Origin of the sequence: Streptococcus sp. 27098_8_134 (assembly GCF_041431675.1) — a bacterium.
GTDB classification, from domain to species: domain Bacteria; phylum Bacillota; class Bacilli; order Lactobacillales; family Streptococcaceae; genus Streptococcus; species Streptococcus sanguinis_R.
In genome coordinates, this window is the sequence record NZ_JAPVYD010000003.1 from 57,672 (window position 1) to 173,014 (window position 115,343).

The following is a 115,343-nucleotide window of genomic DNA, read 5'->3' on the forward strand; positions in this document are numbered from 1 at the left end:
GAGGTTTCAAGAATCGTTGGGAGAATAAGACATGAAAAACCCTACTGTACTTAAAGAAATGTTAGACTATCGCGGAAGAGATGAAATGCCCGACGATTTTGATACCTTTTGGGATAAACAAGTGGCAGAGGTTTGCTAATTCGCATTCTGCTGATTTAAACTTCAAATTTGGGTTTTAAATAAGCTAGTTGAGCTTAGTGTTTGTTAGCTTTGATTCCTTTAAGACTGGAAGTCTACAAAACTGCTTCCCCCTGGGACTAGGCATTCGCCTAGTTCTTTTTAGTTGTAGAAAAATATTGGAACAGCCACGAAAAAATAAATATTTTAGCTATATTCGTCTGTATAAGTTTCAAACTGAGTTAAAAAGTAATACCCAAAAGGAAAGTACTTTCTAAAAGTAAAATTATATTGAAACTAATTGCAATAAATGTTAAGATAATAAATGTAAAGGCTTACAATAAATGAGTAAGGAGGATAGGAATCAAATGGAAGAGTTGAGACATAAGTTAATTGTGTCGTGTCAGGCTCTACCAAACGAACCATTACATAGCGACTTTATCATGGCTCGTATGGCAGTGGCGGCCAAAGAAGGAGGTGCTAGCGGAATTCGGGCTAACTCGGTTATAGACATCAAGGCTATTAAAGAAGCGGTGGATTTGCCAGTAATTGGGATTATCAAGAGAGATTATCCAGATGCCCAAGCTTTTATTACACCAACTATAGCGGAAGTGGATGAGCTGATGGAAGCCCATCCGGAGATTATCGCTTTAGATGCGACAAATTCCAGCAGACCTCAAGGAGAGAGTTTAAAAGCATTTTTCCAGAAAGTGAAAGAAAAATATCCTCAGCAGCTTTTGATGGCTGATTGTTCAACTCTTGACGAGATGCTGGAAGCTGATCGAATGGGATTTGATTTTATCGGAACAACCTTGGTGGGCTATACTAGTCAGAGCGAAGGAGATAAGATTGAAGCCAATGACTTTGAAATCATCCGAAAAGCTTTAGCTGAGATTCAGCACCCTCTGATTGCTGAGGGGAATATTGATAGTCCTGAAAAGGTGAAAAGAGTTCTAGAGCTGGGAGCCTTTAGTGTGGTAGTAGGATCTGCCATTACACGGCCGCAGCTGATTACAAGGAAGTTTGCAGACGCAACAAAAGAATAGAAAAGAGGAAGAATATGTCAAAATTAGAAAAATATGAAGGTGTCATTCCGGCTTTTTATGCTTGTTATGATGAAGCAGGAGAAGTAAGCTCAGAACGTGTTCGTGCTTTGACTCAGTACTTTATTGATAAGGGAGTTAAGGGTGTCTATGTTAATGGTTCTTCTGGTGAGTGTATTTACCTCAGTGTAGCAGACCGGAAATTAATTTTGGAAAATGTCATGGAAGTGGCTAAGGGCAAACTGACAGTTATCGCTCATGTGGCTTGCAACAACACTAAGGACAGTGTGGAACTGGCTAAGCATGCTGAAAGTTTGGGTGTTGATGCTATCGCTGCTATTCCTCCTATTTACTTCCGTTTGCCGGACTATTCTATCGCTAAGTACTGGAACGATATGAGTGCAGCGGCTCCGAATACTGACTTTGTCATCTACAATATTCCGCAGCTGTCTGGAACGACTCTGACACCAGCACTCTATGCAGAAATGCGTAAAAATCCACGAGTTATTGGGGTTAAAAACTCTTCTATGCCGACTCAAGATATTCAAATCTTTGTCGCAGAAGGTGGGGAAGATCATATTGTCTTTAATGGTCCAGATGAACAGTTTATCAGCGGTCGAGTTATTGGTGCTAAGGCCGGAATTGGTGGAACCTATGCTGTGATGCCGGATCTCTTCCTGAAGCTCAACCAACTCATCATTGACAAAGATCTGGATCGTGCTAAAGAACTGCAACATGCGATTAATAGTGTGATTTACAAGATGGTCAGCGGTCGCGCAAATCTCTATGCTGTTATGAAAGAAATTCTTCGTCTCAATGAGGACTTGGATATTGGTTCTGTTCGAGCACCGTTAGAGCCTCTATCTGAGGGAGACTATGCGATTGCCAAAGAAGCGGCTGCTATGATTAAGCAGGTAAGAGAAGACTTCTTGTAATATAAAGAGTGTGACACCAGAGTCTAGGGCAGTCTAAGCCTGCCCACCCCACGCTCTGGAGATGAATAATAATGGAGAAATTCTATGGGAAATGTTGGTTTTACCACAATCGATATGATTATCCTGATTGTGTATTTACTAGTTGTTCTGGTAGCAGGTTTGCTGTTCTCGAAAAAGGAGATGCAGGGTAAAGAGTTCTTTAAAGGTGATGGAACGGTGCCTTGGTATGTAACATCTGTTTCCATTTTTGCTACATTGCTAAGTCCGATTTCCTTTATGACACTGGCGGGGAACTCTTATGCAGGGACTTGGCTGCTCTGGTTTGCCCAGTTGGGTATGATTTTTGCCATTCCTGTGGCTATTCGTTTCTTCTTGCCGATTTATGCACGTCTAGATATTGATACAGCCTATGACTACCTGCAAAAACGTTTTGGTTCTAAGGCCTTGCGAGCTTTGTCAGCTGTCTTCTTCATCATCTATCAAATCGGCCGCATGTCCATCATTATGTATCTACCTTCAGTGGCTCTGGCTACTCTGACGAAGATTGATGTCAATATCTTGATTATCGCGATGGGTGCGATTGCCATTGTTTACTCCTATACCGGTGGTGTCAAGTCAGTTCTGTGGACAGACTTTATCCAAGGTTCAGTACTCTTGATTGGTACAGTTATAGGGCTTTTCTTCCTGATTGCTAATCTCAAGGGTGGCTTTGGCGATATTGCTAGTGAGCTGGCCAGCGGTAAATTTATCTCAGGAAATGAAACTATTTTCAATCCTAACTTGCTGAAAGATTCTATTTTCCTAATTATCTTGGGATCTGGTATCAATACCCTGTCCTCTTATGTATCTTCGCAAGATATCGTTCAGCGCTTTACGACAACTCAGAATGTGAAGAAACTCAATAAAATGATGTTTACGAATGGAGTTTTGTCAATCTTTATCGCTTCTGTCTTTTATCTGATTGGTACAGGTTTATACGTCTATTATCAAGTACAGCATCCAGGCAGTGAGGGCAGCTCTATTCCTCAAGACCAGATCTTCACTTACTTTATCGCCTATGGTCTTCCAGTTGGAGTGACCGGTGTTCTGATTGCAGCCATTTATGCGGCGGCTCAGTCTACTATTTCTACGGGTCTTAATTCTGTAGCGACTTCTTGGACTCTGGATATTCAAGATGTTGTATCCAGGAATCTGGATGACAAGAAGCGAACAAAAATTGCTCAATATGTTTCTCTAGGTGTAGGAGTCTTCTCTACCGTAGTTTCAATCGTGATGGCTCATACAGGCATTACATCGGCCTATGTTTGGTTTAATGGCTTTATGGGCTTGGTACTAGGTGTCTTGGGTGGAATCTTTATTCTGGGAATCTTCACCAAGCGTGCCAACCTCAAGGGAGCTTATGCGGCTATGATTGCTTCTAGTATTGTCTTGTTAGTCATCAAGTACGCTCTGCCAGCAGAAGCGGTGAGTATCTGGGCTTATTCATTGATTTCAATTGTTGTTTCCTTGATTGTAGGCTATGTGGTTTCCGTCTTAACTGGCGGCAAGGCTGCGCCAGAGAATACAACAGTTTACGATATTGCAAGTATTCATGCAGATAAATCATGGGAGGTAAGGCACTAATGGAACTAGTTCAATATAAAGGAGCAGCTGTTGAGAGAGACATTCAGCATCCTGCCTTAAAAAAAGTCTTAGAATTTTTACAGACACATGATGTCAGCCAAGATGAAAAGGGCAATCACCCTGTGTCTGATGATTTCTTTTACAATGTTATTGAAATGACGACTACGACCGACGATGAACGGGTCTGGGAAAGTCATAGGGAATTTTACGATGTGCATCTGATTTTTGAAGGACGGGAGCGCATCCACTATAACTTTTTGTCCAATATGGAAGAAGGGGATTATGATGCGGAGGGAGACTGGCAGCAGATGTCCGGCCAAGCCTTGTTTGACCTGATATTGACTCCTGGCAGCTTGCTCTTGCTGGATCCTAATGACGCCCATAAGACTGGACTGATCGCTGAAGAAGCCGACCCCATCCGTAAGGTTGTCTTTAAAGTAAAAATTGTATAAAAGGCTGCGGGCGGGATGAGAAAGACAGATTGTTCTTAACATGCTGCCCCAGCTTTTTTAGTCAGTTTTGAGCTTTGTTTTTTGCTGCAAGTCTCTAAGGGAGACTGAGCCAGCAAGCGTTGGAATTACTTTTTAGAAAGTGGTACAATAAAGAAAATAGTTGCAGGAGGAAAATGTCTGATGCTTTCTTTGGAAAAAAACATTCTGCCAGTGATTGAGTCTGTATACGGCAGTCTGACACACCTGGAAAAGAAGATTGCAGATTATTTTCTGTCTGATGAGGCACTGACAGCTGATCTATCGGCTCAGGCGGTGTCTCAGAAGCTCTATGTCTCTGTGCCTTCTCTGACTCGCTTCGCCAAAAAATGTGGCTTTTCAGGCTACCGGCAGTTTATCTTTGAATTTCAGGAATCCAGCTCAGAAAGTAAAAATGTCAGTAGGGATTTGACGAGAAATGTCTTGTCTGATTATGGCGAATTGCTCAATAAGACTTTTTCCTTGATTGACGAAGAACAGTTCCTGCGCGTGGGGGATATGCTCAACAATGCTGGTCGAGTCTATATCTACGGGCAGGGGAGTTCAGGCTTAGTGGCTCGGGAAATGGAGTTTCGCTTCATGCGGTTGGGAATGGTTTGTAAGGCCATTACGGACGACCATATGATTCGGGTGAATAGAGTCATGCTGGATCCGGACTGTCTGGTTATTGGCATTTCCATATCTGGCGAGACTAAAATTATCACGCAGGCTATTCAGAATGCCAAAAAAGTCGGAGCCAAGACTGTGCTGGTAACTTCCAATAACAGCGACGACTTGAGGCAGCAGTGTGATGAACTGGTCCTAGTAGCTGTCAAGAAGCACTTGGCACAGGGCAATAATATCTCTCCTCAGTTTCCGGTTTTAGTTGTGATGGACATTTTCTATGCCTATTATATGGATTTAGACCGAGATCATCGCAGCCAAATCTTTACAAATACACTTTCAGCTTTAGAAGAAAATCAAGAAGAGAAGGAGCATGAATCGTGAATATTGTTGGAATAGATATCGGTGGGACAACGATTAAAGCAGATCTCTATCAGTCTGATGGACGTAGTCTAAATCAATTTCGAGAAGTCGCCACTGAGATTGACTTTGAAAAGAAAACGAATCAGATTTTAGAGCAGGTTTGCCAGCTAATAGCATTTTATAAGGAGAAGTTTGAGCTAGATGGAGTAGCGATTTCATCTGCTGGTGTAGTTGACAGTCAAGCAGGGAAAATTAGTTACGCAGGCTATACCATTCCAGGCTATATTGGGACAGATTTCCGTAGTCGGATTTTAAAAGAATTTGGTTTACCGATTGCGATTGAAAATGATGTTAATTGTGCTGCTCTTGGTGAAGCTTGGCTAGGCGCTGCCAAAGGTCATGCTTCTGCAGTTATGATTACTGTCGGTACAGGCATTGGCGGCGGCATTATCTATGATGGAAAAATTGTCAATGGATCCACTTATACTGCTGGTGAGGTAGGCTATCTGCCCATGGAAGATGGACAGGACTGGCAATCCTTGGCCTCAACAAGTGCCTTGTTAGCATTATACAGCCAAAAGACAGGTGAGCAAGGCCATACTGGGCGTAGCTTTTTTGCGGCGGTAGACCAAGGAGATAAGCTGGCGCAGGAAACACTTGATATATTCTTGGGTCGCCTAGCTAAAGGTCTTTTAACCCTGTCCTATATTCTAAATCCAGAGGTGTTGATTGTCGGTGGCGGCATATTAGCTCGTTCTGAGCTTATTCTGCCACGTCTTGAAAGTCTGATGAAGCAGCAAGTAGTAGATTCGCGCTTTTTGCCTAAAAACTTGGTGGCGGCAGTCCTAGGGAATGAAGCCGGGCGATTAGGCGCTGTTCGACATTTTCTCAATCAGGAGAAAAACTCTGTTTGAAAAAGATGTTTTCAGAAAGAATATGTTATAATTTATGCAAGTACGAAGCTGTATTCCAGAAGATGAGTTTGCCAGATGGTTCGACAGTCAGCCAGGAATGCAGATTTTAAAATCCGTTTTCGAAGGTTTTTGAAAACGAGGGGGTGAATAGATGGCCAATGAAACACTTGAAAAAATGCAGGAAATTGAAACTGCTGCAGAAGAAGTTTTGATGGGCTACAGGACGCAGGCTCAGGAGCTGCGGCAGCAGGTAGATGAAAATCTCAGGCAGCTGGGGCTGACCTATGACGATGAAACGCAGAAGCTGGCAGAGGAATTAACCGCTAGTTCCCAGCAAAAGTTGGTGCTCCTGCAGCAAGAACTGGAGCAGACAACCCAGCAAAATGAGGACAAGGTTGAGGCTGCGCTGACGGATAAAAAAGCAGACTTGGCGCGAGCCATTGTAGAGAAGGTGGTAGAAGCCTATGGCCATTAGTCAAATGCGGCAGTTGTCTCTGCTCCTGCCCAAGGAACTGCTGGATCAGCTTCTCTTTTACCTACAGGGTTTAGAGTCGGTTCAGATTCATGACTTGCGGCAGGAAGAGGACTGGCAGGCAGCCTTTGAGCAGGCTTTAGTCGGCCAGCCGGATCAGCAGTTATCTCAGCAGGATTTGCTCAGTCGTCAGGAAAAGCTCGAGAGACTGATTGCAGAGCTGGAGCCTTTTATGTCCAAAAAGAAACTGCTGGAAGCCTTAAAAGAAGAACCTTTGGAATTATCCTTTGCTGCTTTAGAGCAGGCAGGGAAGGCTCGTGATGAGGTGGCGCTGTTAGAAGGAATCAGCAAACAGCTCAAGGTCTTGCAAGAAGCCAAAGCTCAGATAGAAGCTGACTGCTTGGAAGTGGCTGCGCTGGAGAAGTGGGAGCCGTTGGAGCTAACACCGCAAGCAGCTGCGACTTTCAGTCATCTGGGAGCGTTGATCGGGACAATTCCCAATACAGACGACGATGCTCTGCGCTTGGCTCTGGGAGCACATCCTGACCTGAAGTTTCAGGAAGTCTTTACCGATGATACGGAGCATGGGGTTCTTATTTTTTACAAGACAGGCTCTCTGGAAGATGTTCGCAAAATCTTGAAAGAGTATGGCTTTAAGCCTTTTGAGTATGACCACGCGGAACTGCCTGTTGAGCGGTTAGCCCAGCTTAAGGCAAATATTCGACAGCAGGAGGCGGTGGCAGATGCTATGACTAAGAGTCTGGCAGCTTCTAAGAACGAGTTGGATCAGCTCAAGGTTCAGCTGGACTATCTCTGCAATCTCTCCTCTCGTCAAGAAAGTAAGAATCAGTTAGCCAGCACGCAAAATCTAGCAGCCTTGGAAGGCTGGATCGAAAGTAATCAAGTTCAAGCTCTTGAGGCTTGCTTGACAGAGCAGTTTGGCCAGAGCATTCTCATCCAGACCAGAGAAATCCGAGAGGACGAGGAAGATAAGGTTCCGACCAAGCTTAAAAACAATGCCTTGGTGGAGCCCTTCGAGCTAGTGACGGAGATGTATTCCCTGCCTAAGTATGGTGATAAGGATCCAACCCCTGTCGTTTCTCTATTTTATTTTGTATTCTTTGGCATGATGGTTGCCGACATTGGCTACGGCCTTTTGCTCTTTGTGGGCACCAGCCTGGCGCTGCACTTCTTGCATGTCAAGCCGGGATTGGCTAAGAATCTGCGATTCTTCCGCCTGCTGGGTGTGGCAGTCATCATCTGGGGACTGGTTTATGGCTCTTTCTTTGGATTTGAACTGCCCTTTGCTCTGATTAGCACCAGCTCAGACGCCATGACGATTCTGGTTATTTCTGTTGTCTTTGGCTTTGTTACAGTGCTGGCGGGCCTTTTCCTCAGCGGTCTGAAAAATATCCGCCTCAAGGATTATGCAGAAGCTTATAATACAGGCTTTGCTTGGGTGCTGATTTTGCTGGGGCTGCTACTCTTGGCCTTGGGAAATTTCTTCCCATCCTTGGCCTTTGCAGCAACGATTGGTCAGTGGCTGGCCATCATCAATGCTCTGGGTATACTGGCAGTATCCATTGTCAGTACTAAGAGCTTGGCAGGATTGGGGTCAGGTCTCTTTAATCTCTACAATGTTAGCGGCTATGTAGGAGACCTTGTCAGCTTTACACGGCTGATGGCTCTGGGACTTTCTGGGGCCAGCATTGGCTCGGCTTTTAACTTGATTGTCAGCCTCTTTCCACCTGTCGCTCGCTTTAGCATTGGCATTCTGCTCTTTATTGCCCTGCATTTGGTCAATATGTTTCTATCTTTTCTGTCCGGTTATGTGCACGGAGCGCGTTTGATTTTCGTGGAATTCTTCGGGAAATTTTACGATGGTGGCGGCAAGCCTTTCACTCCGCTCAAGCCTAGTGAGAAATACGTCCAGCAAAGCAAGAAATAAAGATTAGGAACTAGGGTAAGAGATGAGAAACTCGTCTTTATAAAAACACTTTCTAAAACATCAAAACAAGCAACATTCATTCAACTAGCTGTTGGTTTTACGACAATTACAGCATTTTCATAGGAGTAAATCATGGAACATTTAGCATCATATTTTGGAACTTATGGCGGCGCCTTTTTTGCAGGTCTGGGAGTAGCTTTGGCGGTCTTTCTCAGCGGAATGGGCTCAGCTCTGGGTGTTGGAAGTACGGGTCAGGCAGCAGCAGCCCTCTTGAAAGAACAGCCGGAAAAATTCGCTCAAGCTTTGATTTTGCAGCTTTTGCCAGGTACCCAAGGTCTCTATGGCTTTGTTATCGGGATTACCGTCTTCTTTAATATCAAGCCAGAATTGGCTCTGCAATCAGGCGTGGCTTATTTTCTAGCCGCTTTGCCAGTTGCGATTGTTGGTTACTTTTCAGCCAAGCATCAAGGTCGAGTAGCAACCGCTGGTATTCAGATTTTGGCCAAGCGACCAGAAGAGGTCATGAAAGGGGTAATCCTAGCGGCCATGGTTGAAACCTATGCCATCTTGGCCTTCGTTGTTTCCTTCATCATGGTTCTGAATGTGAAGTAAGGAGGCTTTTATGTCTGACATATCAGATCTCAAAGCTTCTGTCTTGGATCAGGCTCACGAGAAGGGGCGTTTGCTTTTGGCCGAGGCTACTGAGAAAATAGAACAGGAAGCCAAGGAACGTGAGGCCCAGCTGGTTCGGCAAAAGCTTGGACAGCGAGAGCAGCAACTGAAAGAAATCAGCCGGCGCAGTCAGCGCGATATTCAGCAGTTGGAAAATCAAAAGCGCCAGTCTACTCTGGTCATCAAGCAGCGGGTTCTCAGAGAGCTTTTTGAGGAATCTTATGCTCAGATGGCGGCTTGGTCACCAGCTGAAGAAGAGCAGTTTCTAAAGAGTGTCCTGGCTAAATACCCAGAGGAAGAATTGACACTGGCTTTCGGTGCTCTGTCAGCTGAGAAATTCAGCTCCAGCCAGTTAGAAGACTTGAAAAAAGCCTTTCCGCAAGTACACTTTTCAGACCAGTCCATAGCCGGTCAGGCAGGCTTTGTGCTGAGCCAAGGACGGGTGGATGATAGTTATCTCTATCGTGACTTGCTGGACTCAGTCTGGCAGGAGGAAAGCTACCGTCTGGCTCAGGACATTTTCAAAGACCAGGCAGAATAGGAGGCGGACCATGAGTGAAACAAGCTTCTCTCAAGTCAATACAGCCATTAGTGTACAGGAGGCTTCCTTTTTGACGCCCCAGCAATATGATCAGTTGCTGCAGGCTGACGATCCTGCCAGCCGTTCGGCTCTTCTGCAGGGAACGGTCTACTCCATGGATGCTGAAGCTATCAAGGATCTCAATGCCATTGAGCAAGTATTGATGAAGCATTTGTATTCCGTTTATAATTGGGCGCTTGAGATCAGTCCTAGTAAGGAGCTGGTGGAGATTTTTACGCTCCGCTACACCTACCACAATCTCAAAGTTTTTCTTAAAGGTCGGGCGACAGGTCAGTCCTTGGAGCGGTTGTTGATGCCGGTGGGGACCTATTCGCTGGAGGTTTTGGAGCACTTGGTCATGGCCTTTTCGGCTGAGTATTGTCCAGATTTTATGCTGGACGAGGTGCTTGCGACCTGGCAGGAATACCAGGATTATCAGGATGTGCGCGTGCTGGAGATTGGCATGGACATGGCTTATTTCCAGCATCTCAAGCGCCTGACACAGGTGTTGGAAGATGACCGCTTGCTGCAGCTGGTGAATCTGACTATTGATTTTTACAATGCCATCACCGTTAAGCGGGCTGTTGACTTGGGAAAACCGCGCAGCTTTATGAGGCAGCTCCTGTCTGATGAAGGGAGCCTCTCTGCTGCCAACTGGATTGCCATGGCAGAGCAGGGAGATTTCTTGACTTGGTTTAGCCAGGTCAATCCCTGTGGTTACGATCTGGATCTGCGCTCCTATGAGGAAAAAATGCGGAACCAGACCTTGACGACAGTAGAGTTAGAATATCTAGCGGACCTCTTGCAGGCTAAGTTGCTTGCGGCTGGTCAGTTTGAGACAGATGGCCCGCTCCCTCTGGCCCGCTATCTGCTGGGCAAGGAGCTGGAAGTCAAGAATCTGCGGCTGATTTTGACAGGTATGGACAATCAGCTGCCGGTAGAGCTTATCAGAGAAAGGATGCGACCGATTTATGGACAAGACTAGCTACAAGATTGCTGTCGTGGGGAATCGCGATACTATTCTCCCGTTTAAGCTGATTGGTTTTCAGACCTTTCCGGTTAAGGAAGCTCAGGAGACGGTCAATACCCTGCGTCGGCTAGCCCGTGAAGATTTCGGCATTATCTATCTGACGGAGGATATGGCCGCGGATATTCCAGAAACCCTGGCTTACTACGACCAGCTGGAGATTCCTGCTCTTGTGCTCATTCCTACCCATAAGGGGAGCACGGGACTGGCTCTTTCGCGGATTCATGAAAATGTCGAAAAGGCTGTCGGACAAGATATATTGTGAGGTTTTTATGCGAATCAATCAACTAGGTCAGCCCATTGGGGATGCTCTGCCGGATTTTCAGCCGGGGGACTTGCCTAATCTGGAGCGAATCGAAGGTCAGTATGTTATTATCGAGCGTTTGTCCAAGGACAAGCATGGAGCCGATTTATACGAAGTGTATGGACCGGATTCTCCTGCGGACATGTGGACCTATCTCTTTCAAACTCCTGCTCAAAGTCAGGCAGAATGGTCCCAGAAGCTAGATCAGATGCTGGCAGCACAGGACCGTTTTCACTATGCGATTGTGGACAAGGAGAGCGGAAAGGCTCTGGGAACTTTTGCCTTGATGAGGATTGACCGAAATAACCGCGTTATCGAAGTGGGAGCTGTGACCTATTCGCCCAAGCTGAAGCGTACTAGACTGGCTACGGAAGCTCAGTACTTGCTGGCACGCTATGTCTTTGAAGAGCTGGAGTATCGCCGCTATGAATGGAAATGCGATGCCCTCAATCAGCCGTCAAGGCGGGCAGCAGAGCGGCTTGGTTTCACCTATGAAGGCAGGTTTCGTCAGGCGGTAGTCTATAAGGGGCGCAACCGAGATACTGACTGGCTGTCTATGATTGACAAGGATTGGCCGGCCGTCAAGAGCCGTCTAGAAAAATGGCTAAGCCCAGACAATTTCGACAAAAAGGGCCAGCAAATAAAAGCCTTATCTGATTTTTAAAATAAAAAGTAACAATAATACTCTTTGGAAATGAAATTCAAACTAGGTCTGTATCTAACTTAGTTTGAGCTTTGATTTTCATTGAGAAGGAACAAAAATCTCCCAAGAATGGAGGAAGATTGTGAGTCAAGGAAAGATTATCAAAGTTTCTGGTCCTCTGGTGCTGGCATCAGGGATGCAGGAAGCGAATATTCAGGATATCTGCCGGGTTGGCGATTTGGGGCTGATCGGTGAAATTATCGAAATGCGGCGGGACCAAGCTTCTATTCAGGTTTATGAGGAAACTTCTGGCTTGGGGCCGGGAGAGCCGGTCATTACGACGGGAAGTCCTCTGTCCGTTGAGCTGGGTCCAGGTCTGATTTCTCAGATGTTTGACGGGATTCAGCGGCCTTTGGAGCGCTTCCAGACCATCACGGAGAGCGACTTCCTCGTCCGCGGTGTCCAACTGCCAAATCTAGACCGGGAGGCTAAGTGGGATTTCGTTCCAAGTCTGTCTGTCGGAGATGCGGTTGAGGCAGGCGATATTCTGGGAACAGTGCAGGAGACCAATCTGGTGGAGCACCGCATCATGGTACCAGTCGGCGTCAGTGGACGCTTGGCTAATATCTCAGCTGGCAGTTTCACTGTTGAAGAAACTGTTTACGAGATTGAGCAGGCGGACGGGTCTGTTTTTAAAGGGACTCTGATGCAAATATGGCCAGTCCGTCGTGGGCGCCCTTTTGCTCAGAAGCTGATTCCAGTTGAGCCTTTGGTGACAGGTCAGCGGGTCATCGATACCTTCTTCCCAGTGACCAAGGGTGGGGCAGCTGCTGTACCAGGACCATTCGGAGCCGGTAAGACTGTCGTTCAGCACCAAGTAGCCAAGTTTGCCAATGTTGATATCGTTATCTATGTCGGCTGCGGTGAGCGTGGCAATGAGATGACCGACGTACTCAATGAATTTCCAGAACTAATTGACCCAGCAACTGGCCAGTCCATCATGCAGCGGACGGTGCTGATTGCCAACACCTCCAATATGCCGGTGGCGGCTCGGGAGGCATCAATTTACACTGGGATTACTATCGCAGAATACTTCCGTGACATGGGCTACTCCGTGGCCATCATGGCGGACTCTACCTCTCGCTGGGCAGAAGCCCTGCGGGAAATGTCCGGCCGTCTGGAAGAAATGCCGGGTGACGAAGGCTATCCAGCCTATCTCGGCAGCCGGATTGCTGAGTATTACGAGAGGGCAGGCCGGGTCAAGACGCTCGGTTCAACTGCGCGTGAAGGCTCTATAACCGCTATCGGGGCCGTATCACCTCCAGGTGGAGATATTTCTGAGCCGGTGACGCAAAATACCCTGCGGATTGTCAAGGTATTCTGGGGCTTGGATGCCCAGCTGGCTCAACGTCGGCATTTTCCAGCTATCAACTGGCTGAGCTCTTACTCGCTCTATCTAGACGAAGTGGGAGCCTATATCGACCAGCATGAGAAGATTGCTTGGGCAGAAAAGGTGACCAAGGCCATGAATATCCTGCAAAAGGAAAGCGAACTGCAAGAAATCGTGCGTTTGGTGGGCTTGGATTCCTTGTCTGAAAAGGATCGACTGACCATGAATGCAGCCAAGATGATTCGTGAGGACTACCTGCAGCAGAATGCCTTTGATGATGTGGACACCTATACTTCTTTCAAAAAACAGGTGGCTTTATTAAGCAATATCCTGACCTTCGATGCGGAGGCCAATCGTGCCTTGGAGCTGGGAGCTTATTTCCGGGAAATCATGGAAGGAACAGTGGAGCTACGTGACCGAATTGCCCGCAGCAAGTTTATCCATGAAGACCAGTTGGAAAAAATTCAAGCCCTCAGTCAGACTATCGAGGAAACCCTGCACCAGATTCTTGCCCAAGGAGGACTAGACAATGAGCGTCATTAAAGAATACCGCACCGTTAGTGAAGTTGTCGGCCCTCTGATGATTGTCGACCAAGTCGCTGGCGTGCATTTCAATGAATTGGTAGAAATCCAGCTGCATGATGGCAGCAAGCGTCAGGGCCAGGTTCTGGAAGTCCAAGAAGACAAGGCTATGGTCCAGCTTTTTGAGGGATCAAGCGGTATCAATCTGGAAAAAGCTAAGGTCCGCTTTACGGGCCGTCCGCTAGAGCTGCCAGTGTCAGAAGACATGGTAGGCCGGATTTTCAATGGCATGGGCAAGCCAATTGATGGCGGCCCAGCTATCTTGCCAGAAAAATATCTGGATATTGACGGTCAAGCCATCAATCCAGTAGCTCGCGACTATCCGGATGAGTTTATCCAGACCGGTATTTCAGCCATCGACCACCTCAATACCTTGGTTCGGGGACAAAAATTGCCAGTATTTTCTGGCTCTGGTCTGCCCCACAAGGAATTAGCTGCTCAAATCGCCCGTCAGGCTACCGTGCTTAACTCTGACGAAAACTTCGCCGTGGTCTTTGCGGCCATGGGGATTACCTTTGAAGAAGCCGAGTTTTTCATGAATGACCTCCGGGAGACGGGAGCCATTGACCGCTCGGTGCTCTTTATCAATCTAGCTAATGACCCAGCTATCGAGCGGATTGCAACGCCGCGGATTGCCCTGACAGCAGCCGAGTACCTGGCTTATGAAAAGGACATGCACGTTCTGGTCATCATGACTGACATGACCAACTACTGTGAGGCCCTGCGGGAAGTTTCCGCAGCTCGTCGTGAAGTGCCGGGCCGCCGTGGGTATCCGGGTTACCTCTATACTAACCTATCCACCCTTTATGAGCGGGCTGGACGTCTGGTCGGCAAGAAAGGCTCTGTGACGCAGATTCCGATCCTGTCCATGCCAGAGGATGACATTACCCATCCGATTCCAGACTTGACAGGTTATATTACGGAAGGTCAGATTATCCTTTCGCGCGACCTTTACAACAGTGGCTATCGTCCGCCTATCAATGTCCTGCCATCTCTGTCCCGTCTCAAGGACAAGGGTTCAGGTGAGGGCAAGACTAGGGGAGACCATGCCGCAACTATGAACCAATTATTCGCCGCCTATGCGCAAGGCAAGCAGGCCAAGGAGCTGGCTGTCGTTCTGGGGGAATCCGCCCTGTCCGAAACGGACAAGCTCTATGTACGCTTTACCGACCGCTTCGAGCAGGAATACATCAATCAAGGTTTCCAGACCAATCGAACCATTGAGGAAAGCTTGGATCTAGGCTGGGAACTCCTGTCCATCTTACCTAGAACGGAGCTTAAGCGGATCAAGGACGATATGATTGACCAATACCTGCCGCAGACCAAGGAGGAAGAAAGATGACACGACTCAATGTCAAGCCGACTCGGATGGAGCTGAATAACTTAAAAGCCCGTCTCAAAACGGCTGTCCGTGGGCATAAACTGCTCAAGGATAAGCGGGATGAGCTGATGCGGCGCTTCATTGAGTCTGTCCGTGAGAACAATCAGCTCCGCCAAAAGGTCGAATCCGCTCTGGTTGGCCACCTGCAGGACTTTGTCATGGCCAAGGCGCTGGAGAGCGACCTCATGGTCGAGGAGATTTTTGCTGTGCCCACGCGGGAGGTCAATCTGCATGTGGAGACTGAGAATATCATGAGTGTGCGCGTGCCCAAGATGTACGCCCATATTGACAATCCGCATACTGATGACGAGGGAGACGTGGTTTATAGCTATGTGGCGTCTAACAGCCAGATGGATGAAACCATTGAAAGTATGAGCGATCTGCTTCCTGACCTGCTGCGACTGGCTGAAATTGAGAAAAGCTGTCAGCTTATGGCGGATGAAATCGAGAAAACCCGCCGTCGGGTCAACGGACTAGAATATGCTACCATCCCTGACCTCAAAGAAACCATCTACTACATCGAGATGAAGCTGGAAGAAGCCGAACGGGCCAGCCTCGTCCGAATGATGAAGGTGAAGTAAGATGTGGAGGCGTTAAAAAACGACTGAAAAATAGGAACTGGACGATGGATTCGATGAATCCGAGCCAGTTCTCTTTTTTCCGAGTTTTTAGCCGAAGCTCGATTTAGCTGAGCTAACCCAGAGTGAATAGATATATTCACAGCAAAAATAGACGAAGAAGCGATAGCTTCTAGGGATTTTCTCTTTTTTGCCAAGAGCTTAGGTCGGGTTTAGTTTATCAGAGTAGAAAAAATTCAAATAAGCCCAAAAGAAAAACAGAACCTCTCTAAACGAGGTTCTTTTGCTTGTTGCCTGTTTTTATATGTTACAAAAAAATCTCCATATTACAAAGGGCGGACAGTTTTGTTAAATAGGTCGAAAAAGCCTTTTTTCTTAGAAGATTTATGGTAAGATGGTTTTCGTATCATGAATGATTAGGAAGGTGCATTTTGCATATGAAAATGAATAAGAAATTACTTTTGGCTTCAACTGTTGCTTTGTCAGCATTGCCTTTGTTGACAACGCGAGCTGAGGAGCAGCCACAAAACTGGACTGCCAGAACAGTTGAGCAAATTAAAGCGGATATTACGAGCAATGAAAATCAACAAACGTACACTGTTCAATATGGAGACACTTTAGGCAACATCGCTCAAGCGATGAACATTGACCTTGTTGACTTGGCTAAAATCAACCAAATTGCCAATGCTGACTTGATTTTCCCAGGTACTGTTTTGACTATTACAACAAATGGGCACAACGAAATTACCTCTGTAGAAATCCAAAGCTACCAAGCAGGCAATAATGCAGGTTTGGTAACGGAAGATTATACAGCAAGTGAGATTTTTGGTACTGAACAAGCCGCTCCAGCGGCACCGGCTCAAACAGCAGAAACTCCAGCTCCGGCTGTTGAGGAAGCTGTTGCAGCTCCAGCAGACCAAGCACCAGCGCCTGCTGAAGAAGCTCCTGCCCCAGTAGCAGAAGTTGCAAGTGAAGCAGCCCCAGCTGCGGAAGCAAATGCAGCCGATCCTGTAGAGGCAGCACCGCAGCCAGCAGTTGCTGCAAGTTCAGAAGCTCCAGCAGAGGCGGCTCCAGAAGCTACTGAATTAGGCCAAGACCAAGTCAGTCAAGCAACTGCCGCTGTTGAGCCAACAACTTACAATGCTCCAGCTGTAACAGATGCTGCTAGCGTGACGACTAACAATCCTGCTAATGAAGGTCTTCAGCCACAGACTGCTGCTCTGAAAGAAGAGATAGCAGCTAAATATGGCATTACAGAATTTAGTCTTTACCGTCCAGGTGATAGTGGTGACCATGGTAAAGGCTTGGCGGCTGACTTTATCGTTGGTGAGAATACTGAATTAGGAAACCAAGTCGCAGCCGATGTTACTTCTAACATGACTGAAAGAGGAATCTCTTACGTTATCTGGCAGCAACAGTTCTATGCACCATTTGAAAGCATTTATGGACCAGCTAATACTTGGAACCAAATGCCAGACCGTGGCAGTGTAACTGAAAACCATTACGACCACGTTCACGTATCTATGAATGAATAAGATGAACACAAGCCCAGAAATGGGCTTTTTCTTATATTCTCTGTGAAAAAGCGAGAATTTTCTGATAAATTTTGGTATAATAAAGCGAACTACAGATAAAGGATGAGAGAGAATGACCTTAGTTTATCAATCAACACGCGATGAAAAGAATAAAGTAACAGCCAGCCAGGCGATTCTGCAAGGCTTGGCAACAGACGGCGGGCTCTTTACGCCCATTACCTATCCGCAGGTCGATTTGGACTTTGCCAAGCTCAAAGACGCTTCTTATCAGGAAGTAGCCAAGCTGGTTTTGTCTGCTTTTTTGGATGATTTTTCTGAAGCAGAGCTGGACTACTGTATTAACCATGCCTACGACAGCAAGTTTGATGATGCGGCTATTGCTCCCTTGGTCAAGCTGGATGGTCAGTACAATCTAGAGCTTTTCCACGGAGCGACCATTGCCTTCAAGGACATGGCTTTGTCCATCTTGCCTCACCTGATGACAACCGCAGCTAAAAAGCACGGTTTGGAAAACAAAATTGTCATTTTGACAGCGACTTCTGGTGACACAGGCAAGGCGGCTATGGCAGGTTTTGCGGATGTTCCTGGGACTGAGATTATCGTCTTTTATCCGAAAGACGGTGTCAGCAAGGTCCAAGAGCTGCAAATGACGACGCAGACAGGTGCCAATACGCATGTGGTGGCCATTGACGGCAACTTTGATGATGCCCAGACCAATGTCAAGCACATGTTCAACGACACAGACCTACGAGCTCGTCTTCTGGAGCACAAACTTCAGTTTTCATCAGCCAACTCCATGAATATCGGCCGTTTGGTGCCGCAGATTGTTTACTATGTCTATGCCTATGCTCAGCTGGTGAAGACAGGAGAAATCACAGCAGGAGACAAGGTCAACTTTACCGTTCCGACAGGGAACTTTGGCAATATCTTGGCGGCCTACTATGCCAAGCAAATCGGTCTGCCAGTTGGCAAGCTAATCTGTGCATCGAATGAGAACAATGTCCTGACAGACTTCTTCAAGACTCAGGTTTATGACAAGAAGCGGAGCTTTAAGGTGACGTCTAGTCCGTCCATGGATATTCTGGTTTCCTCTAACTTGGAGCGTTTGATTTTCCATCTGTCTGGTAACAGCGCTGAGAAAACAGCTGCTTTGATGGCGGCTCTGAATGAGCATGGACAGTATGAACTGACGGACTTTGATGCTGAGATTTTAGAGCTCTTTGCGGCTGACTATGCGACAGAAGAAGAGACAGCTGCTGAAATCAAGCGGGTCTATCAAGCATCTGACTACATCGAAGACCCTCATACTGCCGTTGCGTCTGCTGTCTATCAAAAATATCTGGCAGAGACAGGGGATCAGCGCAAGACTGTTATCGCGTCTACCGCTAGTCCCTATAAATTCCCAGTTGTAGCCGTTGAAGCTGTGACTGATCAAACAGGACTCAGTGACTTTGAGGCTTTGAAGCAACTGCACGAACTTTCTGGCGTAGCCTTGCCACCAGCTGTGGATGGCTTAGAAACAGCACCGGTTCGCCACAAAACGACGGTCGCTGCAGACCAAATGCAGGCAGCAGTCGAGGATTATTTGGGATTGTAAAAAATAAAAACATCAGCTTATTCATTGGCTGATGTTTTATAATCTATTTCAACACAATCAACTGTTTGCCAGCTAGGCTGTAACTGTCAGCTAGCGGTGCGATTGGTTTTTGGGCATCAATGGCTGGGTATTGGAGGTGTAGCTTTTGCTTGTTTTTGTTTTCGTAGACAGCCTCTTGGTTGCCAAAGTTGATGACGATAGTCATGCTCTCCTTGCTGTCTTGAATCTTGTACTCCAATAAACTGTCTGTCAGCCAGTTGACCTGACAGGCTTGCTTGATGGCGGTGCTGGTCTTTAGATGCAGCAGCGGATGTGCCCTGCGAAAGGCAATCAGCTGTTTAACAAAAGCAATGTCCTCTGTATAATGCAGGGAGCGCAGCCAGTCTAGCTTATTGATTTCGTCGGGCATATTGTAGGTGTTGTCAATCAGATTTTTAGTCCGGAAAAATTCCTGACCGCTATGGATAAAGGGCACACCTTGGGCCAGCAGGACGAGGTGGAGGGCCAGCCGCGAATTGGCCAGCCGATCCCGCAGGGTGATAGCAGGATTGACGATATCAAAGTAATCAAAAACTGTTGCATTATCATGGCACTCGACATAATTAATGGCCTGCTGGGGCGCTGTGAAGTGGGGCTCGCCTTTTAGACCGATATTGGCTGTCAGGACGTTTTCAAGCTGACTGGCAGGAGTCTTGCTCTCGATTTGCCGGCCTTGGGCGATGGTCTGCTTGAGACTGTCGCGGAAATTGTCGCTGAAAAATCCATAATCTGGCAGTTGGGCAGCATTGTACTGATGGGCCAATCGCTCACTTGCCAGTCCAGTGTCCATCTGCCAGCCTTCACCGTAGAGATAGATGTTAGGATAGAGTGCCTTGAGCTCGTCGACTATCTGCTGCATGGTTTGGATATCTAAAATCCCCATTAGATCAAAGCGGAAACCGTCAAAGCCATAGAGACTGACCCATTGCTTGACCGATTGCTTGATATAACGGCGGGCCATGGCCTTCTCACTGGCTACATCATTGCCGCAGAAAGTCCCGTTGGTCCGGTAGCCCATGTCATTGAGTCGGAAAAAATAGCCGGGCACAATTTTTTCAAAAGCATAGCTGTTGGCATCATAGACATGATTGTAGACCACGTCCATGATGACGCTGAGATCAGCATTGTGGAAGGCAGTAATGGCCGCCTGTAGCTCTATGATACGGGCATAGGGGTCTCGTGGGTCGCTGGCAAAACTGCCGTCTGGGACATTGTACTGGACAGGATCGTAGCCCCAGTTGTAGACGAGCTCAGGATGCTTTTCATCAACGCTGCCAAAATCGTAGACAGGCAGAAGCTGCACGTGGCTGATACCTAGCTCTTTCAGATAGTCCAGACCAAACTTCTGACCGTGAACGACTGGAGATTCGCTCAGCGAGGCAAACTTCCCAGGATAGGAGAAACCAGCTTCTTTCTGCATAGAAAAATCGCGGACGCTCATTTCATAAATGACGGCTTCTGTCGGATTCAGCTGTGTTTTTGCTCGTTTGATAGGCTTTTTAATCTTTTCTAAATCAATGACATAGCTGTTGCCCGAATTGACATCTGAGGATAGGGCGTAGGGATCATGGACTTCAATCCACTTGCCATTGATCTTATGGAGATAAGAATAGGAGGCTCCCTCTAAATCTCCTTCAATCCGAGTATGCCAGACTCCCCTATCCAGACGTTTGAGATGGTGAACCTGGTCTTTCAGATGCAGGAGGACTTTTTCGGAAATAGGTGCCCAGAGTCTGAAATCGGTGGCTTGGGGACTGTATTGAGCTCCTAAATCGTCGCCTGCATAATCAAAAATCTCATCGAAAATAGGCTTTTTCACGATATGGCGGTACTGCAGGTCAGTATGGTTGCGGTCTTGGTCATAGACCTTGTAGGATTGCGTCAGGTCAATGGGCTCATTAGCCGACACGGTATAGATAATCCGCTCTTCCTGATTGTTGATGTTTTTGATGGTTAAAGGGCTGGAGCTGTGCTTGTCTTCCAGTGTAAAGTGGATGGAATAGGCATCAAAGCTCTTTTCCAGTTCGATGGTGATGATGTTTTCGTCATCTAAATAGGCTTGAAAAATACGAAAGGCCATGTTTTTCCTCTTTCTTTGTCAGTTTCTCTTCGGGTAATTGTTTTGAGTTTAGGGCTCTGCTCTGGTTGGGACAAGGCCGATATGTGAATCGTTGATGAATGAGCAAAAGCATTCGGATTAGCGAGTGCTGATGCTATGCGGAATCAGCTGGCGATAGCAGATTTGCTTGTCTTCTTTATTGTCCTTGATGATTTGGAAGAGGGTCCGGAAAGACTCTTTCCCAAGCTCGAGGGCATTGATATCAATATAGGCATCCACATCGATGCGCGGTTTGATAGAGTCAAAGGTGATAATGGGAATCTGGTAGTCCTGATCTTTGAGATAGTGCAGGGCTCCTTCTGCTACCAAGGTATCAGAGGTTACGATAGCTTCAATCTCATTCAGCGGCAGCTCCTCCATAATCTTGTAACTGTTGTCTTCCAGAAGGAAACCGAAGGCAAATTTGATAATACGTTCATCCAAAGGCCGGTCTGCTTCATTCAGAGCTTGCTTGTAGCCTGTGTAACGATCTTGAGAAACGACCAACTCCTTATTCCCGGCCAGAAAGGCGATTTTTCGATAGCCCTTGTCTAGGAAATATCTGGTCGCGTCGTAGCCAGCCTTGATATTGTCGTTGTCCACTAGAGAGATGAAAGGTGAGACAGCTTTCCCTAGGATCAGGAAGGGGAAGTTGTTCCTGACTGCAAAGTCGACCAAAGGATCGTCTTGCTTAGAATAAAGGAAGATCAGCCCGTCTACTCGCTTGCCTAAAATCATCTGCTTCAGATTTTCCAAGCGGTGCTCTTCATCTTGCCCGGTGCTGATTTGGATGGCATAGTCATAGTCAGAAGCAATCTGAGAAATCCCCCGCAATACAGTTGGGAAGAAAGGGTTTTGATAGAAGACATCTGAGTCGTCCGGCAGGACCAAGCCGATGACCTGGCTGGACTGGCTGACCAGACTTCTGGCATTGAGGTTGGGATGATAGTCCAGCTCCTTCATAGCAGCACGGACCCGTTTTTTGGTTTCTTCACTGATGGTTGATTTGTTTTGCACGACGCGGGTCACAGTAGAGGGCGACACGCCTGCTAGTTTTGCGACTTCTTTGATAGTAACTCGCATAAAAACCTCCTAAAGGCCTGCATTTGCTGGAAATCCTTTCTATAACATCAACTATTTTAAACCCACTAGTAGAAGCACTTGCTTTCTAAGAGTCATGCAAACCTGTGCCAAAAATAGCTAGCAGCGACAGTGATTTTGTCTAACTATTATGGTCAAAAAAGCAAGTATAAAGCAGTTTCTCAGTAAACGCAAACGTTTTCTGTTTGTAAGAACATTTTAACACAAAAAGAGAACGCTTGCAAGAAGAGAAAAACGGCAAATAATTGGGGCTGTAAGAGAGTCCTAAAAGAGCATTATATCCATTAATCAATAAATTGAAAAAAATCTCAAAAACCCCTTGCACTAAAAAAAAAAATAGGTTATAATCAAGTCGACGCAAACGTTTGCATTAAGTAAAAATGAAAAGGCGTAGAGGAAAAAAATAACGAGGTGACAAAATGAAAAAACGTCAAAGCGGCGTGCTCATGCACATTTCATCCCTTCCGGGCAAGTACGGTATCGGATCTTTTGGCCAAAGTGCTTATGATTTTGTAGACTTCTTGGTTCGCACCAAGCAGCGCTATTGGCAGATTTTGCCACTGGGAACGACCAGTTATGGTGATTCTCCTTATCAGTCTTTCTCTGCTTTCGCGGGGAATACCTACTTTATCGATTTTGACATTCTGATAGAAGAAGGTTTGCTGAACGAGGCAGATGTCAAGGGAGCTGATTTCGGAGATGATCCTAGAAAAGTGGATTATGCAAAGATTTTCGATGCTCGCCGTCCAATTATGGAAAAAGCAGTAGCTCGCTTCTTGAAAGCAGACGATTTGTCTGACTATGAGAGCTTTGTAGAGCAAAATGCAGCTTGGTTGGAAGTTTTCGCTGAGTACATGGCTATCAAGGAACATTTTGATAATCTAGCTTGGACAGAGTGGCCGGATGAAGCTATTCGTCGCCGTGAGGCTGCTAGTCTCGCTTCATACCGTGAGAATCTGGCTGACAAGCTGGCCTACCATCGTGTAACCCAGTATCTCTTCTTTAAGCAGTGGTTAAGATTAAAAGCCTATGCTAATGAACATCACATCGAGATTGTCGGAGATATGCCAATCTATGTGGCAGCTGATAGTGCTGATGTGTGGGCACAGCCGCACTTCTTTAAGACAGATGCTGTTGGTAAGCCGACTTGTGTGGCAGGCTGTCCGCCAGATGAATTTTCAGAAACTGGTCAGCTTTGGGGCAATCCTATCTATGACTGGGAAGCGATGGATAAGGATGGTTATGCTTGGTGGATTGAACGCCTGCGTGAAAGCTTCAAGATTTACGACATTGTTCGTATCGACCACTTCCGCGGCTTTGAGTCTTACTGGGAAGTACCTGCTGGCTCAGAAACATCTGCTTCTGGTAAGTGGGTCAAAGGTCCAGACTACAAGCTCTTTGCAGCGGTTAAGGAAGCCTTGGGTGATTTGAATATCATCGCAGAAGATCTGGGCTTTATGACGGACGAAGTGATCGAGCTGCGCGAGCGCACTGGTTTCCCAGGAATGAAGATCTTGCAATTCGCCTTCAATCCTGATGATGAAAGCATCGACAGCCCGCATCTGGCGCCAAACAACTCAGTCATGTATACAGGAACCCATGATAACAATACTGTTTTGGGCTGGTACAAGGATGAGATTGACGACGCTACTCGCCAGTACATGGCACAGTACACCAACCGTAAGGAGTACGAAACAGTACCTCATGCAATGCTGCGTACAATCTTTGCTTCAGTCAGCTTTATGGCCATTGCGACCATGCAAGACTTGCTGGAATTAGACAGTGCAGCACGGATGAACTATCCATCCACAATTGGTGGCAACTGGACTTGGCGGATGACAGCTGAAGAGCTGAATCCAATCGTCGAAGGTGAGCTTTACAGCTTGACCAAGACTTACCGTCGTATGAATACCGATTTAATTAACAAATAAAGAACAGCTAACTAGACTTGAAAGGAGTAATCATGTCAAACTTACAAACTTATATCAAAAATACTTATTCAAAAAATCTTGCTGATTGCAGCAACGAAGAACTCTATCTGGCTCTTTTAAACTACACTAAATTAGCCAGCGCTCAAAAGCCGGTCAACACTGGTAAGAAAAAACTCTACTACATCTCAGCTGAATTCCTGATTGGTAAACTCTTGTCTAACAACTTGATCAACCTTGGACTTTACGATGATGTGAAGCAAGAATTGGCAGATGCTGGTAAAGACTTGATCGAGGTAGAAGAAGTTGAGTTGGAGCCGTCTCTGGGTAACGGAGGTTTGGGACGTTTGGCTGCCTGCTTCTTAGACTCTATTGCGACCTTGGGTCTTAATGGTGATGGTGTAGGACTGAACTACCACTTTGGTCTCTTCCAACAGGTTTTGAAAAACAACGAACAGACAACAATTCCTAACTTCTGGCTGACTGAGCAAAACTGGTTGGTTCGCTCTAGCCGCAGCTACCAAGTGCCATTTGCTCACTTCACTTTGACATCTACTCTTTATGATATTGATGTGCCAGGCTACAAGACAGAAACTAAGAACCGTCTTCGTCTCTTTGATTTGGACTCAGTGGATGCGGATATCATCACAGACGGTATTGACTTTGATAAGACAGATATTGCCCGCAACTTGACCCTCTTCCTCTATCCAGATGATAGTGACAAGCAAGGGGAATTGCTCCGTATCTTCCAACAGTATTTCATGGTTTCAAATGGTGCTCAGCTGATTATTGACGAAGCGATTGAAAAAGGCAGCAACCTGCATGATTTGGCAGACTACGCTGTCATCCAAATCAATGATACCCACCCATCTCTGGTTATCCCAGAAATGATTCGTCTCTTGACAGAGCGTGGTTTGGATCTGGATGAAGCAATTGCCATCGTACAGAAGATGACTGCTTATACAAATCACACGATTCTGGCAGAAGCTCTTGAAAAATGGCCTCTGGAATTCTTGAAAGAAGTAGTGCCGCATCTGGTACCAATCATCAAAGAGCTTGACAAGCGCGTGAAAGCTAAATACGCAGATCCAGCAGTGCAAATCATTGATGAGCACGATCGTGTGCACATGGCTCACATGGATATCCACTACGGATACAGTGTCAATGGGGTTGCTGCTCTGCATACAGAAATCCTGAAAAACTCTGAGCTTAAAGCCTTCTACGATATCTACCCTGAAAAATTCAATAACAAGACCAACGGTATTACTTTCCGCCGCTGGCTCATGCATGCCAACCCGCGTCTGTCTCATTATCTGGATGAGTTGCTGGGCCGCGACTGGCACCATGACGCAACTAAGCTCGAAGGCTTGTTGGAATTCACTGGCGCTGCAAATGTTAAAGAAAAATTGGAAGGTATCAAGGCTCACAACAAGCGTAAATTGGCTCGTCACTTGAAGGAAGCACAAGGTGTGGAAATCAATCCAGACTCTATCTTTGATATCCAAATCAAGCGTCTGCATGAGTATAAGCGCCAACAAATGAACGCTTTGTACGTTATCCACAAGTATCTGGACATCAAGGCTGGTAACATCCCTGCTCGTCCAATCACTGTCTTCTTCGGTGGTAAGGCTGCTCCTGCTTATACAATTGCACAGGACATCATTCACCTTATCCTTTGCTTGTCAGAAGTGATTGCTAATGACCCTCAAGTGGCTCCACACCTGCAAGTAGTTATGGTAGAAAACTACAATGTTACAGCATCTAGCTTCTTGATTGCGGCGGGTGATATTTCTGAGCAGATTTCCCTGGCCTCTAAGGAAGCATCTGGTACTGGTAACATGAAGTTCATGCTTAACGGTGCCTTGACTCTTGGTACTATGGACGGAGCGAACGTTGAGATTGCAGAGTTGGTCGGCGAAGACAACATCTACATCTTCGGTGAAGATTCTGAGACTGTTATTGACCTCTACGCAAAATCTGCTTACAAGTCTAGTGAGTACTATGCGCGCGAAGCTATCAAGCCATTGGTTGACTTTATCGTCAGCGATGAAGTATTGGCAGTTGGTAAAGCTGAACGCTTGAAACGTCTTTACAATGAACTGATCACCAAGGACTGGTTCATGACCTTGCTGGATCTGGAAGACTATATCCAAGTGAAAGAGCGTATGCTGGCTGACTATGAAGACCGCGATGCTTGGATGGACAAAGTCATCGTCAATATCGCCAAAGCTGGCTTCTTCTCATCCGACCGTACTATCGCTCAATACGAAGAAGAAGTATGGCACTTGAATAGCTAATATTCTTTGAATCAAAAAAGCCGAGACAGCAGTGTTTCGGCTTTGATTTTTTAGTCGAAGAAATGAATGAGGATTTAGCTGTTGTGCGGGCTTCTGAAAAGGTGAAAGCTTCTTGGTCTTGTCAGCTTTTTCTTTTCGGTGTATAATAAGTGAAAATATTTCTTTACAGGAGGCGTTCATGAAAAAGAAACCAATTTATCTTTATGTTTTGCTGGTCTTGTCAGCAATCGGAACTTTACTGGGAGTATGGAGCCGTTTTTTCTCAAAGTTTTCTGAGGTAGATTATACACAAATCGGTTTCTCAAAAGAATTGAGTGATCAGACAAATCAGTTTAATAAACTTTATTTTGAATTTCTTCGTAATGGAATGAATATGATGATTTTTTTCGTTATGACGGCTCTGTTAATAGCATCTATCGTCTTTTTGGTTAGAAAAAATCTGCAGATGGCTAATATTAGCTATATCGTTTATATACTAGTCAGTTTGTTATCTCAAGTTTACGTCTATATTTCATCGAAAGGGATTGTTGGCAAGGTATTTACAAGCCCTGAGAACATTGCAACGCATTCAAACAGTCTTCTTTTAGGAACAGTGCTGGGCTTTATTATCAGTTTAATTTATCTTTCCATCGTCGTCTTTAAGCTAATCCAGCAGCAAAAAGAGGCTGAAAAAGCGGAACTAGCTGCAAAGGAATAAGATTTGACAAATAACAGATAAGTGCTTACAATTTTAAGAAGCAATATCTGTTATTTTTTAGAATGGAGAATAAAATGACAAAGGTTTCCTTGGTTTACATCAGCTTGAGCGGCAATACAGAGAGTTTTGTCCGACGGCTGACAGACTATTTACTGGAGCAGCATCCAAGCCTAGAAGTAGAGAAGATTCATATCAAAGACATGGTAAAGGAAGGGCAGCCCTTTTTTGAAATGGACAATCCTTTTATCGCTTTTCTGCCGACTTATTTGGAGGGTGGCAATGGTGTGGACAATGGCGATGTAGAAATTCTGACAACTGATGTGGGGGATTTTATCGCCTATGGTCAAAATGCTAGCAAGTGTCTGGGTGTCATTGGCAGTGGCAATCGTAACTTTAACAACCAATACTGTCTGACAGCCAAGCAATATTCAGAGCGCTTCGGATTTCCGGTTTTGGCTGATTTTGAAATGCGTGGCATGTTGGGAGACATTAAGAAAGTTGCGGGGATTATTGAGGAGCTCTATCATATTGAAAAAAACGAAAACCAGTGAGGTTTTCGTTTTTTGATGTTCTAAATCAAGCTTACATCTTTTCTGGGGCTTCTACTCCCAGCAAACGCAGAGCTTCTTTGAGGACAACAGCTGTTGAGTAGCTGAGAGCCAGACGGCTGTCGCGCTCAGGGCTTTCATCCAGAATCCGCGTGTGTGCATAGTATTTGTTAAAGGCTTGAGCCAAGCTAATAGCGTATTTGGCAATCAGAGATGGCTCATAGTTATCAGCAGCACGCTTGACAACACGGCCGAAGTCTTGGAGCAGCTTGATAATTTCCCAGCTTTCTGGATCGTTCAGGCTATACGTAGCCTCTGCATCTGGCTGGAAGTTCGCCTTGCGCAGGATAGACTGGATACGAGCATAAGCATACTGGATGTAAGGACCTGTTTCTCCCTCGAAAGAAACCATAGCTTCCAGATCAAAGTCGTAACCATTGCGGCGGTCAGTTTTGAGGTCGTAGAACTTAACTGCTCCAACTCCAACTGCGCGAGCAACAGCTTCCTTGTTTTCCAAATCTGGGTTTTTAGCTTCAATCTGGCTCTTAGCCCGGCTGATAGCTTCCAGCAGAGTTGGTTCGAGGAGGATGATATTTCCTTTACGTGTAGACAGTTTTTGACGGTTCTTAGTCACCAGTCCGAAGTCAACGTGAATCATGTCGTCGTTCCAGTCAAAGCCCATCTTTTTCAGAACGGCCTTGAGCTGTCTGAAGTGGTTGGCCTGCTCTTGACCTACAACATAGACATTTTTGACAAAGTTGTAAGTGCGAGCTCGGTAGATGGCTGTTGCAATATCACGTGTGATGTAGAGGGTAGCACCGTCTGATTTTTTAATCATAGCAGGCGGAAGGTTAAAGTCTTCCAAGTCTACAATGCTAGCTCCTTTTGATTCCTGTAAAAGCCCTTTTTCTTCGAGGATTTGAATCCCTTCGTCCATCTTGTCATTGTAGAAGGCTTCACCATTTAGACTGTCAAATTCGACACCTAGGAGTTCGTAGATACGGTTGAATTCTGTCAGACTTTCGTCTCGGAACCATTGCCAGAGCTCAGTTGCTTCTGGGTCGCCATCTTCCAGCTTCTTGAACCAAAGGCGGCCTTCTTCATCCAGAGATGGGTCGTTTTCAATCTCGGCATTGATACGCACGTAGAGTTTGAGGAGCTCGTCGATTGGGTTGGCTTCAACAGCTTCCTGGCTTCCCCACTTCTTATAAGCTACCATCAGGAGACCAAACTGTTTGCCCCAGTCTCCCAAGTGGTTGATTTTGATGGTGTTGTAGCCAATCTTGCGGAAGATGTTGGAAAGAGCGTCACCGATAACAGTAGAGCGCAAGTGGCCGACTGAGAAAGGCTTGGCAATGTTTGGACTGGATAGGTCAATGGTGATATTTTCCCCATTTCCTTCGTTTTGCTGGCCATAATCAGCTCCGTCTTTGATGACTTCTTTGATGACTTGGCCAGAAATTTCAGCCTTACTGAGGAAAAAGTTGACATAAGGACCAGTCGCAACGACTTTGTCAAAATGCGCTGTGTCAATCTTTTCAGCGATATCAGTAGCGATGATTTGAGGAGCTTTGCGCTCAGTCTTTGCCAGAGAAAAGGCTGGGAAGGCGATATCACCAAGTTCAGAGCTCTTTGGCTGCTCCAATAAATTTAAAATAGCGTCTTGATCAAGGCTGTCAATAACCTTGGCCAATTCGCCGGCAATCAACTGTTTGTTATCCATATTTGCTCCTTTGTGTCTTTTGTTATTATTTTATCACATTTTTCAAGGAATCTTCAATTTTTTTGGGAATAATTTTTGGGCTAATAGGAATTTTTCTGATATAATAAGAGGGATAAGAACCTGTATTTATAGATGAGTTTTCCATCTAAATGCTTCCTTCTCTGACACTCTTGGTTAAAGTTTTTTGTTTATTCTCAGTATTCCTGCAAATCTTTGCCTAGATTGATGGAGAAGCAGTTTTTCATCGGATGGAGTATTCTTCATGAATGCAGCTTCTAAATATTCAATAATGAGGTAAAAATGAGAAAGAATGACCGTCATCAGTTAGTCAAAACGATGATTAAGGAGGAAAAGCTAGGAACGCAAAAGGAGATTCAGGATCGTCTGGAAGCGCAAGGGATTTATGTAACACAGACTACCCTGTCGCGTGACCTTCGTGAAATTGGTCTGACCAAGGTTAAGAAGAAGGGGCTGACTTATTATGTTTTGGCGCATGAGACTGAAGAGATTGATTTTATAGAGTTTTTAGCCAAGCATGTGGAGAGTGTGGCCAGGGCAGAGTTTAGTCTGGTTCTTCGCACGGGCCTGGGAGAGGCAACAGTGCTAGCCAATGTCGTGGACAATTCGTTCGATAGCCGTATTCTGGGGACCGTTGCGGGTGCCAATACTCTTTTAGTGGTTTGCCGGGATCAGGCAGCGGCTCAGGAGATTGAGGAGCAAATACAGGAAGTGATGTAAGAATCACAGTTTTTTCAGGAAAAATGGAGAGGTTTGAGACAGAAGTCCTGACCTCGTTTGTTTTTAGAAAGGATAGAGATGGCAGTAGAAAAGTTATCGCCAGGCATGCAGCAGTATTTGGATATCAAAAAGGACTATCCAGATGCTTTCTTGCTCTTTCGGATGGGGGATTTCTATGAGTTGTTTTATGATGATGCGGTCAATGCCGCCCAGATTTTAGAGATTTCCCTCACCAGCCGCAATAAAAATGCAGAAAATCCTATTCCCATGGCCGGAGTTCCCTATCATTCGGCTCAGCAGTATATTGATGTTTTGGTTGAGTCAGGCTATAAGGTGGCGATTGCAGAGCAGATGGAAGATCCCAAGGAAGCCAAGGGAGTTGTCAAGCGGGAGGTCGTTCAGGTTATCACACCGGGGACGGTGGTGGACTCCAGTAAGCCGGACTCTGCGAATAACTTTCTGGTGGCTTTGGATTACTCGGATAGCCTCTATGGTCTGGCTTATATGGACTTGGTGACCGGTGAGTTTCAGGTGACTAGTTTAGAGGACTTTAGCCTGGTCTGCGGGGAAATCCGCAATTTGAAAGCTAGGGAAGTGGTGCTGGGCTATACCTTGCCAGAAGCTGAGGAGCAGGTCTTGGCTGGGCAGATGAACCTCTTATTGTCCTATGTACAGACGGCCTTGGACGATGTCCAGCTGCTGGGCGAGGAGCTGTCTCCGATGGAACGTCAGGCAGCAGGGAAATTGCTGGAGTATGTGCACCGGACTCAGATGAGGGAGCTCAGTCATTTGAAGAAGGCCCAGCATTATGAAATCAAGGACTTTCTGCAAATGGATTATGCCACTAAGGCGAGTCTGGATTTGACAGAAAATGCTCGCTCGGGCAAGAAGCACGGCAGTCTTTATTGGCTGATGGACGAGACCAAGACAGCCATGGGAGGCCGCATGCTGCGCTCTTGGATCCAGCGTCCGCTGATTGATGAAGCGCGAATTAGCCAGCGACAGAATGTCGTTGAGGTTTTTCTGAATCATTTCTTTGAGCGGAGTGATTTGACAGAGAGCCTCAAGGGAGTCTATGATATCGAGCGGTTGGCTAGTCGGGTGTCTTTTGGCAAGACCAATCCCAAGGATCTGCTGCAGCTGGCAGCTACATTGGGCAATGTGCCTCAGATTAAGGCTATCCTGCAAGGAATCGGCAGCCCGCATCTAGCTCGTTTGATTGAGGGCTTGGATCCTATTCCAGAGTTGGCGGGCTTGATTAGCTCAGCTATTTCGCCGGATGCACCTCATATCATCACCGAGGGCAATATTATTCGGACTGGTTTTGATGAGACCTTGGATCAGTATCGGCTTGTGCTGAGGGAGGGAACCGGATGGATTGCGGAGCTGGAAGTCAAAGAACGTGCTAATAGCGGCATCAGCAATCTGAAGATTGATTACAATAAAAAAGATGGTTACTATTTCCACGTGACCAATTCTCAGCTGGCTCATGTGCCTAGTCATTTCTTCCGCAAGGCGACCCTGAAAAATTCGGAGCGTTTCGGAACGGAGGAGCTGGCCCGGATTGAGGGAGAGATGTTGGAGGCGCGTGAAAAATCTGCTAATTTGGAATACGAGATTTTCATGCGGATTCGCGAGGAAGCTGGCAAATACATCCAGCGCTTGCAGACCTTGGCACAAACGCTGGCAGCTGTAGATGTCCTGCAGAGCTTTGCTGCGGTAGCAGAGCAACTACATTTGGTGCGCCCCGTCTTTACTGCAGAGCGCTGTCTGCAGATTGAAAAAGGTCGGCATGCTGTTGTGGAAAAGGTCATGGGTGCCCAAAGCTACATTCCAAATAGTATTCTGCTGGACCAGAAAACGGACATCCAGCTGATTACCGGGCCTAATATGAGCGGGAAATCAACTTATATGCGCCAGCTGGCTATCATCGTTATTATGGCACAGATGGGCTCTTATGTGCCCGCTCAGTCTGCCAGTCTGCCAATATTTGATGCGATTTTCACTCGCATCGGTGCGGCGGATGATCTGGTGTCCGGCCAGTCCACCTTTATGGTGGAGATGATGGAGGCCAATCGGGCCATTCGGCAGGCCAGCGAGCGTTCGCTCATCCTCTTTGATGAGTTGGGCCGTGGGACGGCGACTTACGATGGGATGGCGCTGGCTCAGGCTATTATCGAGCATATTCATCACTATACTGGGGCCAAGACCCTCTTTGCTACCCACTATCATGAGCTGACAGCCTTAGAGAATAGCTTGGAGCATTTGGAAAATGTCCATGTGGCAACCTTGGAAAAGGACGGACAGGTGACTTTCCTGCATAAAATTGAGCCAGGTCCGGCTGACAAGTCCTACGGAATTCATGTGGCGAAGATTGCCGGACTTCCTAAGAAATTGCTGGAGCGGGCGGATAGCATTTTGAGTCATTTGGAGAGTCAGGATACAGGACTAGGCTCAGAGCTTCCTACCGAATCCAGACAAAAACGGTTACAAGTGGCGGAGCAGATGTCTCTTTTCGCAGAAGGAACGGAAAATCCAATCCTGACTGAACTACGAGACTTGGACATCTACAATATGACTCCCCTGGAAGTCATGGCAGCAGTGGCCGAGCTCAAGAAGAAGTTGTAAAAACAAAGAGCAGACTTGCTAATTTCACAAGTCTGCTCTTTTTATTTCTCACGATTTGCTAGACAAACCGCTATTAATTTTTTGAATGTTGCGGTAGGTGTGGTAATAGATGATTCCTGAAATAATCAGATAAATGAGAGTGAATTCCCCAACGGCAGTCAGTGTCAGGCTGAGTATTTTTTCTCTTGGGAAAAATCCAGCTAGGTTAGCTAAAAGTGCAAAGGTCAGAATCATCACACCATAGTGGCTGACAATGGAGCGCAGGATGCTCCAGTCTCTTTGGAAGAAGCTTCCACTCCATCTGAAAATAGCTCCCATGATAAACCAGATAAGCATGCAGTAGAGCATGATGAGGGAAACATGGACATGCTGGCTCAAAAAGAAGTGGCCGATAGGAGAGCGAGGATGAAGCGGTAGATAAGCTGGATTGTAAAAATAAGAAACAATCATGGAGAAGAAGAGACCGATGAAAATCCCTCCAATCCCTCCGAAAAAGAGTTCTTTAAGACGAGTTTTCATAATTGCAACCTTTCTTTGATGGATTTAAGATAGCGGCGAGACGAGTATGTCTGGTCGCCGTTTTTCAGAAATATTTGAATCAGACCATTTGGAGTTAGCTTGAGGTGGCTGATTTGTCGGCTGTTGATAATCTCCGACTGAGAAATCTGCAGGAAATACTCCGGCAGGACCTGCAGCAACTGATAAAGAGCTTGTTGAGCTCGATAGCCGTCTTTTGCTGTTCGAACCTGAACCTGGCGATTTTCTGTATAGATTCGGTGGATTTCCTTAGCATCCAGCAGATAGATTTCATCTTCTTTTTTGACATGAATCTTGTCTTCTTTGCCTAGATGTTGAGCAAAGTGGACCAATTCCTGAATACTTTCTGTCATGAGGCGAGCCTCAATGCTGACGGAGTCCTCGGTGACTTGAGAATCGATTCTTAGCTTAACTTTCATAACTTCCTCCTTTCACCTTTATTAAACCGCAACTCGGCAGCGAAAACAAGCCCTTTTGTCTATGTGGCAGCTATTTGTGTCTATATGGTTTGGCTGGCGGACAGAATGGTCAAGAAAAGGCTGCCCTCTGATAGAAAGAGCCCAATGTGTTATAATAGATAGCAGAACAAATACGGAGAAAAAGATGTCAAAAATTATCGAACTTCCAGAAATTCTAGCCAATCAGATTGCGGCCGGTGAAGTCATTGAGCGGCCCAGCAGCGTGGTCAAGGAGCTAGTGGAAAATTCAATTGATGCGGGTGCAAGCCAGATTACCATCGAAATCGAGGAGGCGGGACTCAAGAGCATTCAGGTGACAGATAATGGTGAGGGCATAGACCACGAAGATGTTCCTCTGGCCCTTCGACGCCATGCTACCAGTAAAATTAAGAAGCAGGCGGATCTCTTTCGGATTCGGACATTGGGTTTCCGTGGTGAGGCCATTCCTTCCATTGCTTCTGTCTCGCGTTTTACCATTGAGACAGCGACTGAAGCCGGCCAGCACGGGACTCTGCTGGTTGCCCAAGGCGGTGAGATTGAAGAGCATGAGCCTACCAGCAGTCCGGTGGGAACGAAAATCAAGATAGAAGATCTCTTCTTCAATACTCCGGCTCGGCTCAAGTATATGAAGAGCCAGCAGGCTGAGCTGTCCCATATCGTTGATGTGATTAATCGGCTCAGTCTGGCTCATCCAGAAGTGGCTTTCACCCTTATCAGTGACGGCCGCGAAACGACACGGACTGCCGGCAGTGGCAATCTGCGTCAGGCTATTGCAGGCATCTATGGTCTGGCAACAGCCAAGAAAATGGTGGAAATCTCTGCTTCAGATCTGGACTTTGAAGTGAGTGGTTATGTCAGTCTGCCTGAGTTGACTCGTGCGAATCGGAATTATATTACGATTCTCATCAATGGCCGCTATATCAAGAATTTCCTGCTCAATCGTGCTATTTTGGATGGCTACGGCAGCAAGCTGATGGTAGGCCGCTTTCCACTAGCGGTCATCAATATTCAGATTGACCCCTATCTGGCCGATGTCAATGTCCATCCGACCAAGCAAGAGGTGCGAATTTCTAAAGAGCGGGAACTCATGGCCTTGATTTCGCAAGCTATTGCAACCAGTCTCAAGGAGCAGGATCTTATCCCGGATGCTTTGGAAAATCTAGCCAAATCAACTGTTAAGCGTGCGACTAAGCCCGAACAGACCAGCCTCCCGCTGAAAGAAAATCGCCTCTACTACGATAAGGAGCAGAATGACTTCTTCCTCAAGCCACAGGTGGCCGAGCAGCAGTTATCCTTCGAAGAGTCAGCAAAGCCTGTTCATGAAGCGACAGATGAAAAGGTAGAACCGCAATCAACTTCGGTCAAATTTGCAGAGAGAAAGCCAGTTAGCTATGACCAACTAGACCATCCAGAGCTAGACCAGGCCAGTCTGGAGCGGGCTGTGGATAAGTTGAAGCAGGAAGAGAAGTCAAGCTTCCCAGAGTTAGAATATTTCGGCCAGATGCATGGCACTTATCTCTTTGCTCAGGGCAAGGGTGGTCTTTACATTATTGACCAGCATGCTGCCCAAGAGCGGGTCAAGTATGAGTATTATCGGGAGAAGATTGGAGATGTGGACAATAGCCAGCAGCAGCTCTTAGTGCCCTATATTTTTGAATTTCCAGCGGACGATATGCTGCGGATCAAGCAGCGGATAGAGCTGTTAGAAGACGCTGGCATCTTTTTAGAAGAGTATGGAGCCAATCAGTTTATCCTCCGTGAGCATCCCATTTGGTTCAAGGAAGAGGAGATTGAGGCAGGCATCTATGAGATGTGTGATATGCTTCTCCTGACCAAGGAAGTTTCCATCAAGAAATATCGAGCAGAGCTAGCTATTATGATGAGCTGCAAACGCTCCATCAAGGCCAATCACAGTCTGGATGACTACTCTGCGCGTGACTTGCTCTTTCAGCTGTCCCAGTGTGACAATCCCTACAACTGCCCACACGGCCGACCGGTCTTAGTCAACTTTACCAAGTCGGATATGGAAAAAATGTTCCGCCGCATTCAGGAAAATCATACTAGCCTGCGGGAGTTGGGGAAATACTAAACTCTATAGAAGATCAAACAGCCCTAGTCATAGAACTAGAGCTGTTTTGAATTTTTGAGCTGAACTTGCGTTCCAGCAAGCAAATCAGCTGGATGGCGTTTGTCCTTGCGAAGTAGTCCCATCAGCAGAAAGATCAAGAAGAGAATCCCTGCTGAAGTTGACAAGAAAATTGACAAAGCATCTGCTTGATAAGCACTACGGATAGCTCCCATATGCCCCAGCTGCCAAGGGAAAAGCTTGATAGTAGAGCGCAAAAGGCTGTGGGAAAGGCTCCTATGTTTGTAAACCAATTGTAAACCTGCCCAACGCTTGCCAAAACTGCCTTTTCTATAGTCTAGCCAAGCAAAGATGATAGTTAGAGGCAGGACTGAGCTAGAAAAAGCCAGAAGCTGGCTCTGAGCTTCAGTGAATACAGGAATGCCTCCTAGAACCAGATTGTAAAAGCCCATAGCTAGTAAAAAAAGAGAAATGAGGTAGCCTGAGATGAAGAGCCAGTCTCCAATCAGCTCTTTCAGACGAGTTTTGACAGGTATGGGATTGTCAATTTTTAGTTTCATCTTTAGCACCTTCTTTTTTAGAATCCTCATCAAGGCCTATAACCTTGTCTAGGTATTTTTCCTTAATCTTTAGCGCCTTGTTAATAGCTATTGCGGATGCGATTAAGAGGAAAAAGGTCAACCAGACCAGGGCAGTGAATTTTGCTGGAAAGCTAGAACCTGCGAAAAAGAGAAAGATAGCCAAGGCTGATACAAAAATATACAAAACCTGCCAGAAGCCATAAGATTTCACTTCCTTGTAGTAGCGATCTTTTTCGTCTTCTGAGAGGACGGGTTTTATTTCTGGCTTGTCGCTGTCTTCTAAAAGCAGATAATCTGTCGTCACTTGGAAAATCTTGCTCAGCTCTACAATTTTTTCCAGTTCTGGCAGCGCTTGGCCAGACTCCCACTTAGAAATGCTCTGGCGAGAGACATTGATCTGTTCAGCCAGTTTTTCTTGTGACCAGCCTTTTTCTTTTCTTAGTTCAAATAATTTATCAGCGAGTTTCATTATCGCAGCCTCCTTTTCTTTGCTAACTCTATCCTAACAGCTTTTAGTTATCTTGAGAATACAGCTTCCTGTACATTTTGTCAACCGCTGGTTGCACTTCTGTTTGCAGTTTCCAGACAGAAAATATGATATACTAGATAAGCAAAATGATACAAAAAGAAGGAAGATTATGTACGAATATTTTAAAGGAATCATCAGTAAAATAACAGCCAAATACATCGTATTGGAAGTCAACTCTATCGGCTATATTCTTCATGTGGCCAACCCTTATGCTTACTCAGGGCAGCTTCATCAGGAAGCTAAGGTCTATGTGCACCAGGTGGTGAGAGAAGATGCGGAGCTCCTTTACGGCTTTGCGACTGAGGAGGAGAAGCAACTCTTTCTCAGCTTGATTTCAGTCTCAGGTATTGGCCCAGTGTCTGCTCTGGCTATTATTGCGGCGGATGATAATGCTGGCTTGGTGCAGGCTATTGAGCAGAAAAATATCACCTACCTGACCAAGTTTCCTAAGATTGGCAAGAAGACAGCCCAGCAGATGGTGCTGGACTTGGAAGGCAAGGTGGTGGTGGCAGATGGTCCGGCAGAAAGTAAGGCGCCCGTCCAGACTGTGGATAATCAGGAGCTGGAAGAAGCCATGGAAGCCATGCTGGCTCTGGGCTACAAAGCTGCTGAACTCAAGAAAATCAAGAAATTCTTTGAAGGAACGACGGATACAGCTGAAAACTATATCAAGTCAGCTCTCAAGATGTTAGTGAAATAGGAGAAAGCGATGACTAAACGCTGTGGCTGGGTAAAAATGAACAACCCCTTGTATGTAGCCTATCATGATGAGGAGTGGGGCAAGCCTCTCCATGATGATCAGAAATTATTTGAATTGCTCTGCATGGAGACCTATCAGGCTGGACTTTCTTGGGAGACCATTCTGAATAAACGTCAGGCTTTTCGGGCAGCTTTTCATTTCTATGATGCCCAGAAAATTGCTCAGATGACAGATGCAGACTTGGAAGCTCTTTTGGATAATCCTGACATTATCCGTAATAAGATGAAGATTTATGCTACCAGGGCTAATGCCCAAGCTTTTTTGGCTGTTCAAAAGCAGTTTAGCTCTTTTAATGATTATATCTGGTCCTTTGTAGATTTCAAAACGATTGACAATCAAATTACAAACTACAAGGAAGCACCGACTAAAACAGAGCTGTCAGAGAGCATGTCCAAGGCGCTGAAAAAGCAAGGCTTCAAATTTGTCGGTCCCGTTTGTGTCTATTCATTCCTAGAAGCAGCTGGACTTATCAATGATCATGAAAATGATTGTGACTGGAAGTAGAACGATGAAAACAAGAAAATCTCAGCTTATTTTTATCTTTCTATATACAATTCTATTTATAGCTAGAGGCTTACAGTTTATTGGACAACAATGGCTGAATTATCCAGTTCATTACTTTATTGACCATAATTAAGTGAAAACCTAGAAGTTCTAGACCTCTAGGTTTTTTGTTATTATCTTTATATCCTTACTCTCCTTTCTGCATCCAAATCTTTTCCTTGATAAAGATGCGCAGTTCATAGAAGAGCATAAAGAGGGTGGAGATGAGGAAGCCAGCCATAAAGATATGGTGCAAGTAAGCAAAGACACCAATATAAACCAAGATGGAAAAAAGGTAGAGAATGACTAGATAATGCCATTTCTTAGCCTTGCTGTCTTCGATGACCTTTTTCTCCAAGCGCTCATCCTCCTTGATGAGTGTGTCCAGACTGATATCAAACTCCCGACTGATAGCGATGAGATTTCCAATATCAGGGATCCCTTTTTCGCTTTCCCAGCGGGCAATGGCGGAGCGGGAAACCTTGAGTCTTTCCGCCAAAGCCTCCTGAGTGAGTTGATTTTGTTGACGAATGTCTTTCAGTATTTGTGAAATTTTCATGATGATCTCCTTTCTTCAAATAAAATTATTTAGATGATTTTCTTTTTTCATCTTTATTATAAAAATAATGAAACCATTTGCCAATAGCATTTCCCTAACAATCTAGTTATTCTGCATAACACCAGTCATTCTTAAAAGTTTTCCACAGCATGTTGACAAGTTTGTCAAGGAACTTGACAGCTCTTTTTATTTCCTGAAATGAAAATCAACTTTTTTAAGATTTTTTGTGATAAAATAAAGCCAATTCCGAATAGTAAGGTAGGAGGTTCTATGAAAGCAGAAATTATTGCTGTGGGCACTGAGATTCTGACGGGTCAGATTGTCAATACCAATGCCCAATTTTTATCTGAAAAACTTGCGAGTCTGGGGATTGATGTTTATTTTCAGACAGCAGTAGGGGACAATGAAAATCGTCTCCTATCTGTTTTGGAAATTGCTCAAGGGCGCAATAATCTGATTATCCTAACAGGAGGCTTGGGGCCAACAGAGGATGATTTGACCAAGCAGACCTTGGCTAAGTTCTTAGGACGTGAGCTCATTTTTGACTCACAGGCTGTGGAAAAGCTGGATCGCTTTTTTGCTAGCCGGCCAGATTATGCTCGAACGCCCAATAATGAGCGTCAGGCCCAGCTGGTCGAAGGTTCGACTCCGTTACCAAATGCGACCGGCTTAGCTGTTGGAGGATTGTTAGAAGCAGACGGAGTGACCTATGTAGTCCTGCCTGGCCCGCCTAGTGAGCTTAAGCCTATGGTTAATAATGAGTTGGTTCCCCTCTTATCCACAGGCCAGAAATTATATTCACGGGTGCTGCGTTTCTTTGGTATCGGCGAGAGTCAGCTAGTGACTATTTTGTCAGAGATGATTGAGCAGCAGAGTGACCCCACCATTGCTCCTTATGCAAAGACAGGGGAAGTTACCCTACGACTGTCCACCAAGGCTCTGAGTCAGGTAGAAGCTGACACCAAGTTTGAGGCTGTGGAAAAGGAAATTTTGGAACATAAGACTTTTGAGGGACAGCCCTTGTCAGAGATTTTCTATGGTTACGGGGATGACAATTCCTTGGCACAGGTGGCTTTTGACTTGCTGAAGAGTCAAGGGAAGACGATTTCGGCGGCGGAGAGTCTGACAGCAGGCCTCTTTCAAGCGACCTTGGCTGATTTTGCTGGAGCCTCTTCCATTTTTTCAGGTGGCTTTGTCACCTACAGCATGGAGGAAAAGAGCCGGATGCTGGATATTCCGTTGGGAGACTTGGAGGAGCATGGAGTTGTTTCAGCTTTTACGGCAGGGAAAATGGCAGAGCAGGCTAGAAAGCTGACCGAAAGTGACCTAGCTGTCAGTCTGACAGGTGTGGCAGGCCCAGATTCACTGGAAGATCATCCAGCAGGGACTGTTTTTATCGGCTTAGCTAGCGCTGCTGGTACAGAAATTATTAAGGTCAATATTGCTGGACGCAGTCGGCGTGATGTGCGGAAAATTGCTGTTCTGCACGCCTTCAACCTAGTACGAAAAACTTTATTAAATAGCTGAATTTTGGTATAATTAACAGATGGCCAAAAGACATTTTAGAAAAAACAGGAGAAATAAATGGCAAAGAAACAAAAAAAATTAGACGAAATCTCAAAGAAATTCGGCGATGAGCGCCAAAAAGCTTTGGATAATGCCCTGAAAAACATTGAAAAGGACTTCGGTAAGGGAGCCATTATGCGTCTTGGCGAGCGGGCAGAGCAAAAGGTTCAAGTCATGAGTTCAGGCTCTCTGGCTTTAGATATTGCTCTTGGCGCTGGGGGTTATCCTAAGGGACGGATTATTGAAATCTATGGTCCGGAGTCTTCTGGTAAGACAACCGTTGCTCTTCACGCAGTTGCTCAAGCGCAAAAAGAAGGTGGTATCGCAGCCTTTATCGATGCTGAGCATGCTTTGGATCCGTCATACGCGGCTGCTCTGGGTGTTAATATTGATGAGTTGCTGCTGTCTCAACCAGATTCTGGGGAGCAGGGACTGGAAATTGCTGGTAAGCTGATTGACTCAGGTGCGGTGGACTTGGTGGTTGTGGACTCCGTTGCAGCCCTGGTACCACGTGCAGAAATTGATGGCGATATTGGTGACAGCCATGTCGGCTTGCAGGCTCGGATGATGAGCCAGGCTATGCGCAAGTTGTCTGCTTCTATCAACAAAACGAAGACGATTGCGATTTTCATTAACCAGCTGCGCGAAAAAGTTGGCGTTATGTTTGGTAATCCTGAAACAACACCAGGTGGACGTGCACTGAAGTTCTATGCTTCTGTCCGTCTGGATGTCCGTGGTAATACTCAAATCAAGGGAACTGGTGATGAGAAGGATACTAATGTTGGTAAAGAAACCAAGATCAAGGTTGTTAAAAATAAGGTAGCTCCGCCATTTAAAGAAGCCTTCGTGGAAATCATGTACGGAGAAGGTATTTCTAAGACAGGTGAGCTGATTAAGATTGCGACTGATTTGGATATCATCAAAAAAGCTGGTGCTTGGTACTCCTACAATGATGAAAAGATTGGTCAAGGTTCTGAAAATGCTAAGAAGTACTTGGCTGATCATCCAGAAGTCTTTGATGAAATTGACCGCCAGGTTCGTGTACGCTATGGTTTGATTGAAGGCGATGACTTGGCAGAAGCGGTTGGCAACAAGGCTGACAGTCCTGTGGGAACGATGGAAGAAGTGACTCTGGATTTGGACGATGCCATCGAAATTGAAGAGTAATTTTGCAAAATAGGTCGCAAGACCGATGGTTTTTGTGATATAATAGACTACGATATTAGTATCGTGTAGCGAAAGGAGTACTTACATGATCACAATCTATACTGTCTCAAGTTGTACTAGTTGTAAAAAAGCAAAAACCTGGCTAAACGCTCATCAATTAACTTATAAAGAACAAAATTTAGGCAAAGAAGGCATCACCAAAGAGGAACTTCTGGATATTTTAACCAAAACAGAAAATGGTATCGCGAGCATTGTTTCATCAAAAAACCGCTATGCTAAAGGTTTGGGTGTTGACATTGAAGAGTTGAGTGTCAACGAAGTTCTTGACATCATCATGGAGACCCCGCGTATTTTGAAAAGTCCTATCTTAGTGGATGATAAACGTCTCCAAGTTGGTTACAAAGAAGATGATATCCGTGCTTTTCTGCCACGCTCTGTTCGCAATGTTGAAAATGCAGAAGCTCGTCTGCGGGCAGCTCTCTAATCTTTGAATATAACTGAAAGAGTCGGGAAGAGAATCTCGGCTCTTCTTTTGGTTCGGATTGACAGAGGGCTTTGGCGACTGGATGGATTGACAAGGGGCAGAACTGTGATACAATATCTCTGAGGAGGATGGAAGATGAAGAAAATTTTAGTAGGACTGGGATTGAGTGTGGCACTGCTAGCAGGCTGTGGACATAAAAAGACAGAGACGAATTCGAATGCGGCTGACAAGAAAGAAATCAGCAATAATCTGCCTATCATTGATAATGCCAAGCAGCAGGAAGTGATTACTCGAACGCTTGTTTTTCCAAAGGATGAACGAGGAAACCAGCAGAGTCAGACGGTGACTTATCAGGGAGAGCATTTTAAACGCTTGGTCATTGAAAGGCTGACTACGACTGATGATGAGATGAAAGAAGCCATCAAGCAAATGGGGCTGGAGGAAGCTCAGAAGTCGCTCAATGAGTCACTGGAGCAGGATGCAGACTATGTGCAGGCTCGTGGACTTCAAGGCTTCAGCGGTTCAGTGACAATTTTGAATGAGAACGAGCTGAAAATGACGTCTACCTATGATTTTGAGAGTTTGGATATCGAAAAAGCGGCGGCTATGCCTTATTTTCAAAATCTCAAGCTCAAAGAAATGATTAAGCTAACGCCAGAAGAATACATCAACAATCTCCTGATGAATGGAGCAGAAGAGCAGAAATAAGCTGCTCTTTTTTATTACATTTTAATGACAGAGTGACAATCAGTTTGACAGCGCCATTTTTATAATGATATGATAAAATCAGTTCAATATTGAAGGAGATAAGACATGAGAAAATTAATTGTCTTTTTGCTGGCAGCTTTGGTAATCTTAACAGCCTGCAGTCAGCAGTCAAACAACAGTTCATCCTCACAGGGAGGAGCTGGAAAAGGAGATATTGTCACTAAGTCCTATAAAACTGAGAAGCAATTGGAACATGGAAAAGAAACCAGAATCTTAACCGTCAGCTACAGCGATCAGAAGTATGATAAGGTTATCCTGCATGTCAGCAAGGCTATTCCTGACAACATCAAGGAAGCTCTGTCAAAACAGGATGTTTCCACCGTGAAGAAAGAAATGCTGTCTTTGATCGAGGAAGCACTGGTTCTGAAAGAGGCGGTGAATATCACCGGTCTTGACTTGAAAACAGATATGACAGCGGAAGAGATTTCTCTGGAGATGACTATCGATCCTGAGAATCTAGACTACGAAGCAGCCAAAAAGCTTCCAAACTACGCGCAGCTGTTTGAGCAAATCGAGACCCTGAGTCCGGAAGAATTGCTTAACAAGTTTAAGGGAAGCGACGGTGTGGAAGTGCCGTCTTCAGATTAGGAAGTTTCCATCCAGTTCTCTGAAGAGAGCTGGATTTTTGCTGGATTTCAGAGCTAGGCTTCGGATAAATATTAGCTAAAGCTTATTGAAAAATTAGGGAAATTCAGGTGAATTAAATTTGTGATAAGCCTATAATTATGCTATAATAGGGATATTCTAAAGAAAGAGGGTGTAATTGTGGGATTTACAGATGAAACAGTACGTTTTAATCTCGATGATTCAAATAAAAAGGAAATTAGCGAGACTTTGACCGATGTCTACAAGTCGCTCAATGAAAAAGGATACAATCCAATCAATCAAATCGTGGGATACGTACTCAGTGGCGATCCTGCGTACGTACCTCGCTATAACAACGCCCGCAATCAAATCCGCAAATACGAGCGCGATGAGATTGTTGAGGAGTTGGTTCGTTATTATTTGAAAGGACAAGGCGTCGATCTCTAATGAGAATTATGGGATTAGATGTGGGCTCGAAAACGGTTGGGGTTGCCATTAGTGATCCTCTTGGTTTTACGGCCCAAGGACTGGAGATTATTCCGATTCATGAAGAAAAGGGTGAATTCGGCTTAGAGCGCTTGGGCGAGCTGGTGAAAGAGTACAAGGTTGATAAGTTTGTTATTGGCCTGCCTAAGAATATGAACAATACCAGCGGGCCTCGAGTGGAGGCCAGCCAAGCTTATGGTCAGCGGATTGCTGAGCTATTTGGCCTGCCGGTTGACTATCAGGATGAGCGCTTGACGACTGTGGCTGCTGAGCGCATGCTGGTGGAGCAGGCGGACATTAGCCGCAGTAAGCGCAAGAAAGTTATTGATAAGCTGGCGGCGCAGCTGATTTTGCAGAATTATCTGGATCGAAATTTTTAGAAAAGAAATGAAGGAGACACTAGTATGACACATGATCATAACCATGACCACGAGCATGAAGAGCGTGAATTAATCACCTTGGTTGACGAGCAAGGAAACGAGACTTTATTTGAAATTCTTTTGACCATTGATGGTAAGGAAGAGTTTGGCAAGAATTATGTTCTTTTGATTCCGGCCAATGCGGAAGAAGATGAGAACGGTGAAGTAGAGATTCAAGCTTATTCCTTTACCGAAAATGAAGACGGTACAGAAGGCGACCTGCAGCCAATCCCAGAAGACTCAGATGCTGAATGGGATATGATTGAAGAAGTCTTCAACAGCTTTATGGAGGAGTAAGACTGGCCTAGCCTCGCTTCTGGAAATGGGCAAGCGCAGGCAAGATGCTAGCTGAACTTGACAGATAAAGGAAGTAGCCAAGGCTGGGCTATTTTCCATCTCATATCATAAACATTAGAAAGAGGAGCGAGTTGCAATTCAGATTTGAGTTCTGCTTCGCTGCTCTTTTTTAGGTAAGAAAATGAATGAAATTGAAGAATGGCTGAACAGCCGAATTGGTCTAAACTTTCGTTCGGGTCTGGGGCGGATGCAGCAGGCTGTAGCTCTTTTGGGGAATCCTGAGCGGAGCTATCCAACGATCCATGTAACGGGTACAAATGGCAAGGGTTCTACTATTGCTTTTATGCGTCAGTTGTTTGCGGGGCATGGTCGCAAGACAGGGAGTTTTACCTCGCCTCATATGATTAGTATTCACGATCGGATTTGTATCAACGGTCAACCGATTGCTTCAGCTGACTTTATCCGTCTGGGTCAGCAGGTGCAAAAGATGGAGCAAGAACTGCTCAAAAGCCATGACCAACTGTCCTATTTTGAAATTCTGACCTTGATTGCTTTTCTTTATTTCAAGGAGCAGGCAGTGGATCTGGCCTTGATTGAGGTGGGGATTGGCGGACTCTTGGACACGACTAATGTCATTACGGGAGATATTGCAGTCATCAGCTCTGTGGGCTTGGACCATCAGGAGACTCTGGGAAGGAGCTTGACGATGATTGCGGAGCAAAAGGCTGGGATTTTCAAGCCGGGGCGGCCAGCTGTCGTCGGACCGCTGCCAGAGGAGGCACGATTGGTTTGTGAGCAGAGAGCTCAGGAGCTGGGAATAGAACTCTATCAGTATGGTCGCGATTTTTCTCTGGCACATCAGACTTTTTCCAATTCGACTACGACCCTATCCAATCTTGAACTTGGTCTCAAGGGAGGCTATCAGGAGGAAAATGCTGCGCTGGCCCTGCAGGCATTCCTACTCTTCATGCAGCAGCAGGGCTGGGAAATAGATTCTGCTAGGATTCGGACGGCCTTGCAGGAGACTCGGTGGGTAGGGCGCTTGGAAGAAGCTAGTCCAGGTATCTATCTTGATGGGGCTCACAATCTGCCCGCGCTGGAGAGGTTAGTGGAGTTTATCCAGAGCCAGAATGACAAAGAGTGCTTGCTTCTTTTCGGTGCTCTCAAGCGTAAGGACTATAGCGCCATGCTGGATTATCTGCGAGAGGCTCTGCCAAATGTTCAGTTGACGGTTACTTCCTTTTCTGATGGAGATTCCCTTGGTCAAGCTGAAGCGGAAGGCTTCTTATACATAGAGGATTATCGGCAGCTTATTCAGAATTTTCAGGAGAGACAAAACGATGATCAACTGCTTTTCATTACGGGCTCCCTCTATTTTATTGCAGAAGTCAGAGCTTATTTGACAAGTTTATAAATTGACCGCCAGAGTCCTGCTTTGGTACAATAAAGACAGAAGAAAAAGGAGAATACTATGGCAATTTCTAAAAAGTTAATTTTTTCGGGTCTAACTGCTGCGGCTGTTTTGGCCTTGGCAGCCTGCGGTTCTAATCAGAACCAGACGGCGCCTTCCTCTCAGTCTCAGTCAGCCGCTTCCAGCAAGCCAGCAGAGTCTTCGTCAGTAGCTAGCACGTCTAGTGCGGCCAATAACAGTTCATCTGCTTCAGCATCCTCTTCCGAGCAAGCAGCCAATGGCGAGCTGGATGGCAGCTACCAGACAAGTCATGAAGGCGATCAGCTGACCTTGCAGATTTCAGGCACCACTGGCCAGCTGACCAAGGTTGAGGCGGATGGTGAGCAGGAGATTGAACAGGTTCAGATTGATGCTACCAACCAGACCATGATCATCGGAGATGATGTCAAGCGCTATCGCATTGAGGGCAATCAGCTGACTATTGAGGACCTTTCCCAAGAGCCTTATGATGATGACACACTGGTCTTTACAAAACAATGATGAAAGAGCCCTGTCTTGAATAGGGCTTTTCCTTTTATCGGCCATAATTTAGCAGTGAAATTCTAACGATAGCGGTCTTCAAATACTGTGCTTAGATTTTCATCCACCAAAAATACAGTTTGCATTGATATAAACGTTGTTTTAAGGCAGTTTTAATGCTATACTAGAATATATGCAATGAGATAGGAGAGTGTATGACTTTCAGGAAATTCCGCTTATTAATGTCAAAATACGGTTTCAGCATCATTATTATGCTGCTGGAGCTAGCCTTTGTCTTTGTTGCGTTCTTCTATTTTAATGAGATTGCACCCAACTGGCTGTCAGTGGCGATGATTGTTTTCCTGTATATTGGGACTATTTTAGCGATTGTCAACCGCAATATGCCGCCTGAGAGCAAGGTGACCTGGCTTTTGATTGCCGTGGTACCGGTCTTTGGTTTCCTGCTTTATCTGATGTTTGGCGAGCGACGGCTGTCTAAAAAGGAAATGATTCAGCTGGAAAATATGGACTCCATGAAATTTCGAGAGGACAATAGCTATGAACTCCGTGTCCAGCTGAAAAAAGAAAACAAGTCGGCCTACGGCATTATCAAATCACTGCTGAGTATGGACAATAATGCGGATGTCTATGACGGTACAGCTTCTCGCTATTTTCCCATCGGTGAGGAGATGTTTGAGTCCATGCTGGCTGATCTGCGGGCTGCTGAGAAATTCATTTTTCTGGAATTTTATATCATTGATGAAGGTCTGATGTGGGACAGTGTTCTGGAAATCTTGGTCGAAAAAGCTGCGCAGGGAGTTGAAGTCAAACTGCTCTATGATGATATTGGCTGCATGGCTACTTTGCCGGGTGATTATACGCGTAAGCTGCGTAAGATGGGTATCGAGGCTTATAAGTTTAACAAGGTGATTCCGCGAATGACGGTATCCTACAACAATCGTGACCACCGCAAGATTTTGGTCATTGATGGTCAGGTCGGTTATACTGGCGGCATCAATCTGGCTGACGAGTATATCAATCATATCGTCCGTTTTGGCCATTGGAAAGATGGTGGTGTCCGCTTGGAAGGTCGGGCAGTCAAGGCTCTGACGCGGCTCTTTCTCATGAACTGGTATATCAACCGTGGGGAAATCACAGACTTTGACAAGTATCATCTGGAAAATAAAGCTGTCGAAGGCAAAGGGCTTTACGTTCCCTATGGCAGCGGGCCTAAGCCTATTTATAAGGGTCAGGTTGGCAAAACAGTCTATCAAAATATCATCAGTCAGGCTACGGACTATGTCTACATTACCACGCCTTATCTGATCATTGACTACGACCTGACGGAGGATATCAAGAATGCTGCTATGCGGGGAGTGGATGTCCGTATCGTGACTCCTTTCATTCCGGATAAGAAGCTGATTCAGATTGTTACCCGCGGAGCCTATCCGGATCTGATGGAAGCGGGGGTTAAGATCTTTGAGTACACGCCAGGGTTTATCCACAGCAAGAATGTGGTGGCCGATGATGAATTTGCCGTGGTAGGGACGATTAACTTTGATTACCGCAGTCTGGTGCACCATTATGAAAATGCAGTCCTGATGTACCATGCGGAGAGTATTCCAGCTATCAAGGAAGATTTTGAAGCCATTTTTGAGGCTTCTGAGGAAATTCTTCCTGAAAATCTTGATAGCAGCTGGTATCGTCGCCTTATCAAAGAAATCATGCAGCTCTTTGCACCTATGCTCTAAGGCTAGAGGTGGGCAAGTTCTGCAGAAATATACAGAAAGTCTGAGGCGGAAGTTTCAGATTTTTTGCTTGTGTTTTTGAGGTTCGTGCTGAGATATCTTTTTGTCATTTTTGCTTTTATATGGGGATGGATTTTTGCTCTGTTTTTACGAATGTAAAAAATAAAGGAATTTTTTAAGATGACAATGGAGAAAATTTCCAGTCAGCCACTTGCTTATGAAACGAGAGAATATCGCTGTTTTCGGGAATTGGAGGAGCTGGCTAGAAGCTATAATGCTCAGAAGAAGGGTCAAGAGAAAGCTGACAGGAGGACAGGAATTTGATATACTAGATGGGACTGATATCAAGGAGAATATTTTATATGCATGATACAACGGAAGAAAAAGTTTTAGAGGTTTCAGAGGAGCAGCTGACTAGGGCTGAAAGGTCTGAGCAAAAATTCACCAAGCCAGAGCCGACGCCCTATTTTTTGACCCTCTTATGCAGTTTGGCTATCAGCCTGCTGAGTGTGGTCAATCCTTTTTTGACCAATCTAGCAACGAATTTACAAAGTCAGAATCTCTATGCCGGCTGGGCCATGACTCAGGGCCAGGTGCCTTATTCGCAAATATATGGGACCAGTGGCCTGCTTTACTATCTGATGGCTTGGACCAGCAGCCTGGCTTTTGGCCAGCTTTTGTGGATGGTCTTTCAGACGCTGGCTCTGTGGTTGGCTGGACTTTTCCTGCACAAGACCTTGGTGCTCTTACAGCCTAAACAGGACCTATCGCGCAGCCTCTTGCTGCTCTTTTACCTGCTAGTCTTTGCCCTTGGATTTGGCGGTCTTTACTCTAGTATTTTTGTTCTGCCCTTTATTTTTTGGAATCTATCTTTCTTGGTGCGCTATCTGCAGGATTCAATCAAGGATGAAAAGTTCATTGTCTATGGAGCTTTCGGAGCTCTTGCTTTTATGATTGATCCGGTTTCCAGCCTAGTCTTCTATTCTTTGACTGCTCTGGTGCTTTTGGTCTACAATATCGCAGCCAAGCGTGCGGCTCGAGGCTTTTATCAGCTTTTAGCTGGTCTCTTTGGCTTCTCAGTGATTTTTTATCCTATCGGCTACTTTACTGTTGCCAATCAAACCTTTGGCCAGGCTATCAGTCAGGTGACCTATGCTTGGGATTCCATCAGCTTGATTGGCAGTCATAGTCTTTCTAATTTGATTTATTATGGCTTGCTGACAGTCGGTCTAGGTTTTATTTCTGCTTTGGGTGCCAATCTCTTTTCAAGAGAAAAGGGGCAAGCAACCAGCCTGCGCGTCTTGCGCTTTATCGGTCTGCTAGGGCTCTTCATTACTGTCTTTGCGGCTTTTATCCTGCCAGATCAGGGCAGCTATCAACTGCTTCCTGCCCTGCCTTTTGCCATGATTCTTTTTGCTTTGTGGTTTAATAAAGGCAAGCAGCAGGCACCGGGGCGTCACCGCCGGGATCGCCGTCGTCCTACGATGTGGACTTCCTATCTCTCAGGCCAGTTCTTTCTGCCACTCTTAGCCATCTTTTATCTGATTGGCTATCCTTTGGTAAATGAGTATATCCTTTCCAGCGGTGTCTCTGCTGAAAGAAGTGAGGCGGCTCAGTATATTAAGGAAAAGACCAAGGACGGGGATACTATCTATGCCTGGGACACCTCGGCTAGTCTGTATCAAAAGAGCGGCCGCCTATCAGCTGTTTCTCTCTTGTCTCCAACTTTGTATGTGGGAACGGCTGAAAATCGTCTAGGTCTTCAGAATGGACTTGAAAACAGCCAGCCCAAGTATATTTTGGTTAACAATGATGTCAAACTGCTGTCAGATGTGAAGCAGCTAATTTCCCAAAATTACAAGGAATCTGACCTCAAACTCGACCATTTCAAGCTTTATCAACTTAAGTAGTAAAAAAACAATATGTTGTGTATAAAAAGAAAAAATAACTTTTTTGCCACAACATATTGATTTTTAATTTTAACGTGCTATAATGAGTCTTGTATCGACTTATTTATAAAATACTGTTCTTTGGATGAACTACTGTCGGAGATTTCTTGGAAATTTCTTCGCAAGCGATAGGTTTAAAGAGACTTGATTTGTCCTAAGGGCAGAGAAAAGGATGTGTTCGTGATGATTTTAAGGGAAGAGAAGTTTGAAACTGCTCCAGCGATTTATGTGGAGAAGCGGGATGGCCGCAGAGTGGCTTTTGATGTGTCAAAGATTTATAAGGCTATGGTGCGGGCAGCTCAGGAAGTCGGTCCGCTGAATCCAATGCTGGAAGCCAAGCTAGAAGCTATCACAGACCGCATTGTGGCAGAAATCAGCAGTCGCTTCGCTAAGTATGTCAAAATCTATGAGATTCAGAACATTGTTGAGCATGAGCTTTTGAATGCCAAGGAATATGCCATTGCAGAGAACTACATCACTTACCGCACCCAACGGGATTTTGAGCGCTCAAAAGCGACTGATATCAACTTTACCATCGACAAGCTCCTCAATAAAGACCGCACGGTAGTCAATGAGAATGCCAATAAGGACAGTGATGTTTTCAATACCCAGCGGGATTTGACAGCTGGGATTGTTGGCAAGTCCATTGGGCTTAAGATGTTGCCGCCTCATGTGGCCAATGCCCACCAAAAGGGTGATATTCACTACCATGATTTGGACTACAGCCCTTATACACCGATGACGAACTGCTGTCTGATTGACTTTGACGGCATGCTGAAAAATGGCTTCAAGATTGGCAATGCAGAAGTAGAGAGTCCCAAGTCTATTCAGACTGCGACAGCGCAGATCTCGCAAATCATTGCCAATGTAGCTTCCAGCCAGTATGGCGGTTGTTCGGCCGACCGGATTGATGAAGTCTTGGCGCCCTATGCTGAGCTTAATTATCAAAAGCATCTCAAGGATGCAGAGCAGTGGGTTTTGCCGGATAAGCGGGAAGAGTACGCCTGGGCGAAGACCAAGAAGGATATCTACGATGCCATGCAGTCGCTGGAGTATGAGATTAATACTCTCTTTACTTCTAACGGTCAGACTCCTTTTACTTCGCTGGGCTTTGGTCTGGGGACCAATCGTTTTGAGCGGGAAATTCAGAAGGCTATTCTCAATATCCGTATCAAGGGACTGGGAAGCGAGCACCGCACAGCAATTTTCCCTAAGCTGATTTTCACCCTTAAGCGTGGGCTCAATCTCGAGCCGGGAACGCCGAACTATGACATCAAAGAACTGGCTCTGGAGTGTGCCACTAAACGCATGTATCCAGATGTCCTCTCCTATGACAAGATTATCGACTTGACTGGATCGTTCAAGGTGCCGATGGGCTGCCGTTCTTTCTTACAAGGTTGGAAGGATGAAAATGGTCAGGAAGTCAATTCCGGCCGTATGAATCTTGGTGTCGTTACTGTCAATCTACCGCGGATTGCGCTTGAATCCGAGGGGGATTTGGATAAATTCTGGGAACTCTTTAACGAGCGGATGAATATCGCTGAAGATGCTTTGGTCTACCGAGTGGAGCGGACCAAAGAAGCTAGTCCAGCCAATGCACCGATTCTTTATCAGTATGGGGCTTTTGGCCAACGTCTGGGCAAGTATGATCAGGTTGACCAGCTCTTTACTCACCGTCGTGCAACGGTGTCTCTAGGCTATATCGGTCTGTATGAAGTGGCAGCAGTCTTTTACGGTGGTAATTGGGAGACCAATCCAGAAGCCAAGGACTTTACGATTGCTATTGTCAAAGATATGAAGCGCCGGGTGGAAGAGTGGTCCGAGCAGTATGACTATCATTTTTCTGTCTACTCGACGCCATCTGAAAGCCTGACCGACCGTTTCTGTCGCTTGGATACAGAGAAGTTTGGGGTCGTTCCGGATATTACTGACAAGGAATACTATACTAACTCTTTCCACTACGATGTGCGCAAGAATCCAACGCCTTTTGAGAAACTGGACTTTGAGAAGATTTATCCTGAAGTGGGAGCTTCTGGTGGCTTTATCCATTATTGTGAGTACCCTGTGCTGCAGCAAAATCCAAAAGCACTGGAGGCTGTCTGGGACTATGCCTATGACCGAGTCGGCTATCTGGGAACCAATACACCGATTGACCGTTGTTATAAGTGTAACTTTGAGGGAGATTTCACGCCGACCGAGCGGGGCTTCACCTGTCCAAACTGCGGCAACAGCGATCCCAAGACGGTCGATGTGGTCAAACGGACCTGCGGTTACTTAGGAAATCCGCAAGCCCGTCCAATGGTCAACGGCCGTCACAAGGAAATATCAGCCCGGGTCAAGCACATGAATGGCTCGACTATTAAGTACGAAGGAAATTAAGATGGGAAAGTATCAATTGGACGACAAAGGAAAGGCTCAGGTACAGCGTTTCCACGAAAAGCATTCGCAGGGCGGCAGCAGCAAAAAAGAGCGATTGGCCAAACTGCGTCAGCAATTTTTAGAAAAGAACAAGAAACAATAGAAGTCAGAGTGGGGCGCAAGGCGGTCTCACTCTCTTCGTATCAGGAGGCACTATGGAGCTTAGACGACCGAAACTAGAAGACAAGGAAAAGATTTTAGAGATGCTGGCTGACTTTGAAGTAGCTGGTAGCCGACAGGATGGCTTCTTTGGTGGAGTGGATTTTGTCTACGAGGATTGGCTGGAGACGATTCAGCTAGCTGAGGCAGGTCTAGGCTTGCCGCAAGGTTTTGTGCCTTACGTTCAACTGGTTTCTTTTGCTGCGGATGGTCAGGCTGTGGGCTTTCTCAATCTGCGCTTGCGGCTCAATGATTATTTGCTCCAAGAAGGCGGGCATATCGGCTATAGTATCCGTCCCTCTGCGCGTGGGAAAGGAATGGCAAAGGAGCAGCTGCGACAAGGCTTGCAAGTGGCTAAAAGTAAAAATATTAAACGAGTCCTAGTGACTTGCGATAGTGACAATGCTGCCAGCCGAGCAGTGATTCTGGCTAATGGTGGAGCTTTAGAGGATGTTCGAGGCGGAAAAGAGCGTTACTGGATTGATGTCGATTAAGGAGGGAGCATGGAGCTAAGACGACCAACTTTGGAAGATAAAGACGCAATTTTAGAGATGATTGCGGAGTTCGATGCTGCAAAATCTTATATGCATGGTGGCATGGGCTCCACTTGGAAACGAGCAAAGGATTATGAGGATTGGTTACAAATGGTGAGATGGCAGGAAGATGTGGCAAACTTGCCAGCAGGTTGGGTTCCTGCCATCCAATTTTTATCCTTTGATGAGACCGGCTTGCCTCTGGGATTTTTAGCTCTGCGCTTGTCCTTAAATGACAAATTATTTGTGGAGGGTGGGCATATTGGTTATTCTATTCGGCCCAGTCAACGCAGAAAGGGATTGGCTAAGTTGCAGTTAGAGCTAGGACTGGCAGAGGCTCGAAAGCAAGGACTAGGACGAGTGCTGATTACCTGCGATGAAGACAACGAAGCCAGCCGCCGCACCATTCTCTCAGCTGGTGGTGTTTACGAAAATACAATCGACAGAAGTCAGCGTTACTGGATTGATTTGGAGGATGAAGATGAACAATCCCAAACCTCAAGAATGGAAAAGTGAGGAGCTGAGCAAGGGGCGAATCATTGACTATAAGGCCTTTAACTTTGTGGATGGCGAAGGTGTCCGTAACTCCCTCTATGTCAGTGGCTGTATGTTCCACTGTGAGGGCTGCTATAATGCAGCAACCTGGTCTTTCAACGCTGGTATTCCTTATACGCAAGAGTTGGAGGAGCAGATTATGAAAGACTTGGCGGAGCCTTATGTGCAGGGACTGACTCTCCTAGGTGGCGAGCCTTTTCTCAATACGGGCATTCTCCTGCCCTTGGTCAAGCGGATTCGGAGAGAGCTTCCGGATAAGGATATCTGGTCCTGGACGGGCTACACCTGGGAGGAGATGATGCTGGAAACGGAGGATAAGCTGGAGCTGCTAAGTCTGATTGATATTCTGGTGGACGGCCGTTTTGACCTTACCAAGAAGAATCTCATGCTGCAGTTTCGCGGCTCTTCTAATCAACGCATCATTGATGTGCAGAAATCCCTTCAGTCAGGCCAGGTAGTCATCTGGGATAAGCTGAATGATGGCCTCCAGGCCTATGAGCAAGTTGACAGGGATAAGATGCTTTAAAAACTAAGTAAGATACTTATATAAAAGAGGTTTTACCTCTTTTTTTCTGTTGTCAAAAACAGTATAAAATATCGGTTTTTCGAGAGAAAAGAAAGAATTTACCGAAAATTAATACAGACTGTCCTTTTTTGTCAACAAATTTTGGGAAAAACTAAAATATTTTTAAATATTTTAGTGTATCATAATGCATTTATGATATAATAAAATGTATTTATATCTCAGGGGAGAAAAAGGGAGAATTATGAATCAACATAGGAGAAATGTGCCTGCTTCTAAAAAGGGGAAGAAGCTGAGGCTCTTTAATGCAGCTTTACTGACATTGGTAAGCTTGGTTTCAGGTTTGCTTGTTTTTTCTATATTTAAAAATAATGTTCTGGCGTTTCATCACCTGAACCTTATTTTGTCTGCTCTTTTGGCGGCTGTTATTTTACTGGCAGCCTTCTTTGTATGGAAAAATAAGTTCAAAGTCCTGACCACGGTGCTTTTGCTTGTGACTTTGCTGGTATCTTCAGGAGCCATGTACGGGGTCAAGGAGCTGATGGACTTATCTAGAGGTGTGAACTCCACCTCGAATTACTCTGAAATTGAAATGGCTGTTTATGTCCGGACAGACAGCGACAAATCAGATGTAACTCAGCTGCAGAAGCTGACGGCTCCGACTGAAAATGGGGATAAGGACAATGTGACGGCTCTTCTGGACCACATCAAGAAGACTAAAAAGACAGAACTCACTGTAGAAAACAGCTCATCTTATATCGCAGCCTACAAGGCCCTCATCAATCAAGAGACTGAGGCCATTGCCCTCAATAGTTCGTTTGGAGATATGCTGGCTTCTCACGATGCTGACTATGCTTCAAAGATAAAGAAAATCTATACTTATAAAATTACTCGTCAAGTAGAGACCGGCAAACGCAGGGATGATGCCAATGCGGATGTCTTCAATATCTATGTCAGCGGTATCGATACTTATGGCTCTATCTCATCTGTCTCACGCTCAGATGTCAATATCATCATGACGGTCAATCGCAAGACCAAGAAAGTCCTCTTGACAACAACTCCTCGTGATTCTTATGTGGCGATTGCAGACGGAGGGGCTGGGCAGATGGACAAGCTGACCCATGCAGGGATTTACGGAGTGGATGCTTCTGTCCACACTCTGGAAAATCTATACGGCATTCGCATTGACTACTATGTTCGTCTGAACTTTACTTCCTTCCTCAAGCTGGTAGACCTGCTGGGAGGGATTGATGTTGAAAATGACCAAGAATTTACCAGCCGACATGGTAATCATCATTTCCCAGTAGGGAAAGTCCATATGAACTCAGATCAGGCATTAGGCTTTGTTCGCGAGCGTTACTCCCTTCAGGGGGGCGACAATGACCGCGGGAAAAATCAAGAAAAGGTTATCGAAGCAGTCATTAAAAAGCTGACTTCAACCAGTGCTTTGAAGAACTACAACGAGATTATTTCCGGCTTGCAGGACTCTATCCAGACCAATATGGAGCTGCCTGTTCTTATGAATCTGGTCAATACTCAGCTGGAGTCAGGGGGGAGCTATCAAGTTCAGTCACAAGCCATCAGCGGAAACGGCCGCATGGATCTACCATCCTACGCTATGCCAGATTCCAATCTCTACATGATGGAAATCCAACCAGAAAGCCTTGACAATGCTAAGGCAGCGATTCAGCAGGTAATGGAAGGAAAAACACCATGATTGACATCCATTCTCATATTATCTTTGATGTGGACGACGGTCCTAAGACCTTTGAGGATTCCAAAAAACTGTTGGAAGAAAGCTATCGACAGGGAGTTCGAACTATCATCTCTACTTCTCATCGCAGAAAGGGCATGTTTGAAACGCCTGAAGAGACCATTAGCGCTAACTTTAAAATGGTGAAAGAACTGGCAGAGCTTGTAGCGCCTGACTTGACGGTTCTCTATGGGGCAGAGGTATACTACACCAGTGATGTGGCGGATAAGTTGGAAAAGGGGATTTTCCCCAGTCTAGCTGGTACACGCTATGTGCTGATTGAGTTTAGCATGGCGACTCCTTATAAGGACATCCATAAAGGCTTGGCTCAGATTCTGCGCTTAGGTCTAACCCCTGTCCTTGCTCATATTGAGCGCTATCACTGTCTGGAAAATGATGAAAAGAAGGTGCAGGAACTCATTAATATGGGCTGCTATACTCAGATTAACAGCTCCAGTGTTCTAAAACCTAAGCTGCTTGGAGACTCGCATAAATTTATGAAAAAACGGGCTCAGTTCTTTTTGGAGAAGGACTTGGTCCACTTTGTTGCCAGCGACATGCACAATCTAAGCCAGAGACCGCCCTTTATGAAGGAGGCCTTTGACATCGTCGCTAAGAAATACGGTTCTCGCCGGGCAGAAGCCCTCTTTGGCGGCAACCAAGCATTATTATTGAAAAATGAATTGATTTAGGGGAAAAATGGAAAAACAAGAAAAGCAAATCGTAGAAATCGATATTTTGTCCTTGCTGAGAGCCTTATGGCTGAAAAAGTTCACCATCGTATTGGGAGCGGTGCTCTTTTCTTTGCTGGCTTTTGGCTACAGCGTCTTTATTGCTAAGAAAATGTATCAGAGCACCACACGCATCTATGTGGTCAGCCGTCAGAACGAAACACAGGCAGCTTTGACTAATCAGGACCTGCAGGCGGGTTCATACCTCGTTAAGGACTTTAAGGAAATCATTCTGTCACAGGCGGTTCTGTCACAGGCAATTAGTGAGTTGAAACTGCAAACGTCACCAAGAGAGCTGACGCGTCACATCACCGTTTCCGTTCCGGCGGATACTCGTATCGTTTCGATTACGGTTAAAGATGACAATCCAGAGGAAGCGGCTCGCATTGCCAATGCCTTTCGGAATATCGCTGCTGAGAAAATTATTGAAGTGACAAAAGTTTCTGATGTGACAACTTTGGAAGAAGCGACAGTCCCAGCAGAGCCTTCTTCACCAAATATTCGGCGTAATGTTATCTTAGGATTTTTAGGGGGCAGCGTCCTGATGTCGATCTTTATCATCGCTGTAGAAATCTTGGATGATCGGGTGAAGAAGCCAGAGGACATTGAAGAAGTCATGGGCTTGACGCTATTGGGCGTTATCCCAGATATGAACAGAATGTAAGGGAGAGAAAATGGCAACCTTAGAATTAGTTAGGAAAAAAAGGAATCTTGTCAAACTAACCGAGGAATACTACAATGCTCTAAGTACTAATGTACAGCTGAGTGGCGCCAATATCAAGATGGTCGAAATAAGCTCGGTGACGGCAAATGAAGGAAAGTCTACAACCTCAGTGAATCTCGCGGCCGCCTTTGCCAGAGCTGGTCATAAGACCTTGATGATCGATGCGGATATCCGCAACTCAGTCATGTCCGGTGTGTTTAGCAGTCAGAGAAAAGTATCAGGACTGACGGACTATTTGTCAGGGCAGGCTGCCCTGCACGAAGTTATCAATGACACAGATCTGGACAACCTAGATGTGATCTTATCTGGTCCAGTATCACCTAATCCGACGGGGCTTTTGCAAAGCAAGCAGTTTGATGCACTTTTGACGGACTTGCGTGTTCGTTATGACTACATCATTGTGGATACTTCACCGATTGGTCTGGTCATTGATGCGGCTATCATCGCTCAGAAATGCGATGCCAGCTTCTTGGTGACACAAGCAGGCCATATCAAACGAAAAGCAGTCATGAAAGCTAAAGAGCAGTTGGAACAAACGGGAACTCCTTTTTTGGGTGTTGTCCTCAATAAATATAACATTGATTTGGAACGCTATGGCGCCTACGGAACTTATGGGGGATACGGCAGCTATGGCAATTATGGGAAATAATAGGGATTAAAGAGTTTTAGGATAATTGGGAGATTATTATGTTTAGAGACAGGAAGGAATTTCAAAAGGCAGAACTTGCCTTTGTTCAGCTTTTTGCTGTACTCTTTACGGGATTTTTAGTGAGTCCTTTAAGGGAAACGGAAATCAATCAGCACAGTATTTTAGTGCTTGCATTCTTGCATGTCATTGCTTTTTATGCCAGCGATTTTTGCTATGACATCCTGAAGCGAGGCTATTTAGAAGAGTTTATTTTCACTGTGAGATATAGTATTTTTTATAGTTTGGCAATTAGTTTTGCTTCTTTCATGATGCAAGATAGTTTTTCTATTTCTCGAAGAGGGCTTATTTACTTTGTCATTGTAAATGCAGCGCTAGTCTATTTTGTCAATTTGGCTTTTAAACGTTATCAGAAGACTGTTTATCCAAACTTGAAAAATAGTAAAAGAGTTTTTCTGATTACAACAGGCGATTCTCTGGATAAGGTCTTTGAACGCCTGCAAGAATCATTCGATATAGGGGGCAGGATTGTTGCGGTGTCTTTGCTAGATGATGCTCCGTTTAGCAATCCCAATGTAAAAATCGTTCCTAAAGAAAAAATCGTTTCATTTGCAACGCGTGAAGTAGTGGACGAAGTGTTCATCAACCTGCCAAATGAGGAATATAACATTGAAGGATTTATTTCACAGTTTGAAGCAATGGGAATCGATGTTTCTGTCAATATCAATGTTTTCGATTTTATCTCTATGGGAGAGAAACGGGTTCGAGAAGTTGCAGGCTTGAGTGTGGTCACTTTTTCAACAAACTTTTACAAGTATGGCCATGTGTTAGCAAAACGCACGCTGGATATTATTGGTGCTCTGGTTGGTCTCTTCTTCTGTGGTTTGGCTGCTCTTGTTTTAGTTCCGCTTATCAAGAAGGATGGTGGACCTGCTATCTTTGTCCAGGAGAGAATTGGGAAGAATGGGCGTCGTTTCAAGTTCTATAAGTTCCGGTCTATGTACACTGATGCTGAAGAGAGGAAAAAAGATTTGTTGGCGCAGAATACGATGGTTGGAGGTATGTTTAAGGTCAATAATGACCCACGGATTACGCCTATCGGCCGCTTTATCCGTAAAACCAGCTTAGACGAACTGCCACAGTTTTATAATGTTTTAATTGGGGATATGAGCTTGGTTGGGACACGACCGCCAACTGTGGATGAGTACGAGCAATATACACCAGAGCAAAAACGGCGTCTTAGTTTTAAGCCAGGAATCACAGGTCTTTGGCAGGTTAGCGGCCGTAGTCAAATTACAGACTTTAATGAAGTGGTACGCTTGGATGTTGCTTATATAGATGAATGGACGATTTGGTCAGATATCAAAATTTTGCTAAAGACATTTAGAGTCGTATTGGCTAGAGATGGAGCAAAGTAGGGGGAATTGTTTTTCGGAGTTAGGAGGAGTATGAAAAAGTCAGTCTATATCGTGGGATCTAAAGGTATCCCAGCTAAATATGGTGGATTTGAGACCTTTGTTGAGAAGCTGACCGCCTGCCAGAAAAATTCTAATATCCAGTACTATGTGGCTTGTATGAGGGAGAATTCAGCCAAGTCTGGGATTTTAGAGGATACTTTCGAGTATAATGGAGCTATATGTTACAACATAGATGTGCCTAAGATTGGCTCAGCTCGAGCGATTGCCTACGATATTGCTGCGCTAAATAAGGCTATTGAGCTAGCTGAGCAGAATCAAGATTCTGAGCCAATTTTCTACGTTCTAGCTTGTAGAATTGGCCCTTTTATCGGAAACATCAAAAAGAAAATCAAAGCACTGGGCGGCAAGCTCCTTGTCAATCCCGATGGTCATGAATGGCTGCGAGCTAAATGGAGCATGCCAGTACGCAAGTATTGGAAAATTTCTGAAGCACTGATGGTTAAGCATGCAGATCTCTTAGTTTGTGATAGTGAGAATATCGAATCTTACATAAAAGCAGACTATGTGAGATATGCTCCAAAGACAACTTACGTTGCCTATGGGACAGATACAAGCAGATCTGAGTTGTCTGCTAACGAAGACAAAGTTCGATCATGGTATCAGGAAAAAGATATTGCTGAGAATGAGTATTACTTAGTTGTTGGGCGCTTTGTGCCAGAAAATAACTATCAAGCCATGATTAAGGGGGCTATGGCATCTCATTCTAAAAAAGACTTTGTCCTGATTACCAATGTTGAAGAAAACAAGTTTTACAATCAGCTGCTCAAAGACACAGGATTTGATAAAGATCCTAGAGTTAAGTTTGTTGGGACAGTTTATGACCAAGAATTGCTCAAGTACATTCGGGAGAATGCATTTGCCTATCTTCATGGCCACGAAGTTGGTGGGACAAATCCGTCTCTATTGGAGGCCTTGGCATCTACTAAATTAAATCTCTTATTGGATGTTGGTTTTAATCGTGAAGTAGGTCAGGATAGTGCTATCTACTGGAAAAAAGATGAACTAGCAGATGTGATTGAAAAAGTAGAGGAACTGTCACCGGAAGTAATCGCAGATTTGGATAGAAAATCAAATCAGCGCATTGCGGATGCATTTACCTGGGAGAAGATAGTAACAGATTACGAAAGCTTATTTGAAGGATAGGAAATGAAACGGATTTTATACTTACATGCTGGGGCAGAAATGTATGGGGCAGACAAGGTATTGTTGGAGCTCATTAAGGAACTGGATAAAGATGAATTTGATCCTCATGTAATCCTGCCAAATGATGGTCCGCTAGTAGAGTCTTTGCGACAGGTTGGAGCTCAGGTTAGCGTGCTGGATTACCCGATTTTACGAAGGAAGTATTTTAATCCCAAAGGCATTGCCGACTATATTCGCTCTTATAATTTCTATGCTAAGCAAATCGCCCTCTATGCTCGAGAACACAGTATAGATATGGTTCACAATAATACAGCGGCTGTTTTGGAGGGCATCTATTTGAAACGCAAGCTCAAGCTGCCTTTGATTTGGCATGTTCATGAGATCATCGTCAAACCCAAAGCTATTTCTGACTTTATCAATATGCTCATGGGACGATATGCAGACAAGATTGTGACGGTGTCCCAAGCGGTCGCTAATCATATCAAGCAGTCTCCCTTTATCAAAGATAGCCAAGTGGAAGTGATTTATAACGGTGTCGATAATGCTGTCTATTATCCAAAGGATGCGTCTTCTATTCGTGAAAAATTTGACATTGCGCAAGATGCACTTGTGATTGGCATGATTGGTCGGGTCAATGCTATCAAAGGACAAAATGATTTCATAGAAGCAGTCGAGCCACTTTTGGAAAAGAATGAGCAAGCGGTGGCTTTCCTAGCTGGAGGTGTTTTTCCTGGTGAAGAATGGCGCTTAGAAGAACTAGATAAGAGAATAGCTTCTTCATCTGTTGTGTCACAAATTCATCGTATTGATTACTACGATAAGACTTCTGAACTTTATAATATGTTTGATATCTTTGTCTTACCAAGTATAAAACCTGATTCCCTACCTACAGTAGTCCTAGAAGCCATGGCTTGTTCAAAACCAGTTGTTGGTTATAACAATGGGGGAATAGCTGAAATGGTAGTAGATGACAAAAGTGGTTGCTTAGTCAAACCAAATCGTCCTCAAGAACTTTCTAATGCCATTTCTCTCTTACTAGATAGTTCTGAAAAAAGAGAAAAATTTGGGCGAGTAGGATATCAGAGACAAAAAGAGCTGTTTTCTTTGGAGAGTTACATCAAGAACTTTTCGGAGTTGTATAAAACAGATAGAAAAGATTAGTTATGAATAAAATAGATTTTGTTGTTACTTGGGTTGATGGGAATAATCCTGTGTGGCAAGAAAAAAAATCAATCTATGATGGCTCGGTTAATACTTCTAAACAGAGTATGAATTCAGTCAAGGCTTACCGAGAATGGGGGACCTTTAAATATTGGTTTAGAGGAGTTGAAAAATTTGCTCCTTGGGTCAATAAGGTCTACCTCGTGACCGACCAGCAAAAGCCAAGCTGGTTAGATATAAATAGTGAAAAATTGGTGTTGGTAGATCATACAGAGATTATCTGTAATGACTACCTGCCAGTTTTTTCTGCCAATCCTATCGAAAGTAACATCCATCGAATCCCTGGTCTCTCAGAGCATTTTGTTTTTTTTAATGACGATATGTATTTGACAGCTCCAGTCGAGCCGACAGATTTTTTCTCAGAGGATGGTTTACCCAAATATAATACGGCTCTTTCACCGATTATTCCTGAGCGATATGGAACGGGGAATTTTCAGATAAATGACATGGAGATTGTCACTAGCTATTTCAGTCGAAATGAAATTTTGAAGAATGGCCAATTCTTTGATCCAAAGCAGGGATTAAAAAGTATCGTTAAGTCGCTACTATATAGAAACAGTCGGTTTATCTGTGGTTTCTGGGAGAGTCATCTGCCCTATCCTCTACTAAGATCAACGATGAACTTGGTATGGGAAAAGGAAAAAGCTGTCTTGGAAAGAACCTCGGCTAGTCGCTTTAGAAATCCTTCTGATACCAATGTTTGGCTCTTTAAGTATTGGCAGATTGCCAGTGGTCAATACGCTGTCGGAAATCCTAAGTTGGGGGGACTCTTTTCTTTGGATAATGCCGGACCAGATTTTTGGAAGATACTAAATTCTGGCAAATACCAAATTATGTGTATCAATGATGGATTTAACATTCAAGACGAGGAGCAGGTGATGACAGACTTTATCAAGGCTATGGATCAACTGCTTCCAGATAGAAGCTCATTTGAGATTTAAACTGTAAAACTAAGTAAGAGAAAGAAAAGAAAATATGATCTCGGTAATTGTGCCTGTTTATAATGTGGAGGACTACCTTCATTATGCCATGGAGAGTTTGGAACATCAGACTTACAAGGATATGGAAGTCCTCTTGATTGATGATGGCTCGAGTGATGGATCAGGACAGTTATGTGACCAGTATGCCCAGCAGTATGATTGGGTGACTAGCTACCACAAGGTGAATGGTGGATTGTCTGATGCTCGTAACTATGGGGTCTTGAAAGCCAAGGGTAACTGGATTACCTTCCTTGATCCGGACGACTATTTGGAACCTTGCACCTTAGAACTGCTAGCAGAGCTACAAAATCGTACCCAAGCAGATATGGTTAGTTGTAAAGTAGAGCCGACAGCTCACTATCATCGTTCTCAAAATTTTCACTTTGAAAAGCTTGATCTAGACCAAGTTAAGGTCTACAACAAGGCAAAGGCTCTAACTGAGATGCTTTACGGGGACCTTGTAACGATCTCTGCTTGTGGTAAACTCTATCGGAAAGAACTACTTGAAAAAACTCCCTTCCCCAAGGGGCGCATCTACGAAGACCTCTATGTTATCAGCGAGCATCTCAATCAAGCCCAATCCGTGGCCTTGTACCATCTTCCGATTTACCATTATTACCATAGACCTGGTAGCATTACTGCCTCGGCTTTCACACCCAAACAATATGAGTTTTACGAAGCAATTAATCATTTAAAAGAGGTTGTGAATACAGCCTATCCTGAGAGTTCTGAACTCCAAGAAGCCATCATTTCACGCTTCTTTACGGGAAGTCTTCTTATCTTTACGATGATTCAGGATGGAAATCCATCAGAGTTCAAGCGTCTTCAGGAACAGACAAGACCTTATTTGTCTCTTGTCTTGAAGAATGCTAGAGTTAGTAAGAAACGTAAGATTTTGTATGTTTTAATTACTAAGTATCCACGACTCTATTTTCACTTTAAAAGGTGGAAAAAAAGAATGCAATGAAAAATTGAAAGAAGTATTAGAGATTAGAAAAGGAAAAAGAAAATGTTAAGGATTGAACGTGATAAATTGCTTGTAACAGCAGTTTTAATAGTGTTAATTTCTATAGATATGATAAACACTTCTATGTTAGCACCGATTTTGCCTAATATTCCTAATGTGCTTCCTTTTTTGGCGATTTTGTTACTAGCTGTACGTTTTTCTTATATTCGCCACTATTCTTTAAGTTATTTAATTTTTGCGCCACTTCTTATTTTTGTAGGATTTATGGTTTATTATAAAGCTGGAAATCTTAATGCTTTAATGTATACGATGCTGATTGTCTTTCTTTATGATGCTGATATGGAAAGTGTGCTCAAAACGTATACTATAACAGCCTTGTTTTTTGTCGTATTAATTACTGTACTATCCTCAATAGGAGTCATTCCAAACTTGCAGTTCGTTCAGTCTAGATCTGCCGGAGTTGTTGTTCGCAATTCCTTTGGATTTATTTATCCAACGGACTTTGCTTCCCATTGTTTCTATCTTTATACTGCTTTTTCTTACATCTTTAGAAAAAGATTTATTATTTTACGAACTTTTTTAGGATTGGGACTATCCTATTTTATCATTCGTTATTGCGACGCTCGTCTGAACGCGGCATCTATAGCTATAATGTCTCTCATTTTCCTTTATTTTTATATCCGAAAGAATAAGCCATTACGACTTTTTGCAGTACTCCCTTTGTCAGCGGGTATAGCATCGTCAGTCATGATCTATCTGTCCAATAAGTTTACTTGGTCCCAGCCTATATATGTTGCATTAAATAACTTTTTTAGCATGAGATTGCATTTAGGCCATGAAGCATTTAAAAAATATGACATTCAATGGTTTGGTACTCGTGGAATATCATTTGTTGGTTATGGAGGACGTACAGAATCCGTATTGAGCTATGACTATGTAGACTCTTCCTATGTTCAGATGTTGTTTACCTATGGGATGATTCCAGTAATTCTATTGGTTTGTCTATATATGATGCGGTCGTGGACCCTTTATCGTGAAAAAGATCATCTATTACTTGCTGTTTTGTCTTTGATTGCGGTCAACTGTATGTTTGAAGCCTTCTGGGTTCGTCCGTCTTATAATATTTTTATGTTTATTACATTTGCAGCATTGCCAGTGGGAGAACTGTTATCAAAGAAATCTAAAACGAGGAACTCTGTGTGAGAGTATTAAAAAATTATTTATACAATCTATCTTATCAGTTGCTAATAATTGTTTTACCAGTCATTACTACGCCTTATATCACTCGAGTTTTTTCATCTAGCGCCTTAGGTTCCTACGGATACTACAACTCAATAGTGACCTATTTTATACTTTTAGCAACACTTGGCGTGGCTAATTATGGAACCAAGGAGATCTCAGGACATCGCAAAGAGGTTCAGAAGACCTTCTGGGGAATCTATAGTTTGCAGGTTTTGGCGACTTGTTTGGCGCTTGTTCTTTATATTGCTGTGTGCCTAATCATTCCATCCATGAATAATCTGATAGCCTATATTTTGGGATTCAGTTTACTTTCTAGAGGTCTAGATATTTCCTGGCTTTTTCAAGGGATGGAAGACTTTAAAAAAATCACGGTTCGGAATACAGCTGTTAAACTCCTAGGAGTTGCTTCTATTTTTATCTTTGTAAAAAAACCTTCTGATTTATATCTGTATATTGTACTGCTGGTTGGCTATGACTTGCTGGGACAATTGAGCATGTGGCTTCCAGCTAGAGAACATATAGGCAGACCTCATCTAGACATAGTTTATGCTAAGCAGCATATTAAACCGGTTATTTTATTGTTTTTACCCCAGATTGCTATTTCACTTTATATCACTTTAGATAGGACCATGTTAGGTGCCTTGTCTTCGACAACAGATGTAGGGATTTATGATCAGGCTCTCAAGTTTTTAAATATTTTGTTGACGATTGTGACTTCCCTAGGGAGTGTCATGTTACCGAGAGTATCCAATCTTCTGTCATCAGGTAATCAAAAAGCAGTTAATAAGTTGCATGAAATGTCCTTCTTGGTCTATAATTTAGTAATATTTCCGATGGTTGCTGGTATTTTGATTGTTAACAAAGATTTTGTCAATTTTTTCTTGGGCAAAGACTTCCAAGATGCACGCTATGCAATTGCTATTATGGTCTTTAGAATGTTCTTTATTGGCTGGACTAATATCATGGGGATTCAGATTCTGATTCCTCATAATAAGAATCGTGAGTTCATGTTATCTACGACCATTCCGGCTTTCTTTAGTGTAGGATTGAATATCTTATTGATTCCATCTCTAGGTTATATCGGTGCATCTATCGTTTCGGTATCCACTGAAGGTTTGGTCTGGTTGATTCAGCTTTATTTCACTCGATCTTATTTGAAAGAGATAAAGATTCTTCCATCTATGTTGAAAATACTGGCTGCTTCGCTAGTCATGTACGGAATTTTGTATGTCATCCAGCCTTTGATTCACTTTCCTTCCGTTGTCAATGTATTGATTAGTGCGTTATTGGGATTATTAATCTATGCTGGATTAGTGTTAGCGTTGCGTGTCTTGAATGTTCAAGAATTGAAAAGTGTATTTAAGAAATAAGGATATGTTATGTATGATTATTTAATTGTTGGTGCGGGACTTTCAGGAGCTATTTTTGCTCATGAAGCTACGAATCGCGGCAAAACTGTTAAGGTGATTGATAAAAGAGACCATATTGGCGGGAATATCTACTGTGAAAATGTTGAGGGAATTAATGTCCATAAATATGGAGCCCATATTTTTCATACATCTAACAAGGAAGTTTGGGATTATGTGAATCAATTTGCTGAATTTAACAACTATATCAATTCACCTCTAGCCAATTATCAAGGTCAGCTTTATAATCTTCCTTTCAATATGAATACCTTTTATGGCTTGTGGGGGACTAAAACGCCACAAGAAGTCAAGGATAAGATTGCAGAGCAGACAACCCATATGCAAGATGTTGAACCCAAAAATTTGGAAGAACAAGCTATTAAGCTGATTGGAACGGATGTATATGAGAAGCTAATCAAAGGCTACACAGAAAAGCAGTGGGGGCGTTCAGCGACAGATTTACCACCTTTTATCATCAAGCGTCTACCTGTACGTCTGACTTATGACAACAATTATTTTAATGACCGTTATCAAGGGATTCCAATTGGCGGGTATAATGTAATAGTTGAAAAATTATTAGAGGGTATTGAACTGGAGCTTGGTACGGATTTCTTTGAAGATCGTGAGAGATGGGAAGCGTCAGCTCAAAAGATTGTCTTTACTGGAATGATTGATCAGTATTTTGATTACAAATTTGGTGAGTTAGAGTATCGTAGTTTGCGTTTTGAACATGAAGTTTTAGACGAAGCGAACTATCAAGGGAACGCTGTCATCAACTACACTGAGCGTACAATTCCTTATACACGTATCATTGAGCACAAGCATTTTGAGTTTGGGACTCAGGAGAAGACGGTCATCACTCGGGAATATCCAGCGGATTGGAAAAGGGGAGACGAGCCTTATTACCCAATAAATGATCAGAAAAATAACGAAGTCTATGCGCAATATTTGGCAGAATCTAAGAAGAACGATAGAGTTATCTTTTGTGGGCGCTTGGCAGATTATAAATACTACGATATGCACGTAACCATAGAGCGTGCACTGGATGTTGTTAAAGAGGAATTGGGAAATTTTTAGGAATAATGGGAGATAAAGAGGACAAATGGTCAAGTATTATCTAAAAGATTCATTTCTGCATAATGAGCATAAAAAAAATGCGGGAAATAAGGCGCGAGACGATGCGGAAGCAATCCTAATATCAGCAGGGTATAGGGGGCTAGCTCTTCGAGTAGAAAATTGGTACGAAATGAATTTTTTAAAGGCTCAGGAGCACAAATATCGTGCGATGAAAGCTGCTTTCGATCAGTTAGGTGATGGGGATGAATTACTAATTCAGTTTCCCATTATCCATCATACGTTTTTCATTTCTTCATTGATAAAGCGAGCACAAAAAAGGGGTGTAAAACTATATCTATTAATCCATGATGTGGAGACTTTGAGAAATTCGGCAGCATCTACAGTTAAGTTCCGTCATAAGTTAAGGAATTATTTTCAAGAAAAAAAGACCTTTCGACTTGTAAATGGTATAATAGTTCATAATGATACTATGAAGAAAGTTTTGTTCGAGCAAGGTGTACCGATGGAACAAATGGTTAGCTTAGAAATTTTTGATTATTTGACTCCAGATTTTGATAAGAAGACAAGGCCTCAAAAAGATTTTCCTATTATGGTTGCTGGTAATTTGACGCCTAGTAAAGCGGGATATTTATACGCTTTGCCGGATAAACCTTCGTTTAATCTTTATGGAGTTGGATTTGATGAAAGTCGTTCTTCGAAGAATACGAGTTACTTTGGATCTTTTATGCCAGATGAGCTCCTTTCAGCACTAGTTGGAAGTTTTGGGTTAGTTTGGGATGGCGATAGCGCAGAAACTTGCCAAGGCACATATGGGAATTACCTACGTTTTAATAATTCCCACAAAGCTTCTTTGTATTTGGCAGCAGGATTTCCTGTAGTGGTATGGAAAGAGTCGGCTCTAGCTCATTTTATGTTAAAACAGAAATGTGGTATTGCAGTTTCTTCTCTCTATGATCTAGAAACAGAACTAAGCAACTTAACAGAGGAAGAATACAACGAATTGGTAAGAAATGCTCGAAGGATTGGCAGCCAACTTCAGGAAGGGAAATATCTGCTAACTGCACTAGCAAAATTAAAATGAATTTTAGGGTTTACGAGGAGGGATGACTCATGAAAAGAATTTTAGTTACAGGAGGAGCGGGCTATATAGGAAGCCACACAGTGGTTGAGTTAATAGCAGCAGGCTATGAAGCCATTATTGTCGATAACTTTTCAAATAGCTCTGTAGAAGTATTGGATAGGTTGAAAACTATCACAGGAGTAGAGGTTCCGTTTTACAAGGGTTCTATTTCGGATAAAGATTTTATGAATCGGGTTTTTGAAGAGAATCAAATTGATGCAGTAATCCATTTTGCAGCATACAAAGCTGTAGGGGAATCAGTGCAAGAACCACTAAAATATTATAAGAATAATGTATGTGGGACCATCTCTTTGCTTGATGTTATGAAGTTGCACAAAGTGGAACATATTATCTTTAGTTCAAGTGCTACTGTCTATGGTATGAATAATATTTCACCATTGACAGAAGATTTATCTACTTCAGCGACCAATCCATATGGTTATACCAAGCTGATGATGGAGCAGATTTTGACGGATGTTGCTCTTGCAAATTCAGATTGGTCTGTAACCAATCTTCGTTACTTCAATCCAATTGGTGCTCACGAGTCTGGTATGATTGGTGAGGCCCCAAATGGAATTCCTAATAATCTCATGCCTTATATTACTCAGGTTGCGGTCGGTAAATTACAAGAGCTTAGCGTTTTCGGAAATGATTATGATACGCACGACGGTACAGGAGTGCGGGATTATATCCATGTAGTCGACTTAGCCAAGGGTCATGTTTTGGCTTTGAAACATAATTTAGAAAACAAAGGAGTTGCTGTCTTCAATCTTGGTACAGGGATTGGTTATAGTGTACTGGATATGGTTAAAGCCTTTGAAAATGTCAATGGAGTGAAAGTTCCTTATGCTATCAAGGAGAGACGGCCTGGAGATGTGGCGACTTGCTATGCCGATGCAAGTAAAGCGAATGACATTTTGGGCTGGAAAGCTGAGAAAACTCTCCAAGATATGATGCGAGATTCTTGGAGATGGCAAAGCTCAAATCCTAATGGCTATGAAAGCTAACATAGAATATCAGTCAGGTGAATAAAACTCTTTTGTAATAGTGCAGAAGAGTTTTTCTATATAAGAGCTGTCTTCTCCTACAGATGCAAAACTTTTTAAAGAATGTCATCAATTGATATGTTTTTTAATGGGCGTGTAATCTGGTCTTGATGAGCTGTAATAATAAACATGCTATAATGTCTGCATGAAGACTGAAAACACAACTTTGCACGCTTTCAAGGCCCTAGCTTGCTTTAGTATTGTTTCCTTACACTTTCTGCTGCCGGGGCAATTTGGCGTTTTTTATCAAATTGTGGCCCGCTTTGCAGTTCCCTTTTTCATGATGCTGTCGGGCTATTTTTCCTTTAATATTTCCAGGGATAAGGTCAAGTATCGTCTCAAGCAGATGCTTCTTTTGACAGCTGCCAGTCTCCTATTTTACACGATTGTGCATTTTGTCAACCTAGTGCTGACCAGAGAACTAACAGAAAAGATGGCATCTATAGACCTGTCTGATTTTGCAGACTTTTTCCTCTTTAACAGTCCCAGAGACTTGATTGGCTCAGCTGCTACACCGACTTGGTATTTGCTGGCTATCTCCTATATCTATACGCTTTATCTGGTTTTTTATAAGCATTTCCACCGTTTAACTAGCTTTGGTGTGTCCCTGTTCTTGTTGGTTCTGGCTTTTTGTATTGAGTTCAATATTAGTGGCACTCTGTACTATCGCAACTTCTTGTTTATGGGTCTTCCCTTTTTCATTTTAGGCATGCAGTTTGCCAAGCATCGGGATCAGATTTTAGCCTACGATTTGTCTTCTGTTAGGAAATGGGCGATTGGCTTGGGAATAGCGGGTTTGATTTTGCTTGAGTACTGTTTCATGGGTACGGAGTACGACCTATATCCTAGTACTCTTTTCTCATCCAGTGCAATTTTCCTCTATGCGGTCAGAAATGGGGCCAACATTGATATTCCGATTTTGAATAATATTGCCAAAAAGTACGCCACCATGATTTATATCATTCATCCCTTCATTATCTTCATTTTCAGGTCGATAATGCCTCGGAATACCATTTATAGTTTTGGCTTTTTTATCATTTTCTTATTGTCTTACTTGCTGAGCATAGCTTTTCAGAAAACCATCAGACCCAGACTTATCAGTGCACTTCCGGCTCAGTGATGTAAGCTGTCATAGCTTATCCTCGCTTTGACTCCAAACTAAAAGCAACAGAGAATACTGTTGCTTTTCTTGGTCTATCTTGGGTTCAGACTGCTCAATACTTTTTCAAAACTGTCAGAGCGAGCTTCGACGGTTATTTTTTCTAGCGTAAAAGGGTGGGTGAAGGTCAGCCGATGGGCATGGAGCATAAGCCGCCCTTTGGGCTGCGGATGATAAAGGGGGTCACCGATAAGTGGGTGTCCGTGGTGAGCTAGATGAACACGGATCTGATGGGTGCGTCCAGTCTTGAGTTGGCATTTGACCAAGGCAGCCTGCCCAAATTGCTTGACCCTAGTCACATGGGTCTCTGCATAGAGTCCTTTTCGGGGGTCAACCAGCCGTTTCCTGCGGTCATGGCGGTCGCGGCCAATCTTGTCTTTATAGATAAGCTTTTTGCTTGGGAACTTGCCTTGGACCAGAGCCCAATATTCGCGGCTGATTTCTCGCTTTTCCAGCAGCCGATTGAGGATGGGCAGGACAAAGGGATTCTTGGCAAAGAGGACAGCACCACTGGTTTCTTTATCTAGCCGGTGAACGACATAGCAGGTCTCGCCAACATAGGCAGAAACATGATTAAGAAGGGCTAGCTCTGTTGGTTCATTAGCGTGGGTTTTCATACCCTCGGGTTTATTGACGATAATGAGGTGCTGGTCCTGATAGAGCTCCTCTACGAGTTCGCCATTTCCAAACAAGATTGTCTTTTGAGGATAATCCTCTTCATCAAATATCAGGCAGACATCATCTCCGGGGTTGACTACAGTCTGCCAGTTGATAGCTAGACCGTTGACGGACACGTGCTTTTTGGTCCGCAGAAAGTGCCGAATTTTTCGTGGAATGAGAAATTGTTCTTCCAGCAGCTCTTTGACTGTCATAGCGGGCAGTCCATCTGGGATAGTCAGTGTAAATTTCATACATTTATTGTAGCAGAAAGCCATAATTTTGGAAATAGGCAGTGTCGGATAAGGCTTGCTGCAGAGGGCTTTAAAAGGCTATTTAATATACTCTTTTTCTTAAAAATAACTAAAAATCAGACGGGAAATAGGGTACTTTCTTGTCTGCACCTAAATAAGGTGATAAAATAAGGTTTATGAAGAATTTAAAAGATTTGTTTGAAAAATTAGTAGATTATTTTACCATACAGAAACCTCAAAAAGAAGCAGCAGAGGAGGTAGAGTTGACAGAAGAGCAGGCTAAGTCTGGACTCAGCCGTTCGGGCAAGGCCAAAAAGAAACCTCTCTCTCAGCACCCTATCCGCCGTTTTTGGCGCAGGTTTCATCTGACCAAGATATTTCTGATTCTCGGCTTGACCTTTGGTCTGGTGGTCGGTGGCTATCTCTTTTATGTGGCTAAGACGACCAATGTCAAGGATTTGCAGAATGCCCTCAAAGCTACCACGCTCATCTTTGACAAGGATGGCAATGAAGCGGGAAGCCTGTCTGGTCAGAAAGGAACTTATGTCGAGCTGACTGAGATTAGTCAAGACCTGCAAAATGCTGTCATCGCGACAGAGGACCGGACTTTCTATGAGAATGGCGGGATTAACTACAGTCGTTTTATTCTGGCTATCCTGACAGCCGGTCGCTCGGGTGGGGGGTCTACCATTACCCAGCAGCTGGCCAAGAATGCCTATCTGTCTCAAGACCAGACCATCGAACGGAAGGCCAAGGAATTTTTCCTGGCTCTGGAAATTAATAAGAAATACAGCAAGCAGGAAATCCTGACCATGTACCTCAATAATTCCTATTTTGGAAATGGGGTCTGGGGTGTGGAGGATGCCTCTAAGAAATATTTCGGAGTTTCGGCTAGTCAGCTTAGTCTGGACCAGTCGGCTGTTCTGGCTGGTATGCTCAAGGGGCCAGAGATTTACAATCCGCTATATTCAGTCGAAAATGCGACCAATCGCCGTAATACGGTGCTGCAAAATATGGTTGCTGCAGGCTTTATTGATCAGGGGACAGCCGATCAGGCAGCCGCTGTAGGAATCGGTGGCCAGCTGGTTGATGCGTATGCCGGTAAGTCAGAAGACTATCGCTATCCGTCCTATTTCGATGCGGTCATCAATGAAGCGGTCAATGACTACGGCTTGACAGAAGAAGAGATTGTTAATAATGGCTATCGCATTTACACTGAATTGGATCAGAACTACCAAGCCAGCATGCAGGTTATTTACAGCAATGTCTCTCTCTTTCCTGTAGCAGAAGATGGCACTATGGCTGAGTCGGGCAGTGTTGCCTTGGATCCAAAAACCGGCGGTGTGCGAGCACTAGTCGGGCGAGTCAATAGTGCAGAAGGCTCGACTTTCAGAAGCTTTAACTATGCAACCCAGTCCTCCCGCAGCCCTGGCTCTACTATCAAGCCCTTGGTTGCATACAGCCCGGCCGTCGCTGCTGGTTGGCCGACAGATAAGGAGCTGGATAATACTAGAACCACCTTTGGCGACTATACCATTAACAACTACGGCAATATCCAAAGCTCCCCCAAAGTTCCAATGTATCAAGCCTTGGCAGAATCTCTGAACATTCCAGCTGTTTCAACTGTAGACGAGCTAGGCATCAACAAGGCCTTTGAGTACGGGAAAAAGTTTGGTCTGAATATGGACAAGGTTGATAAGACTTTGGGAGTAGCACTAGGAAGCGGAGTTACAACCAATCCAATGCAGATGGCGCAGGCCTATTCAGTCTTTGCCAACGGCGGTGTGATGAATGATGCCCATCTCATTACAAAAATTGAAAATGCCAGCGGTCAGGTCGTCAAGACCCATCGCCAAACCTCTACTCGGGTCCTCAATAGCTCAACGACTGACAAGATGAACAGCATGATGCTGGGGACTTTCTCGAACGGTACAGGTATCTATGCGGCTCCGTATGGCTATACTATGGCTGGTAAGACCGGTACGACTGAAACGGACTTTAACCCAGATCTATCTGGTGATCAATGGGTTATTGGTTATACGCCGGATGTGGTTATCAGCCAGTGGCTAGGCTTTCCAAAAACTGATGAAACCCACTATCTAACTGGGACCAGTGCGAATGAAGCCTCGGCGGTTTTCCGAAATGTTGCCAATAGTATCCTGCCATATACAGAAGGAACTTCCTTTGAAGGGCAGAAGAATGCCTATGCTGCCAACGGCATTGCCCCTGTGGACACCTATGGTACGGAGGAAACGGGTACTACAACTGAAAACAAAGACTTCCTGCAGGACGTTCAGGACCGAGCTCAAAATCTGGTGGATGAAGCCAAGAAAGCCATTGATGACACTGGTATTCCTGAGAAAGCTAAGAATCTCTGGGATACTGTTACCAGCTGGTTTCAATAGGATTTAAAAGAGCTGAACGACTTGTCAAAAGCATAGAATCCTGCTATAATAAGAAAGATGGAGGCGTTATGGCATTAAAAAAAGCGAGTCTAGCGTGTACAGTCTGTGGTTCTAGGAACTACTCGGTTAAGCTCAGTAGCACTCCAAAACCAACGCGTTTAGAAGTTAATAAATTTTGTAAGCATTGCAGTAAATACACCCTGCATAAAGAAACTAGATAGGAGATTGTTGTGAAATTCTTTAAAGATGTTTTTAAACTATTGAAAGATACAACTTGGCCTACCCGAAAAGAAAGATGGACAGATTTTATTTCTGTCATGGAATACACTGCATTCTTTGTAGTAATCATCTATATCTTTGACAAAGTAGTGGCAAGCGGTCTTTTCCAGATTCTGAATATTTTCTCTTAATGATTTAAGTAGAAATAAAAAAGTCTACAACAGGCATATTATTCAAAGTCCCACCTATTGTGAGTAGGTGGGACTTTTGACGTATGCACTTATTTATGCGCTGACAATTTCAGTCAGCTTCAAAAAATCAAATCTATCTATAATTCATAGTTTGAAATAAAAATTTCTCATACTAGACAATACAGATTCAAGAATTTTTGGGCAGCAAGACTTTGATTTGTATGGGAAATAGTTAATAAATTCCTTTGCATTTGAGGAAATTATGGTATAATAGGGCTAGAAAGAAGCAGAAGCCCGCAGGCTTTTTTATTTAGGAAAGGATGAACTCATGGACAGTTTTGACAAAGGCTGGTTTGTACTGCAGACCTATTCAGGTTATGAAAACAAGGTAAAAGAAAATCTTTTGCAGCGCGCTCAGACTTATAATATGCTGGAAAATATCTTGCGCGTGGAAATCCCCACTCAGACCGTGCAAGTAGAGAAAAATGGTAAGACCAAGGAAATCGAAGAAAATCGCTTCCCTGGTTATGTCTTGGTGGAAATGGTAATGACAGACGAAGCTTGGTTTGTCGTGCGGAATACTCCGAATGTAACAGGATTTGTCGGGTCACACGGAAACCGCTCTAAACCAACGCCGCTCTTGGAAGAAGAGATTCGTAACATTCTCATCTCCATGGGCCAAACAGTGCAGGAGTTTGACTTGGACGTTAAGGTTGGGGATACTGTTCGTATCATCGATGGTGCCTTCACTGACTATACAGGTAAGATTACGGAGATTGATAATAACAAGGTCAAGATGATTATTTCCATGTTTGGTAATGACACCGTGGCCGAAGTTAATCTTAGCCAAATTGCAGAGCTTTAATTGACGAAGTCGCTATCCTCGTCAAAAATAAAATCCAAGACTTAAAAAGGTCTTGGATTTTTGTGTTTTTGGAGCCAATTGTAAGATTACTTATCCTTAATGACGGAGTCAATAATATCTTTGGTTTGTTTCATTTGATAGGTAGACATTACCCCAACGATTTGATTATTCTGAGTAGAGAAATTAATAGAGTTCTATAAAATCTAAAGTTTAAAATAGCAAATTTACATTTTACGGTTCAACAATCTGATAGACTTTATCTTGATCGAACATGACGCTGTAATCTTTGCCATCTTGACCTTTCCATCCAAAAACAGTTGAGTGGCCAAAGACTGCGATTGTTTCTGGGCGTCCATGTTTAGCAACGACCTCCTGCGCGGACATCCCAGGTTGCACATCCTTGAGATTGTTGATTTTCTTAGGATTAGGTAGGCTGGCTGTCTTGGTAGTTACTGCTCCCTGGTCACTAAAACTTATCAAGATGCTGTAATCAGTTCCTCGCCAAAAGCCGCCACTTCCCATATCTGAGTCAGCGGGTCCCATTTTGCTGACAACCTCATCTTTGGTGCTGGGAGTAGGACCAGCAGATCCTATAAGGGACTCAACTTTTATGGTTTTAAATTCAGCCCATTTTGGAATTTCAGGGATATCCCCAAGAGCTTCCAGAGCCTCTCCCTGATCAATTAGGCTGATTTGAGCATTAGGGTCCTTGCGAGTATTAGAGCTAGAAGAAGTAGAGTAGTCTTCATCATCTTCACTAGAAGAGGAACTTTTTTTGCTAGATTCCTTTGTTGAGGTTGAACTTTTCGAAGCTTTGAGGGAGCTAGGCGTCTTTTTTCTTTGCTGTGTCTGCTTGGCAGGCATGCAGGCTGAGAGAGCTAGCAGAGAGAGAAGGCTGAGGGCATAGAAGCTGACTTTTTTCATAATCAATCTTTTTTCCTTTCGCTGATGATGAATGATGTTTTTATAATATTATATCAGCAAAATTTGCTAGAAACAATAGGAAATGCAATAAAAAAGCCCTTTGAGGGACTTCTAGAAATATATTTACGAAGGCGGTAGACGGATTTGAACCGACGATCAAGCTTTTGCAGAGCCGTGCCTTACCACTTGGCTATACCGCCGCGACTCTTATTATTCTATCGTAAATACTTGCTTTCGTCAAGAGTCTTTCATAGTCAAAGCAGAAAATATTAGATGTTCCTATTCTGAACAATTTGGAGAATAAATGTTCTGCTGAGAAGTGGGAATAGTGGCTAGCGGAAGAAAATCTGGTAAATGCCTTGTCAAAGAGCTGCGCTTTTGTTATAATAGAGGTTGCCGTGTAAATGGCAAAATACTCATTTTAGATGAATTGTGGGACTGTTGCCCTCGGGTGGTTCTGCGAGCTGAAATCTAAAAGAGGAAAAAAACAAAAAGGAGAATTTACTCATGGCAGTAATTTCAATGAAACAACTTCTTGAGGCTGGTGTTCACTTTGGTCACCAAACTCGTCGCTGGAACCCTAAGATGGCTAAGTACATCTTCACTGAGCGTAATGGCATCCACGTAATCGACTTGCAGCAAACTGTAAAGTATGCTGACCAAGCTTACGATTTTATGCGTGATGCTGCTGCTAACGATGCAGTTATCCTCTTCGTTGGTACTAAAAAGCAAGCTGCTGACGCTGTCAAAGAAGAAGCAGAACGTTCAGGTCAATACTTCATCAACCACCGTTGGTTGGGTGGAACTCTTACAAACTGGTCTACTATCCAAAAACGTGTAGCTCGTTTGAAAGAAATCAAACGCATGGAAGAAGACGGAACTTTCGAAGTTCTTCCTAAGAAAGAAGTCGCTCTTCTCAACAAACAACGTGCTCGTCTTGAAAAATTCTTGGGCGGTATCGAAGATATGCCTCGCATCCCAGATGTGATGTACGTAGTTGACCCTCATAAAGAGCAAATCGCTGTTAAGGAAGCTAAGAAATTAGGTATCCCAGTGGTTGCCATGGTTGATACTAACACTGATCCTGATGATATCGATGTTATCATCCCAGCTAACGACGATGCAATCCGTGCGGTTAAATTGATCACTGCGAAAATGGCTGATGCTGTTATCGAAGGCCGTCAAGGTGAAGATAGCGTTGAATCAGTAGAAGCAGAATTGGCTGCAACTGAAACTCAAGCAGATTCTATCGAAGAAATCGTTGAAGTTGTTGAAGGTTCAAACGAATAATCAGTAAACTAACCTAAAGGGGCAGGGCTCAGCCCAGCTCCTTTATTTACATTAAAAAATAGGAGAAGAAAAATGGCAGAAATTACAGCTAAGCTTGTCAAAGAATTGCGTGAAAAATCTGGTGCTGGTGTCATGGACGCTAAAAAAGCACTTGTTGAAACTGATGGTGACATCGAAAAAGCGATTGAATTGCTTCGCGAAAAAGGGATGGCAAAAGCAGCTAAGAAAGCTGACCGTGTTGCTGCTGAAGGTCTGACAGGTGTTTACGTAAACGGTAATGTTGCCGCTGTTGTTGAAGTGAATGCTGAAACTGACTTCGTTGCGAAAAATGCTCAATTCGTTGATTTGGTAAATGCAACTGCGAAAGTAATCGCTGAAGGCAAACCAGCTAACAACGAAGAAGCGCTTGCTTTGACAATGCCTTCAGGTGAAACTCTTGAAGCTGCATACGTATCTGCAACTGCAACTATCGGAGAAAAAATCTCTTTCCGTCGCTTTGCATTGATTGAAAAGACAGATGCTCAACACTTCGGTGCTTACCAACACAATGGTGGCCGTATCGGTGTTATCTCCGTTATCGAAGGTGGAGACGATGCTCTTGCTAAGCAAATCTCTATGCACATCGCTGCGATGAAACCAACTGTTCTTTCATACAAAGAATTGGATGAGCAATTTGTCAAAGATGAATTGGCACAATTGAACCATGTCATCGATCAAGACAACGAAAGCCGTGCAATGGTTGGTAAACCAGCTCTTCCACACTTGAAATACGGTTCTAAAGCTCAATTGACTGATGCAGTTGTTGCTCAAGCTGAAGAAGACATCAAGGCTGAGTTGGCTGCAGAAGGCAAACCAGAAAAGATCTGGGACAAGATCATCCCAGGTAAAATGGACCGCTTCATGCTTGACAACACTAAAGTTGACCAAGCATACACACTTCTTGCACAAGTATACATCATGGATGACAGCAAGACAGTTGAAGCTTACCTTGAATCAGTAAATGCTTCAGTAGTTGAGTTCGCTCGCTTTGAAGTTGGTGAAGGTATCGAGAAAGCTGCTAACGACTTTGAAAACGAAGTAGCTGCAACAATGGCTGCTGCTCTTGGTCAAAACTAATCGTTTTTAGCTTAGAAATAGAACGATAAAAAGGTCTGAGATTTTTTCTCAGACCTTTTTTATAGGTTTTTTAAACATCCAGTTCAGAATGGTGAGTAGCATCATTTAGCTGCTTTTTCTCTTTCTTCCTTATGAGCAATCAAGCCGTTGGTAAAAATCAACACTGCCAAGAGGAAGAGAAGCACTGTCGTTTGGGGGTAAGTCAAGCTAAACTGGTAGACTTTGGTAATAAACAAAAGGGGCAGAGTAACCACCATCATAATCAGAAAGCTATACCATTTGACTCGGTTGCTGACCAGCTCCTGTTCGAAGAGTAAGGGAGCATAAAGACAAGCGATGAGAGCTCCGATAGGAATATCAACGTAATCAGCAGAAAAGATGGTGAAAATACTCAGAGCTGCAAAGAGCCATTTGAGTACATGACGAGAATAGTTGAGCCAATCCATTTTCATTGGATTATCCTCCTTGTTTAGATGATAGTTGGCAGGCAGGAGTTTCTGTCTGTCTTTTCCTTGTGGATTTCCACCTATATTATAACGCTTTAAAAGCAAAAAGCAAGCGGTTACACAAGTCTATCGAAGCTTTTTCACTAGTTTGAATTGTCAGACCTTTCAGTCATCCCTTTTTCTTTCAAAATAAAGACTTTTCCGGTATAATATTAGTCAAAGATAGTCAATGTTAGAGAAGCAAGGAAAAAAGAAATTTATTCTGAAATTCTCAACTGGAAAGGAAAGTCATGGGTGCAAAAAACACATCGGACAGTATTGAAGCATATATCAAGTCGATTCTGGCTCAGGCAGGGATGGTTGAACTGAAACGCAGTGAACTGGCTGATGTTTTTCAGGTGGTTCCCAGTCAGATTAACTATGTGATTAAGACGCGTTTTACGGAAAGTCGGGGCTATATCGTTGAGAGCAAGCGTGGTGGCGGAGGCTATATTCGGATTGGAAAGATAGAATTTTCCGACCGGCATCAGATGCTTTGCGGCCTGTACGACAGTGTGGGAGAGCGTGTCAGCCAGCAGGTTTTCACAGATGTTATTCAGCTTCTTTTTGACGAGAAGATTATGACTGAACGTGAGGGCAATCTAATCTTGTCAACAGCATCGGACTTGATTTTAGGTGATGGAGCTGCGGTGATTCGTGCCCGGATATTAAAAAAGATTTTACAACAACTAGACAGAAAAGGAATGGAATCATAAATGAAATACTCAAAAGCCTTAATAGAAAGCTTGGAAGCAGCCCAGCTCTTGGCCGGCCATTTTACGACAGATTATCTGGAATCATGGCATCTGCTGATTGCTCTGGCTAATAATCCCTACAGCGTTGCTGGCTCAGTCCTCAATGAGTTTCCTGTGGAAGTTGATGGATTTGAAGAAGCGGCTTTTCAGATTACTGGTCAGGCTTATCAGAAAGACGGTCACTTCGAGCTGCTGCCTTTTTCTTATCGCTTAGAGGAGCTGTTTGAGGAAGCGGGGCAGATTGCAGAAGCTGTTCGGGCTAAGCATGTAGGTACTGAGCATGTGCTGCTGGCCATGCTATTTGACCGGGGGACCTTGGCCTCTCGTATTCTGGAATTTACCGGCTTTAGCTACGAGGACAAAGAGCAGGGGCCGAAAATCAGTGATTTGCGAAAGGTCTTGGAGCAGCGAGCTGGCTGGGGCAAGGAAGATATCAAGGCTATTCGCAGTCTGAATAAGGGAGTAATGGCCGCTAAGCAGACCATGGCCAATATGATGGGTATGCCAGCTTCTACTAGCGGTGGTCTGGAAGACTACACCCGTGATCTGACGGAGCTGGCTAGAGATGGCCGATTGGAGCCCGTCATTGGCCGCGATCAAGAAATTTCACGGATAGTTCAGATTCTCAGTCGTAAGACTAAAAACAATCCAGTGCTGGTTGGAGATGCTGGGGTTGGTAAGACAGCTCTGGCTTTAGGACTGGCTCAGCGTGTAGCGGCTGGTCAGGTTCCGGCTGAACTTGCTAAGATGCGGGTTTTGGAGCTGGACTTGATGAATGTAGTCGCTGGCACTCGCTTTCGCGGAGACTTCGAGGAGCGGATGAACAACATCATCAATGACATTGAAGAAGATGGTCAAGTCATTCTCTTCATCGATGAGCTGCATACTATCATGGGATCTGGCAGCGGTATTGACTCGACTTTGGATGCAGCCAATATCCTGAAACCGGCTCTGGCTCGTGGAACCTTGCGAACTGTTGGTGCCACGACGCAGGAAGAGTATCAGAAACATATTGAAAAAGATGCGGCCCTTTCCCGGCGTTTTGCTAAGGTCAGCATAGAAGAGCCTAATGTGGCTGACAGCATTGCTATTTTACAAGGCTTGAGAAAGAGCTATGAGGACCATCACAAGGTACAGATTAGTGATCAAGCGATTGAGACGGCGGTGAAATATGCCCATCGCTATCTGACTAGCAAGCATCTGCCGGACTCTGCCATTGATCTTTTGGACGAGGCCAGTGCAACAGTGCAGAATAGAGGACCACAGAATTACGAGCAGTCGGATTTGACGCCAGTGGATCAAGCCTTGATGGCAGCGGACTTTAAAAAGGTGTCGAAGTTGCTTGAGCAAGAGCAGCAACCGAAGCTTTATAAACTAAAAGTGGAAGAAGACGATGTCTTGGCTACTCTGAGTGGCTTGTCTGGTATTCCAGTGCAGAAGCTGACTCAGACAGATGCAAAGAAATACCTCAACTTGGAAACAGAACTGCATAAACGCGTGATTGGGCAGGACGAGGCGATTTCAGCTATCAGCCGAGCTATCCGACGGAACCAGTCTGGTATCCGCAGCAGCAAGCGGCCGATTGGCTCCTTTATGTTCCTAGGTCCGACAGGAGTCGGGAAGACAGAGCTAGCCAAGGCCTTGGCCGAAAGTCTCTTTGATGACGAGTCTGCTCTCATCCGCTTTGATATGAGTGAGTACATGGAGAAATTCGCGGCTAGCCGTCTCAACGGAGCGCCCCCAGGCTATGTAGGCTATGAAGAAGGAGGGGAGCTGACGGAAAAGGTGCGCAACAGACCTTATTCTGTCCTGCTCTTTGACGAGGTGGAAAAGGCGCACCCAGATATTTTCAATGTTCTCCTGCAGGTCTTGGATGATGGCCAGTTGACTGACAGCAAGGGCCGCAAGGTGGACTTCTCCAACACGATTATTATCATGACCAGCAATCTGGGGGCGACCAGTTTGCGGGATGATAAGACGGTGGGCTTTGGTGCGCGGGACATTCGCTTGGACCATGCCAATATGGAAAAACGGATGCTGGAAGAACTCAATAAAGCATATAGACCAGAGTTTATCAACCGTATTGACGAGAAGGTAGTCTTCCACAGCTTATCTGCTGAAGATATGCAGGAAGTGGTCAAGGTTATGGTCAAACCGCTCATTGCAAGTCTCGCTGAGAAGGGAATTGAGCTGAAATTTCAGGCTAGTGCCCTTAAGCTGCTGGCTCAGGAAGGATACGATGTGGAAATGGGAGCACGGCCATTGCGTCGCACTCTACAGACTCAGGTAGAGGACAAGCTGTCTGAGCTCCTCTTGACAGGAGATTTGACTGCTGGTCAGACTCTTAAGGTCGGGGTCAAGGCTGGCCAACTCAAGTTCGAAGTGGCCTAGAAATCGCAGTCTTTCAACGGAAAGTTGTTTGATCGTGGTTAAACCTTGATAGCAATCATACCTATAGATACCGAACAGTTATTTCATCATTCAATGAAACTGGGAATTGAAGGATTGGAGGCTGATATGTCGCTTTTTAAAGACTTGTTTGCTGGCAAGAAAGCCAGAGTGAAAACACCAGAAGAGCGCAAGGCGGCTAGTATCCAGCGCTTGAAAAAGGAGGGGATTCCTTACATTGAGCATTTGCCAGTCATCGAAAGTGCTGAGCAAGTAAGGCCGCGCTCGCTAGAAGAAATTGCGCGTCGAGCTATTAGCAGCCTCTTGATTATTCAGGCGGCCTTGGATATCGAAAATAATAATTATAATGAGGAGAGCCGCCATTGGCTGCAGGATAAACTGCAGCAATACGGGGTGCAGGAAGAGTTGACGCCCAAAGAAAGGGCAGTCTTGGAAGATCGTGCCGACTCGGCAGCTATTATTAATATGGTTTGGAAATACGAGGCCTATTGGTCCTTGATTTGGTACTTGGGTCTAGTAGATACTTTACCGTTTCCAGATAAGATTTGTGATTGTGATATTGCTATTGACGCAGTCGCTAGTGCGGTTGACTTTCAGGAATTTCTGGGGAAATGCCAACCGCGCAGCTTAGAAGAATTACTGGATGAGGATGATTTGATTTATCGTTATCACTGGGCTTGTGTGGATGCTCGGATTCATAACCAGCCAGCACCGGCAGGCCTTGATGAAAGTGTTGTTCTGGAGAGGCGGTCTGGTCTTGACTGGCTGCTGGGGCTGAATACGGCCCAGGACTGGGATGCTGTTGAGGTGCATACCTAATCCAACTTGTCTTGATTCACTCAATTAGAAAGGAGGTACCTTTGTCTGCTCGCAAAATGGCTAAAATTGCCATCCTATCGGCTCTATGTGTGGCCTTTCGCTATGCATTTTCCTTTCTGCCCAATGTGCAGCCTATCTCAGCTATCTTTTTCCTGATAGTCATTTTTGAGGATTTGCCGACTTCACTCCTAGTGATGGCTGTGACGATGTTTACATCAGCCTTTCTTTTGGGAATGAGTCCAATCGTCTTCTTTCAGTTGCTGTCCTTTGGACTGATTCTTTGCCTTTGGCGGCTGCTCTATCCTCGGTTAAATCTAGTGGGACAGGGAATAGTAGCAGCTCTCCTATCCTTTGGCTATGGCATTGCCATTGATACGCTGACAGCCTTGCTGTACAACTATCACTGGTGGTCTTATGCGATTATCAATGCTTTGACCTTCAATATAGCGCACGGACTGTCGACTTTGTTTTTTTACCCACTCTTGTACCCTATTTTAAGGAGGCTCTATAATGAAAAAAATCTTTAGTTTGCTCACACTTGCTTTTGCCCTTCTCCTTGTAGGTTGCGGCAGCAGCCAGACAAATACTGACAAGAGCTCTAGCTCCGCTGATTCTTCTGTTAAAAAGGAACTGAAAATCAGCATCAGTATTGCACCAGATGGTCAGGAGAAGAGCGAGAAAACGGTGGCTGTTGAAGAAGGAAAGACAGCTATGGATGCTTTGAAGAAGGCCTATAAGGTCGAAGAAAAAGATGGTTTTATTACTTCTATTGACGGCCATGCTCAGGATGAAGCAAAGGGCCTCTACTGGATGTTTAAGGTCAACGGAGAAATGGCTCCTAAGGCAGCCAATCAAATCACTGTCAAGGATGGAGACAAGCTGGAATTCTACCAAGAAGTCTATCAGCAATAAATCTTTTATAAAAAGAATCTGATGCTTAAGACATTAGGTTCTTTTTTTGCGCTTAATACAGTTTTAAAGTGTCTGAAAAATATTTTTATAAAATTTTATAAAAAACTATTGACAAAAGAAAAATATAGTTTATAATAAAATCATAGAAAGAATAAAATATAAAAAATAATAAAAAGGCTAAACGTATGAAAGAAAAAATTGCAATCGTCTTTGGAACATTTGCTCCCTTGCATCAGGGGCATATAGATTTGATTCAGAAGGCTAAGCGTTCTTACGACAAGGTGCGCGTGGTGGTTTCAGGTTATGAGGGAGACCGTGGGCAGGAAGTGGGTCTATCTCTGCAGAAACGATTCCGCTATACGCGGGAGACTTTCGCAGATGATGAATTGACCCAGGTTTACAAACTGGATGAAACTTCTTTTCCACGCTATCCTCTGGGTTGGGACAAGTGGCTGTCAGCTCTATTAGAGTTGGTGAGCTATGATGCAGAACGAGAGGAACTGATTTTCTTTGTTGGTGAGGCTGACTATCAGGAAGAGTTAGAAAAGCGCGACTTCAAAACTTCCTTGCAGGAGCGACAGTTTGGGATTTCAGCTACGATGATTCGGGAAAATCCTAGTCGTTATTGGAAATATATCGCCCAACCTTTCCGCCGTCACTTTACTAAGAAAGTGCTGATTATGGGTAGCGCCAGCAATGGTAAAACGACCTTGGCCAAGGATTTGACTCGCTTTTATGATGCTCCGGTTAGTCTGGAATATGCTCGAGAATACCAGATTCAAAATAATGTGCGAGACGATGAGCTGACCCCTAAAGACTACTATTATCTGCTCTTAGGACAATATGCTCAGACTTCTCGCTTGATTGACAGCAGCTCCAACCGTGGTCTGGTCGTGGCTGATACAAATTCACTGGTAACCAAGGCTTACTATGATTACTATCTGAAAGAAAGTCCGGTTCAGGACGAAGAAACAGATACTTTTGATAATCTCTTTGCCAGTATTTTGTCCAAGGAAAAATGGGATTTGATTCTCTTTGCTGAGCCGGTCGGCACCTATGTTAACGATGGTTTTCGTGATATGAGCATGGCGGACGAGGCTATCCGCAGTGATTTTTCAAGCCATCTAAAAAGGCTGAAAGAGCAGTGTTTGGCTCATATTCCGACGGTCTATCTAGCTGGTAGTTATTTGGATAATTATCAGGCGGCCAAAGAAGCGATCGATATGATTTATCAAGCGGATTAAAAAAGAAAGTGGTAAAATAGAATGGTAGTAAAAAATCAAAAACTCTCTCCTGCACCTATCTACGCAGGACTGAAACAAAAATTTCAAACCTTTGCTCGGAATTTCCGCAATGTCTGTGCAGCAGCTAAAAAGCAGGGGATAAAAGGAATCGCGAAATTGCTCTGGCAGGATTTATTTGGCGGGCGTAGCTTGACTCAATGGCTCTACTTGATTGCTTTGTCTAGTCTGCCTTTCATTTTGGAGTTCACCAGTGGTCAGGAGCAGCATGACTGGCTGGGACTCTTTGCTTCTTGGACAGGCATCGTTTGCGTTATTCTAGTAGCCGAGGGGCGGGCCAGCAATTATCTCTTCGGAGCGGTTAATTCGGCAATTTACCTTATATTGTCCTTCAATGCTAGTTTTTATGGAGAAGTGTTGACTACAGTCTACTTCTTTATCATGCAGCCGATTGGCCTTTATACTTGGCTGTCCAACCGGGTCAATGAACAAGATAAGGAAGAGCCATCTCATTTTGAAGCTAAGAAGTTAGACTGGCGTGGCTGGCTTAAATATTTAGCCTTGACTGCCTTGATTTGGATTGGTATGGGCTTTGCCTATAAGAGCATTCACAGTCACCGGCCTTTCCGTGATAGTGTGACAGATGCGACCAATGGTATCGGTCAGCTTCTCATGACTGGTCTCTACCGCGAGCAGTGGATTTTCTGGATTGCGACCAATCTCTTCAGTATCTATCTCTGGTGGGGTAGCAATCTCCATATCCAGGCCATGTACTGGGTCTATACCCTCAATAGTATCGTCGGATGGTATCAGTGGACCAAGGCGGTGAAGAAAGCTTAGACCAAGGCTTGAGACTTTTGATAGAAAAAGATAGCTTAGGAAAGGACGAAAAATTCATGACCAAACAGGATATCCCAGCTGGAATGTCGGAAAAAGAGTACTATGAGACCATGGCGGATGAGTCCGCCTTTTTGGCATGGTACAAGACACAGGATTTACCCAAGTATGAGACACCTAGCGTAACAGCGGATATGGTGGCCTACTGCTTCGTGGAAGAGCAGATAAAACTCTTGGTCATCAAGCGTAAGGCTCATCCTTATCAGAATAAATATGCCTTAGTCGGAGGTTTTGTGGACAAACATGAGGATGCCTATCAAGCCTGCATTCGGGAAGTAAAGGAAGAGGTGGGGCTGGAGATACCGCTGGAAAAGGTGGAGCAACTGATGACAGTTTCCACTCCAGGACGTGATCCACGCGGATGGGTCATCACTATTGCTCATCTGGTCTATCTGCCGGCCATAGCAGTAGAGCAAGTACAAGCTGGGGACGATGCCAAGGAAGTCACCTTTCTTGATGTTGACTTTAAGACTAGTAGTTTTAAAGATGGTGAACGGCTCCTGACAGCAGAGGACTTTGCCTTTGACCACTACCAAATCCTGCTGGAATCTATCAAGCGAATCCAGGGACGACTGGACTGGAATCCAACTTTTCTTCATCTGCTGGAATCGCCGTTTACTGTCTATGAAGGGACTGAACTGGTCAATCTCATCTCGCCTAGACGACCTATCGTCAGCAATAATTTTCTAGTTAAATTTGGAGAATACTTAGAGGAGGCTGGTGTCAAGCGAGTACCGAAGAAGAAACCGAGAAAAGTTTATCGGCTGAAGGTAGAAAAATAAAATAAAAAGAAGGTTGATCATATATTTCTCTTGCAGGACAAATTTGTCCTGTTTTTTCATTTTTAATTACGAATAGATAAGTAGGAGCGAGTTTCTCATGACAAAAGAAGCAGATTGAGAAACGAAACTTTACTTGAGTAAAAAATTTTTCGAAAAATCTTGCATAAATGATTGACATAGTAAATTCACAGTGTTACAATAATATTACAAAAAGATTTCTAAATATTACAAGGAGACAAAAGATGAAAACACGTACTTATACAAAAATGATGGCAGCTGCAGTTCTGGCTTCTAGTTTGCTTTTAGGGGCATGTGGTAAGAAAGAAGAAAGTGCAACAAGTACTGGTTCTAGCAAGACTGTTCAGACTTCCTCAAGCTCAAAAGCTGCGTCATCCAGCAAGGCCAGCGCTTCTCCTAAGGCTAGCAATAGGGCTTCTTCAGAAGGAGCAGTTAGCCAGGCTGGACAAGCCGAAATTCCTGCTGGTCAGCAACAGTCTACTGTCGAAGCGCCTCAAGCCCAACAAACGCAGTCGCAGCAAGCTTCAGGTAGACAAAATACTCAGACTCAAGCAACTCAACCAGCCCAAGCGCCAGAAAGCAATCGCCAGCTTCAAAATAAGCAGGCAGCTAGCAATGCTCGCTATAAAGGTGTCTTGACAATGGTGGATGGGGATTTCTCAGCGGCTGCTGGTACTTGGAAGGATGCCAATGGAAATACTGTGACTGTATCAGGTAACGGCCAATTCACAGTCCAGTCTGCAAATGGAAAGACAGATAATTATTCCATTGCTTCCTACTCTTATACACTGGATGATGGCAAATACAATGCGCAGTTAAGCGGGCAAGGCAATGCCAATCTGCAGATTACAACAGGAGCAGATGGTTCAGTAACAAGCGTTGTGGTGACTCAGCCCTAAACAGAACAAAAAAGGAAGTCCAATTGGCTTCCTTTTGGTTTTATTTTTGAATTTGTAAGAGTTCTTCGATTTCAGCTAGACTTTCAGCTTGCGAAATAGCACCGCGGAGCTTGGCTGCTCCGGCAGTACCGCGCAGATAGTGCGGAGCTAGGCCCCGGAATTCGCGGATAGCCACATATTCTCCTTTGAGATTTACTAAGCGGGAGAGGTGATCGTGGGCGACTTTCATCTTGTTCTCAAAGCTGAGATCTGGTAGGACTTCGCCGGTTTCAAAGTAGTGGTTGATTTGGTTAAAGAGATAAGGATTTCCCATAGCAGCTCGGCCTATCATGATGGCATCGGCGCCGACTTCCTCGATACGCTGTTTTGCGTCTTGTACATTCCGGATATCTCCGTTAGCGATGAAAGGAATCTTGGTCAGAGCTTGGGCTACATCGTGCAAGGTCTCAAGGTCAGCATGACCAGTATACATTTGCTCACGGGTGCGGCCGTGCATAGCCAGGGCGGAGACTCCGGCGGCTTCGGCTGCTAGAGCGTTTTCTACAGCCAGTGAGCTGTCGGACCAACCCGTCCGCATCTTGACTGTCAGGGGAATATCCAGAACGGACTGGACCTTGTTGATGATTTTATAGATTTTCTCAGGGTCCTTGAGCCATTTAGCTCCAGCTTCGTTTTTAACGATTTTATTGACTGGGCAGCCCATATTGATATCGACGATATCCGTCTTGGTGTTTTCTTGGATAAATTCTGCTGCGCGGGCTAAACTGTCCTCGTCGCTACCGAAAAGCTGGATAGAAACGGGATTTTCTCCCTCATCAATATGGAGCATGTGGAGGGTTTTTTCGTTGTTATACTGGATGCCCTTGTCAGAGACCATTTCCATCACGACCAGGCCTGCTCCCAGCTCTTTGGCAATGGTTCGGAAAGCAGAGTTGGTTACGCCAGCCATAGGCGCCAGAACTGTGCGGTTGGGAATTTCAACATTCCCAATCATAAAAGGGGTATTAAGATTTGTCACGAATCAGTTCCTCCAGGTCATTTTGGTCAAAGTGATAGGCTGTCTGGCAGAATTGGCAGACGATTTCAGCTCCTTGGTCTTGGTCACGCATCTCTTCTAAGTCAGTCTTTGGCAGGGTAGCCAAAGCATTCATGAAGCGCTCTTTGTTACAGTCGCATTGGAAGCGGATTTCCTCTTCAGACAGGCGTTTGTATGGCTCATCACCATAGATGGCAGCCAGCAGAGCTTCAATATGGTCATCTGATTCCAGCAGTTTTGAGATAGCGGGCATTTCTTGGATTCGCTTCTCAAAGCGGGCGATTTCAGCTTCTTTGGCACCAGGCAGAACTTGTACCAAGAAACCGCCAGCAACCTTGACTCTATCATTCTCATCCAAGAGAACATTGAGACCAACTGCGGAAGGTGTTTGCTGGCTTTCGGTCAGGTAGAAGGCTAGGTCTTCGCCGATTTCTCCAGAAATGAGAGGAGTCATGGAGTTGTAAGGATTGCCAGTACCATAGTCCGTGATGACGAGGAATTCGCCTTGGCCAACAAAAGGACCAACTAGAACCTCACCGGTGGCAGTCTTTTTGATATCTACTCCGGGATTTTGCACATAGCCTTTGACATTACCCTCGGTATCTGCCACTGTGATAATCGCGCCTAATGAGCTGGTCCCGAGGACCTTGACGGTAATCTTGGTCTGGCCTTTTTCATTTGCAGCCAAAATCTGACTGGCAATCAGTGTGCGGCCAAGTGCAACGGTAGAACTTGCTTGAGTTTGATGTTTTTCTTGAGCGGTCCGAACCGTCTCTGTGCTATCCAGCACATAAGCACGGAAAAAACCATTTTCTGAGATAGTTTTGATAATTTTGTCCATACCTTTTATTTTAACACAAAATAGAAAAACAAGCGCACGACTGCGCTTGTTTTTTGGGGTCAGGAAGAATTTTAAGAGCAAAAATAGTATAATAAAATAAAAAGCATAGGAGACTAGTATGAACCAATCTTTGAAAGCGGCAGTCTATGGTCTGGCAGTAGCTGATGCATTAGGAGTTCCCTACGAATTTCTAGCCCGAAGCAGTTTTAAAGCGGTTGAGATGGTGGGTTATGGCAGCCATCAGCAGCCAGCTGGAACTTGGTCAGATGATACTAGCCTTGTTTTGGCGACCTGTGATTCTATTAGGGAAAAAGGTGAGATTGACCCTGTCGATATGCAGCAACGGTTTAAACATTGGCTCTTTGAGGGAGCTTATACACCAGGTGGTTTGACATTTGATGTAGGAAATGCGACTCGCGAAGCCCTGACAAGAGGACACGGTCTATCTGATGAATATTCCAACGGAAATGGGTCTTTGATGCGGATTCTGCCCCTAGCCTTTACGGAAGCCAGTCCATCTGATATTGAAGCTATTTCCAGTATTACACATGCCCATTCGACTTCCATAGAGGCCTGCCAGCTTTATGTGGATATTGCTCGTAGACTCTTAAAAGGTCAGCAACTATCGGAAATACTATCAGACTTAGAGACTAGCAAGACCTATGCTCGTTTGCAAACTTTAGCAGAGCTGACCGAAGATGACATTCGCTCTACTGGCTATGTGGTGGATACCTTGGAAGCAGCACTGTGGTGTCTGCTGACTAGCACTTCTTATCCGGAAACTGTCTTGAAAGCTGTTAATTTGGGCGATGACACTGATACAGTAGCAGCAGTTGCTGGCGGCCTGGCTGGTATTATCTACGGTTTGGAAGGGATTCCTGACAACTGGTTATCCCAGCTGCGCAATAAAGAACTACTGGAAAGCTGCTTGTTTTAAAGGGATAATCGGAAGACAGGACTGTATTGATCATTTAAAAAGTAAAACAGTAAAAGAGCCATCTAGGCTCTTTTACTTATTCTGTAGTTAATTCTTTCTGGGCTTCCTTACCTTGGTCCAACAGGGCTTGGATAATCTTTTGATCACGCAGTTTGACAGAGTTGTTGATGGTCTCTGCAGACTGGATAACAGTAGCTTCTAGCAGAGCGCGTTTTTCCCGTCCTTTATCAATGGCTTCGATAATGCCTTGGTTTTGTGCGACGAGGCTTTCTGCCAGCTTAGTGACAGACTCAACAGCGATAGTAGGGCTTTGGGAAATCCGTTCCAGCTGAGGAATGACTTCCTTGCTCGTTTCGGCGAGCATTTGCAGGGCAGCGTTATTGGCATTCGAGATGGCGTCAGCCACCTGACCAGACTTCATGGATTGCTGGAGAATGCCTAACTGAGCGATAGACAGTTTCATCGTTGGAATGGTATTGCGACGGAGCATTCCAAGTTTTTGGCGCATATCAGAGGAAACCTTGACCAGATTGCGCATCTGAGGCGTTGTCGCCCAAGCCACATAGAGACGGCTGACATATTCAGTGTGTTGCTGCTCTAGGGTATTGACCACCTCTGTCATACGAGCTAATTCTTGCGATTTGACTTGGTAGTCAACGGTTGTCATATCTAACTGAGCAACCTCAGCCTGCAGTTTGAGCGCTCGATTGCCAGCTTCTTGCTGAGCAGCTTCGATAAAGGAAATAACTCCGACGAGATTTTCAATCGACTTGGTATTGTCCTCAATCAGCATTTCAGCAGAAACAATATTGCGAGCCAGAACATCTTCTTGTTTGACGACTGTTGCAGCCATGCCGTCCATTTTCTGCTCAATATTTTGTGAGTCGAAATAGAATTCTTGAAGAGTGTTTTTGCTCTGTTTGAAGAGTTTTTCCAGAAAATTAGGCTTTTTGTCCAGTTCTGCTACTTGAGCATCCTTGTATTTTGCAACAAAGCCATTGAGTTCTTTGTTAGTGTTTTTTAAAAGCTCATCTACCTGGGGAATTTGTAATTTTTTCTGCTCGGCTAAGATACGATTGACAGTACCGTTGACCTCTTCTACAGCAGATTGGCCAAAGTCGAGCAGGGCATTTTGGTCCGACACGAAATTATCCACCAGCTGCGGAGCTTTAGCCGTAATCGCACTCTGTTGCTCAGGAGTCAGTTTTTCCAGAAAAGTTAGCTGGCCATTTCCTTGAGTCGTAGTGGCTTCGATGATTTCCGTTGTTTTGTCACTTTTACTGATAGCATTGTTGGCGATTTTATCAATGTCAAAATTAAATTCTTGGCTCATAGTTTCTCCTTTGGTTTATCTAGCTTAAAGACAAGTGTCTGTTTGCTTTTCTTTGTCTAAGATGCGCAGGCTAATGTCAAAGTCCCTCAAATCAGCTTCATTTAACTGGCGCAGCGCTTCGTCTAGGTCCAAGTCAAACTGCTCGATAGCTGCTTTGGCCTTGGCTAGCCGCTCCTCTGCATTGTAAAAATCTTTGGGAGAAGCTTTGATTTTGAGGTAACCTTCTAAAATATCTTCGTAGTGCTCCATCTGGGACTGATGAATGGCAGTCAGCTCTTCCTTGTTGTTGCTTTCGGATTGAGAGATTTTTTGAAGAATGGCCTCATGGTCAATCTGAATATTGCGAACCGTAGCGACCAATTCTGGGGCTAGCTCTTCTAGACTAGTTTTCTTAGGCTGAGCTTCTTTTCGTTTTTTCTCTCGTTCAATCTTTTTCAGCTGTTCATCAATTTCATCGGTGACAGTACGAATTTTGGTCTGGATTCGTTGGTAGACGGAAGTAGGAATTTCTCCCCGTAGGTCGTTAGCAGCATTTTTGATATAGGTTAGCTGGGGAAGAATTTCTAGAGCTAAATTCTGATAGCTTTCTTGGTTCCCATCTTCTTGGTAGCCTTCCAATTCTTTAATGCGGCGGTCAGCATGACCAATCTCTGATTTCAAATCTTCAATACGGCCAATGCTGGCTTGTTTAGCTTCAATCCGAACTTTTTTCTGGCTTTGGTGGCGATAGATTCCGTAGCCAATAGCCCCCAGAATAGCTATGGGAATTAGATAGCTGGCTACAGCTCCAGAACCAAATACAAATACAAGTATCCAAATCCAGCTAAACCATTCTGGTTGCTGGTTGGAATCATTATTTCTCCTCGACATGGACGTTTCTCTTTCTTCTCAATGTGATATCTCTATTTTAACATAAAAGCTGGTTTTTGAAGGATAAAGATTGAAATGATTTTATATATTGAGACCATTTTTTATATTTGCTTAATTCAGGAAGGCATTTGCTTCCTCTCAATAAAGCAAGCGTTGTTTCTAGAACGAAAGCTTCTTCGTTTCTCTCAAGTATTCAAACAAAAATCGCAAGGAATACCCTGCGATTCGTGTTTTATCAGTCCATTTCTGGGAAAAGTTTGGCCAGTATTTTAGGAGTGATGCTCTGTCCCGGTCCCTCAGCACAATAGATGTGCATATACATAGAGGGATTGAAGTTGAGCTCGATGCAGGTACAGTTGGGATTTTCCTCTGTGGAAATAGCAGAGCTGTCAGGGATGATTAGGTCAACGCCACAAGCCCAAGCTCCCATAGCCTTTGCCATGTCCGCAGCAAGTTCCTTATAAGACGGGTGCATGCTGTCTGTGACATCGATCGAGTCTCCGCCGGTAGAAATGTTAGAATTGCGCCGCAAGTCAACCTTGACTCCAGCAGGCAGGATATCGTCGGGTCCATAGCCTTGCTGGTCCAGCATAAGGAGTTCAATGTCGCCCAGTTCAATGATTTCAAGCGGTGAACGATGATCTCGACCCCGCAGCGGATTGTCATTTTTGATGGCAACCAATTCTCTCACGGTATGCTGACCGTCTCCTACGACATTAGCCGCCACCCGTAAGAGGACTGCCTGGCACTTACCGTCTAAGACAAAGAAGCGGTACTCCGTTCCAGCGATGAATTCCTCCACCAAGACGGCAGTGTCTTCTGAAAAGGCAATCTCTAAAGCCTTGCGATAAGATTCCAGGCTAGCTGGTTCTTGGAAGATAGAGATGCCCAGTCCGAAGTTGGTTGACTTAGGTTTGACAACAATTTGTCGGTCCTTAATCAAAGGGTAATAAGCCAGTCCATCCTCTAGGGAAGAAAATTCTGCTCCAGCCGGAACAGGAAAGTCAGCTGCAGCCAAAATCTTTTTGGTGACTGTTTTATTGGCCATGGCCAGAGGGATGACATAGTTATCCTTGGAGGTCATATTGCCGTTCTTGACATATTCCACATGGTGACCATGGTAAAGCTTGAGAAATTGGTCATTTTCATCTAAGATTTCGACATTCAGCCCCTTTTGAATAGCATCAAAGAGCAGCATCTGGGTGGACAGTTCCATATTTTCGTAGCCTTTGAGGGCATAAGGAGCTGTCCAAGCGTAGCGGTGATATTCCTCTGCTTTGTCTAGTCCAAAGGCCTTTAAGGAATCCTGCTGGATATGAGGCAGGAGCTGACCAGATAGGGTTAGCTGAGGATTCAGAAGTGCTTCTTTAAGTTGCTGAAGCAAGGTTTGGTAGTAAGTTGGCAGTTCAAAATGTTGAATGAGCTCTTCCATGGCTTGAAGAATAGCCGAGCTGTCTGCCTCATCGGGTAGGGCAGTCAGCGGATGGCTACAAGCAATTTTTTGGTTCAAGTCGTGGGCAGCTTTTAATGCCGTATCTACATTTTCTACATCATCTAACCATAGCAGGCTCAGTAAAAAGAGATGGACGGTATCTAAGGTCTCTTGGCTAATGCCTAAATGGTCAAAAGGATTGAGATCAAAGCAGCGGAATTCCAGATAAGTGATGCCTTGCTCCAGATAGGCACGATTGTGCTTCTGTCCACGGAAGCGAACGGCTGAGTAAAATTCCTTTTCAGCGCTGAGCTCGCCTGACTGAACGTAGTTTTCAATATCAGTTACATATTGTTCCAAAGAAGCGTAGGATACCTGAATATTCTCTTCATTGACATAGCCATAGTCACTGTTACGAAAAGAGCGGATAGGCTGGGGAATGTCCTGACTATAGAAGCTAGCTTCTGCCAAAGGGGCAGCACCATAGAGATAGGTTAAGATCCAGCGGAAGCGCAGAAAGTTTCGAGCCAGCTTGAGATAGAGGTCATTTTTAAAGTCCTTGAGCGAATGGTGGGAACTGACTTGAAAGAGAGCAGTGACCAGATCTTTCCCTAGTTCCATATTGTAGTGGATGCCAGAGATAGCCTGTAGTTTTTTACCATATTTTTTCGCTAAGCCCTCTCGGTAGTGGCGTTCATAGTCGTTTTCCAGATGGGCGATGGCAATCTCTTCTTCTGTTAGCTGTGGTGGCATGGACAGAGGCCAGAGGCGTTCATTCTGGTCAATCGAGCGGCCAGCCACATCGCTGATAGCTCCCAGTAAGCGCCGTGCTTCCTTAGTCGAGTGAGCGATAGGTGTAATTAGTTCCAGTTGTTGCTCGCTGAAGTCTGTTTGGATGGTCGGGTGGAAATTGCGGGAACCCAGCTGACTCGGATGGGCAGTTTGAGCTAAGTGTCCGTCAGCTGTCACACGCAGATTTTCCCTTTCCAGACCAAAGGTCGCTTGGAGAATAGGGCTTGCTGTATCCAGTTTCTGCAGTAATTGATTAATCATCATCGTTTCACCGTCCTATGATAGTAATTTTAGTCTATTACAAACAGAAAAAGAAAACAAATTTTCGCTACGATTTTACAAAAATTCCGAACTTTTATTTTTAATAAACTGCTAAATTTCAGAAAATACAGATTTTGTGAAAATTTAATTCGTTTTCAAAAGGGAAAAAGCAAATCAAGAATGGATCCCTCCTTGAAAAATTGTTAAATTTTTCATATAATGAGGTATAAAACATAATCGCAGGTGAGATTCCTGCCTGCTTTTCAAGAAAGGAAGAGCTGCTTCAGCTCAGACAAAATTATGACATCAGTAGTTGTTGTAGGAACCCAGTGGGGAGATGAAGGAAAAGGGAAGATTACAGACTTCCTTTCAGCCAATGCCGAAGTGATTGCTCGCTATCAGGGTGGTGACAATGCCGGCCATACTATCGTGATTGACGGCAAGAAGTACAAGCTGCACCTGATTCCGTCAGGAATTTTCTTCCCAGAAAAAATCTCTGTAATTGGAAATGGAATGGTGGTCAATCCCAAATCTCTGGTCAAAGAATTGAACTACCTGCATGAGGAGGGTGTGACGACGGATAACCTTCGTATCTCTGATCGAGCGCATGTCATCTTGCCTTACCATATCGAGCTGGATCGTCTGCAGGAAGAAGCAAAAGGTGACAATAAAATCGGAACGACAATCAAGGGAATCGGCCCTGCCTATATGGACAAGGCTGCTCGTGTCGGTATCCGCATCGCTGACCTTTTGGATAAAGACATTTTCAGAGAGCGCTTGGAGCGGAATTTAGCTGAGAAAAACCGCCTCTTTGAGAAATTGTACGATAGTACAGCAATCAACTTTGATGATATTTTTGAAGAATACTATGAATATGGACAGCAAATCAAGCAGTATGTGACCGATACCTCTGTTATCCTCAACGATGCGCTGGATCAAGGGAAACGAGTGCTCTTTGAAGGAGCTCAAGGGGTCATGCTGGATATTGATCAAGGTACTTATCCCTTTGTAACTTCTTCTAATCCAGTTGCAGGGGGAGTCACCATCGGTTCCGGTGTTGGTCCGAGCAAAATTGACAAGGTTGTTGGTGTCTGCAAGGCTTACACCAGTCGGGTCGGAGATGGACCATTCCCAACAGAGCTTTTCGATGAAGTTGGTGACCGCATTCGTGATATCGGGCACGAATATGGCACCACCACCGGTCGTCCGCGTCGGGTAGGCTGGTTTGACTCTGTTGTCATGCGCCATAGCCGCCGTGTATCAGGGATTACCAATCTTTCGCTTAACTCCATCGATGTCTTGAGCGGTCTGGATACAGTGAAAATCTGTGTGGCCTATGACTTGGATGGTCAGCGCATTGACCATTACCCAGCTAGTCTGGAACAGCTCAAGCGCTGCAAGCCGATTTACGAAGAGCTGCCAGGCTGGTCAGAGGACATCACTGGAGTCCGCAGTCTGGAAGACTTGCCAGAAAATGCCCGTAACTATGTTCGCCGAGTGAGTGAGCTGGTTGGCGTTCGCATTTCTACCTTTTCAGTCGGTCCTGGCCGTGAGCAGACCAATATCTTGGAAAGCGTCTGGTCTAATTTATAAAAGAGTCAGCACAAGGAAATTGCTTCTTGTGCTTTTTTGTAAGAAAATTTCATATTAAGATTCATTTAAGATATATATTTTATGCTAATAGCATAAACAAAGACCTCCTAACTTTGTTTAAAAATCCTAAACTTTTTCATAATAATCTCCTGAAAGTCACCCCAGTGGTGGCTTTTACTTTTTCTGAGAAGTGCGGCAGGCTTGTGGTATAATGGGATAGACGACTAGAGATTTAGAAAGATAATGATGAATTATACGATTGAAGAAAAAGAAGCATTTATGCGGGAAGCTTTAAAGGAGGCGGAGATTGCCCTAGCTTATGATGAAATTCCCATCGGCTGTGTCTTGGTTAAAGAGGGGAAGATTATCGGCCGCGGTCACAATGCACGTGAGGAGCTGCAGCGGGCTGTTATGCATGCGGAAATTATGGCTATTGAAGAGGCAAATCGGCACGAAAATAGCTGGCGTTTGCTGGATACAACGCTTTTTGTGACCATTGAGCCATGTGTCATGTGCAGTGGAGCAATCGGTCTGGCACGCATTCCTCACGTTGTCTATGGAGCAGCAAATCAGAAGTTTGGAGCAGCTGGTAGCCTTTATGATATTTTGACAGATGAGCGCCTTAACCACCGTGTAGAAGTGGAGACAGGTGTCCTCCAAGAAGAGTGTGCTCAAATTATGCAGGAATTTTTCAGACAGAGAAGGAAAAAATAAAATTAGCCAAAATCAAAAGTTTGTGTTATACTAATTAATGGAGCAACAGTTTTGCGTGAAGCGGGTCAGGGGAGGAATCCAGCAGCCCTAAGCGATGTAAACTGTGTGCTCTTTTCTATTGCTCTTAATGAATCAAGCCTGAAAGGCGCAGATGAATCTTAGAGCAATGGATGCAGTTTTTCCCATAAGGGAAAAATCTGTAAACCTTATAGAGTCTTTTAGTGAATTAAGTCCAAAGGACGCAAAAGAACTTAGGTACATTGACGCAGTTCGAACGGACCTGAAATGAATTCAGCTGACATCCAATCTTAAGAAGCATATTGGTTTTCTTGTCAATCAAAATTATTCTTCTTAATAGGCCTAAAATTTGTTGACTTACGCAAACGATTGCTCTCAGTTATGTCCTAGGATTAGCTTATTTAGAAAAATAGTATAGAATAAAAAATGTAAACGTTTTAAAATAGTAAAAGCACTTGCTTATTTTTTCTTAAAGCGTTATCATAAAAGAAAAGAACAATTGGAGGATAAACATGACACATATTAAATTTGACTATTCAAAGGTACTGGATAAGTTTGTAGCACCACATGAATTAGATTATATGCAGCCTCAAGTGACTGCAGCAGATAATGCTCTACGAAACGGAACAGGTCCTGGAGCAGAAATGACAGGCTGGTTGAATTTGCCTGAAGAATATGATAAAGATGAATTTGCTCGTATTCAAAAGGCGGCTGCTAAAATCCAATCTGATAGTGAAGTGTTAATCGTCATCGGTATTGGAGGATCTTATTTAGGGGCACGTGCAGCTATTGATTTCTTGAATAATTCATTTGTAAACTTGCAAAGCAAAGAAGAACGCAAGGCACCTCAGATCCTCTATGCTGGAAACTCTATCTCTTCAAGCTATTTGGCTGATTTGGTAGACTATGTATCAGACAAAGATTTCTCTGTCAACGTTATTTCTAAGTCAGGAACAACTACAGAGCCTGCTATTGCTTTCCGTGTCTTCAAAGAACTCTTGGTTAAGAAGTATGGTCAGGAAGAAGCAAATAAACGGATTTATGCAACTACAGACCGCGCTAAAGGTGCAGTTAAGGTTGAAGCAGATGCTAATGGCTGGGATACTTTTGTAGTGCCTGATAGTGTTGGTGGTCGTTTTACAGTATTGACAGCAGTGGGACTCTTGCCAATCGCAGCTGCAGGGGCTGATATCAGCAAGTTGATGGAAGGAGCAAATGCTGCTCGCAAGGCTTATGCTTCTGATAAGTTGGCTGAAAATGAAGCATATCAATATGCAGTTGTACGCAATATCTTGTACCGTAAAGGTTATTTGACAGAAGTTCTAGCTAACTACGAACCATCTTTGCAATACTTCTCAGAATGGTGGAAGCAACTGGCTGGTGAGTCAGAAGGTAAAGACCAAAAAGGTATCTACCCAACTTCAGCCAACTTCTCAACAGACCTGCACTCTTTGGGGCAATTTATTCAAGAAGGAACTCGTATCCTCTTTGAAACAGTTATTCGTGTAGATAAGCCTCGCAAAAATGTGTTGATTCCTGAATTAGCAGAAGACTTGGATGGCCTTGGCTATCTGCAAGGAAAAGATGTTGACTTTGTCAATAAGAAAGCAACAGATGGAGTGCTGTTAGCTCACACAGACGGCGGAGTGCCAAATATGTTTGTGACCCTGCCTGAGCAAGATGAGTTCACTTTGGGCTATACTATTTACTTCTTTGAGTTAGCTATTGCTCTTTCTGGCTACCTGAATGGTATCAATCCATTTGACCAGCCAGGAGTTGAGGCTTATAAGAAAAACATGTTTGCTCTTCTTGGGAAACCAGGCTTTGAAGAGCTGGGGGCTGAGTTGAATGCACGTCTTTGATTCTCATATGCTTTGAGTTCATTTAGAATATAAAAAGATCCACAAGTTCATTTCTTGTGGATTTTTTAGTACAAGCCTCTTAATTAGTTTATTATTTTTTTGAACAGTGTAAAAAAGAGTGTCTTAATTCTTTTATGAAAGCGCTGTATAATTGCCTTGTAAATAAAATTTGAGAGGTATCAAAATGAATGATTGGTTAGACATTAAAGGCAAAACAGTTCTTGTGACGGGTGCGTCATCTGGGATCGGTAAGGCAATCGTCGAAGAATTGTTGGAATTAGGAGTCAATGTAGCGAATTTTGATCTTAGCGACAACGATTTGCGTCACCCGAACCTATTATTTGTAAAAGTTGATGTAACTTCTCGCTCTGAAGTAGAAGAGGGTGTTGCCAAAATAGTGGAAAGATTTGGCAATATTGATGCGGTAGTCAATAATGCGGGGATTAATGTCCCTAGATTATTAATCGATGCAGAAAATCCTAAAGGTCCTTACGAGTTGGACGATGAGACGTTCGAAAAAGTAACAATGATTAATCAAAAAGGTTTGTATCTGGTTAGTCAGGCAGTAGGACGTATTTTAGTGAAAAATGGAAAAGGTGTAATTGTGAACATGGCTTCAGAAGCAGGCTTGGAAGGTTCTGAAGGACAAAGTGCCTATGCTGCAACGAAAGCGGCAGTCTATAGTTACACTCGTTCATGGGCGAAAGAGCTTGGTAAACATGGTGTACGTGTGGTTGGAATTGCTCCAGGAATTATGGAAGCTACGGGTCTTCGAACTCTTTCTTACGAGGAAGCTCTTGCTTATACCCGTGGAAAGACGGTAGAAGATATTCGAGCTGGTTATGCTTCAACTTCAACGACTCCATTGGGACGGAGTGGGAAACTACGGGAAGTAGCTGATCTTGTAGCGTTCTATATTTCAGACCGTTCTAGCTATATAACAGGTGTCACTACAAATATTGCCGGAGGTAAAACTCGCGGTTAAAACAATGAAGGTAGGGAAGAGAGTTGACCTTAGTAAATCGGTGGTATAATATTTTAGATAAAATGGTCTCGCAGCCAACTTATTCCTTGTTAGATATGCGCTCAGAACTGGATATTAGCTTGCAAACCTTGCAAAAGAGTATCCAACAATTAAATGATGTTTTGGCTCCTAATATCCAGATTATCGCACAAGATGATCAGTTAATGTTAGAAGTGTATGACTATACAGAGTTGGAAAGGATTTTATCTGGTAGTTTAAAACAGGAGAGTGACTTCAATTCTTCCAGTAAAAGAATTGCCTATTTGCTAAAACGTTTAATTGAGTCAACCTCCCCTCTTCTTATTGACGACTTGGCTGAGGAAGTAGGTGTTAGTAGAAGTACCCTTAATAAGGATTTAAAACAAGTAAAATCTTTGGCAGAGAGTTACTCTATCACTATTTCAGGAAAGCCCAACCGTGGGCTGGAGGTCTTGGGGAGCGAGCTGAATTTGCGCTTGCTATATATTCACCAAGTGGCTCCTTACTTTGAAGGAAGGACACTCACTGAGGCAACATCTTCTTTTCTGGAGACGCTAGTTCAGGACTATAAAATCCCTAAAGAAACACAGGAACTCCTTCGAAAGACCATTTCAATTATGGTGGAGCGTATTCATACATCTAGAGTGTTGAATTGTCCTATTCCTTACTATAGGAATGATTTAACAGAGACACCTTTAGCTGAGAAATTAATCTATCATATTGAAATGACTTATAAGATTTCCCTCAGTCAGTTTGAGATAGACTTTTTGTGTTTTCCGTTTAATGTCCGTTTTATTGACACTTTAAGCAAGACATCTTATCAATCTGAACAGCTTGCAAAGATTTTTCAAGGGATTGTCAAGAAAGTCAAAGAAACAATGTTGGTTCACTTTGATGATGAAGAATTATTTGAAGAAATCAAATCTCATCTAGGCCCCTTAATCAATCGACTGATTTTCCATGTGCAAGCTAATGATATATTTCATGGCGAGGTTCAAACTCAATATCCTTTTGCTTTTGAAATGGCAAAAATAGCTGGAGAAGAACTATCTGCAATTTTTGGTTCTGAATTGGAATTATCTGAAATTGGATATCTGGCTTTGTATTTTGAAATGATTTTAAGAAAGCAAAATTCTGCTGTAAAGGGTTCTCGCAAGCAGATAGCTGTAGTTTGCACAACAGGAAGAGGAACTGCTACGATGATTATTCAGCAACTCAGACGAGTCCTTGGAAATGATGTAGACATTACTCAGTATTCTGAAGAGGATTTTAATGTGGATTTGAATCAGGACTATTTCGCGATTTTTACGACAGTTCCTCTAAAATATAAAGATTCTAAATCTCCAGTCATTCAAGTTAATCATCTTTTTGATGATCAATGGCTGCAGGAAGAATGGCAGAGGGCCAATGCTTTTCATCAAAAAAATCTAGAAACAGTCAGCTTACGTTTTCTTCGGTTGAGCCCCCAAAAAACCTATCAGCAATACTTGCTAAATATGGTTGCAGAGTTAGAGAAACTTCAGATGATTGATGAAGGTTTTAGAAATCGGATAATTGATAGGGAGAAAAAGCAATCAACCATTTTTGGTGGAGGAATTGCCTTCCCCCATACAATTAACCAGGGTTATGCAAAGACTATTTTAATGTTCGGAAAACTAGAAGAGCCTTATCAAAAAGGAGATGAATGGATTGAATTTATCTTTCTAGTCGCCATACCCTCAGAAATTGAAAGAAAAATGGAAAGTGAATTGCTGGAATTGTATGACGATATTTTTCGAATTGCAGGAGAGCCTTCTCTAAAAGAAGCATTGAGGGCTGTAGAAACAGAGACAGAGTTTCTATCATTTTCTAAGAGCAAAGGAGTATTTTAATGAATTCGCTAATAATTTTCGCTGTATTTGTCATGGCAGCTTATATATTTCAAATGTTCCTCGGCTGGCAGCAACTCAAAGACTTCAATAAGACCTATACGATGCTCCGAAAACTGGGGCGCGTAGCGATTGGCAGGAAGTCCGGAAGAATAAAATCCGGTACGATTGTCATGTTCGCGGTTGATGAAAACGGTCGGGTTCTTAAAGCTAGCAAAATGCAAGGAGTAACAATCTTAGCGCGTTTTCAAAATATGGATGATTATGTCGGAGAAGACATCCATTATTTTGACAAGTATAATCCTCTTGTGAGAAAAGAAAATAAGTTGATGCAATCAGCCATAGAAGATGCTAGAAAAGTCTATCTTTGGCATGAGGCAGGTATTGAGAAAGAGACAAGTTCTTCTGATTCTTTTCTGGGATTCGGCTTTTATACGAATTACTTACAATTATCTATTAAACAGTTATTTAAAAAAAATAAGAAAAGGAGTTCCTTATGAATCACATTACAAAATTTGCAGAGAGTTTTATGAAACTCTTCCAATTAGGTGGAGAAACCTTTATTAGCTGGATGACAAATATTGTACCGCTTGTCTTAATGCTATTGATTGCAATGAATACCCTTATCGCTTTCTTGGGAGAAGAAAAGGTCAATTCCTTGGCTAAGATTTCTGCCAAAAATCCTGTTAGCCGTTATATGATTTTACCTTTCATTTCAGCCTTTATGCTGGGGAATCCGATGGCGATCAGTATGGGACGCTTCTTGCCAGAATATTATAAACCTAGTTTTGTAGCAGCTCAGATGCAGTTCTGCCATACTTCAAATGGTGTATTCCCACATATCAATCCTGGGGAATTGTTTGTATGGATGGGAATTGCGACAGGAATTCAAACTTTAGGTTTAAGTCAGATGGACCTGGCAATCCGTTACATGCTTGTAGGAATTATCATGAACTTTGTTGGTGGATGGGTAACAGATTTTACGACTGCCTATGTTGCAAAACAGCAAGGTGTTACCTTGAGTAAAACATTTGATTGATAGAAAGAGTGAAATTATGTCATATAAGAGTATAAAAGTTGTTAAAGGAAATGGTGGTTTCGGAGGCCCTTTGGTCATTACACCTAGTGAGGCTAAGCATAAATTTATCTATATCACTGGCGGCGGAGAAAAGCCAGATATTGTAGATAAAATTGCTGATTTGACCGGTATGGAAGCTGTTAACGGGTTTAAAACTTCTATCCCTGATGAGGAAATTGCTTTAGCAATCGTGGATTGCGGCGGTACTCTTCGCTGCGGTATTTATCCTAAAAAGGGGATCCCTACAATCAATATTGTCGCTACAGGGAAAAGTGGCCCTCTAGCACAATATATCACCGAGGAAATCTATGTGTCAGCAGTTGGCCTTAATCAAATTTCTGCTGCTAATGAAGACGAAAAAGCGACAACTGTGGTAACAGAAAAGCCAACTTACGATACTAGTAAAAAAATTACAGAGCAAAAAGCTGAAACAAGTATTGTAGCAAGAATTGGGATGGGCGCTGGGAAGGTCGTTGCGACTTTCAACCAGGCTGCTCGTGAAGCCATCCAAACAATGCTCAACACAATCATTCCTTTCATGGCCTTTGTTTCCTTGCTGATTGGGGTTATTCAAGGTTCAGGTGTTGGAAATTGGCTGGCAAAATTAATGGTTCCCCTAGCGGGGAACATCTGGGGACTCATTTTGATTGGCTTTATCTGTTCCTTGCCATTCCTATCTCCTTTGTTAGGCCCCGGAGCTGTTATCAGTCAGATTATCGGAACCTTAATTGGAGTCGAAATCGGAAAAGGGAATATTCCGCCCCAAATGGCTCTGCCAGCTATATTTGCTATCAACACTCAAAACGGTTGTGATTTCATTCCTGTAGCACTCGGTCTATCTGAAGCCAAGTCTGAAACAGTTGAGGTTGGTGTCCCTTCTGTGCTTTATTCACGCTTTCTCAATGGTGTTCCGCGGGTGCTAGTAGCTTGGATAGCTAGTATTGGTCTTTATCAATAGACCTTTGATAGATGCACGTAAACAGAGCAACTATTATGTTAAACTTATCTATAAGCATAAGTTTAAGACAAATTAGAGAAAGGATAAATAGGAATTAGATGAAGAAAATTTTTGAAGCTAAAGTAATTCAAGTAGGGCCTGAAGCTCAGAATATGATTCAAGATGCCAATATGCTCATTTTATTTGGAGAAGAAGCACCGGAAGATTTAGCAGAGTATTGTTTTAAGATTGATAACAAAAATCTGCTAGGTTCAATACTAGAAGGCGGCAAGCTGGTGGTAGATAATCAGGAATATTCGATTAGTTCCGTGGGAAATGTAGTAGAAAAAAATTTAACTGGACTGGGCCATATCACGATTTCTTTTGATGGTTCAAAAGAGGGGAGCCTTCCTGGTACACTCCATGTCGCAGCAGACCAAGCAGTAGTAATTGAAAAAGGCTCTACCATTCAGATTTTTGAAGTAGCTCAAGTAGGATAAAATATCTAAATAAGAATACTAGAAAAATAAGAGTCTAAAAACTTGATTCAGAGCCTGGGCAAAAGTCCAGGCTTTTGGGTCTAAATTAGAAAAAATAGATGACGCAGTGGTTGATTGGCATCTTCCTTCGCTTTTTAAGCCCCAAAGATTGCCTGATCAACTGTGCGGGGGTGGGAAGACGAACTTTTTAACTTGTTTGAAGTTCTTTCCCACTCCCTTTTTGATTGGAAGAATAATTTATGTTATAATATTGTAAAATTTGTCATTATTTTTCAATATTTTCGCAATATGACAAATCAACAAAATTTATAAGGAGAAAACCATGTCAGATAAAGATGGACAAGGTCAAGTGCAAGGGACTTGGCAAGAAAATCAAACTAGCCAGCCAATGCAAGGGAATTTCCAGCAGATTCAGCCACAAGAATTACCTGATAAGAAAGGCAATATCGGAAAAGTCATAGGACTTTCAGTTTTTGCTCTTATAATTGGTCTTTTGATTGGCAGCGGTTCAGCTTATTTTATCGGCAAGCAGGCGCAGACAAATAAGGATATGCAAAGAATTAAACGCTTAAGTAAGGCTCAGGAGGAAGCCAAAGAAAATGGCGACAGCTTTACTACAGACGGGCAGTCGGTTCAGTTTAATTGGACTTTGAAAGACTTGGGACGGTTGAGCTATACAAATGATGAAGGATTAGGTCTGACGGCTGATCAAATCGTTGAAACTTATGGCTTGGCTAGTTCAGCAGAATATGATCGTAATCGTCTGTTACTCCGATGGGGCCCTTCTGTCAGGGATAAGGAGCAAAATATTTCTTTTCAATTTGATAAAGTTGACCAGAACTACTATCTGAGGTAAGTGGTAGTTGGAGATTCTTTTAAAGAATATAGAAAAGGGAAGGAAACGACAGATTGGAGCGTATTATCTCCCAAAGACCTTGAACGTTTGAAAAAAGGAGACAAGGAAACGGGTGAAGGAGGAACAGCTTTATCAGAGGTTCTGAAGAAGCATCCTGTTCCGTCAGAAATTGTCATCACAAGCGAGCGTGATGTGGATAATAAGATTATCTCCAACCGTCTGATTGCTGAGGTGACTTATAAAACAGAAGATGGTTATGAATACCTATTGTTTGTAGGCCAGCCAGATGGAAATTTCTTATATATAAAGTCAGAGGAAATGTAAGTTTTTAGTTATTTAGTTTATCTTTTGTGACTGACTGCTTTCAAAGTATTTCGTTATTAAAAGAGAGCTGATAAGACTATTGGAAATAAATAAGAAAGAGGAAAGAAGATTGACAGAACAGCAAACACAGCATTCTTTTGAGCCTTCAAAGAATGCTCAGTCGCAAGAGAAATTCCCGCATCATTTTCAACCTCAGCAGAGCCATGTTTCAAGTCCGCAGGGACCAACCCCACCTTTGGCCAAGAATAAATCTTGGAAAGGAATCCTGATAGGCGGAGCCTTGCTCTCTCTTGGTCTTGGACTAATCGGAGGGGGAATCTGGGGCTATAGAATGGGAGTAGCGGATGTTATCAAAGGGGAATATCCTGTGCTCCATCCTTTAGCAAATGCTAGGGAATCAAAGAGAGATCAATCAGATCAGTACATTGACCCTGATACTACTGAGTTCAAGTGGGATATTGATAGTTTGTCAGAGTTACGGTTCAATACTATTCAGACAGATACGAATGGTACTTCAGTGGAAGATATTCTTGATAAATATGGCAAGGCTTTAAAAGAAGAAATCTCTCGTGACAGCCTTGATTTAGAGTGGGGAACGCTTCAAGATTCTGATGATGAGGAGGACTGGCCAGTTTATTATACAGATCAAACTGCTTCTCTGGATTTTGAGAAGAAAAAAGATGGTTTCTATCTGAATAGTCTTCATATCTATAATATTCGCTTTGAAGGAAGCAAACATAATGCTGAGGACGAAGCGATGGCGGCTGATTACTTTGAAAAATTGAAAAAAGGCGATGCAAAGACTGGTAAAGATGGCATTTCCTATAAGGATGTTTTTAAGGAATATGGCAGTCCGCGAAGTATCTCTATTCGTGTAGATGAAGATTTCAGTGAGGATACTAGTCAAACCATTATGGAGGCGGCTTATGATGCTCCTAATGATGGTACTTATAGGTTGTTCTTCGTTCAGCAGGAGGACGGAAACTATCTTTTGTCCACTACTGCCAATAAATAAAATAGAACTCAAATAATAAAAGGAGAAACAATGCCAGAACAAAATAAACCGCAGGAACAATCTTTAGAAGGATTGGCTCCGTATCCACAGCAAGTCCAGTCATCAGATCCAGGACAATTTTCAGCTAACTCAACGGAGGGGCAGCCTTTCCCAACAGAAGGAGGCAGTCCTGAAATGCCGAATCCTAATCAAGATTTTGGTGTTCAGCAACCAATTTTTGATACTCCTCAGCAGCAGATGCCTCAGCAGGATAATTGGGGAAATCCCGCTTTTCAAGAAGCAATTCCTCAGGGATTTAATCCAGCAAGTCAGAATTTTGCCGGACCACAGCAGGCTGCAAACTTCGCTGGCCAGCCAAGTCCAGAGCCAAAGAAAAATAGTACGGGCAAGCTGATAGGATTTTTAGGAATAGGTCTGGCAGCGGGACTATTGCTAGGAGGTCTTGGTGGCTATTTCCTAAATGATTTTATGAGTGGCGGCAGTGTGCCAAGTCTGTCTCGAAAGGGACATCAAAGCGATGTTGCTTCTTTTGTGGCTCCGTCAAAAGATGATGTATATGAGTGGGAAGTGAAAGACCTTGAAAAGCTGAGCATTGTTAGTGCAGATGATGAAGGATTGACCCCAGAACAAGTAGTCAAAGATTTTGGCTTGGCCAGCAGTGTGACGTTTCAGGAAGAAGGGCTCTCATTGTCTTGGTTACCTGACTCTAGTTATACCACTCTGACCTTTATGAAACACGAGGATGGCAGCTACCATCTTCAGGGTATGAGTATTATGCCCGGCAGTGATGACTATAATCAAAAGGTATCTAGCCAGATTACAGAGAACTTAAAGACGGGTGATGCGGAAACAGGCGAGGGCGGTTCTTCCTTTAAAGAAGTAATCAAGGAATACCCAGAATATCAACATATTTCAGTTTATGGGGATGGTGAATCAGAGCCGAAGATGCTTGTAAACTATGAAACCTCTTCAAATAAGGAGATAACTTTGACTTTTATCCGTCAAGAAAACGGACAGTATCTATTGAGTAATCTTTCTAAATAGAATAAATGAATAGGAGTGCTTATCTCACAAGCTGGAAGCTCTGAACGGTACGCAAAAGATTAAAATAACCATTGATGCTAACAGCGGGAACATTTTGAACGAAAGAATTAAATAATATCGTTGGTATATAAGTTTGGAATTGCTTTGTTGGGCACGGACGAGAGTTCGTGCCTTTTTCCTTGTAGATTTAGAGCTAAACCTGTTCAAAATATGATATACTGGAACAAGACTGTCTTAGCGAAACATTGCCTTTTCAAAGTGTTTAGAGGAAGGGTGAACTGAGAAGTTAAAAGGACTATTCATCAAAGTCTCACATTAGTTATTTTTGTTGTAAAATATTTTAAAGAGTAAATGATGTTTTAAAAAAGTTATTGATACAGATATGGTATTTCTAGCTTATTGAAGAAAGAGAAGCTAGTGTCTGTCTTTCCGAGTAGTTCTATCGAAATGAATGAAAAATGCTATCTTACTAATGCTGATTAGTTTAAAAAATATGATTGGGAGAATATATGGAAAAAAGAAATCTAGAAGCCTTAAGACGGGAACATAAATCAAAATTTAACAAGGTTCAGCCTAAAAGAAGGGACGTCAATCATTCTGTATTCCCATCCAGAAAATCTGAAGAAGAGGAATCTCAGGCTTTAGCTCAATCACAAATGACTGAGAAAAAATCAGTCGAAAACATTGAGTCCAATGAATCCTCCTCTAACTCAGTAATTAATGTAAGCGACAAAGATAGTGGAGCTCAGTTCAGCTATCAGGATGTTTCAGAGACTCCAGACGATTTGAGAACTGAAACAGAGATTAAACGAGTTTCAACGGCTGAGTCAGATGACTTCTTACACCTGAGGGGGAGAGAGTTATCTCGCCTTATTTTTGCTTTAGAATCCTTGAAATCTAAGAAAAAAGAATCACTCTATTTTAAGGATGAAACTAGTCGTCCAGACTCAGAACTTGTATCTGAAGCAGAAGAGTATGAGCTTCGTCCGAGATTTAGTGCTGAGGAGCTCGCTAAAAAAGAAGAGAATGAGGCTTTTTGGAAGGAAAATTCGGAGTCTTCATCTGATAGTTCTATGGGTTGGAAACTTATGTGGGCGTTTTTCATGTTACTCATAGGACTAGGAGCTGTAGGGCTAGTTTCCAATCCGAGCTCTAAAACAAATAATATTTATAATGATTCTTTTGATATTTATCAGGGGGGAACGTCATCTAACAGCGAAAGGGATTTAACTTCTACTAATCGTTCAGAATTGATTGCTGGAGAAGAATATCAGTTTCATATCACTTATGATGATATCGCACTTTTGTTTGCGGATTTTAAAGGAACTGCCTCTCGTTTAACAGCAGATGAAGTGGTTGCTAAGTTAGGAAAAGCGAAATCAGGGAGAGAACATAATTATGATAATCAAATAATAACACTGAATTTAGATTATCCTGATGCAGGATCAAATGCTTCGGTTTCAATTTCTTTTTCTAGTTACGGTAGTGTGGGAACGCCTAAATTAGATTCTCTATTCAGTCATCATCTTAGCAGCAATAGTTTGCCAAATCGAAATTCTCAATTAACTCGTCAAGATTTTTCTGGTATAGAGAAAGGGAAATCCTACCAAGAAGTTGTCGGTCAATTGGGATTGCCAGATAGTCTTTCTATCTATACAAATTACATATCTTCTAGCAAAGTGTCTATTAGTTATCAGTTATCTGATGGCCAAATAGTTCATCTTTCTTTTGGAGTCTCTGATTCTCAAGGTTATATATTAGAAAAAAATCCTGGTTTAGAGGATGGAGCAGGAGAAACAAACACTTAGCGCTTGATGTAGAAGCTAATTTTGTTCAAGGTGCTAAAAGCATAGAGTTAAAAAAATACAATAGGAGGATGGATGAAAAAAAGAGATTTAGAGTCATTGAGACAACAGCACAAGGCTAAATTTACAGGAGGTAAATCGGCGTCAGCTAAAAAAGAGCAGCGACAACCTCAAATAAGTCCTGATATTGATAAAACGAAAGAAGAATCACAACAGTTACCAACAGGAGAGAAGAAACTCGAAACAAAAACTGATTGGAAGCAAGGGGAGTTTGTAGAGAAGAGGAGAAAAAATTTAAAGTGGGTCTGGACAAGCGGGTCAATTCTTTTAGTGATATTGGTGCTTGCTTCTATTTTTTGGTATGTTTCTTCAAATAGGAGAAGCCAGGAACGCAATACTTATCAATCTAGTTGGTCCTCTAGTGAGGAAAGTGAGAGTTACTCTTTTTCGGAAACCTCGTCTCGCTCATGGGAGGTTCCTGAGGACGAAGACTCTCAAGAGGCCACAGCTTATGTTGATAAGAAAGCAGCAAGATTCGCTTGGACATTTGATGATATCTTATCACTTCAAGTCTATTCATCTGAACAGCAAGGAAGTGGACAAGACGCCCCAACTGCCGAGGAGATTATCGAACGGTTTGGGAAGGCAACATCAGGAGGAGAGAGTAACAACGGTAGCGATGATACACTTTATCTTTTTTATAGTGAATCGAGTGGACAACAAACAACTAGTCTTTTGTTCAAAAAAATTGACGGCAAGTACCGACTGAGCACAATTCGTGGTAACCAACTGAGCAGCTCGCTTTACTCAAGTGGCTCAGAAACGCTGACTGAAGCAGATTTCCAGGACTTGAAAGCAGACGAATTTGGACAAGGTGCCCACATTCAAGATGTGGTGTCGCGTTTTGGTTTGCCACAAGTTATCAACAAGTCTGTAGACTATAAAGACAGAACGATTGTCTATCTCAAATATAAGCTGACGAATAAAAGCTATCTTTACTTAGACTTTGCCTTATCAAAGACAGGAGATTATCGACTGACTCGGAAGTATGTTTATTGATAAGAAGATTCTTATTCTATGGTTTAGAATTATTTGTTTGGGGATGATAGTTGGTTCATAAAGGAGAGAAGGATGCCAAGAAAAGACTGGGAGAGTCTGCGCCAGAAGCGTCAAACTAAATTTCAACAGGGTCAGAAGAGAGCAGGAAAAGTTCAAGAGGAACAGGAACTAGCTATTACTGAAGCAGAGCGCCAAGAAGTTGCGAAGAATAGGGTGGAAAACAAGAGCTCTACTCAGGTCGAGAGAGACGGGAAAGGAATTCTTGGACGTAAGCTTGTTAATAAACAAGTGTTGTGGTCATCAGTAGGTTTCTTGTCCATCTTCTTGCTTTTATCAGTTCCTTATTTGGTAAAACAGCTTGAATACTTCTTATCCCCTCAGAGAGTATTGGATGAATATGTGGATGAGGGGAACGATCATTTTGACTGGACTTATGAGGATATTAGCCAGCTTCAACTACAGAAAAAAAGTGATGTTGATGAGCGAAGCGGGTCTGGACTAAGCCCCAAGGATATTGTGAAGAAATTTGGTAAAGCGCAGTCAGGTAATCTAGCTCCTTTCCTGAATCAGACTGCTGGGCGCATGAGTCTTTTCTATTCTCGAGAAGAACCGCGGCAGCGTTTGTCTTTCTACTTTGAAAAAATAAATAATGAATATCAGTTGTCAGGTATTTATTCTTATAATCTTGCTAGTTCGCAGCATGTTCAAAGCCGAACAGATCTAAAAGAGGAAGATTTTGAACATCTTGTCCTTGGTAAAGAGTTTCAAAACGAAGATGGAACTAGCTATCAGGAAATTTTAGAGAAGTTTGGCCTATCAAAATACATAGAAGTTGATTCGGGTGGCGAGAGTGGTCAAAAGCTGAATGTGTTGTATAAGTTGGAGAATGGGAAATATGTAAGTCTTTGGTTCACCGTTTCTCAGGCTGGTGACTATCTTCTTTATGAAAAACATATTACCTGATGTTAGATATCTCGAGAGCAAAAAGTATCGGTAGACAGTAGTCCGGGACTCTTATGAGTATTCATTATTGGGGAAAACTGAAGATATTCTCTATTGCGCGACCAAGGTTCATTTAATTGAATGGATAGTATTTGTCAGATTTTGAAAAAGTAGGCAGACGGTATTCTTTGTTTTGAAAAAAATAATTGCTAGAAAAAATAGGAATTTGGTTTATTTAAGGAGAAGAGCATGGGAAGAGGGCGGAAAGTTCAACGGGAGTGGTCAAAGAAGCCAGGATTAAACAAACAAGCAACTAGTGTGTTCTCTGATAGCAGTCCTCAAGGGGAAGTCTTTGAGGTTACAGCTAAAGAAAAACAACAAAAAAAGTTGGCTGAGAATCGAAAACCTAAACTTATATCAAGTTTAGGTCAGTCTAGATACGCCTCTTTGTTAGTAGTTTCTACAGGTCTAGTGCTAATTACTTGTTTTGCAATCCTTGTATCATATACGTGGCCAAGGTCCAAGCAAGTACGAAATCAGTCATCAGAGCAGTCTGCTAGTACAGTTCAGAATGAATCAGAAGATAACATAAAGAAGCTGACTGAAGATTATTCTGACCTTATAGAAGAGAATAGACAAATAGACTTCCAAATAGAAGATATACTACAGATGGTAAAAACGATGAAAGAATCTAATGTGCTTCCACAGGATATTGTCGAGAAGTATGGAAAAGCTAGTTCCGGTAGCATAGATAATAGCGTGAAAGGCAGCCAATTAGTTGATCTGACATATAAATTAATAGGAGAGAAAGGAGATATTATCTTAAGGTTTAGGGATGTTGGAGGTCAAACAGAGCTCTCATTAGTATACGTTAGATTATTTCGTAATGCTTGGGGGCCAGTTACGAAATCGGTTGATGATTACCGAACTCTTATTCCTCAAGATAAGCAAGAAGGAGTGGAAGTAAAACAGGCCATAGCAGAACTGGGGATGCCTAAGACTATTTATGCTTCTAAATCAGTTAAGGGGCAAGTTGATTCAATTAGTCTAAGTTACTCAACCACAGACAATATGACTGTTTCTTTGTATTTTGACGAAGTGAATGGGCTTTACCGTCTAAAAAGTTTGCTGAGCAGCACGGTCTGAGAAGATAGACCAGAAACGCCAGAATCTTCTTTAAAAATCAAGAGGCTTGCGAAAATAGAACTAAAAAAAATCCTGATGAGAGTATCAGAAAGGCGTTGGGGAAGTAAAAGTCTAAGGAATAGATGGAACCAATCGCAATGGGCCTTATCACAATCGGGTATCTAGGGTGCCCTAAAACATTTGGAGCTTCCAAATACTTATTACAAAGTAGGAATCAAGGGACATTAATCTGAGTCTATGTTAGATAGAATCCACTGTCATTTGGAATTTGCAGAGGATAAAGATAGGAGACGTCATTTAAAAAATATTCAATCCTCTGAATAGGGAATAATAATATCGTTCTAAGAAAGTACAAACTAAACTTCTGAATTGTGTTATAATAGATAAATATTAGATGGCTATGAGAGAGTGTATCTTTCTCTATATAAAGAAATGGAAAGAACAAAGAGGTAAAGCTATGTCTGCTACTAAAATGAACGCTCAAGAAATTATCAAATTTATCGCTGATGCCAAGAAAAAAACTCCGGTCAAGGTAACCTTTGATGGAGAATTGCACGGTTCCATTCCTTGGTCTGTTGTGAAGTTAGGCAATGTTCTTTTTGGAGACTGGGAAGAAATTAAGCCGCTCCTAGCGAACTTAGAGGAGAATAAGACCTATGTCGTAGAGCAGGATGCCCGCAACTCAGCGGTGCCGCTTTTGGACAAGCGCGATATCAATGCCCGTATTGAGCCGGGTGCTATTATCCGTGACCAAGTCGAAATTGGCGACAATGCTGTTATCATGATGGGGGCGGTCATCAATATCGGTGCAGAGATTGGCGCTGGAACTATGATTGATATGGGTGCTATTCTGGGTGGCCGAGCGATTGTCGGCAAAAATAGCCATGTCGGTGCAGGAGCTGTTTTAGCAGGCGTGATTGAGCCGGCTAGTGCTGAGCCAGTTCAGGTTGGAGACAATGTGCTGATTGGTGCCAATGCGGTTGTGATCGAAGGTGTACAAATTGGCAGTGGTTCCGTTGTTGCGGCTGGTGCGATTGTGACCCAGGATGTTCCGGAAAATGTAGTAGTTGCTGGCGTTCCAGCACGAGTTATCAAGACCATTGACGAGAAGACCCAGCAGAAGACAGCTCTGGAAGACGCTCTGCGTACTCTTTAAAAATAGCATAAATTTGAATTGATTGGGTGCGGCCCGACACTTTGACTGGTCTGACAAGATTTTAAAGGAAAGAAAAATGCTTGATTATCTGAACATTCGCCGTGATTTACACCAGATACCAGAAATCGGTCTGGAAGAATACAAGACCCATGCCTACCTGATGCAGGTCATTGATGGCCTGACAGCTGGCCTAGACTTTGTGGAAATTCGAACTTGGCGGACGGGTATTTTGGTCTTTATCAAGGGAAGTTCACCAGATAAGACGATTGGCTGGCGGACAGATATTGATGGTTTGCCGATTGTGGAGGATACAGGACTGGACTTTGCCAGTACTCATGCAGGTCGCATGCATGCCTGCGGACATGATATGCACATGACGGTGGCTCTAGGTCTGCTGGAACAAGCTGTGAGCGCTCAGCCTACCCACAATCTGCTCTTTCTCTTTCAGCCTGCTGAGGAAAATGAAGCTGGCGGTATGCTCATGTACGAAGACGGTGCCTTTGGCGACTGGCTGCCAGATGAGTTTTACGGTCTCCATGTGCGACCAGACCTCAAGGTCGGCGATATTGCCACTAATAGAGGAACGCTCTTTGCTGGCACCTGTGAAGTCAAGCTGACTTTTAAGGGTAAGGGGGGCCATGCGGCCTTTCCTCATGAAGCCAATGATGCTTTGGTGGCGGCTAGCTACTTTATCACCCAGGTGCAGACCATTGTCAGTCGCAATGTCGATCCTATCGAGGGGGCGGTTGTAACCTTTGGTTCGCTCCATGCTGGCACGACCAACAATGTCATCGCAGAAACGGCCTTTTTGCATGGCACCATTCGGACTCTGACTCAGGAGATGAATCTCTTGACTCA

At 43.8% G+C, this 115,343-nt stretch carries 110 protein-coding genes, 1 tRNA gene, 1 other RNA gene and 1 pseudogene (1 of these 113 only partly in view); 96 read left to right on the top strand and 17 right to left on the bottom strand.

From position 1 onward, the window contains the following. The first annotated feature begins 31 nt into the window (after positions 1 to 31). The 19 genes from O3620_RS07620 (at position 32) to thrC (ending at position 18,795) form a co-directional block, all read left to right on the top strand. A complete protein-coding gene (locus O3620_RS07620; protein ID WP_371601604.1) occupies positions 32 to 139 on the top strand; it encodes an acetylxylan esterase in 108 nt (35 codons plus the stop codon). 322 nt (positions 140 to 461) lie between these two features. After that, positions 462 to 1,163, top strand: coding sequence for an N-acetylmannosamine-6-phosphate 2-epimerase (locus tag O3620_RS07625; RefSeq protein ID WP_002901987.1), 702 nt, complete (start codon positions 462 to 464; stop codon positions 1,161 to 1,163). Positions 1,164 to 1,177: 14 nt separating this feature from the next. Next, a complete protein-coding gene (locus O3620_RS07630; protein WP_002901989.1) occupies positions 1,178 to 2,095 on the top strand; it encodes a dihydrodipicolinate synthase family protein in 918 nt (305 codons plus the stop codon). A gap of 84 nt (positions 2,096 to 2,179) precedes the next feature. Next, positions 2,180 to 3,718: a sodium:solute symporter gene (locus tag O3620_RS07635; protein ID WP_371601605.1), complete on the top strand. Its 1,539-nt coding sequence runs from the start codon at positions 2,180 to 2,182 to the stop codon at positions 3,716 to 3,718. Then, complete coding sequence (locus O3620_RS07640; protein ID WP_371601606.1) at positions 3,718 to 4,170, top strand: YhcH/YjgK/YiaL family protein; 453 nt, start codon at positions 3,718 to 3,720, stop codon at positions 4,168 to 4,170. The genes O3620_RS07635 and O3620_RS07640 overlap by 1 nt, the downstream gene beginning before the upstream one ends. 180 nt (positions 4,171 to 4,350) lie before the next feature. Continuing rightward, positions 4,351 to 5,193: a MurR/RpiR family transcriptional regulator gene (locus tag O3620_RS07645; protein ID WP_371601607.1), complete on the top strand. Its 843-nt coding sequence runs from the start codon at positions 4,351 to 4,353 to the stop codon at positions 5,191 to 5,193. Next, on the top strand, positions 5,190 to 6,086 hold the full coding sequence (locus O3620_RS07650) for an ROK family protein (RefSeq protein WP_371601608.1): 897 nt from the start codon (positions 5,190 to 5,192) through the stop codon (positions 6,084 to 6,086). Before O3620_RS07645 ends, O3620_RS07650 begins: the two co-directional genes overlap by 4 nt. 151 nt (positions 6,087 to 6,237) lie before the next feature. Then, complete coding sequence (locus O3620_RS07655; protein WP_227965192.1) at positions 6,238 to 6,561, top strand: hypothetical protein; 324 nt, start codon at positions 6,238 to 6,240, stop codon at positions 6,559 to 6,561. Then, a complete protein-coding gene (locus O3620_RS07660; protein ID WP_371601609.1) occupies positions 6,551 to 8,506 on the top strand; it encodes a V-type ATP synthase subunit I in 1,956 nt (651 codons plus the stop codon). The genes O3620_RS07655 and O3620_RS07660 overlap by 11 nt, the downstream gene beginning before the upstream one ends. A gap of 132 nt (positions 8,507 to 8,638) precedes the next feature. Continuing rightward, the gene (locus O3620_RS07665; RefSeq protein ID WP_002898768.1) at positions 8,639 to 9,118 is read left to right on the top strand and encodes a V-type ATP synthase subunit K; all 480 of its coding nucleotides are present in this window, start codon (positions 8,639 to 8,641) and stop codon (positions 9,116 to 9,118) included. A gap of 10 nt (positions 9,119 to 9,128) precedes the next feature. Beyond that, a complete protein-coding gene (locus tag O3620_RS07670) occupies positions 9,129 to 9,719 on the top strand; it encodes a hypothetical protein (protein WP_371601610.1) in 591 nt (196 codons plus the stop codon). A 10-nt stretch (positions 9,720 to 9,729) separates the two neighbouring features. After that, positions 9,730 to 10,743 carry a V-type ATPase subunit gene (locus O3620_RS07675; RefSeq protein WP_371601611.1) on the top strand — a complete coding sequence of 338 codons (1,014 nt, stop codon included), beginning with the start codon at positions 9,730 to 9,732 and terminating at the stop codon, positions 10,741 to 10,743. Next, the gene (locus O3620_RS07680; protein ID WP_002894448.1) at positions 10,730 to 11,050 is read left to right on the top strand and encodes a V-type ATP synthase subunit F; all 321 of its coding nucleotides are present in this window, start codon (positions 10,730 to 10,732) and stop codon (positions 11,048 to 11,050) included. Before O3620_RS07675 ends, O3620_RS07680 begins: the two co-directional genes overlap by 14 nt. Before the next feature lie 7 nt (positions 11,051 to 11,057). Then, complete coding sequence (locus O3620_RS07685; protein ID WP_371601612.1) at positions 11,058 to 11,753, top strand: GNAT family N-acetyltransferase; 696 nt, start codon at positions 11,058 to 11,060, stop codon at positions 11,751 to 11,753. A gap of 121 nt (positions 11,754 to 11,874) precedes the next feature. Then, positions 11,875 to 13,665: a V-type ATP synthase subunit A gene (locus tag O3620_RS07690; RefSeq protein WP_371601613.1), complete on the top strand. Its 1,791-nt coding sequence runs from the start codon at positions 11,875 to 11,877 to the stop codon at positions 13,663 to 13,665. Beyond that, the gene (locus O3620_RS07695) at positions 13,652 to 15,046 is read left to right on the top strand and encodes a V-type ATP synthase subunit B (protein WP_002902006.1); all 1,395 of its coding nucleotides are present in this window, start codon (positions 13,652 to 13,654) and stop codon (positions 15,044 to 15,046) included. The genes O3620_RS07690 and O3620_RS07695 overlap by 14 nt, the downstream gene beginning before the upstream one ends. After that, the gene (locus O3620_RS07700) at positions 15,043 to 15,666 is read left to right on the top strand and encodes a V-type ATP synthase subunit D (protein WP_002902008.1); all 624 of its coding nucleotides are present in this window, start codon (positions 15,043 to 15,045) and stop codon (positions 15,664 to 15,666) included. Before O3620_RS07695 ends, O3620_RS07700 begins: the two co-directional genes overlap by 4 nt. A 434-nt stretch (positions 15,667 to 16,100) precedes the next feature. Next, positions 16,101 to 17,198, top strand: a complete 1,098-nt coding sequence (locus O3620_RS07705) for a LysM peptidoglycan-binding domain-containing protein (protein WP_371601614.1) — start codon at positions 16,101 to 16,103, stop codon at positions 17,196 to 17,198. 112 nt (positions 17,199 to 17,310) lie between these two features. Continuing rightward, positions 17,311 to 18,795: a threonine synthase gene (thrC, locus tag O3620_RS07710; RefSeq protein WP_371601615.1), complete on the top strand. Its 1,485-nt coding sequence runs from the start codon at positions 17,311 to 17,313 to the stop codon at positions 18,793 to 18,795. Between the two features lie 43 nt (positions 18,796 to 18,838). On the opposite strand, the gene pulA is transcribed toward thrC, so the two are convergent. After that, complete coding sequence (gene pulA, locus O3620_RS07715) at positions 18,839 to 20,914, bottom strand: type I pullulanase (protein ID WP_371601616.1); 2,076 nt, start codon at positions 20,912 to 20,914, stop codon at positions 18,839 to 18,841. Between the two features lie 117 nt (positions 20,915 to 21,031). Continuing rightward, complete coding sequence (locus O3620_RS07720; RefSeq protein WP_371601617.1) at positions 21,032 to 22,015, bottom strand: LacI family DNA-binding transcriptional regulator; 984 nt, start codon at positions 22,013 to 22,015, stop codon at positions 21,032 to 21,034. A 437-nt stretch (positions 22,016 to 22,452) separates the two neighbouring features. Here O3620_RS07720 and malQ point away from each other — a divergent pair, with 437 nt between their 5' ends. The 4 genes from malQ to nrdI all read left to right on the top strand — a co-directional run bounded on the left by malQ (position 22,453) and on the right by nrdI (position 27,506). Beyond that, positions 22,453 to 23,964 carry a 4-alpha-glucanotransferase gene (malQ, locus tag O3620_RS07725; protein WP_060976508.1) on the top strand — a complete coding sequence of 504 codons (1,512 nt, stop codon included), beginning with the start codon at positions 22,453 to 22,455 and terminating at the stop codon, positions 23,962 to 23,964. Positions 23,965 to 23,996: 32 nt separating this feature from the next. Continuing rightward, the gene (glgP, locus tag O3620_RS07730; protein WP_002907715.1) at positions 23,997 to 26,258 is read left to right on the top strand and encodes a glycogen/starch/alpha-glucan family phosphorylase; all 2,262 of its coding nucleotides are present in this window, start codon (positions 23,997 to 23,999) and stop codon (positions 26,256 to 26,258) included. A gap of 178 nt (positions 26,259 to 26,436) precedes the next feature. Next, positions 26,437 to 26,955 carry a hypothetical protein gene (locus O3620_RS07735; RefSeq protein ID WP_002907716.1) on the top strand — a complete coding sequence of 173 codons (519 nt, stop codon included), beginning with the start codon at positions 26,437 to 26,439 and terminating at the stop codon, positions 26,953 to 26,955. A gap of 62 nt (positions 26,956 to 27,017) precedes the next feature. After that, a complete protein-coding gene (gene nrdI / locus O3620_RS07740) occupies positions 27,018 to 27,506 on the top strand; it encodes a class Ib ribonucleoside-diphosphate reductase assembly flavoprotein NrdI (protein ID WP_371601618.1) in 489 nt (162 codons plus the stop codon). A gap of 31 nt (positions 27,507 to 27,537) precedes the next feature. Here the strand turns inward: nrdI and argS are convergent, their stop codons facing one another. Then, a complete protein-coding gene (argS, locus tag O3620_RS07745) occupies positions 27,538 to 29,226 on the bottom strand; it encodes an arginine--tRNA ligase (RefSeq protein ID WP_371601619.1) in 1,689 nt (562 codons plus the stop codon). 300 nt (positions 29,227 to 29,526) lie between these two features. Here argS and argR point away from each other — a divergent pair, with 300 nt between their 5' ends. Both argR and mutS read left to right on the top strand, forming a co-directional pair. Then, positions 29,527 to 29,964 (top strand): arginine repressor, encoded by a 438-nt coding sequence (argR, locus tag O3620_RS07750; protein ID WP_002894105.1) that lies wholly within the window; start codon positions 29,527 to 29,529, stop codon positions 29,962 to 29,964. Positions 29,965 to 30,042: 78 nt separating this feature from the next. Continuing rightward, the gene (mutS, locus tag O3620_RS07755) at positions 30,043 to 32,592 is read left to right on the top strand and encodes a DNA mismatch repair protein MutS (RefSeq protein ID WP_268683255.1); all 2,550 of its coding nucleotides are present in this window, start codon (positions 30,043 to 30,045) and stop codon (positions 32,590 to 32,592) included. A gap of 48 nt (positions 32,593 to 32,640) precedes the next feature. On the opposite strand, the gene O3620_RS07760 is transcribed toward mutS, so the two are convergent. Together O3620_RS07760 and O3620_RS07765 are read right to left on the bottom strand one after the other, a co-directional pair. After that, positions 32,641 to 33,111 (bottom strand): DUF3021 family protein, encoded by a 471-nt coding sequence (locus O3620_RS07760; RefSeq protein WP_002899298.1) that lies wholly within the window; start codon positions 33,109 to 33,111, stop codon positions 32,641 to 32,643. Continuing rightward, positions 33,108 to 33,548, bottom strand: coding sequence for a LytTR family DNA-binding domain-containing protein (locus O3620_RS07765; protein WP_125373081.1), 441 nt, complete (start codon positions 33,546 to 33,548; stop codon positions 33,108 to 33,110). The genes O3620_RS07760 and O3620_RS07765 overlap by 4 nt, the downstream gene beginning before the upstream one ends. Before the next feature lie 184 nt (positions 33,549 to 33,732). On the opposite strand from O3620_RS07765, the gene mutL reads away from it, so the two are divergent. Next, positions 33,733 to 35,676: a DNA mismatch repair endonuclease MutL gene (gene mutL / locus O3620_RS07770; RefSeq protein WP_371601620.1), complete on the top strand. Its 1,944-nt coding sequence runs from the start codon at positions 33,733 to 33,735 to the stop codon at positions 35,674 to 35,676. 35 nt (positions 35,677 to 35,711) lie between these two features. On the opposite strand, the gene O3620_RS07775 is transcribed toward mutL, so the two are convergent. Next, positions 35,712 to 36,233: an RDD family protein gene (locus O3620_RS07775; protein ID WP_002907723.1), complete on the bottom strand. Its 522-nt coding sequence runs from the start codon at positions 36,231 to 36,233 to the stop codon at positions 35,712 to 35,714. Continuing rightward, a complete protein-coding gene (locus O3620_RS07780) occupies positions 36,217 to 36,723 on the bottom strand; it encodes a helix-turn-helix domain-containing protein (RefSeq protein WP_002907724.1) in 507 nt (168 codons plus the stop codon). Before O3620_RS07780 ends, O3620_RS07775 begins: the two co-directional genes overlap by 17 nt. Positions 36,724 to 36,892: 169 nt before the next feature. Here O3620_RS07780 and ruvA point away from each other — a divergent pair, with 169 nt between their 5' ends. Both ruvA and O3620_RS07790 read left to right on the top strand, forming a co-directional pair. Next, positions 36,893 to 37,483, top strand: a complete 591-nt coding sequence (ruvA, locus tag O3620_RS07785) for a Holliday junction branch migration protein RuvA (protein ID WP_032916162.1) — start codon at positions 36,893 to 36,895, stop codon at positions 37,481 to 37,483. A gap of 9 nt (positions 37,484 to 37,492) precedes the next feature. Next, the gene (locus tag O3620_RS07790) at positions 37,493 to 38,047 is read left to right on the top strand and encodes a DNA-3-methyladenine glycosylase I (RefSeq protein ID WP_002920434.1); all 555 of its coding nucleotides are present in this window, start codon (positions 37,493 to 37,495) and stop codon (positions 38,045 to 38,047) included. 187 nt (positions 38,048 to 38,234) lie between these two features. Here O3620_RS07790 and O3620_RS07795 read toward each other — a convergent pair whose 3' ends face one another. Then, positions 38,235 to 38,645 (bottom strand): helix-turn-helix domain-containing protein, encoded by a 411-nt coding sequence (locus O3620_RS07795; RefSeq protein ID WP_002920432.1) that lies wholly within the window; start codon positions 38,643 to 38,645, stop codon positions 38,235 to 38,237. 270 nt (positions 38,646 to 38,915) lie between these two features. On the opposite strand from O3620_RS07795, the gene O3620_RS07800 reads away from it, so the two are divergent. The 33 genes from O3620_RS07800 (at position 38,916) to O3620_RS07960 (ending at position 70,886) form a co-directional block, all read left to right on the top strand. Beyond that, positions 38,916 to 40,172, top strand: a complete 1,257-nt coding sequence (locus O3620_RS07800) for a competence/damage-inducible protein A (RefSeq protein ID WP_371601621.1) — start codon at positions 38,916 to 38,918, stop codon at positions 40,170 to 40,172. Between the two features lie 57 nt (positions 40,173 to 40,229). After that, the gene (gene recA, locus O3620_RS07805; protein ID WP_002920428.1) at positions 40,230 to 41,378 is read left to right on the top strand and encodes a recombinase RecA; all 1,149 of its coding nucleotides are present in this window, start codon (positions 40,230 to 40,232) and stop codon (positions 41,376 to 41,378) included. 85 nt (positions 41,379 to 41,463) lie between these two features. Then, on the top strand, positions 41,464 to 41,862 hold the full coding sequence (gene spx, locus O3620_RS07810) for a transcriptional regulator Spx (protein ID WP_002894078.1): 399 nt from the start codon (positions 41,464 to 41,466) through the stop codon (positions 41,860 to 41,862). A 135-nt stretch (positions 41,863 to 41,997) separates the two neighbouring features. Then, on the top strand, positions 41,998 to 42,570 hold the full coding sequence (locus O3620_RS07815; RefSeq protein WP_002920427.1) for an SP0191 family lipoprotein: 573 nt from the start codon (positions 41,998 to 42,000) through the stop codon (positions 42,568 to 42,570). Positions 42,571 to 42,675: 105 nt separating this feature from the next. Continuing rightward, positions 42,676 to 43,218, top strand: coding sequence for a hypothetical protein (locus O3620_RS07820; protein WP_002920426.1), 543 nt, complete (start codon positions 42,676 to 42,678; stop codon positions 43,216 to 43,218). Between the two features lie 177 nt (positions 43,219 to 43,395). Then, a complete protein-coding gene (locus O3620_RS07825; RefSeq protein ID WP_002894075.1) occupies positions 43,396 to 43,662 on the top strand; it encodes an IreB family regulatory phosphoprotein in 267 nt (88 codons plus the stop codon). Beyond that, entirely contained in the window at positions 43,662 to 44,081 is a 420-nt protein-coding gene (gene ruvX / locus O3620_RS07830) for a Holliday junction resolvase RuvX (RefSeq protein ID WP_011837635.1), read from the top strand. The genes O3620_RS07825 and ruvX overlap by 1 nt, the downstream gene beginning before the upstream one ends. A 24-nt stretch (positions 44,082 to 44,105) precedes the next feature. Further along, positions 44,106 to 44,417, top strand: a complete 312-nt coding sequence (locus tag O3620_RS07835) for a DUF1292 domain-containing protein (protein WP_002894073.1) — start codon at positions 44,106 to 44,108, stop codon at positions 44,415 to 44,417. A gap of 181 nt (positions 44,418 to 44,598) precedes the next feature. Then, a complete protein-coding gene (locus O3620_RS07840) occupies positions 44,599 to 45,831 on the top strand; it encodes a folylpolyglutamate synthase/dihydrofolate synthase family protein (RefSeq protein ID WP_371601622.1) in 1,233 nt (410 codons plus the stop codon). A gap of 57 nt (positions 45,832 to 45,888) precedes the next feature. Beyond that, entirely contained in the window at positions 45,889 to 46,368 is a 480-nt protein-coding gene (locus O3620_RS07845) for an SP_0198 family lipoprotein (protein ID WP_060976485.1), read from the top strand. 194 nt (positions 46,369 to 46,562) lie between these two features. Continuing rightward, positions 46,563 to 48,098, top strand: a complete 1,536-nt coding sequence (gene cls, locus O3620_RS07850; protein ID WP_125330733.1) for a cardiolipin synthase — start codon at positions 46,563 to 46,565, stop codon at positions 48,096 to 48,098. A gap of 177 nt (positions 48,099 to 48,275) precedes the next feature. Then, a complete protein-coding gene (locus O3620_RS07855) occupies positions 48,276 to 48,419 on the top strand; it encodes a hypothetical protein (protein ID WP_002899268.1) in 144 nt (47 codons plus the stop codon). A gap of 38 nt (positions 48,420 to 48,457) precedes the next feature. Further along, complete coding sequence (locus tag O3620_RS07860; protein WP_125330734.1) at positions 48,458 to 50,005, top strand: heme transporter CcmD; 1,548 nt, start codon at positions 48,458 to 48,460, stop codon at positions 50,003 to 50,005. A 222-nt stretch (positions 50,006 to 50,227) separates the two neighbouring features. Continuing rightward, positions 50,228 to 52,423 carry an anaerobic ribonucleoside-triphosphate reductase gene (gene nrdD, locus O3620_RS07865; protein WP_002916700.1) on the top strand — a complete coding sequence of 732 codons (2,196 nt, stop codon included), beginning with the start codon at positions 50,228 to 50,230 and terminating at the stop codon, positions 52,421 to 52,423. Position 52,424: 1 nt separating this feature from the next. After that, positions 52,425 to 52,565: a hypothetical protein gene (locus tag O3620_RS07870; RefSeq protein ID WP_002902050.1), complete on the top strand. Its 141-nt coding sequence runs from the start codon at positions 52,425 to 52,427 to the stop codon at positions 52,563 to 52,565. A 52-nt stretch (positions 52,566 to 52,617) separates the two neighbouring features. Further along, complete coding sequence (locus O3620_RS07875; protein ID WP_004192583.1) at positions 52,618 to 53,115, top strand: GNAT family N-acetyltransferase; 498 nt, start codon at positions 52,618 to 52,620, stop codon at positions 53,113 to 53,115. Between the two features lie 9 nt (positions 53,116 to 53,124). After that, complete coding sequence (locus O3620_RS07880; RefSeq protein WP_002907772.1) at positions 53,125 to 53,670, top strand: GNAT family N-acetyltransferase; 546 nt, start codon at positions 53,125 to 53,127, stop codon at positions 53,668 to 53,670. Then, positions 53,636 to 54,235, top strand: coding sequence for an anaerobic ribonucleoside-triphosphate reductase activating protein (gene nrdG, locus O3620_RS07885; RefSeq protein WP_002899261.1), 600 nt, complete (start codon positions 53,636 to 53,638; stop codon positions 54,233 to 54,235). Before O3620_RS07880 ends, nrdG begins: the two co-directional genes overlap by 35 nt. A 205-nt stretch (positions 54,236 to 54,440) precedes the next feature. After that, entirely contained in the window at positions 54,441 to 55,949 is a 1,509-nt protein-coding gene (locus O3620_RS07890) for an LCP family protein (RefSeq protein ID WP_371601623.1), read from the top strand. Beyond that, positions 55,946 to 56,677, top strand: coding sequence for a capsular polysaccharide biosynthesis protein Cps4B (cps4B, locus tag O3620_RS07895; protein WP_004192576.1), 732 nt, complete (start codon positions 55,946 to 55,948; stop codon positions 56,675 to 56,677). The genes O3620_RS07890 and cps4B overlap by 4 nt, the downstream gene beginning before the upstream one ends. Positions 56,678 to 56,684: 7 nt before the next feature. Beyond that, entirely contained in the window at positions 56,685 to 57,380 is a 696-nt protein-coding gene (locus tag O3620_RS07900; RefSeq protein WP_002894051.1) for a Wzz/FepE/Etk N-terminal domain-containing protein, read from the top strand. A 10-nt stretch (positions 57,381 to 57,390) separates the two neighbouring features. After that, positions 57,391 to 58,089 carry a polysaccharide biosynthesis tyrosine autokinase gene (locus O3620_RS07905; protein ID WP_002911466.1) on the top strand — a complete coding sequence of 233 codons (699 nt, stop codon included), beginning with the start codon at positions 57,391 to 57,393 and terminating at the stop codon, positions 58,087 to 58,089. A 38-nt stretch (positions 58,090 to 58,127) separates the two neighbouring features. Then, positions 58,128 to 59,504: a sugar transferase gene (locus tag O3620_RS07910; RefSeq protein WP_002905546.1), complete on the top strand. Its 1,377-nt coding sequence runs from the start codon at positions 58,128 to 58,130 to the stop codon at positions 59,502 to 59,504. Positions 59,505 to 59,534: 30 nt separating this feature from the next. After that, positions 59,535 to 60,707 (top strand): beta 1-4 rhamnosyltransferase Cps2T, encoded by a 1,173-nt coding sequence (gene cps2T / locus O3620_RS07915; protein ID WP_371601624.1) that lies wholly within the window; start codon positions 59,535 to 59,537, stop codon positions 60,705 to 60,707. A 3-nt stretch (positions 60,708 to 60,710) separates the two neighbouring features. Beyond that, a complete protein-coding gene (locus O3620_RS07920) occupies positions 60,711 to 61,868 on the top strand; it encodes a glycosyltransferase family 4 protein (RefSeq protein WP_060976479.1) in 1,158 nt (385 codons plus the stop codon). A 2-nt stretch (positions 61,869 to 61,870) separates the two neighbouring features. Further along, complete coding sequence (locus O3620_RS07925) at positions 61,871 to 62,869, top strand: stealth conserved region 3 domain-containing protein (protein ID WP_002931897.1); 999 nt, start codon at positions 61,871 to 61,873, stop codon at positions 62,867 to 62,869. Between the two features lie 34 nt (positions 62,870 to 62,903). Continuing rightward, on the top strand, positions 62,904 to 63,875 hold the full coding sequence (locus O3620_RS07930; RefSeq protein ID WP_101771873.1) for a glycosyltransferase family 2 protein: 972 nt from the start codon (positions 62,904 to 62,906) through the stop codon (positions 63,873 to 63,875). Between the two features lie 42 nt (positions 63,876 to 63,917). Further along, positions 63,918 to 65,078, top strand: a complete 1,161-nt coding sequence (locus O3620_RS07935) for a hypothetical protein (RefSeq protein ID WP_002931901.1) — start codon at positions 63,918 to 63,920, stop codon at positions 65,076 to 65,078. Continuing rightward, positions 65,075 to 66,487 (top strand): flippase, encoded by a 1,413-nt coding sequence (locus O3620_RS07940; protein WP_101771874.1) that lies wholly within the window; start codon positions 65,075 to 65,077, stop codon positions 66,485 to 66,487. The genes O3620_RS07935 and O3620_RS07940 overlap by 4 nt, the downstream gene beginning before the upstream one ends. A gap of 9 nt (positions 66,488 to 66,496) precedes the next feature. Further along, a complete protein-coding gene (glf, locus tag O3620_RS07945) occupies positions 66,497 to 67,600 on the top strand; it encodes a UDP-galactopyranose mutase (protein ID WP_060976475.1) in 1,104 nt (367 codons plus the stop codon). A 25-nt stretch (positions 67,601 to 67,625) separates the two neighbouring features. Then, on the top strand, positions 67,626 to 68,681 hold the full coding sequence (locus O3620_RS07950; RefSeq protein ID WP_060976474.1) for a sugar transferase: 1,056 nt from the start codon (positions 67,626 to 67,628) through the stop codon (positions 68,679 to 68,681). Positions 68,682 to 68,710: 29 nt separating this feature from the next. Beyond that, positions 68,711 to 69,727 carry a UDP-glucose 4-epimerase GalE gene (galE, locus tag O3620_RS07955; RefSeq protein WP_002931909.1) on the top strand — a complete coding sequence of 339 codons (1,017 nt, stop codon included), beginning with the start codon at positions 68,711 to 68,713 and terminating at the stop codon, positions 69,725 to 69,727. A gap of 184 nt (positions 69,728 to 69,911) precedes the next feature. After that, entirely contained in the window at positions 69,912 to 70,886 is a 975-nt protein-coding gene (locus O3620_RS07960; RefSeq protein ID WP_101771876.1) for an acyltransferase, read from the top strand. A gap of 74 nt (positions 70,887 to 70,960) precedes the next feature. Here the strand turns inward: O3620_RS07960 and O3620_RS07965 are convergent, their stop codons facing one another. Continuing rightward, complete coding sequence (locus tag O3620_RS07965) at positions 70,961 to 71,836, bottom strand: RluA family pseudouridine synthase (RefSeq protein WP_371601625.1); 876 nt, start codon at positions 71,834 to 71,836, stop codon at positions 70,961 to 70,963. Between the two features lie 176 nt (positions 71,837 to 72,012). Between O3620_RS07965 and pbp2a the strand changes: the two genes are divergently transcribed. The 4 genes from pbp2a to nusG all read left to right on the top strand — a co-directional run bounded on the left by pbp2a (position 72,013) and on the right by nusG (position 75,516). Then, complete coding sequence (pbp2a, locus tag O3620_RS07970) at positions 72,013 to 74,241, top strand: penicillin-binding protein PBP2A (protein WP_371601626.1); 2,229 nt, start codon at positions 72,013 to 72,015, stop codon at positions 74,239 to 74,241. Positions 74,242 to 74,309: 68 nt separating this feature from the next. After that, positions 74,310 to 74,462: a 50S ribosomal protein L33 gene (rpmG, locus tag O3620_RS07975; RefSeq protein ID WP_002894024.1), complete on the top strand. Its 153-nt coding sequence runs from the start codon at positions 74,310 to 74,312 to the stop codon at positions 74,460 to 74,462. A gap of 9 nt (positions 74,463 to 74,471) precedes the next feature. Next, complete coding sequence (gene secE, locus O3620_RS07980; protein ID WP_002894022.1) at positions 74,472 to 74,651, top strand: preprotein translocase subunit SecE; 180 nt, start codon at positions 74,472 to 74,474, stop codon at positions 74,649 to 74,651. A gap of 328 nt (positions 74,652 to 74,979) precedes the next feature. Then, positions 74,980 to 75,516, top strand: coding sequence for a transcription termination/antitermination protein NusG (gene nusG, locus O3620_RS07985; RefSeq protein WP_002894018.1), 537 nt, complete (start codon positions 74,980 to 74,982; stop codon positions 75,514 to 75,516). 231 nt (positions 75,517 to 75,747) lie between these two features. Here the strand turns inward: nusG and O3620_RS07990 are convergent, their stop codons facing one another. Both O3620_RS07990 and O3620_RS07995 read right to left on the bottom strand, forming a co-directional pair. After that, complete coding sequence (locus O3620_RS07990) at positions 75,748 to 76,440, bottom strand: hypothetical protein (protein ID WP_002916678.1); 693 nt, start codon at positions 76,438 to 76,440, stop codon at positions 75,748 to 75,750. A 129-nt stretch (positions 76,441 to 76,569) separates the two neighbouring features. Next, positions 76,570 to 76,640, bottom strand: a tRNA-Cys gene (locus tag O3620_RS07995). 307 nt (positions 76,641 to 76,947) lie between these two features. On the opposite strand from O3620_RS07995, the gene rpsB reads away from it, so the two are divergent. Both rpsB and tsf read left to right on the top strand, forming a co-directional pair. Next, entirely contained in the window at positions 76,948 to 77,730 is a 783-nt protein-coding gene (rpsB, locus tag O3620_RS08000; RefSeq protein WP_002894015.1) for a 30S ribosomal protein S2, read from the top strand. Between the two features lie 72 nt (positions 77,731 to 77,802). Then, positions 77,803 to 78,846 (top strand): translation elongation factor Ts, encoded by a 1,044-nt coding sequence (tsf, locus tag O3620_RS08005; protein ID WP_002894014.1) that lies wholly within the window; start codon positions 77,803 to 77,805, stop codon positions 78,844 to 78,846. A gap of 101 nt (positions 78,847 to 78,947) precedes the next feature. On the opposite strand, the gene O3620_RS08010 is transcribed toward tsf, so the two are convergent. Beyond that, a complete protein-coding gene (locus O3620_RS08010) occupies positions 78,948 to 79,397 on the bottom strand; it encodes a hypothetical protein (protein ID WP_002916677.1) in 450 nt (149 codons plus the stop codon). Positions 79,398 to 79,582: 185 nt separating this feature from the next. Here O3620_RS08010 and O3620_RS08015 point away from each other — a divergent pair, with 185 nt between their 5' ends. The 9 genes from O3620_RS08015 (at position 79,583) to O3620_RS08055 (ending at position 88,063) form a co-directional block, all read left to right on the top strand. After that, positions 79,583 to 80,047, top strand: a complete 465-nt coding sequence (locus tag O3620_RS08015) for a CtsR family transcriptional regulator (RefSeq protein ID WP_125377908.1) — start codon at positions 79,583 to 79,585, stop codon at positions 80,045 to 80,047. Continuing rightward, the gene (locus tag O3620_RS08020; protein WP_371601627.1) at positions 80,048 to 82,477 is read left to right on the top strand and encodes an ATP-dependent Clp protease ATP-binding subunit; all 2,430 of its coding nucleotides are present in this window, start codon (positions 80,048 to 80,050) and stop codon (positions 82,475 to 82,477) included. A 93-nt stretch (positions 82,478 to 82,570) separates the two neighbouring features. Beyond that, positions 82,571 to 83,314 carry a DUF4272 domain-containing protein gene (locus O3620_RS08025; protein ID WP_371601628.1) on the top strand — a complete coding sequence of 248 codons (744 nt, stop codon included), beginning with the start codon at positions 82,571 to 82,573 and terminating at the stop codon, positions 83,312 to 83,314. 41 nt (positions 83,315 to 83,355) lie between these two features. Then, positions 83,356 to 83,841 carry a hypothetical protein gene (locus tag O3620_RS08030; protein ID WP_002902084.1) on the top strand — a complete coding sequence of 162 codons (486 nt, stop codon included), beginning with the start codon at positions 83,356 to 83,358 and terminating at the stop codon, positions 83,839 to 83,841. Then, entirely contained in the window at positions 83,825 to 84,226 is a 402-nt protein-coding gene (locus O3620_RS08035; protein ID WP_002902085.1) for a DUF4430 domain-containing protein, read from the top strand. Before O3620_RS08030 ends, O3620_RS08035 begins: the two co-directional genes overlap by 17 nt. 185 nt (positions 84,227 to 84,411) lie before the next feature. Beyond that, positions 84,412 to 85,470 (top strand): AAA family ATPase, encoded by a 1,059-nt coding sequence (locus O3620_RS08040; RefSeq protein ID WP_371601629.1) that lies wholly within the window; start codon positions 84,412 to 84,414, stop codon positions 85,468 to 85,470. Between the two features lie 21 nt (positions 85,471 to 85,491). Further along, positions 85,492 to 86,307: a nicotinamide riboside transporter PnuC gene (gene pnuC / locus O3620_RS08045; protein ID WP_371601630.1), complete on the top strand. Its 816-nt coding sequence runs from the start codon at positions 85,492 to 85,494 to the stop codon at positions 86,305 to 86,307. Positions 86,308 to 86,363: 56 nt separating this feature from the next. After that, positions 86,364 to 87,146: an NUDIX hydrolase gene (locus tag O3620_RS08050; RefSeq protein ID WP_032909114.1), complete on the top strand. Its 783-nt coding sequence runs from the start codon at positions 86,364 to 86,366 to the stop codon at positions 87,144 to 87,146. 167 nt (positions 87,147 to 87,313) lie between these two features. Next, on the top strand, positions 87,314 to 88,063 hold the full coding sequence (locus tag O3620_RS08055; protein ID WP_002917819.1) for a DUF6287 domain-containing protein: 750 nt from the start codon (positions 87,314 to 87,316) through the stop codon (positions 88,061 to 88,063). Between the two features lie 40 nt (positions 88,064 to 88,103). On the opposite strand, the gene dusB is transcribed toward O3620_RS08055, so the two are convergent. Next, positions 88,104 to 89,081: a tRNA dihydrouridine synthase DusB gene (gene dusB, locus O3620_RS08060; protein ID WP_002917818.1), complete on the bottom strand. Its 978-nt coding sequence runs from the start codon at positions 89,079 to 89,081 to the stop codon at positions 88,104 to 88,106. Further along, on the bottom strand, positions 89,068 to 89,940 hold the full coding sequence (hslO, locus tag O3620_RS08065; RefSeq protein WP_002920385.1) for an Hsp33 family molecular chaperone HslO: 873 nt from the start codon (positions 89,938 to 89,940) through the stop codon (positions 89,068 to 89,070). Before hslO ends, dusB begins: the two co-directional genes overlap by 14 nt. 118 nt (positions 89,941 to 90,058) lie before the next feature. On the opposite strand from hslO, the gene O3620_RS08070 reads away from it, so the two are divergent. Continuing rightward, complete coding sequence (locus O3620_RS08070; RefSeq protein ID WP_002920384.1) at positions 90,059 to 90,877, top strand: ADP-ribosylglycohydrolase family protein; 819 nt, start codon at positions 90,059 to 90,061, stop codon at positions 90,875 to 90,877. A 76-nt stretch (positions 90,878 to 90,953) separates the two neighbouring features. Here the strand turns inward: O3620_RS08070 and O3620_RS08075 are convergent, their stop codons facing one another. From O3620_RS08075 to gshAB, 3 genes are all read right to left on the bottom strand, one after another. Next, positions 90,954 to 92,210, bottom strand: a complete 1,257-nt coding sequence (locus tag O3620_RS08075; RefSeq protein WP_002920382.1) for a toxic anion resistance protein — start codon at positions 92,208 to 92,210, stop codon at positions 90,954 to 90,956. Between the two features lie 24 nt (positions 92,211 to 92,234). Next, complete coding sequence (locus O3620_RS08080; protein ID WP_002920379.1) at positions 92,235 to 93,080, bottom strand: hypothetical protein; 846 nt, start codon at positions 93,078 to 93,080, stop codon at positions 92,235 to 92,237. Between the two features lie 235 nt (positions 93,081 to 93,315). After that, positions 93,316 to 95,568 (bottom strand): bifunctional glutamate--cysteine ligase GshA/glutathione synthetase GshB, encoded by a 2,253-nt coding sequence (gene gshAB / locus O3620_RS08085; RefSeq protein WP_371601631.1) that lies wholly within the window; start codon positions 95,566 to 95,568, stop codon positions 93,316 to 93,318. A gap of 297 nt (positions 95,569 to 95,865) precedes the next feature. Between gshAB and O3620_RS08090 the strand changes: the two genes are divergently transcribed. From O3620_RS08090 to O3620_RS08180, 19 genes and pseudogenes are all read left to right on the top strand, one after another. Then, positions 95,866 to 97,158, top strand: a complete 1,293-nt coding sequence (locus O3620_RS08090; protein WP_002920377.1) for an adenylosuccinate synthase — start codon at positions 95,866 to 95,868, stop codon at positions 97,156 to 97,158. A gap of 243 nt (positions 97,159 to 97,401) precedes the next feature. Next, positions 97,402 to 97,872, top strand: coding sequence for a tRNA adenosine(34) deaminase TadA (tadA, locus tag O3620_RS08095; protein ID WP_002902098.1), 471 nt, complete (start codon positions 97,402 to 97,404; stop codon positions 97,870 to 97,872). 28 nt (positions 97,873 to 97,900) lie between these two features. Then, an RNA gene (gene ffs, locus O3620_RS08100) (signal recognition particle sRNA small type) lies at positions 97,901 to 97,999 on the top strand. Positions 98,000 to 98,402: 403 nt separating this feature from the next. Beyond that, complete coding sequence (locus tag O3620_RS08105; RefSeq protein WP_002917809.1) at positions 98,403 to 99,752, top strand: glucose-6-phosphate isomerase; 1,350 nt, start codon at positions 98,403 to 98,405, stop codon at positions 99,750 to 99,752. 184 nt (positions 99,753 to 99,936) lie between these two features. Further along, positions 99,937 to 100,737 carry an SDR family oxidoreductase gene (locus tag O3620_RS08110; RefSeq protein WP_002902100.1) on the top strand — a complete coding sequence of 267 codons (801 nt, stop codon included), beginning with the start codon at positions 99,937 to 99,939 and terminating at the stop codon, positions 100,735 to 100,737. A gap of 62 nt (positions 100,738 to 100,799) precedes the next feature. After that, positions 100,800 to 102,626 carry a PTS sugar transporter subunit IIA gene (locus O3620_RS08115; RefSeq protein ID WP_002917808.1) on the top strand — a complete coding sequence of 609 codons (1,827 nt, stop codon included), beginning with the start codon at positions 100,800 to 100,802 and terminating at the stop codon, positions 102,624 to 102,626. Beyond that, positions 102,626 to 103,123, top strand: a complete 498-nt coding sequence (locus tag O3620_RS08120) for a transcriptional regulator GutM (RefSeq protein WP_002917807.1) — start codon at positions 102,626 to 102,628, stop codon at positions 103,121 to 103,123. The genes O3620_RS08115 and O3620_RS08120 overlap by 1 nt, the downstream gene beginning before the upstream one ends. Continuing rightward, positions 103,120 to 103,662: a PTS glucitol/sorbitol transporter subunit IIC gene (locus tag O3620_RS08125; RefSeq protein WP_002893982.1), complete on the top strand. Its 543-nt coding sequence runs from the start codon at positions 103,120 to 103,122 to the stop codon at positions 103,660 to 103,662. The genes O3620_RS08120 and O3620_RS08125 overlap by 4 nt, the downstream gene beginning before the upstream one ends. Before the next feature lie 16 nt (positions 103,663 to 103,678). Next, positions 103,679 to 104,659, top strand: a complete 981-nt coding sequence (locus O3620_RS08130) for a PTS glucitol/sorbitol transporter subunit IIB (RefSeq protein WP_009660130.1) — start codon at positions 103,679 to 103,681, stop codon at positions 104,657 to 104,659. Positions 104,660 to 104,757: 98 nt separating this feature from the next. Continuing rightward, positions 104,758 to 105,138: a PTS glucitol/sorbitol transporter subunit IIA gene (locus tag O3620_RS08135; RefSeq protein WP_002902105.1), complete on the top strand. Its 381-nt coding sequence runs from the start codon at positions 104,758 to 104,760 to the stop codon at positions 105,136 to 105,138. Between the two features lie 322 nt (positions 105,139 to 105,460). Next, positions 105,461 to 106,318: pseudogene (locus O3620_RS08140) on the top strand (hypothetical protein). A 79-nt stretch (positions 106,319 to 106,397) separates the two neighbouring features. After that, positions 106,398 to 107,333 (top strand): hypothetical protein, encoded by a 936-nt coding sequence (locus O3620_RS08145; RefSeq protein WP_002917805.1) that lies wholly within the window; start codon positions 106,398 to 106,400, stop codon positions 107,331 to 107,333. Positions 107,334 to 107,363: 30 nt separating this feature from the next. Further along, positions 107,364 to 108,377 carry a hypothetical protein gene (locus O3620_RS08150; protein WP_002920374.1) on the top strand — a complete coding sequence of 338 codons (1,014 nt, stop codon included), beginning with the start codon at positions 107,364 to 107,366 and terminating at the stop codon, positions 108,375 to 108,377. A 509-nt stretch (positions 108,378 to 108,886) separates the two neighbouring features. Further along, positions 108,887 to 110,185 carry a hypothetical protein gene (locus O3620_RS08155; protein WP_002920373.1) on the top strand — a complete coding sequence of 433 codons (1,299 nt, stop codon included), beginning with the start codon at positions 108,887 to 108,889 and terminating at the stop codon, positions 110,183 to 110,185. A gap of 72 nt (positions 110,186 to 110,257) precedes the next feature. Then, complete coding sequence (locus tag O3620_RS08160) at positions 110,258 to 111,241, top strand: hypothetical protein (RefSeq protein ID WP_002920372.1); 984 nt, start codon at positions 110,258 to 110,260, stop codon at positions 111,239 to 111,241. Positions 111,242 to 111,313: 72 nt separating this feature from the next. Further along, positions 111,314 to 112,204 (top strand): hypothetical protein, encoded by an 891-nt coding sequence (locus O3620_RS08165; protein ID WP_002920371.1) that lies wholly within the window; start codon positions 111,314 to 111,316, stop codon positions 112,202 to 112,204. Positions 112,205 to 112,432: 228 nt separating this feature from the next. Continuing rightward, positions 112,433 to 113,329, top strand: coding sequence for a hypothetical protein (locus O3620_RS08170; RefSeq protein ID WP_002920369.1), 897 nt, complete (start codon positions 112,433 to 112,435; stop codon positions 113,327 to 113,329). Between the two features lie 457 nt (positions 113,330 to 113,786). Further along, a complete protein-coding gene (dapD, locus tag O3620_RS08175) occupies positions 113,787 to 114,485 on the top strand; it encodes a 2,3,4,5-tetrahydropyridine-2,6-dicarboxylate N-acetyltransferase (protein ID WP_032913059.1) in 699 nt (232 codons plus the stop codon). 76 nt (positions 114,486 to 114,561) lie between these two features. After that, on the top strand, positions 114,562 to 115,343 hold the 5' portion of the coding sequence (locus O3620_RS08180; protein WP_371601632.1) for an N-acetyldiaminopimelate deacetylase. 352 nt of this gene lie beyond the right edge of the window; only the first 782 of its 1,134 coding nucleotides appear in the window; its start codon is at positions 114,562 to 114,564; its stop codon lies off the right edge, out of view.

What these genes read in the sequence shown, in the direction of transcription:
- O3620_RS07880 (WP_002907772.1), top strand. Translation starts at nt 53,125, where the DNA reads ATGGAGCTAAGACGACCAACTTTGGAAGATAAAGACGCAATTTTAGAG.
- O3620_RS07775 (WP_002907723.1), bottom strand. Translation starts at nt 36,233, where the DNA reads ATGAAACTAAAAATTGACAATCCCATACCTGTCAAAACTCGTCTGAAA.
- O3620_RS07625 (WP_002901987.1), top strand. Translation starts at nt 462, where the DNA reads ATGAGTAAGGAGGATAGGAATCAAATGGAAGAGTTGAGACATAAGTTA.
- O3620_RS08105 (WP_002917809.1), top strand. Translation starts at nt 98,403, where the DNA reads ATGACACATATTAAATTTGACTATTCAAAGGTACTGGATAAGTTTGTA.
- O3620_RS07935 (WP_002931901.1), top strand. Translation starts at nt 63,918, where the DNA reads ATGTTAAGGATTGAACGTGATAAATTGCTTGTAACAGCAGTTTTAATA.
- O3620_RS07920 (WP_060976479.1), top strand. Translation starts at nt 60,711, where the DNA reads ATGAAACGGATTTTATACTTACATGCTGGGGCAGAAATGTATGGGGCA.
- O3620_RS07855 (WP_002899268.1), top strand. Translation starts at nt 48,276, where the DNA reads ATGACAATGGAGAAAATTTCCAGTCAGCCACTTGCTTATGAAACGAGA.
- O3620_RS08165 (WP_002920371.1), top strand. Translation starts at nt 111,314, where the DNA reads ATGCCAAGAAAAGACTGGGAGAGTCTGCGCCAGAAGCGTCAAACTAAA.
- O3620_RS08040 (WP_371601629.1), top strand. Translation starts at nt 84,412, where the DNA reads ATGAAAGAAAAAATTGCAATCGTCTTTGGAACATTTGCTCCCTTGCAT.
- O3620_RS07645 (WP_371601607.1), top strand. Translation starts at nt 4,351, where the DNA reads ATGCTTTCTTTGGAAAAAAACATTCTGCCAGTGATTGAGTCTGTATAC.
- O3620_RS07680 (WP_002894448.1), top strand. Translation starts at nt 10,730, where the DNA reads ATGGACAAGACTAGCTACAAGATTGCTGTCGTGGGGAATCGCGATACT.
- pnuC (WP_371601630.1), top strand. Translation starts at nt 85,492, where the DNA reads ATGGTAGTAAAAAATCAAAAACTCTCTCCTGCACCTATCTACGCAGGA.
- mutL (WP_371601620.1), top strand. Translation starts at nt 33,733, where the DNA reads ATGTCAAAAATTATCGAACTTCCAGAAATTCTAGCCAATCAGATTGCG.
- O3620_RS07960 (WP_101771876.1), top strand. Translation starts at nt 69,912, where the DNA reads ATGAAGACTGAAAACACAACTTTGCACGCTTTCAAGGCCCTAGCTTGC.
- nusG (WP_002894018.1), top strand. Translation starts at nt 74,980, where the DNA reads ATGGACAGTTTTGACAAAGGCTGGTTTGTACTGCAGACCTATTCAGGT.
- O3620_RS07800 (WP_371601621.1), top strand. Translation starts at nt 38,916, where the DNA reads ATGAAAGCAGAAATTATTGCTGTGGGCACTGAGATTCTGACGGGTCAG.
- O3620_RS08070 (WP_002920384.1), top strand. Translation starts at nt 90,059, where the DNA reads ATGAACCAATCTTTGAAAGCGGCAGTCTATGGTCTGGCAGTAGCTGAT.
- spx (WP_002894078.1), top strand. Translation starts at nt 41,464, where the DNA reads ATGATCACAATCTATACTGTCTCAAGTTGTACTAGTTGTAAAAAAGCA.
- argS (WP_371601619.1), bottom strand. Translation starts at nt 29,226, where the DNA reads ATGGATAACAAACAGTTGATTGCCGGCGAATTGGCCAAGGTTATTGAC.
- O3620_RS07990 (WP_002916678.1), bottom strand. Translation starts at nt 76,440, where the DNA reads ATGAAAAAAGTCAGCTTCTATGCCCTCAGCCTTCTCTCTCTGCTAGCT.
- O3620_RS08020 (WP_371601627.1), top strand. Translation starts at nt 80,048, where the DNA reads ATGAAATACTCAAAAGCCTTAATAGAAAGCTTGGAAGCAGCCCAGCTC.
- O3620_RS07635 (WP_371601605.1), top strand. Translation starts at nt 2,180, where the DNA reads ATGGGAAATGTTGGTTTTACCACAATCGATATGATTATCCTGATTGTG.
- ruvA (WP_032916162.1), top strand. Translation starts at nt 36,893, where the DNA reads ATGTACGAATATTTTAAAGGAATCATCAGTAAAATAACAGCCAAATAC.
- O3620_RS07870 (WP_002902050.1), top strand. Translation starts at nt 52,425, where the DNA reads ATGGGAAAGTATCAATTGGACGACAAAGGAAAGGCTCAGGTACAGCGT.
- O3620_RS07780 (WP_002907724.1), bottom strand. Translation starts at nt 36,723, where the DNA reads ATGAAACTCGCTGATAAATTATTTGAACTAAGAAAAGAAAAAGGCTGG.
- O3620_RS07795 (WP_002920432.1), bottom strand. Translation starts at nt 38,645, where the DNA reads ATGAAAATTTCACAAATACTGAAAGACATTCGTCAACAAAATCAACTC.
- O3620_RS08025 (WP_371601628.1), top strand. Translation starts at nt 82,571, where the DNA reads ATGAAACTGGGAATTGAAGGATTGGAGGCTGATATGTCGCTTTTTAAA.
- O3620_RS07965 (WP_371601625.1), bottom strand. Translation starts at nt 71,836, where the DNA reads ATGAAATTTACACTGACTATCCCAGATGGACTGCCCGCTATGACAGTC.
- malQ (WP_060976508.1), top strand. Translation starts at nt 22,453, where the DNA reads ATGAAAAAACGTCAAAGCGGCGTGCTCATGCACATTTCATCCCTTCCG.
- O3620_RS07700 (WP_002902008.1), top strand. Translation starts at nt 15,043, where the DNA reads ATGACACGACTCAATGTCAAGCCGACTCGGATGGAGCTGAATAACTTA.
- O3620_RS07925 (WP_002931897.1), top strand. Translation starts at nt 61,871, where the DNA reads ATGAATAAAATAGATTTTGTTGTTACTTGGGTTGATGGGAATAATCCT.
- tadA (WP_002902098.1), top strand. Translation starts at nt 97,402, where the DNA reads ATGATGAATTATACGATTGAAGAAAAAGAAGCATTTATGCGGGAAGCT.
- O3620_RS08115 (WP_002917808.1), top strand. Translation starts at nt 100,800, where the DNA reads ATGGTCTCGCAGCCAACTTATTCCTTGTTAGATATGCGCTCAGAACTG.
- pulA (WP_371601616.1), bottom strand. Translation starts at nt 20,914, where the DNA reads ATGGCCTTTCGTATTTTTCAAGCCTATTTAGATGACGAAAACATCATC.
- O3620_RS07765 (WP_125373081.1), bottom strand. Translation starts at nt 33,548, where the DNA reads ATGAAAGTTAAGCTAAGAATCGATTCTCAAGTCACCGAGGACTCCGTC.
- O3620_RS08170 (WP_002920369.1), top strand. Translation starts at nt 112,433, where the DNA reads ATGGGAAGAGGGCGGAAAGTTCAACGGGAGTGGTCAAAGAAGCCAGGA.
- dapD (WP_032913059.1), top strand. Translation starts at nt 113,787, where the DNA reads ATGTCTGCTACTAAAATGAACGCTCAAGAAATTATCAAATTTATCGCT.
- O3620_RS07620 (WP_371601604.1), top strand. Translation starts at nt 32, where the DNA reads ATGAAAAACCCTACTGTACTTAAAGAAATGTTAGACTATCGCGGAAGA.
- argR (WP_002894105.1), top strand. Translation starts at nt 29,527, where the DNA reads ATGAGAAAGAATGACCGTCATCAGTTAGTCAAAACGATGATTAAGGAG.
- O3620_RS07845 (WP_060976485.1), top strand. Translation starts at nt 45,889, where the DNA reads ATGGCAATTTCTAAAAAGTTAATTTTTTCGGGTCTAACTGCTGCGGCT.
- O3620_RS07735 (WP_002907716.1), top strand. Translation starts at nt 26,437, where the DNA reads ATGAAAAAGAAACCAATTTATCTTTATGTTTTGCTGGTCTTGTCAGCA.
- O3620_RS07685 (WP_371601612.1), top strand. Translation starts at nt 11,058, where the DNA reads ATGCGAATCAATCAACTAGGTCAGCCCATTGGGGATGCTCTGCCGGAT.
- O3620_RS07675 (WP_371601611.1), top strand. Translation starts at nt 9,730, where the DNA reads ATGAGTGAAACAAGCTTCTCTCAAGTCAATACAGCCATTAGTGTACAG.
- O3620_RS07630 (WP_002901989.1), top strand. Translation starts at nt 1,178, where the DNA reads ATGTCAAAATTAGAAAAATATGAAGGTGTCATTCCGGCTTTTTATGCT.
- rpmG (WP_002894024.1), top strand. Translation starts at nt 74,310, where the DNA reads ATGGCATTAAAAAAAGCGAGTCTAGCGTGTACAGTCTGTGGTTCTAGG.
- pbp2a (WP_371601626.1), top strand. Translation starts at nt 72,013, where the DNA reads ATGAAGAATTTAAAAGATTTGTTTGAAAAATTAGTAGATTATTTTACC.
- O3620_RS07950 (WP_060976474.1), top strand. Translation starts at nt 67,626, where the DNA reads ATGGTCAAGTATTATCTAAAAGATTCATTTCTGCATAATGAGCATAAA.
- O3620_RS08120 (WP_002917807.1), top strand. Translation starts at nt 102,626, where the DNA reads ATGAATTCGCTAATAATTTTCGCTGTATTTGTCATGGCAGCTTATATA.
- O3620_RS08015 (WP_125377908.1), top strand. Translation starts at nt 79,583, where the DNA reads ATGGGTGCAAAAAACACATCGGACAGTATTGAAGCATATATCAAGTCG.
- mutS (WP_268683255.1), top strand. Translation starts at nt 30,043, where the DNA reads ATGGCAGTAGAAAAGTTATCGCCAGGCATGCAGCAGTATTTGGATATC.
- O3620_RS08110 (WP_002902100.1), top strand. Translation starts at nt 99,937, where the DNA reads ATGAATGATTGGTTAGACATTAAAGGCAAAACAGTTCTTGTGACGGGT.
- ruvX (WP_011837635.1), top strand. Translation starts at nt 43,662, where the DNA reads ATGAGAATTATGGGATTAGATGTGGGCTCGAAAACGGTTGGGGTTGCC.
- O3620_RS08050 (WP_032909114.1), top strand. Translation starts at nt 86,364, where the DNA reads ATGACCAAACAGGATATCCCAGCTGGAATGTCGGAAAAAGAGTACTAT.
- O3620_RS08150 (WP_002920374.1), top strand. Translation starts at nt 107,364, where the DNA reads ATGCCAGAACAAAATAAACCGCAGGAACAATCTTTAGAAGGATTGGCT.
- O3620_RS07905 (WP_002911466.1), top strand. Translation starts at nt 57,391, where the DNA reads ATGGCAACCTTAGAATTAGTTAGGAAAAAAAGGAATCTTGTCAAACTA.
- cps4B (WP_004192576.1), top strand. Translation starts at nt 55,946, where the DNA reads ATGATTGACATCCATTCTCATATTATCTTTGATGTGGACGACGGTCCT.
- O3620_RS07875 (WP_004192583.1), top strand. Translation starts at nt 52,618, where the DNA reads ATGGAGCTTAGACGACCGAAACTAGAAGACAAGGAAAAGATTTTAGAG.
- tsf (WP_002894014.1), top strand. Translation starts at nt 77,803, where the DNA reads ATGGCAGAAATTACAGCTAAGCTTGTCAAAGAATTGCGTGAAAAATCT.
- O3620_RS07760 (WP_002899298.1), bottom strand. Translation starts at nt 33,111, where the DNA reads ATGAAAACTCGTCTTAAAGAACTCTTTTTCGGAGGGATTGGAGGGATT.
- O3620_RS07930 (WP_101771873.1), top strand. Translation starts at nt 62,904, where the DNA reads ATGATCTCGGTAATTGTGCCTGTTTATAATGTGGAGGACTACCTTCAT.
- O3620_RS08130 (WP_009660130.1), top strand. Translation starts at nt 103,679, where the DNA reads ATGTCATATAAGAGTATAAAAGTTGTTAAAGGAAATGGTGGTTTCGGA.
- O3620_RS08155 (WP_002920373.1), top strand. Translation starts at nt 108,887, where the DNA reads ATGGAAAAAAGAAATCTAGAAGCCTTAAGACGGGAACATAAATCAAAA.
- O3620_RS08055 (WP_002917819.1), top strand. Translation starts at nt 87,314, where the DNA reads ATGATTGACATAGTAAATTCACAGTGTTACAATAATATTACAAAAAGA.
- O3620_RS07660 (WP_371601609.1), top strand. Translation starts at nt 6,551, where the DNA reads ATGGCCATTAGTCAAATGCGGCAGTTGTCTCTGCTCCTGCCCAAGGAA.
- O3620_RS07720 (WP_371601617.1), bottom strand. Translation starts at nt 22,015, where the DNA reads ATGCGAGTTACTATCAAAGAAGTCGCAAAACTAGCAGGCGTGTCGCCC.
- O3620_RS08160 (WP_002920372.1), top strand. Translation starts at nt 110,258, where the DNA reads ATGAAAAAAAGAGATTTAGAGTCATTGAGACAACAGCACAAGGCTAAA.
- O3620_RS07790 (WP_002920434.1), top strand. Translation starts at nt 37,493, where the DNA reads ATGACTAAACGCTGTGGCTGGGTAAAAATGAACAACCCCTTGTATGTA.
- gshAB (WP_371601631.1), bottom strand. Translation starts at nt 95,568, where the DNA reads ATGATGATTAATCAATTACTGCAGAAACTGGATACAGCAAGCCCTATT.
- O3620_RS07665 (WP_002898768.1), top strand. Translation starts at nt 8,639, where the DNA reads ATGGAACATTTAGCATCATATTTTGGAACTTATGGCGGCGCCTTTTTT.
- O3620_RS08035 (WP_002902085.1), top strand. Translation starts at nt 83,825, where the DNA reads ATGAAAAAAATCTTTAGTTTGCTCACACTTGCTTTTGCCCTTCTCCTT.
- O3620_RS08080 (WP_002920379.1), bottom strand. Translation starts at nt 93,080, where the DNA reads ATGTCGAGGAGAAATAATGATTCCAACCAGCAACCAGAATGGTTTAGC.
- nrdG (WP_002899261.1), top strand. Translation starts at nt 53,636, where the DNA reads ATGAACAATCCCAAACCTCAAGAATGGAAAAGTGAGGAGCTGAGCAAG.
- galE (WP_002931909.1), top strand. Translation starts at nt 68,711, where the DNA reads ATGAAAAGAATTTTAGTTACAGGAGGAGCGGGCTATATAGGAAGCCAC.
- O3620_RS07910 (WP_002905546.1), top strand. Translation starts at nt 58,128, where the DNA reads ATGTTTAGAGACAGGAAGGAATTTCAAAAGGCAGAACTTGCCTTTGTT.
- O3620_RS07900 (WP_002894051.1), top strand. Translation starts at nt 56,685, where the DNA reads ATGGAAAAACAAGAAAAGCAAATCGTAGAAATCGATATTTTGTCCTTG.
- cps2T (WP_371601624.1), top strand. Translation starts at nt 59,535, where the DNA reads ATGAAAAAGTCAGTCTATATCGTGGGATCTAAAGGTATCCCAGCTAAA.
- O3620_RS07655 (WP_227965192.1), top strand. Translation starts at nt 6,238, where the DNA reads ATGGCCAATGAAACACTTGAAAAAATGCAGGAAATTGAAACTGCTGCA.
- O3620_RS07820 (WP_002920426.1), top strand. Translation starts at nt 42,676, where the DNA reads ATGAGAAAATTAATTGTCTTTTTGCTGGCAGCTTTGGTAATCTTAACA.
- glgP (WP_002907715.1), top strand. Translation starts at nt 23,997, where the DNA reads ATGTCAAACTTACAAACTTATATCAAAAATACTTATTCAAAAAATCTT.
- O3620_RS07890 (WP_371601623.1), top strand. Translation starts at nt 54,441, where the DNA reads ATGTATTTATATCTCAGGGGAGAAAAAGGGAGAATTATGAATCAACAT.
- nrdD (WP_002916700.1), top strand. Translation starts at nt 50,228, where the DNA reads ATGATTTTAAGGGAAGAGAAGTTTGAAACTGCTCCAGCGATTTATGTG.
- O3620_RS07840 (WP_371601622.1), top strand. Translation starts at nt 44,599, where the DNA reads ATGAATGAAATTGAAGAATGGCTGAACAGCCGAATTGGTCTAAACTTT.
- O3620_RS07860 (WP_125330734.1), top strand. Translation starts at nt 48,458, where the DNA reads ATGCATGATACAACGGAAGAAAAAGTTTTAGAGGTTTCAGAGGAGCAG.
- O3620_RS08125 (WP_002893982.1), top strand. Translation starts at nt 103,120, where the DNA reads ATGAATCACATTACAAAATTTGCAGAGAGTTTTATGAAACTCTTCCAA.
- O3620_RS08090 (WP_002920377.1), top strand. Translation starts at nt 95,866, where the DNA reads ATGACATCAGTAGTTGTTGTAGGAACCCAGTGGGGAGATGAAGGAAAA.
- O3620_RS07640 (WP_371601606.1), top strand. Translation starts at nt 3,718, where the DNA reads ATGGAACTAGTTCAATATAAAGGAGCAGCTGTTGAGAGAGACATTCAG.
- rpsB (WP_002894015.1), top strand. Translation starts at nt 76,948, where the DNA reads ATGGCAGTAATTTCAATGAAACAACTTCTTGAGGCTGGTGTTCACTTT.
- thrC (WP_371601615.1), top strand. Translation starts at nt 17,311, where the DNA reads ATGACCTTAGTTTATCAATCAACACGCGATGAAAAGAATAAAGTAACA.
- glf (WP_060976475.1), top strand. Translation starts at nt 66,497, where the DNA reads ATGTATGATTATTTAATTGTTGGTGCGGGACTTTCAGGAGCTATTTTT.
- O3620_RS07705 (WP_371601614.1), top strand. Translation starts at nt 16,101, where the DNA reads ATGAAAATGAATAAGAAATTACTTTTGGCTTCAACTGTTGCTTTGTCA.
- hslO (WP_002920385.1), bottom strand. Translation starts at nt 89,940, where the DNA reads ATGGACAAAATTATCAAAACTATCTCAGAAAATGGTTTTTTCCGTGCT.
- O3620_RS08135 (WP_002902105.1), top strand. Translation starts at nt 104,758, where the DNA reads ATGAAGAAAATTTTTGAAGCTAAAGTAATTCAAGTAGGGCCTGAAGCT.
- cls (WP_125330733.1), top strand. Translation starts at nt 46,563, where the DNA reads ATGACTTTCAGGAAATTCCGCTTATTAATGTCAAAATACGGTTTCAGC.
- O3620_RS08075 (WP_002920382.1), bottom strand. Translation starts at nt 92,210, where the DNA reads ATGAGCCAAGAATTTAATTTTGACATTGATAAAATCGCCAACAATGCT.
- O3620_RS07815 (WP_002920427.1), top strand. Translation starts at nt 41,998, where the DNA reads ATGAAGAAAATTTTAGTAGGACTGGGATTGAGTGTGGCACTGCTAGCA.
- O3620_RS07670 (WP_371601610.1), top strand. Translation starts at nt 9,129, where the DNA reads ATGTCTGACATATCAGATCTCAAAGCTTCTGTCTTGGATCAGGCTCAC.
- recA (WP_002920428.1), top strand. Translation starts at nt 40,230, where the DNA reads ATGGCAAAGAAACAAAAAAAATTAGACGAAATCTCAAAGAAATTCGGC.
- O3620_RS07695 (WP_002902006.1), top strand. Translation starts at nt 13,652, where the DNA reads ATGAGCGTCATTAAAGAATACCGCACCGTTAGTGAAGTTGTCGGCCCT.
- O3620_RS07835 (WP_002894073.1), top strand. Translation starts at nt 44,106, where the DNA reads ATGACACATGATCATAACCATGACCACGAGCATGAAGAGCGTGAATTA.
- nrdI (WP_371601618.1), top strand. Translation starts at nt 27,018, where the DNA reads ATGGAGAATAAAATGACAAAGGTTTCCTTGGTTTACATCAGCTTGAGC.